General features: G+C 38.6%; 97 protein-coding genes and 1 CRISPR repeat array (2 of these 98 running past the window's edge). Of the genes, 35 read left to right on the forward strand and 62 right to left on the reverse strand.

Annotated elements, in window-relative coordinates:
* The 23 genes from J0A69_RS15465 to J0A69_RS15575 form a co-directional block, all read left to right on the forward strand.
* Window positions 1-347: the 3' end of a site-specific integrase gene (locus J0A69_RS15465; protein ID WP_206587502.1), read on the forward strand. 748 nt of this gene lie to the left of the window's left edge; only the last 347 of its 1,095 coding nucleotides appear in the window; its start codon lies off the left edge, out of view; the stop codon is at window positions 345-347.
* Window positions 344-1,369 (forward strand): DUF6617 family protein, encoded by a 1,026-nt coding sequence (locus J0A69_RS15470; RefSeq protein ID WP_206587503.1) that lies wholly within the window; start codon window positions 344-346, stop codon window positions 1,367-1,369. Before J0A69_RS15465 ends, J0A69_RS15470 begins: the two co-directional genes overlap by 4 nt.
* A 198-nt stretch (window positions 1,370-1,567) precedes the next feature.
* A complete protein-coding gene (locus tag J0A69_RS15475; RefSeq protein WP_206587504.1) occupies window positions 1,568-1,867 on the forward strand; it encodes a helix-turn-helix domain-containing protein in 300 nt (99 codons plus the stop codon).
* The gene (locus J0A69_RS15480; RefSeq protein ID WP_206587505.1) at window positions 1,864-2,160 is read left to right on the forward strand and encodes a helix-turn-helix domain-containing protein; all 297 of its coding nucleotides are present in this window, start codon (window positions 1,864-1,866) and stop codon (window positions 2,158-2,160) included. The genes J0A69_RS15475 and J0A69_RS15480 overlap by 4 nt, the downstream gene beginning before the upstream one ends.
* Window positions 2,147-3,067 carry a BT4734/BF3469 family protein gene (locus J0A69_RS15485; RefSeq protein WP_206587506.1) on the forward strand — a complete coding sequence of 307 codons (921 nt, stop codon included), beginning with the start codon at window positions 2,147-2,149 and terminating at the stop codon, window positions 3,065-3,067. The genes J0A69_RS15480 and J0A69_RS15485 overlap by 14 nt, the downstream gene beginning before the upstream one ends.
* A 94-nt stretch (window positions 3,068-3,161) precedes the next feature.
* On the forward strand, window positions 3,162-4,898 hold the full coding sequence (locus tag J0A69_RS15490) for a DUF3987 domain-containing protein (RefSeq protein WP_206587507.1): 1,737 nt from the start codon (window positions 3,162-3,164) through the stop codon (window positions 4,896-4,898).
* A gap of 161 nt (window positions 4,899-5,059) precedes the next feature.
* Window positions 5,060-5,356 carry a helix-turn-helix domain-containing protein gene (locus tag J0A69_RS15495; protein WP_206587508.1) on the forward strand — a complete coding sequence of 99 codons (297 nt, stop codon included), beginning with the start codon at window positions 5,060-5,062 and terminating at the stop codon, window positions 5,354-5,356.
* Window positions 5,349-7,595 carry an N-6 DNA methylase gene (locus J0A69_RS15500; protein ID WP_206587509.1) on the forward strand — a complete coding sequence of 749 codons (2,247 nt, stop codon included), beginning with the start codon at window positions 5,349-5,351 and terminating at the stop codon, window positions 7,593-7,595. The genes J0A69_RS15495 and J0A69_RS15500 overlap by 8 nt, the downstream gene beginning before the upstream one ends.
* Before the next feature lie 40 nt (window positions 7,596-7,635).
* Window positions 7,636-9,144, forward strand: coding sequence for an RNA-directed DNA polymerase (locus J0A69_RS15505; protein ID WP_206587510.1), 1,509 nt, complete (start codon window positions 7,636-7,638; stop codon window positions 9,142-9,144).
* A gap of 22 nt (window positions 9,145-9,166) precedes the next feature.
* A complete protein-coding gene (locus tag J0A69_RS15510) occupies window positions 9,167-9,874 on the forward strand; it encodes a DUF3800 domain-containing protein (protein ID WP_206587511.1) in 708 nt (235 codons plus the stop codon).
* Window positions 9,871-10,380 (forward strand): hypothetical protein, encoded by a 510-nt coding sequence (locus J0A69_RS15515; protein WP_206587512.1) that lies wholly within the window; start codon window positions 9,871-9,873, stop codon window positions 10,378-10,380. Before J0A69_RS15510 ends, J0A69_RS15515 begins: the two co-directional genes overlap by 4 nt.
* 86 nt (window positions 10,381-10,466) lie before the next feature.
* Window positions 10,467-13,730: a type I restriction endonuclease subunit R gene (locus J0A69_RS15520; RefSeq protein WP_206587513.1), complete on the forward strand. Its 3,264-nt coding sequence runs from the start codon at window positions 10,467-10,469 to the stop codon at window positions 13,728-13,730.
* A 3-nt stretch (window positions 13,731-13,733) separates the two neighbouring features.
* Window positions 13,734-14,711 carry a hypothetical protein gene (locus tag J0A69_RS15525; protein ID WP_206587514.1) on the forward strand — a complete coding sequence of 326 codons (978 nt, stop codon included), beginning with the start codon at window positions 13,734-13,736 and terminating at the stop codon, window positions 14,709-14,711.
* 11 nt (window positions 14,712-14,722) lie between these two features.
* Window positions 14,723-16,783 carry a Piwi domain-containing protein gene (locus tag J0A69_RS15530; protein ID WP_206587515.1) on the forward strand — a complete coding sequence of 687 codons (2,061 nt, stop codon included), beginning with the start codon at window positions 14,723-14,725 and terminating at the stop codon, window positions 16,781-16,783.
* Window positions 16,780-17,190: a Fur family transcriptional regulator gene (locus tag J0A69_RS15535; protein WP_206587516.1), complete on the forward strand. Its 411-nt coding sequence runs from the start codon at window positions 16,780-16,782 to the stop codon at window positions 17,188-17,190. The genes J0A69_RS15530 and J0A69_RS15535 overlap by 4 nt, the downstream gene beginning before the upstream one ends.
* 60 nt (window positions 17,191-17,250) lie before the next feature.
* A complete protein-coding gene (locus tag J0A69_RS15540) occupies window positions 17,251-19,419 on the forward strand; it encodes a TonB-dependent receptor (RefSeq protein WP_206587517.1) in 2,169 nt (722 codons plus the stop codon).
* A 3-nt stretch (window positions 19,420-19,422) separates the two neighbouring features.
* Window positions 19,423-20,022 carry a methyltransferase family protein gene (locus tag J0A69_RS15545; RefSeq protein WP_206587518.1) on the forward strand — a complete coding sequence of 200 codons (600 nt, stop codon included), beginning with the start codon at window positions 19,423-19,425 and terminating at the stop codon, window positions 20,020-20,022.
* The gene (locus tag J0A69_RS15550) at window positions 20,022-20,819 is read left to right on the forward strand and encodes a cation transporter (RefSeq protein ID WP_206587693.1); all 798 of its coding nucleotides are present in this window, start codon (window positions 20,022-20,024) and stop codon (window positions 20,817-20,819) included. The genes J0A69_RS15545 and J0A69_RS15550 overlap by 1 nt, the downstream gene beginning before the upstream one ends.
* A 1,286-nt stretch (window positions 20,820-22,105) precedes the next feature.
* Window positions 22,106-22,903: an rRNA adenine N-6-methyltransferase family protein gene (locus J0A69_RS15555; protein ID WP_206587519.1), complete on the forward strand. Its 798-nt coding sequence runs from the start codon at window positions 22,106-22,108 to the stop codon at window positions 22,901-22,903.
* Between the two features lie 627 nt (window positions 22,904-23,530).
* The gene (locus tag J0A69_RS15560; RefSeq protein WP_236032904.1) at window positions 23,531-23,965 is read left to right on the forward strand and encodes a DUF6943 family protein; all 435 of its coding nucleotides are present in this window, start codon (window positions 23,531-23,533) and stop codon (window positions 23,963-23,965) included.
* A 178-nt stretch (window positions 23,966-24,143) separates the two neighbouring features.
* On the forward strand, window positions 24,144-24,785 hold the full coding sequence (locus tag J0A69_RS15565) for a DUF6266 family protein (RefSeq protein ID WP_206587521.1): 642 nt from the start codon (window positions 24,144-24,146) through the stop codon (window positions 24,783-24,785).
* A 483-nt stretch (window positions 24,786-25,268) separates the two neighbouring features.
* Complete coding sequence (locus tag J0A69_RS15570; RefSeq protein WP_206587522.1) at window positions 25,269-25,625, forward strand: helix-turn-helix domain-containing protein; 357 nt, start codon at window positions 25,269-25,271, stop codon at window positions 25,623-25,625.
* Between the two features lies 1 nt (window position 25,626).
* Complete coding sequence (locus tag J0A69_RS15575) at window positions 25,627-26,757, forward strand: tyrosine-type recombinase/integrase (RefSeq protein WP_206587523.1); 1,131 nt, start codon at window positions 25,627-25,629, stop codon at window positions 26,755-26,757.
* Between the two features lie 3 nt (window positions 26,758-26,760).
* On the opposite strand, the gene J0A69_RS15580 is transcribed toward J0A69_RS15575, so the two are convergent.
* Window positions 26,761-27,099 carry a helix-turn-helix domain-containing protein gene (locus J0A69_RS15580; protein ID WP_206587524.1) on the reverse strand — a complete coding sequence of 113 codons (339 nt, stop codon included), beginning with the start codon at window positions 27,097-27,099 and terminating at the stop codon, window positions 26,761-26,763.
* Window positions 27,100-27,394: 295 nt separating this feature from the next.
* Here J0A69_RS15580 and J0A69_RS15585 point away from each other — a divergent pair, with 295 nt between their 5' ends.
* Window positions 27,395-27,625, forward strand: a complete 231-nt coding sequence (locus J0A69_RS15585; RefSeq protein WP_206587525.1) for a hypothetical protein — start codon at window positions 27,395-27,397, stop codon at window positions 27,623-27,625.
* A 417-nt stretch (window positions 27,626-28,042) separates the two neighbouring features.
* Here J0A69_RS15585 and J0A69_RS22585 read toward each other — a convergent pair whose 3' ends face one another.
* The 15 genes from J0A69_RS22585 to J0A69_RS15655 all read right to left on the reverse strand — a co-directional run bounded on the left by J0A69_RS22585 (window position 28,043) and on the right by J0A69_RS15655 (window position 46,330).
* The gene (locus tag J0A69_RS22585; protein WP_236032905.1) at window positions 28,043-28,267 is read right to left on the reverse strand and encodes a GDCCVxC domain-containing (seleno)protein; all 225 of its coding nucleotides are present in this window, start codon (window positions 28,265-28,267) and stop codon (window positions 28,043-28,045) included.
* Window positions 28,264-28,875: a mercuric transport protein MerTP gene (merTP, locus tag J0A69_RS15590; RefSeq protein WP_206587526.1), complete on the reverse strand. Its 612-nt coding sequence runs from the start codon at window positions 28,873-28,875 to the stop codon at window positions 28,264-28,266. Before merTP ends, J0A69_RS22585 begins: the two co-directional genes overlap by 4 nt.
* Complete coding sequence (locus tag J0A69_RS15595) at window positions 28,872-29,165, reverse strand: ArsR/SmtB family transcription factor (RefSeq protein WP_206587527.1); 294 nt, start codon at window positions 29,163-29,165, stop codon at window positions 28,872-28,874. The genes merTP and J0A69_RS15595 overlap by 4 nt, the downstream gene beginning before the upstream one ends.
* Window positions 29,166-30,482: 1,317 nt before the next feature.
* Window positions 30,483-31,250 (reverse strand): hypothetical protein, encoded by a 768-nt coding sequence (locus J0A69_RS15600; protein WP_206587528.1) that lies wholly within the window; start codon window positions 31,248-31,250, stop codon window positions 30,483-30,485.
* Between the two features lie 573 nt (window positions 31,251-31,823).
* Window positions 31,824-32,213: a hypothetical protein gene (locus tag J0A69_RS15605; RefSeq protein ID WP_236032907.1), complete on the reverse strand. Its 390-nt coding sequence runs from the start codon at window positions 32,211-32,213 to the stop codon at window positions 31,824-31,826.
* A 65-nt stretch (window positions 32,214-32,278) separates the two neighbouring features.
* Window positions 32,279-33,469 carry an efflux RND transporter periplasmic adaptor subunit gene (locus J0A69_RS15610; RefSeq protein ID WP_206587529.1) on the reverse strand — a complete coding sequence of 397 codons (1,191 nt, stop codon included), beginning with the start codon at window positions 33,467-33,469 and terminating at the stop codon, window positions 32,279-32,281.
* Between the two features lie 107 nt (window positions 33,470-33,576).
* Window positions 33,577-37,947: a CusA/CzcA family heavy metal efflux RND transporter gene (locus J0A69_RS15615; RefSeq protein WP_206587531.1), complete on the reverse strand. Its 4,371-nt coding sequence runs from the start codon at window positions 37,945-37,947 to the stop codon at window positions 33,577-33,579.
* 132 nt (window positions 37,948-38,079) lie between these two features.
* A complete protein-coding gene (locus tag J0A69_RS15620) occupies window positions 38,080-38,472 on the reverse strand; it encodes a hypothetical protein (protein WP_206587532.1) in 393 nt (130 codons plus the stop codon).
* A gap of 122 nt (window positions 38,473-38,594) precedes the next feature.
* Window positions 38,595-39,674, reverse strand: a complete 1,080-nt coding sequence (locus J0A69_RS15625) for a PepSY-associated TM helix domain-containing protein (protein ID WP_262897722.1) — start codon at window positions 39,672-39,674, stop codon at window positions 38,595-38,597.
* Between the two features lie 81 nt (window positions 39,675-39,755).
* Window positions 39,756-42,137 (reverse strand): TonB-dependent receptor, encoded by a 2,382-nt coding sequence (locus J0A69_RS15630; RefSeq protein WP_206587534.1) that lies wholly within the window; start codon window positions 42,135-42,137, stop codon window positions 39,756-39,758.
* Window positions 42,138-42,291: 154 nt separating this feature from the next.
* A complete protein-coding gene (locus J0A69_RS15635) occupies window positions 42,292-43,191 on the reverse strand; it encodes a helix-turn-helix domain-containing protein (RefSeq protein WP_206587535.1) in 900 nt (299 codons plus the stop codon).
* 22 nt (window positions 43,192-43,213) lie between these two features.
* A complete protein-coding gene (locus J0A69_RS15640) occupies window positions 43,214-44,407 on the reverse strand; it encodes an MBL fold metallo-hydrolase (RefSeq protein ID WP_206587536.1) in 1,194 nt (397 codons plus the stop codon).
* Between the two features lie 6 nt (window positions 44,408-44,413).
* Window positions 44,414-44,875, reverse strand: a complete 462-nt coding sequence (locus J0A69_RS15645; RefSeq protein ID WP_206587537.1) for a putative quinol monooxygenase — start codon at window positions 44,873-44,875, stop codon at window positions 44,414-44,416.
* A 529-nt stretch (window positions 44,876-45,404) separates the two neighbouring features.
* A complete protein-coding gene (locus J0A69_RS22590; protein WP_236032909.1) occupies window positions 45,405-45,590 on the reverse strand; it encodes a DUF4172 domain-containing protein in 186 nt (61 codons plus the stop codon).
* Between the two features lie 119 nt (window positions 45,591-45,709).
* Complete coding sequence (locus tag J0A69_RS15655; protein ID WP_206587538.1) at window positions 45,710-46,330, reverse strand: hypothetical protein; 621 nt, start codon at window positions 46,328-46,330, stop codon at window positions 45,710-45,712.
* Between the two features lie 297 nt (window positions 46,331-46,627).
* On the opposite strand from J0A69_RS15655, the gene rhuM reads away from it, so the two are divergent.
* Together rhuM and J0A69_RS22600 are read left to right on the forward strand one after the other, a co-directional pair.
* Complete coding sequence (rhuM, locus tag J0A69_RS22595; RefSeq protein WP_236032952.1) at window positions 46,628-46,948, forward strand: RhuM family protein; 321 nt, start codon at window positions 46,628-46,630, stop codon at window positions 46,946-46,948.
* Window positions 46,948-47,154 (forward strand): Fic family protein, encoded by a 207-nt coding sequence (locus tag J0A69_RS22600; protein ID WP_317194877.1) that lies wholly within the window; start codon window positions 46,948-46,950, stop codon window positions 47,152-47,154. Before rhuM ends, J0A69_RS22600 begins: the two co-directional genes overlap by 1 nt.
* Before the next feature lie 99 nt (window positions 47,155-47,253).
* On the opposite strand, the gene J0A69_RS15665 is transcribed toward J0A69_RS22600, so the two are convergent.
* The 7 genes from J0A69_RS15665 to J0A69_RS15695 all read right to left on the reverse strand — a co-directional run bounded on the left by J0A69_RS15665 (window position 47,254) and on the right by J0A69_RS15695 (window position 59,330).
* Window positions 47,254-47,724 (reverse strand): JAB domain-containing protein, encoded by a 471-nt coding sequence (locus J0A69_RS15665; RefSeq protein WP_206587539.1) that lies wholly within the window; start codon window positions 47,722-47,724, stop codon window positions 47,254-47,256.
* Between the two features lie 586 nt (window positions 47,725-48,310).
* Window positions 48,311-48,727, reverse strand: coding sequence for a hypothetical protein (locus J0A69_RS15670; protein ID WP_206587540.1), 417 nt, complete (start codon window positions 48,725-48,727; stop codon window positions 48,311-48,313).
* Between the two features lie 14 nt (window positions 48,728-48,741).
* The gene (locus tag J0A69_RS15675; protein WP_206587541.1) at window positions 48,742-49,458 is read right to left on the reverse strand and encodes a hypothetical protein; all 717 of its coding nucleotides are present in this window, start codon (window positions 49,456-49,458) and stop codon (window positions 48,742-48,744) included.
* An 884-nt stretch (window positions 49,459-50,342) separates the two neighbouring features.
* Window positions 50,343-54,563 carry a DUF6443 domain-containing protein gene (locus tag J0A69_RS15680; RefSeq protein WP_206587542.1) on the reverse strand — a complete coding sequence of 1,407 codons (4,221 nt, stop codon included), beginning with the start codon at window positions 54,561-54,563 and terminating at the stop codon, window positions 50,343-50,345.
* Window positions 54,560-54,922 (reverse strand): hypothetical protein, encoded by a 363-nt coding sequence (locus J0A69_RS15685; RefSeq protein ID WP_206587543.1) that lies wholly within the window; start codon window positions 54,920-54,922, stop codon window positions 54,560-54,562. The genes J0A69_RS15680 and J0A69_RS15685 overlap by 4 nt, the downstream gene beginning before the upstream one ends.
* 110 nt (window positions 54,923-55,032) lie before the next feature.
* A complete protein-coding gene (locus J0A69_RS15690) occupies window positions 55,033-58,185 on the reverse strand; it encodes an RHS repeat domain-containing protein (RefSeq protein ID WP_206587544.1) in 3,153 nt (1,050 codons plus the stop codon).
* 674 nt (window positions 58,186-58,859) lie between these two features.
* Window positions 58,860-59,330 carry a JAB domain-containing protein gene (locus J0A69_RS15695; RefSeq protein ID WP_206587545.1) on the reverse strand — a complete coding sequence of 157 codons (471 nt, stop codon included), beginning with the start codon at window positions 59,328-59,330 and terminating at the stop codon, window positions 58,860-58,862.
* Between the two features lie 24 nt (window positions 59,331-59,354).
* Here J0A69_RS15695 and J0A69_RS15700 point away from each other — a divergent pair, with 24 nt between their 5' ends.
* The 4 genes from J0A69_RS15700 to J0A69_RS15715 all read left to right on the forward strand — a co-directional run bounded on the left by J0A69_RS15700 (window position 59,355) and on the right by J0A69_RS15715 (window position 63,727).
* A complete protein-coding gene (locus tag J0A69_RS15700; protein WP_206587546.1) occupies window positions 59,355-59,513 on the forward strand; it encodes a hypothetical protein in 159 nt (52 codons plus the stop codon).
* A 607-nt stretch (window positions 59,514-60,120) separates the two neighbouring features.
* Window positions 60,121-61,575, forward strand: a complete 1,455-nt coding sequence (locus J0A69_RS15705; RefSeq protein WP_206587547.1) for an MBOAT family O-acyltransferase — start codon at window positions 60,121-60,123, stop codon at window positions 61,573-61,575.
* Window positions 61,541-62,509, forward strand: a complete 969-nt coding sequence (locus J0A69_RS15710; RefSeq protein WP_236032911.1) for a hypothetical protein — start codon at window positions 61,541-61,543, stop codon at window positions 62,507-62,509. The genes J0A69_RS15705 and J0A69_RS15710 overlap by 35 nt, the downstream gene beginning before the upstream one ends.
* A 273-nt stretch (window positions 62,510-62,782) precedes the next feature.
* Window positions 62,783-63,727, forward strand: coding sequence for a TerC family protein (locus J0A69_RS15715; protein WP_206587548.1), 945 nt, complete (start codon window positions 62,783-62,785; stop codon window positions 63,725-63,727).
* 587 nt (window positions 63,728-64,314) lie between these two features.
* Here the strand turns inward: J0A69_RS15715 and J0A69_RS15720 are convergent.
* The 15 genes from J0A69_RS15720 to J0A69_RS15785 all read right to left on the reverse strand — a co-directional run bounded on the left by J0A69_RS15720 (window position 64,315) and on the right by J0A69_RS15785 (window position 77,100).
* Window positions 64,315-65,157 carry a hypothetical protein gene (locus J0A69_RS15720; protein WP_206587549.1) on the reverse strand — a complete coding sequence of 281 codons (843 nt, stop codon included), beginning with the start codon at window positions 65,155-65,157 and terminating at the stop codon, window positions 64,315-64,317.
* Window positions 65,138-65,986: a DUF4138 domain-containing protein gene (locus tag J0A69_RS15725; protein ID WP_206587550.1), complete on the reverse strand. Its 849-nt coding sequence runs from the start codon at window positions 65,984-65,986 to the stop codon at window positions 65,138-65,140. Before J0A69_RS15725 ends, J0A69_RS15720 begins: the two co-directional genes overlap by 20 nt.
* Window positions 65,986-66,750, reverse strand: a complete 765-nt coding sequence (gene traM, locus J0A69_RS22605) for a conjugative transposon protein TraM (protein ID WP_317194878.1) — start codon at window positions 66,748-66,750, stop codon at window positions 65,986-65,988. Before traM ends, J0A69_RS15725 begins: the two co-directional genes overlap by 1 nt.
* A gap of 214 nt (window positions 66,751-66,964) precedes the next feature.
* Window positions 66,965-67,645: a hypothetical protein gene (locus J0A69_RS22610; protein ID WP_236032913.1), complete on the reverse strand. Its 681-nt coding sequence runs from the start codon at window positions 67,643-67,645 to the stop codon at window positions 66,965-66,967.
* On the reverse strand, window positions 67,642-68,271 hold the full coding sequence (traK, locus tag J0A69_RS15735) for a conjugative transposon protein TraK (RefSeq protein ID WP_206587552.1): 630 nt from the start codon (window positions 68,269-68,271) through the stop codon (window positions 67,642-67,644). The genes J0A69_RS22610 and traK overlap by 4 nt, the downstream gene beginning before the upstream one ends.
* A gap of 9 nt (window positions 68,272-68,280) precedes the next feature.
* Window positions 68,281-69,345 carry a conjugative transposon protein TraJ gene (traJ, locus tag J0A69_RS15740; RefSeq protein WP_236032915.1) on the reverse strand — a complete coding sequence of 355 codons (1,065 nt, stop codon included), beginning with the start codon at window positions 69,343-69,345 and terminating at the stop codon, window positions 68,281-68,283.
* The gene (locus tag J0A69_RS15745; RefSeq protein ID WP_206587553.1) at window positions 69,335-70,000 is read right to left on the reverse strand and encodes a TerB family tellurite resistance protein; all 666 of its coding nucleotides are present in this window, start codon (window positions 69,998-70,000) and stop codon (window positions 69,335-69,337) included. The genes traJ and J0A69_RS15745 overlap by 11 nt, the downstream gene beginning before the upstream one ends.
* Window positions 69,997-70,629 (reverse strand): hypothetical protein, encoded by a 633-nt coding sequence (locus tag J0A69_RS15750; RefSeq protein WP_206587554.1) that lies wholly within the window; start codon window positions 70,627-70,629, stop codon window positions 69,997-69,999. Before J0A69_RS15750 ends, J0A69_RS15745 begins: the two co-directional genes overlap by 4 nt.
* Complete coding sequence (locus J0A69_RS15755; protein ID WP_206587555.1) at window positions 70,626-71,261, reverse strand: conjugal transfer protein TraI; 636 nt, start codon at window positions 71,259-71,261, stop codon at window positions 70,626-70,628. Before J0A69_RS15755 ends, J0A69_RS15750 begins: the two co-directional genes overlap by 4 nt.
* A 73-nt stretch (window positions 71,262-71,334) precedes the next feature.
* A complete protein-coding gene (locus J0A69_RS15760) occupies window positions 71,335-73,764 on the reverse strand; it encodes a TraG family conjugative transposon ATPase (RefSeq protein ID WP_236032917.1) in 2,430 nt (809 codons plus the stop codon).
* Window positions 73,765-73,823: 59 nt separating this feature from the next.
* On the reverse strand, window positions 73,824-74,150 hold the full coding sequence (locus tag J0A69_RS15765) for a DUF4133 domain-containing protein (protein WP_206587557.1): 327 nt from the start codon (window positions 74,148-74,150) through the stop codon (window positions 73,824-73,826).
* A 4-nt stretch (window positions 74,151-74,154) separates the two neighbouring features.
* Window positions 74,155-74,472 carry a DUF4134 domain-containing protein gene (locus J0A69_RS15770; protein ID WP_206587696.1) on the reverse strand — a complete coding sequence of 106 codons (318 nt, stop codon included), beginning with the start codon at window positions 74,470-74,472 and terminating at the stop codon, window positions 74,155-74,157.
* 60 nt (window positions 74,473-74,532) lie between these two features.
* Entirely contained in the window at window positions 74,533-74,826 is a 294-nt protein-coding gene (locus J0A69_RS15775; RefSeq protein ID WP_206587558.1) for a hypothetical protein, read from the reverse strand.
* A gap of 140 nt (window positions 74,827-74,966) precedes the next feature.
* Entirely contained in the window at window positions 74,967-76,208 is a 1,242-nt protein-coding gene (locus tag J0A69_RS15780) for a WG repeat-containing protein (protein ID WP_206587559.1), read from the reverse strand.
* A gap of 43 nt (window positions 76,209-76,251) precedes the next feature.
* On the reverse strand, window positions 76,252-77,100 hold the full coding sequence (locus tag J0A69_RS15785) for an RteC domain-containing protein (RefSeq protein ID WP_206587560.1): 849 nt from the start codon (window positions 77,098-77,100) through the stop codon (window positions 76,252-76,254).
* A 401-nt stretch (window positions 77,101-77,501) separates the two neighbouring features.
* Between J0A69_RS15785 and J0A69_RS15790 the strand changes: the two genes are divergently transcribed.
* Complete coding sequence (locus J0A69_RS15790) at window positions 77,502-80,048, forward strand: lantibiotic dehydratase (protein WP_206587561.1); 2,547 nt, start codon at window positions 77,502-77,504, stop codon at window positions 80,046-80,048.
* Between the two features lie 27 nt (window positions 80,049-80,075).
* On the opposite strand, the gene J0A69_RS15795 is transcribed toward J0A69_RS15790, so the two are convergent.
* Complete coding sequence (locus J0A69_RS15795; protein WP_206587562.1) at window positions 80,076-80,798, reverse strand: LytR/AlgR family response regulator transcription factor; 723 nt, start codon at window positions 80,796-80,798, stop codon at window positions 80,076-80,078.
* On the reverse strand, window positions 80,788-81,876 hold the full coding sequence (locus tag J0A69_RS15800) for a histidine kinase (protein ID WP_206587563.1): 1,089 nt from the start codon (window positions 81,874-81,876) through the stop codon (window positions 80,788-80,790). Before J0A69_RS15800 ends, J0A69_RS15795 begins: the two co-directional genes overlap by 11 nt.
* Before the next feature lie 21 nt (window positions 81,877-81,897).
* Here J0A69_RS15800 and J0A69_RS15805 point away from each other — a divergent pair, with 21 nt between their 5' ends.
* Window positions 81,898-82,041 (forward strand): hypothetical protein, encoded by a 144-nt coding sequence (locus J0A69_RS15805; RefSeq protein WP_206587564.1) that lies wholly within the window; start codon window positions 81,898-81,900, stop codon window positions 82,039-82,041.
* A 152-nt stretch (window positions 82,042-82,193) separates the two neighbouring features.
* Here the strand turns inward: J0A69_RS15805 and J0A69_RS15810 are convergent, their stop codons facing one another.
* Window positions 82,194-82,406 (reverse strand): hypothetical protein, encoded by a 213-nt coding sequence (locus J0A69_RS15810; RefSeq protein ID WP_206587705.1) that lies wholly within the window; start codon window positions 82,404-82,406, stop codon window positions 82,194-82,196.
* 327 nt (window positions 82,407-82,733) lie between these two features.
* Between J0A69_RS15810 and J0A69_RS15815 the strand changes: the two genes are divergently transcribed.
* Both J0A69_RS15815 and J0A69_RS15820 read left to right on the forward strand, forming a co-directional pair.
* Entirely contained in the window at window positions 82,734-83,165 is a 432-nt protein-coding gene (locus J0A69_RS15815; protein ID WP_206587565.1) for a MauE/DoxX family redox-associated membrane protein, read from the forward strand.
* Window positions 83,166-83,584: 419 nt separating this feature from the next.
* Window positions 83,585-83,872, forward strand: a complete 288-nt coding sequence (locus J0A69_RS15820; RefSeq protein ID WP_206587566.1) for a DUF6520 family protein — start codon at window positions 83,585-83,587, stop codon at window positions 83,870-83,872.
* Between the two features lie 78 nt (window positions 83,873-83,950).
* Here the strand turns inward: J0A69_RS15820 and J0A69_RS15825 are convergent, their stop codons facing one another.
* The 3 genes from J0A69_RS15825 to J0A69_RS15835 form a co-directional block, all read right to left on the reverse strand.
* Window positions 83,951-85,315, reverse strand: coding sequence for a RagB/SusD family nutrient uptake outer membrane protein (locus J0A69_RS15825; protein WP_206587567.1), 1,365 nt, complete (start codon window positions 85,313-85,315; stop codon window positions 83,951-83,953).
* Between the two features lie 96 nt (window positions 85,316-85,411).
* Window positions 85,412-88,615, reverse strand: coding sequence for a SusC/RagA family TonB-linked outer membrane protein (locus tag J0A69_RS15830; RefSeq protein WP_206587568.1), 3,204 nt, complete (start codon window positions 88,613-88,615; stop codon window positions 85,412-85,414).
* A gap of 25 nt (window positions 88,616-88,640) precedes the next feature.
* Window positions 88,641-90,452, reverse strand: coding sequence for a TlpA family protein disulfide reductase (locus J0A69_RS15835; RefSeq protein WP_206587569.1), 1,812 nt, complete (start codon window positions 90,450-90,452; stop codon window positions 88,641-88,643).
* A 647-nt stretch (window positions 90,453-91,099) separates the two neighbouring features.
* Between J0A69_RS15835 and J0A69_RS15840 the strand changes: the two genes are divergently transcribed.
* Window positions 91,100-91,498 (forward strand): helix-turn-helix domain-containing protein, encoded by a 399-nt coding sequence (locus J0A69_RS15840; RefSeq protein ID WP_206587570.1) that lies wholly within the window; start codon window positions 91,100-91,102, stop codon window positions 91,496-91,498.
* Window positions 91,499-91,653: 155 nt separating this feature from the next.
* Window positions 91,654-94,126: a CRISPR direct-repeat array (repeat unit 46 nt; unit sequence GTTGTGAATTGCTTTCAAATCAGTACTTTACTAGTAGGATCACAGC).
* A 109-nt stretch (window positions 94,127-94,235) separates the two neighbouring features.
* On the opposite strand, the gene cas2 is transcribed toward J0A69_RS15840, so the two are convergent.
* The 18 genes from cas2 to J0A69_RS15930 form a co-directional block, all read right to left on the reverse strand.
* Window positions 94,236-94,583, reverse strand: a complete 348-nt coding sequence (cas2, locus tag J0A69_RS15845; RefSeq protein ID WP_206587571.1) for a CRISPR-associated endonuclease Cas2 — start codon at window positions 94,581-94,583, stop codon at window positions 94,236-94,238.
* Window positions 94,576-95,469 carry a type II CRISPR-associated endonuclease Cas1 gene (gene cas1, locus J0A69_RS15850; protein WP_206587572.1) on the reverse strand — a complete coding sequence of 298 codons (894 nt, stop codon included), beginning with the start codon at window positions 95,467-95,469 and terminating at the stop codon, window positions 94,576-94,578. The genes cas2 and cas1 overlap by 8 nt, the downstream gene beginning before the upstream one ends.
* 2 nt (window positions 95,470-95,471) lie before the next feature.
* A complete protein-coding gene (gene cas9, locus J0A69_RS15855) occupies window positions 95,472-99,266 on the reverse strand; it encodes a type II CRISPR RNA-guided endonuclease Cas9 (protein ID WP_206587573.1) in 3,795 nt (1,264 codons plus the stop codon).
* A gap of 316 nt (window positions 99,267-99,582) precedes the next feature.
* Window positions 99,583-99,726, reverse strand: coding sequence for a hypothetical protein (locus J0A69_RS15860; protein ID WP_206587574.1), 144 nt, complete (start codon window positions 99,724-99,726; stop codon window positions 99,583-99,585).
* A 509-nt stretch (window positions 99,727-100,235) separates the two neighbouring features.
* Entirely contained in the window at window positions 100,236-102,038 is a 1,803-nt protein-coding gene (locus J0A69_RS15865) for an ATP-dependent nuclease (protein WP_206587575.1), read from the reverse strand.
* A gap of 230 nt (window positions 102,039-102,268) precedes the next feature.
* Window positions 102,269-102,781, reverse strand: coding sequence for a hypothetical protein (locus J0A69_RS15870; RefSeq protein WP_206587576.1), 513 nt, complete (start codon window positions 102,779-102,781; stop codon window positions 102,269-102,271).
* A 134-nt stretch (window positions 102,782-102,915) separates the two neighbouring features.
* On the reverse strand, window positions 102,916-104,010 hold the full coding sequence (locus J0A69_RS15875) for a putative phage abortive infection protein (RefSeq protein ID WP_206587577.1): 1,095 nt from the start codon (window positions 104,008-104,010) through the stop codon (window positions 102,916-102,918).
* A 165-nt stretch (window positions 104,011-104,175) separates the two neighbouring features.
* Window positions 104,176-104,634 (reverse strand): hypothetical protein, encoded by a 459-nt coding sequence (locus tag J0A69_RS15880; protein WP_206587578.1) that lies wholly within the window; start codon window positions 104,632-104,634, stop codon window positions 104,176-104,178.
* A gap of 496 nt (window positions 104,635-105,130) precedes the next feature.
* Window positions 105,131-105,277 (reverse strand): hypothetical protein, encoded by a 147-nt coding sequence (locus J0A69_RS15885; protein ID WP_206587579.1) that lies wholly within the window; start codon window positions 105,275-105,277, stop codon window positions 105,131-105,133.
* Between the two features lie 249 nt (window positions 105,278-105,526).
* Window positions 105,527-106,150 (reverse strand): RloB family protein, encoded by a 624-nt coding sequence (locus J0A69_RS15890; protein WP_206587580.1) that lies wholly within the window; start codon window positions 106,148-106,150, stop codon window positions 105,527-105,529.
* Window positions 106,140-107,438: an AAA family ATPase gene (locus J0A69_RS15895; protein ID WP_206587581.1), complete on the reverse strand. Its 1,299-nt coding sequence runs from the start codon at window positions 107,436-107,438 to the stop codon at window positions 106,140-106,142. The genes J0A69_RS15890 and J0A69_RS15895 overlap by 11 nt, the downstream gene beginning before the upstream one ends.
* Window positions 107,439-107,623: 185 nt before the next feature.
* Window positions 107,624-110,794 (reverse strand): type I restriction endonuclease subunit R, encoded by a 3,171-nt coding sequence (locus J0A69_RS15900; RefSeq protein WP_206587582.1) that lies wholly within the window; start codon window positions 110,792-110,794, stop codon window positions 107,624-107,626.
* A gap of 3 nt (window positions 110,795-110,797) precedes the next feature.
* Entirely contained in the window at window positions 110,798-111,364 is a 567-nt protein-coding gene (locus J0A69_RS15905; protein ID WP_206587583.1) for a toll/interleukin-1 receptor domain-containing protein, read from the reverse strand.
* Between the two features lie 3 nt (window positions 111,365-111,367).
* Window positions 111,368-112,054 carry a TIR domain-containing protein gene (locus J0A69_RS15910; RefSeq protein WP_206587584.1) on the reverse strand — a complete coding sequence of 229 codons (687 nt, stop codon included), beginning with the start codon at window positions 112,052-112,054 and terminating at the stop codon, window positions 111,368-111,370.
* Between the two features lie 4 nt (window positions 112,055-112,058).
* Window positions 112,059-112,718, reverse strand: a complete 660-nt coding sequence (locus J0A69_RS15915; protein ID WP_206587585.1) for an SLOG domain-containing protein — start codon at window positions 112,716-112,718, stop codon at window positions 112,059-112,061.
* Window positions 112,715-113,896: a toll/interleukin-1 receptor domain-containing protein gene (locus tag J0A69_RS15920; protein ID WP_206587586.1), complete on the reverse strand. Its 1,182-nt coding sequence runs from the start codon at window positions 113,894-113,896 to the stop codon at window positions 112,715-112,717. Before J0A69_RS15920 ends, J0A69_RS15915 begins: the two co-directional genes overlap by 4 nt.
* 30 nt (window positions 113,897-113,926) lie before the next feature.
* A complete protein-coding gene (locus J0A69_RS15925; RefSeq protein ID WP_206587587.1) occupies window positions 113,927-115,306 on the reverse strand; it encodes a restriction endonuclease subunit S in 1,380 nt (459 codons plus the stop codon).
* Window positions 115,299-115,343 carry the end of a class I SAM-dependent DNA methyltransferase gene (locus tag J0A69_RS15930; protein WP_206587588.1) on the reverse strand. It continues 1,575 nt past the right edge of the window, so only the last 45 of its 1,620 coding nucleotides appear in the window; its start codon lies beyond the right edge, outside the window — the gene reads right to left on this strand; it ends in the stop codon at window positions 115,299-115,301. Before J0A69_RS15930 ends, J0A69_RS15925 begins: the two co-directional genes overlap by 8 nt.

Here is a 115,343-nt window from a genome sequence, read left to right on the forward strand (position 1 = left end):
GACAGAAGAAAACCAAAGGAGCGGAAACCCTACCCATTTCAGAACAAGCCTTCGGCTTGCTCGGAGAACGTGAGGAAAGAGAAGAAAGAGTTTTCAAAGGTTTGAAGTATTCGGCATGGCACAACCTGAAATTGCAACAATGGATGATGAAAGCCGGAATCTCCAAAACAATCACTTTCCATTGCGCCCGTCATACCTACGCAACATTGCAGCTTACAATGGGAACAGACATTTACACGGTTTCAAAGCTCTTAGGCCATAGGGAGCTGAAAACAACCCAAGTCTATGCGAAAATCATTGACGACAAGAAGAAGGAAGCAGCCAACAAAATCAAACTGGACTTATGAGCGCATCTTTAGAAACATACAACCGGATTCTGTTTCTCGACCTCCGCCCATGGTTGTTGTCGGGTTTTTCAGAACTGAAGTTTAAGCAAGATTTACAAGACCTTAAAAAGGCATTCTATCAGGTGCAACCGCTGTATGAAGTATCATTCCCCAAAGCACTAACCAACAAACGGAAATACTTCCTATCGCTTATAGATGCTGAAGCCCTTGAGTACCTCAATTACATCCACAAGCAGGTGAGTGAAAGCATCAATACCAACGCCAAGAAATACCATGTTCACATGGCATTGACCCGGACATTAAATGAAAAGCTACGTGAAACGGCACAGGCAATTCAGGAGCAGGAATATTCACCAAATCAATACGACCCAACGTTTGGAGTACTACCAACCGATACCTCCATTGCAGATGGTGCGTACATTCTTTTCTATTTGAAACATCAGCTTGTAAGATTGTATCTGGAAATCCAGGACTCATACCCGGAACTGTTAAAGGAAGAACCGCTTACGGAAGACGATATTTATCTGACTTACTTTAATCACACTGCACCAAATCCATCACATGTTTCAGAAGCAGTGCCAATACAAATAGCTAGTCCTTCAAACCCGAAAGCAATAGCGCAAGCAGCTAAGACTTTTAAGGCACTTACCAATGACTTTAGAGATACGAGTAAAGGCATTCTTTCTTATGACGCAATCATAAAAAATCCTACTCGATTCGCAAGCTTCGAAGAGTCACTTTTTCAAAACGGGTACATTGATGAGAACTACAAGTTTGTTGACAAGCATGGCATGAAAAACGAAATGGCTGCCATTTACCACCAGTTGATCAATAAAGGCTATTTCCATCAGCGCACCTTCCAACCAACCAAGCAAATAAAAGATGTTGATATTCGGAAGTTCCTTGACCACCGCTACCAAGCAAATCTTGACAAGCAGTTCAGAACCTACCGACAAAACCCGGATCAATTAGCCGAATACATCGATTCTCAGTACTGGTTGACCAAATTACCCCTCGGTTAAATTGCGGTAATTTTCCGTCAATTTACCATTCCAAATTTCCACTATTTTTCAAAAGCGTCTGTATTTCAGCCTGTTGCACGGGCTGAAATTTCCATTTTCAATACTTCCAGACACCTCTTCTGACATTTGCTATGTCCTTGACAATCAAGGATGACTTTAGCGCTAGAGTCCATTTCTAAATTCTTAAATGATAAGAACATGGACGAAATATTAAAACGTCTCGAAAATCTCCAACGCCTAATCGAGAGCCAGGGGATTTACAGTAAGGAAGTATTAAACTTCAATGAAGCATGCCAGTATTTAGAGCTGTCTCAATCACACCTCTATAAACTGACAAGTGCGGGTAATGTACCGCACTACAAGCCGAACGGTAAAAAGCTCTATTTCAAAAGAACAGAGTTAGAAAACTGGTTGCTGCGCAACCGCTCTTTGTCTGCTGAAGAAGTAGAACAACAAGCAGCGGATTACTTAATCAAAAAAGGGAGAGTAAAGCTATGACAGAGATTATTGAACTAATCCTGTCACTCTCACAGGAGATGAAGACCATAAAAGCATACCTGCAGAACTACCATAAATCACGCTTAGAGAGTTTTAAAGAAGAGTGGATTGATGGGCAGGATGTGATGCAAACGCTGCATATCAGCAAGAGAACGCTCCAATCCCTGCGGGATAATGGAGTGTTGCCTTACAGCCGAATCAATGGCAAATTCTACTACAAGGTATCTGACATTGAAATGATGCTGGATTCCAACTACCAACCTTCAAAATCTGCAGGTCATGGAAGTAAGTAGAGAAGCCATTTTACACAAAACGCACTACGGCCTGAATATTTATGCCTACGTGTTGCGACAGTACTATCCTGGTGAAACAGTCCTTTCCTTTTCGGGAAGGGACTGCAAACCTGCCAAGAACCCTTTCAATGCAGACAAGTCTTCATTGATAGTAAAAGTGGTTGACGGTTGTGCTACGCACACCGATACAGATCAAGCCATTGCGCAAGGCAATGTCTTTGATTTTGCCTCATTGCATTTCGGCTTATCTGGTCAGGATCTCAATGAAAAACTGAACGAAGTACTACACCTGAGAATTGGTCAGAAGAATGGATTTTACGAACAGATAGAGCAACAAGCGCAAGTGGTTGTTCAAGAACTGCCAAAGCCAAAAGTTCCCGTGTTCAGCTACTTCAAGAAGCCAGTAACCAATATCAACCCAACAAAAGAGATTGATTTGGTGGACGCTTATGTAATGATAAAAGGAGATGAATTTGAAAGCTGCACAAATGCACTCCGCAATATTCAGGATGTGAAAGAAGCAAGGAAGTATAAAGCCTTCCAATTCGATTATGTGACTTTCTCAGGCACGTTCTCCAAACGGAATGACAAGAACCTTAGGAAGCATTCAGGGCTATTGACCATCGACTTTGACCATGTGCGTGACATCACAAGTTTGAAGTCTGAATTACTCAAAGATCTATACTTTGAAACGGAGCTACTATTCGTATCTCCTTCGGGTGATGGACTCAAATGGGTAATTCCTATTGACCTGACTAAAGCAGGTCATCAAGACTATTTCAAAGCGGTAGCGAACTACATCCAGCAAACTTATCAGTTGGAAGTAGATCAATCGGGTAAAGACATTTCCAGAGCATGTTTCCTGCCACACGATCCGCAGATTTTCATTAATCCTAAATACCTATAAGTAATGGAAAGACAAACCCAAATCATACCACTAATGCAACGCATAGCGAATACATGATTTGGGTTCTTGAATACCATTGAAAACATACAGAGCCATGAAAAAAACATTTAATCCGCAGGATTGGATAGAAAATCCAAGCCAGCAACAAATAAATACAGAGCCAAAAGAAAATACACCTCAACCAAATCTTTCAGATGTTGAGCAGATCATTCAGCAAATTGAAGCCAACCAGATTGATATAGCCACCGCTTACAGCGATTGGCGAAATATCGGGTTTGCCTTTGCTGACGAATTTGGCGAATCAGGGCGTGACTATTTCCATAGAATCAGCAGATTCTATGCAGACTATTCAGCCAATGATTGTGATAGGCAGTTTGACAACTGCCTAAAGGCAAAAGGTCAGGGAATTTCCCTAAAGACCTTCTTTTACCATGCCAAGCAAGCAGGAATACCAATCAGTAAGGAAAAGGTAAAAAAAGAAGAACCTCCACAAACACTTCCAAACCTTCCTGATACTATATTTCCTGAGCTTCCTGAACTTCTGCAACAAGTTACAGAAGTAGCCACTTCAAAAGAAGAAAGAGATTTATTGCTTTTAGGCTCCTTGGTGGCAATCAGTGCATGTTTGCCAAAATTCTTTGGAAAGTATGACGGTAGAAAAGTTTTCGCTAATCTATTTCTGTTTGTCACAGCCCAGGCATCCGCAGGTAAAGGCCGCATGGTACTTTGTAGGCAATTGGTGCAACCAATACATAAAGAACTGCGGGAACAAGCCAAAATGCTCAAGCAGCAATATGAATTGGAATTGGCAGAATACAACGCCAAAAAGGGTAAAGAAGAAGGTGTTGAAAAACCCGGTAAACCACCCGAAAAAATGCTCTTCATTCCTGCCAACAATAGCTCTACTGGTGCTTATCAACTGTTGAATGATAGTGATGGAAAAGGACTGATCTTTGAAACAGAAGGTGATACACTATCACAAGCATTCAAGAGTGATTACGGCAATTATAGTGAAGGCTTCCGCAAAGCTTTCCACCATGAAACCATCTCCTACTATCGAAGAACCGACCGTGAAATGGTGGATATAGAAAGCCCCTGCCTTTCGGCAGTGCTTTCAGGAACACCAAAACAGATTTCTGCTTTGATTCCAAATGCTGAAAACGGCTTATTCAGCCGTTTCATCTTCTATTTTATGAATGTAAGGACCAACTGGAAAGATGTGTTCGCAGATGCTACCGAAAACGGCTTAGATGACCACTTTGATGCCTTGGGCGCTCGCTTTTATGAACTATTCAAGATACTTAAATCCGGTAGTGAAATAGAATTTTGTTTGACAGCAGAACAGAAAAACCAATTCAATCAGTTTTTCGCACAAGTCCAAGATCAATACATTGCTTTGCAAGGGTTGGACTACATGGCTACTGTTCGTAGAATGGGTTTAGTTGCCTTTCGCATCAGTATGATTTTTACGGCTTTGCGAATTTTAGAAACTGGTGATACCAGCTCCCAGATGGTCTGTGAAGAGCGAGACTTTCAAGCTGCAATCAGTATGGTTAAAGTACTGGTGAAGCATTCGAGCAAAGTATTCAATGAGTTGCCGGAAGATGAAAAGCCCCCGTCTCGTAAAAACCGAAAGCAGAAGTTTTTGGAAGCTTTACCGAAAAACTTCAACCGTCAGAAATACTTGGAAGTTGCCAAGGCATTGAATGTTGCCGACAAAACTGCGGAAGGTTACATCACTGAGTTCGCCAAAAAAGGATTGATCCATCGAGAAATGCAAGACCACTACATTAACCTTTCAGTAGATGACAACCCTACACCAACCAACTAGCCAAATAAGGAAACTCAGGATTTTAAGGATGTTAAGGACTTAGCTTCCTGAGTATCCCCTGTTTCCTTAATTTCCTGATTTCAAAATCTCTCAGGTAATTTCTTTTACTACACCTTTCTTTTCTTATATTTGACAAATATTGACAAGTCAAATGAACGGCAATGAATTATCTAGGTAATAGGGTTCGTGAGCTTCGGGAAACAAAAGGCATTCTGATGCGACAGGTAGCCGCCTTCATCGAAGTGGATACTGCTTTAATTAGCAAACTGGAACGTGGAGAGAGAAAGGCGCAACGAGATCAAATCACCAAGATTGCTGAGTTCCTTGAAGCGGACGAAAAGGAACTTACCCTCCTTTGGCTTGCAGATAGAATCACAGATGATATTAAGGACGAGCCACAGGCTCTTGAAGCCTTGAAGTTTGTAGAAAAACAATTTAAAAAGAACCTAAATGGCTAAAAAAGAAAAAGACATCCAAGAAGAATCAATCGAAAAGAAACTCTGGAAGTCAGCAGATAAGCTCCGTAAGAATATGGATGCTGCCGAATACAAGCATGTGGTGTTGGGCTTAATCTTCCTCAAATACATTTCAGATGCCTTTGAAGAATTGTACCAGAAGTTAAAGACAGGTGAAGGAGAATATGAAGGTGCTGATGCGGAAGACAAAAACGAGTATGTAGCTGAAAAGGTCTTTTATGTTCCACCACAAGCCCGTTGGTCTTTCCTGATGGGTAGAGCGAAACAACCTACTATTGGTAAAGATGTAGATGATGCGATGGAATCTTTGGAAAAAGACAATATTTCATTAAAAGGAGTTTTACCGAAGGTTTATGCAAAAACTAATTTGGACAAACAAAGTCTTGGGTCTCTTATTGATTTAATAGGTACGATAGCACTTGGTGACAAGGTTTCACGCAGTAAGGATGTTTTAGGGCAGATTTACGAATATTTCTTAGGCCGATTTGCACTTGCGGAAGGGAAAAAGGGTGGTCAGTTTTACACCCCTCGAAATGTTGTTGAATTATTGGTAGAACTTATTGAGCCTTACGAAGGCAGAGTCTTTGATCCTTGCTGTGGTTCTGGCGGGATGTTTGTCCAAAGTGATCGTTTTGTTCAATATCATCAAGACCACTACAATGCTGAAAAAAATAAACTTCAATTAAATCCATCAGATAGGATTTCTATTTACGGTCAAGAAAGCAATGAGACCACATGGCGTTTATGCAAAATGAATTTAGCAATTCGTGGAATTGATAGTTCGAACGTAAGATGGAATAATGAAGGGTCTTTCTTGAATGACGCACACAAAGATTTAAAAGCTGATTTTATAATTGCCAATCCACCCTTTAATGATAGTGATTGGAGTGGCGAGTTGCTTAGAAATGATGGACGATGGATTTTTGGCGTGCCACCAGCATCCAATGCGAACTTTGCTTGGTTTCAACATTTTCTGTACCACCTATCACCGAATGGTGTTGCTGGAATTGTAATGCATGGTGGAGCTGCTTCCAATAAAGGCCAGCAAGAATCTTCAATAAGAAAAAAAATTGTTGAAGCTAATCTAGTTGATTGCATTATAGCACTTCCTACACAGCTGTTTTACAATACAACTTTACCTGTTCACATATGGATTTTAAGACGAAATAAATCTTTGAACAAAAATTATGGTTTGAGACCTAACGAGATTTTAATGATAGATGCCTACAATTTGGGCACAATGATAGAAAGTACACAAAGAGAGTTATCTGATGAAGACTTGGCGTTAATTATCAATACTTATCATGATTGGCGTAATTCATCAGAAAACTATTCTGACACACCGGGCTTCTGTAAATCTGTGTCACAAGCTGATATTACGGCAAAATCTTTCATTCTAGCCCCAAATAGATATATAGATAGAATCAAACGTCACAGAGAAATACCTTTCAAATCTGATGTTCAAGATCATTTAGCAACGTTAACAAGTTATGTCAATAAATTAGGTTCATTCTTAAATTCTTTGGACACTCAATCAGATGGCCTTAAGGAAAATTACTTCAATGCTTTTGATGATAGCAAATATGATAAGTCAAAATGGGTTCCAACGGAGCTGAATGAAATTGTAGATACAGTGATTTCGGGCAATTGGGGAAATGCAGAGCCTAAAAAGAATAATATTGCAGTTAAAGTAATCAGGGGTACCGATCTACCTAATATTCCATTATTTAACTTACACAAAACACCAACAAGATATATATCTAGTGATAAAGCGGAAGAAATCTCCCTTATTCCAGGTGATATTGTTGTGGAGATGTCCGGGGGAAGTAAAGATCAGCCTACTGGAAGGATTGGATTTATAACTCCTGAACTTTTAGATTTTTTTGGCATGCCATTGATATGCAGTAATTTCTGTAAAGTAATTCGTTTAAACCCTAGTGCAGTTAATCCTTATTGGTTCTTTTATTATTGGATGCTTTCTTATGATGATGGCTTAACAACTCGTTACGAAAACCAGCCAAGTGGGATAAAAAACTTCCAATTAGATGAATATCTAGATAGCGAAATTATTCTGCTTCCTCCTGATGATGTTCAACAAGCCATATCTAATGAATTAAGTATTCTATTCGACCTGAAAAATAAGATGAATTATACGTCAAGCCTTCTCAAAAATTTAATGCACAAAGGATTTGAAAACATCTATTATGAATTCGATAAATAAAGCATTTTGAGCTAAAGTTTGATCAATACAAATATTAATTATGAGAAGACTAATTCAACTATCAGCAGAAGAAGCAAGAGCCTTTCTATTGAAACAAGAAAGCTATGTCAACTTTGACTTGCCTTTGTACTTCACATTCCAAGATGTACTAAACAATATCCATGCTGATCTGAATGGAAGCCTTCTCTCAGATTTTAGAGCCTCCTCACCAAGAGATTTTGACGACATAAATTATAAGCTACTAACTAACAAGGATGGTAAATATGCCTGGAGACCGTTTCAACTGATCCACCCAGCCATTTATGTGTCATTGGTGCATCGAATTACTGAACCTGATAATTGGACCCTTATCCAAGAACGATTTACAGTATTCAGTGCCAATGATAAAATAGAATGCCATAGTATTCCTGTCGTCTCAGAATCAGAAGACAAAACGGACAAAGATGCTCAAATCTATACTTGGTGGCAGTTGATTGAACAACGCTCAATTTCGTTGGCACTGGATTATCAGTACATGCTTCAAACGGATATTTCAGACTGCTATGGTTCGATTTACACTCACTCAGTCCCTTGGGCATTGCACACCAAAGAAGTAGCCAAAAGACGTGAGAATAGAAATAGGAATGCGTTGATTGGTGTAGCTATTGATAACCACCTTCAGGACATGAGTTTCGGGCAAACAAATGGCATTCCTCAAGGTAGCAGCTTAATGGATTTTATTGCCGAAATGGTTCTGGGTTATGTTGATTCATTGCTCACAGACAAAATCAATGAAATAGGCATCACCAATTATCGCATCCTGCGCTATCGTGATGACTACCGCATTTTTTCCAACAATCCATTTGAAGCTGACCAGATCACCAAAGCCCTTTCGGAGATACTTTCTGAAATGGGGCTGAAACTGAATGCTGATAAAACAGAAGCATCAGATAACGTAATTAAAAGCTCAATTAAACCAGACAAAAGGTATTGGATAGCAAATAAGCGTATCACAGAAAACAAACAGAAATGGCTCATTCAAATGCACTTGCTTTCAGAGCAGTTTCCTAATTCCGGAACACTGGACACGCAAATGAGAGAGTTCCTTAAAGTGATACAAAATAGTGAGCGTGAAGACCCAAACATTCATACATTAATCAGTTTGGTGGTGGAAATCGCCTATCGAAACCCAAGGGTTTCTCCAACTGCGATTGCTATACTCACTTTTCTTCTCAATCAAATTGAAAATGAAAATGAAAGAAAAGGTACGATAGGCCGAATAAAAAGCAAGTTTGAACAGATACCGAACTCTGGCCTATTGAAGGTATGGTTACAAAGGCTCTATCTCAAAATTGATGATTCAATTGTGTATGAAGAAGCACTTTGCAATAAGGTACTTACTCCTACTACTTCGATTTGGAATACCGATTGGCTAAACGCCAATCTTAAAGCAGTGATTGATAACACGCCAATTGTTGATTATGCAAGTGTGGAAGCCTTACAAGCGGTAGTTACAGAAGATGAAGTGGAAAATATTGTTGAAGCCAAGGCGTATGATTATCAAGAGTAAAATGAGATTAAAATAAAAAAGCATGTTGCGTTTAGAATACAATATATATTGTGATGAAAGCTGCCATTTACCCAATGACAATAGTAAGGTAATGGTGCTCGGTGCGACTTGGTGTCCTACCGCCAAAAGGCGAGAAATATTCACCCGCATCAGAGAAATCAAAGTCAAGCATGGTTTTAAACCCGATTTTGAAATCAAGTGGAATAAAGTATCTCCGGCTGGAGTTGCTTTTTACATGGAGATTATCAATTACTTTTTTGATGATGACGACATTCATTTCAGAGCCTTGGTAGTACCTAATAAACAAGACCTTAATCATGAAGCCTTTAACCAAGATCATGATACCTTCTATTATAAAATGTATTTCGATTTATTGAAGGTCATCCTAAGTCCCGATTGTGCATACAACATTTACATTGACATTAAGGACACGAAGAGTCAGGAAAAAGTAGAGCACCTTCAAAATGTACTGCGCAACAATCATTATGATTATCATAAGCAGATTGTTCAAAAGATTCAACAGGTACATAGCCATGAAGTAGAGTTACTCCAAATAACAGACATGCTTACAGGAGCCATATCATATTTACACAGGGGTTTGTCTTCAAATGCTGGTAAAATGGCACTGATTGATAGGATCAAAAAGCGATCTGGGTATTCACTTACTCAATCTACCCTCTACAAGGAGAACAAATTCAATTTATTCATCTGGAAACCAAGAGCAGTATGAGTGGAGCAGTGAACGAATTGGAACTTCCTGAAATAATCACTCTGAATGAATATGGTGGAGACTTTACTTCCTATTTGGAAGCAGTTTACGCAATTTTCAAAAGGGATTTTATTGATAGCTCCCCGAGATATGAAGGAAAAAGGTTGGCACTAAAAAAACATCCATATATAGAAGGAAAAGAGTACACTTTTTATCACTTCACACATGATGGGGATATTGAGACCGATAGATTGCCAAATTTGAGAAGATTAGAGCGAATGCCTTTTCCTAGGCCCTTGATCGATAATTCAACACATCCATATCTAAAGGTATGGCGCAACAAAAGGGGCAACAAAGAAAGGATATTGATTTACCATGAAGCAGAAGCCTATTTGGTAGTACTGGAAGATCGGGGTGATTACATTCTGCCGTGGACAGCCTATCTGGTAGAATATAGTAATAGACAGAAAAAGCTAATTGATGAATATGAAGCCTATATAAAAGCCAAAACCGCTCAGGGTAACTGAACGGTCTCTTTTCTCCTTTGACACATGGTCATTGAGATAGTGCAAATGTATGCAATTAGAACGAATGAAACAATAGAAAAGTTTAAATGAGCAAGATAACCGAATCAGAAATTGAGCTTTATGCCCTCGAAGAACTGGAAAATCAAGGTTTCCAATATCTTCATGGCCCTGCCATTGCCCATGATGGTGAAAATCCTTTACGGCAAGATTATGGGCAGGTCATATTAAGCACGAAGCTCCAGGAGATTCTTCCTGTAATAAATCCGCAGTTACCAAATGAAGCCATATTTCAGGCAATAAAAGAAGTGGAACGGATTCAATCACCTGATTTGCTCAAAAACAACGAAGACTTTCATCGTTTTCTCACGGACGGCATCCCTGTTTCATACCGTTTAAACGGAGTTGAAAAAAACGACTATTGTTGGTTGATTGATTTTGAAAGACCAGAAAGCAACTCTTTCCTTGCTGTGAATCAATTTACCATTCTCGAAAACAACAATAACAAAAGACCTGATATACTGCTATTCATCAACGGCATTCCCTTGGTAGTAGTTGAACTCAAGAATGCAGCAGACGAAAACGCAACCGTAAGAAAGGCGTTTGACCAGATCCAAACCTATAAAGCGACCATCCCTACATTGTTTAACTACAATGCCTTTTGTATCGTATCAGATGGTCACGAATGCAAAGCGGGAACTATCTCGGCTGGATTCAGCCGTTACATGGCTTGGAAAACAGCGGATGGCAATAAAGAAGCATCTAAGTTCAAACCGCAACTTGAAACCATGATTAAAGGGATGCTAACCCCATCCACCTTACTTGATTTGGTTCGCAACTTTATTGTCTTTGAAAAATCAAGAAAGGAAGACGCTAAAACTGGGATCATTCAAATTGAAACAGTTAAAAAGTTAGCAGCATATCACCAATACTTTGCAGTAAACAAGGCATTGATTAGCGCAAGTATTGCTTCTCGCCCCGATGGAGATAGGAAGGGTGGTGTAGTCTGGCATACACAGGGTTCTGGTAAATCTCTGTCAATGGTGTTTTTCTCGGGCAAATTGGTTCAGGCACTAAATAATCCAACAATTCTGGTCATTACAGATCGGAACGATTTAGATGACCAACTCTTTGACACTTTTGCTTCATCCAAACAGTTACTCAGGCAAGAACCAGTTCAAGCAAAAGATCGTGACCACTTAAAGGAGTTACTAAAAGTAGCCTCTGGGGGTATTGTCTTTACGACAATTCAAAAGTTTTTACCGGATGAAATAATTGACGATGATGGAAATAAGACTGGAAGAAAGAAAGAAATTTTTGACCTGCTTTCAAATCGTACCAATATCATTGTTATTGCTGATGAAGCCCATAGAACGCAATACGGATTTGAAGCAAAAATTATAGAAGAACGTGATAAAGAATCCAAAGAAGTAATAGGCCAACGCATAGCCTACGGCTTTGCTAAATACATGCGTGACGCACTTCCTAAAGCTACTTATGTAGGCTTTACAGGAACACCTGTAGAAGGTGAAGACAAGAACACACCTGCGGTCTTTGGTCATTATATAGATGTATATGACATTTCTGATGCGGTGGAAGATGGTGCTACAGTACGAATCTATTATGAAAGCCGTTTAGCAAAAATCAAATTGGATGATGAAGGCAAGCGAATCATTGAAGAGTTTGACAAAGAATTAGAACAGGAAGAACTCACAGAGAAGCAAAAGTCCAAGGCTAAATGGACTAAACTGGAAGCCATAGTGGGGCATCCTGACAGACTGAAAAACCTTGCTCAGGACATAGTAACTCATTTTGAAAACCGTCAATCTGTATTTGAAGGTAAAGGGATGATAGTGGCCATGAGTCGCAGGATTGCAGCTGCTTTATATGCGGAAATCATTAAAGTTCGTCCCACTTGGCATGATGATGATTTATCAAAAGGAATAATCAAGGTAGTCATGACAGCCTCCAGTTCTGATGGTCCAGAAATGGAAAAGCATCATACCTCAAAGAAAGAAAGACTTGCATTAGCCAACAGAATGAAAGACCCTAATGACCCATTGCAATTGGTCATTGTTCGGGATATGTGGCTCACTGGCTTTGATGCCCCAAGTATGCATACGCTTTATGTAGATAAACCTATGCGTGGACATAACCTAATGCAAGCGATAGCAAGAGTTAACAGGGTATTTAAAGACAAACCTGGTGGCCTAGTAGTAGATTATTTAGGAATTGCTACAGACCTCAAGAAGGCTCTTTCCTTTTATTCAGATTCAGGTGGCAAAGGAGATCCAACGGAAACGCAAGAGAGAGCTGTAGAAATGCTCATGGAGAAATTGGAAGTAGTTCAGCAAATGTTCAATGAACAGAGTAAGTCACAATCTGACATTCTGGTTGAAGAACCACTTGCCTATTATCAAAATGCCTTTAGATTTAACTACAGAAGATTTTTTACAGCATCGCCTAGCGAAAAATTGTCAATAATTCTTCAGGCCGAAGAACACATTTTAGGGCTTGACAAAGGGAAAGAACGATTCATTAGAGAAGTAACACTTTTGAGTAAGGTTTTCGCTCTTTCTGTTCCAAATGAAGATGCATTGGCGGTAAAAGATGATGTTGCATTCTTTCAAGCTGTAAAAGCAAGATTGGTAAAGTTTGATACTCCTTCCGGTGGTGGTAGGTCAGATGCCGATATGGAATCTGCAATTAAACAGGTGGTTGATGAAGCCCTAAGTTCAGATAAGGTAATAGATATATTTGATGCAGCAGGTCTGCAAAAACCTGAAATTTCCATATTAAGCGAAGATTTCCTAATGGAAATTAAAGGAATGAAGCATCAAAACCTTGCCCTTGAACTCCTTAAAAAACTGCTTAATGATGAGATAAAAGTCCGCACAAAGCACAATCTAGTCAAAAGCAAGGCACTTCTGGAAATGCTAGAATCAGCAATCAAGAAATATCAAAATGGTTTGTTGACCACTGCCGAAATTATCCAAGAACTAATCGACTTGGCCAAAGAGATAAAGGCAGCAGACAAACGTGGTGAACAAATGGGCATGAATGAAGATGAGCTAGCTTTTTATGATGCTTTAGAAGTAAATGACAGTGCTGTTCAAGTATTAGGTGATGATGCTTTGCGAATGATCGCTAGAGAGATTACTGATAAAGTTCGCTCGAATGCTTCAATAGATTGGACTATTAAAGAAAGTGTAAGAGCAAAACTAATGGTGTTGGTTCGTAGAACATTGAACAAGTACGGTTACCCACCAGACAAACAACCTAAAGCAATAGAAACAGTTCTGAAACAAGCTGAATTATTGGCAGATCATTTCACAAAAGACAAAAGTAAATAAGTAATGGAAAGACTTTTACAAGCTGGACAATCATACGGATACTACGAATACAATACCGAAAAGGAGTTTGAGCAAATTATTGTACAACAAGCACCGCACATTTTTGGTGATTCCAGTATTTATATTGACATCAAAAAGCGCATTGGTGATAGTATAATAACAATTCCGGATGGATACCTAATTGACTTTTCATTCGTAGCAGAGCCAAGGCTTTACATCATAGAAAATGAACTTTCCAGCCACGATCCCTACAAGCACATCGGTTCACAGCTACTCAAATTTGCAATCTCATATAAAGCGAGTGGGCGAAAGATAAAGTCATTCCTTTTGGAACATCTGATTGCCAATGAACAGGCATTGAAACAAGCAGAACAAGGCTTAAAGAAAGCAGGGTATCGAAATATAGATGACTTTTTGGAGAGTATCATATTTGAGAAGCCAGTAGCTGCTATTGTGGTGATCGATCAAACTACCCCAGAATTGGAAAATGTTTTAAGTCAGCTCACAATGGATACAGATATAATTGAGTTTCAGACTTTCAAAAACAACGAAGATTCGATCTACAAATTTACCCCTTTCAATGCAGAAATAAGGGCAATATCCGAATCAAAAAGCACCACCTTAAAACCAGAAGAACTTAACACAGTGGTAGTAGCTGCAAGAGAAGAAGGTTTTGAGAAAGAATTTTTGAATAATAACCGTTGGTATGCCATTCGTATCAATGCTTCAATGCTGGATAAGATTAAATATATAGCAGCCTATCAAGTTGCTCCAGTATCAGCCATAACCCATTATGCAGAAGTTGCCTCAATTGAAAAATGGGAAGACACTAATAAATATGTGCTGTACTTCAAAGATTCGCCAAAAACTATATCCCCCATTACATTGGATAAAGATAAAAAAGGGCTTGCACCACAAGCACCTAGATATACTTCGATTGAAAAAATATTGAAAGCAAAAAAACTCTCCCATGTTTTTTAAAATAATAGCCTATGACTGATCAAAATCTATTTTTCAATATACTGACCTTTGAATGGCCAGAAGAGCCAGTCACACTGTATTTCTCAGATACAGATAATGGGATGTGCCAAGAACTTTACTTTACGCTGTTCCCGAATGAAGTTGAGAAACTGTTTCCAAATATTGTGCGCAACAGCACCAATAAGCTTTATACAACCTTTGGTTATGCAGCAGATGGTTTTAAGCCGTTGGAAATAAATTTGAAAACAGATAACCCTGATTTTGCGAAACGTTACTTTAATAACCAGATAAACTATTATTTCAGAAAGGTAGCAGACAAAATTGTCCGTACTGGATTCGTCAATGAAAATCAAATTTGGCTTAAATCCAGTTCAGGAAGCAAAAGTCTTTATGATGTCTATGAAAAGTTTTCATTGAAAGTTCAAATTGCCCTTGTGAGCAATTATCCAGAGATTGTGTTGTCTTATGATGGGCAGTCTAAAATTTGCAAGCAAAGTGCGGCAGCATTAATTACCACTATTAGCCCCAAGCATTTCAACAGGGTTCTGCACAACAAAAGCTTTTATAAATGGGAAAAGTGCCAGGAAAATGAGTTCATCGATCCTGAAAATTGCTTTCCAGTAATTAACAAAGAGCTTGAAGCTGCTTTAGGTATTCCGATAGAAGCGCCAACAAGAGAAAATCGTTATCCTATATACCTTCGCTACATTCAAGGGTTCTACTCAAAATACCTTAAAAAGGAACAGTTTGGAAGGTTCATTAAGCTGAATGATGAAGGGTTTTTGGCTGTAAATCCGTCCAGAATAGACACTACATCCGAAGAAAGTAACCAGTTATTATTTGGTAATAGTCAGCCGGACACTACACCAAAGTATGCACTAAAAAATCTAAAGCCATTCAAGAAAAGTCCATACCCAAATATTCATCTATTTTTCATTGTCCATTCAGACGACATAAACCACACCTTCACCATAAAAGATCATTTCGAAAACGGCTTAGCTTCATTTGAAGGCATGAGAAGTTTTGTTGGTCTCCATTTCCATACAGAAGAAGGATTCAGTATAGTTTTCAAGGATAAGAACAACCCAATTCCTGAGATTGAAAAAGAGCTGATTAAAAGAAGCTTTGATCCTGAAATTCGATACATAGCCATATACATCACTCCGTACGGCAAGTTTGAGAAGGATAAACCAAAGAGAGAAATTTACTACCAACTGAAGGAACTACTTCTTAAAAGAAGAATAACCTCTCAAGCAATAGACCCTAAAAAAATGGTAGAACAGGGTCTTAATTGGAAATACAGCCTACCAAATATTGCAGTTGCTATGTTGGCAAAGCTAGATGGTATTCCGTGGCGATTAAACACTCCTATCAAAAATGAACTAGTAGTTGGTGTTGGTGCTTTTAGGCATGTGGATATAGGAGTTCAATATATTGGAAGTGCTTTCAGTTTTACCAATAATGGGCGTTTTAACCGATTTGAATATTTCCTAAGAGATGAAATTGACATCCTTGCTGGTTCCATCGGTGATGCAGTGAAAAATTATGCTACAGTCAACGCCTCACCTGATAGGCTCATTATTCATTTCTACAAAACAATGAGTGAGAATGAAATGGAGCCTATTATCCAACAGCTATCAGACCTTGGACTCGATATTCCGGTATTTATCATTACCATCAACAAAACAGAATCGCAAGACATTGTAGCCTTTGACAGCAGCTGGAACGGACTAATGCCCGACAGTGGCACATTCATAGGCATAGGAAGAGACAAATATTTACTATTCAACAATACAAGATACAATAGTGGTCCAGTAGCAAAAGCAGATGGATTTCCTTTTCCAATCAAACTCAAAATCCAATGTTCCAATCCAGAACTTACTAAAGACACCAAAACGGTCAATGAATTGATTGATCAGGTGTATCAGTTCAGCAGGATGTACTGGAAATCAGTGAGGCAACAGAATTTACCAGTCACAATTAAATACCCTGAAATGGTGGCGCAAATAGCTCCCCATTTCATTGGTAATGACATACCTCCTTATGGGAAGGACAATCTTTGGTTTTTATGAGCACCTTACAAGAAGAAAAACTAGAAAACAAAAATATCAAACCTACCGCTATGCGGCTATTGGTATTACAATGCTTAATGGAGCAAAATCGTGCTTTAAGTTTGAATGAAATTGAAGTACTTTTCGAGAATGCTGATAAGTCAACCATATTCAGAACGCTCAAAACATTTCAAGAAAACTATTTGGTACACAGAATCAATGACGGTAGCGGAGCAATCAAGTATGCCCTTTGTGATGATGATTGTATTTGCAGTTTAAAAGATAACCACATCCATTTCCTATGTACTAAATGTGAAAAAACATATTGCCTAAAGGATACCCCTATTGCAACTCCAACTTTACCGAATGGCTTTAAAGCAAACTTTGCCAATTATCTGATTGAAGGCATTTGTTCTACTTGTACCTAAACTTTGCAATGGCATTGCACTCCTTAATAGCTTGCTTTGTGTTTGAATTAAAACTTGAACATGAAGCACGCATTCCTATCACTTTTCATTCTACTTAGCGTTTCGGCTGTTGGGCAAAACAGTATTTACTTTCAGGTTAATGATGAAGAAGGTGAAAACCTCATTGGAGCAACTATTGTTATTGACGGAACGACAAATGGTGGGATAACAGATGCGGAAGGTAAGTACCACCTTCAAAATATTCCCAACGGCTCAATCAACTTTGTAATAAGTTATGTTGGATATGAGCCTCAATCCAAGACACTAATTTTTCCCGAATCAAACGGTAAAACAATGGTTATTATCATGGAATCGGCTAAAGAACTTGAAGAAGTAATTGTTTCTGCCACCCGTTCTTCAAGAACAATTGAGGCCATTCCAACTCGTATAGAAGCCATTACCTTAGAAGAGCTTGGTGAGAAAGCAGCAATGAACTCAAGAAACATAAGCATGGTACTAAGGGAGTCCCCCGGTATTATGATGCAACAAACCTCTTTGAGTTCAGGAAACATGAGCATACGCATTCAAGGACTAGACGGCAGATATACTCAAATGCTGCGCGATGGTGCACCGATATATGGCGGCTTTGCAGGCGGGCTATCAATCTTACAGATCCCGCCACTTGACTTAAAGCAATTTGAAATCATTAAAGGAGGAAATTCAACACTCTACGGGGGTGGAGCCATTGCAGGTATTGTAAACTTAGTTACCAAAACCCCAGAAGAAGAACCTGAACTTACCATAATGATTGACCAAACAAGTGCATTGGGAACTACAGGAAATATCTTCTATGCCCAGAAGTATGGCAAACTAGGTTTAACCATGTATGGGTCGGGAAACAATCAAAAAGCATACGATCCTGATGATGATGGTTTCTCAAACATGCCTCAATCACAGTCTATCACTTTAAATCCACGATTGTTTTACTACCCCAACCAGAATACAGAAGTTTCGCTTGGTATAGGTGCAACCCTTGATGAAAGAACAGGTGGAGATATGAAAGTGATTGATGGCAATCCTGAGATAGAAAATGTCTTTACGGAAGTAAATAAATCCGAAAGGTATAATTCTCAGTTCCTTTTCAAGAACCAAAAGGAAAACCGTGAGATAATTTTAAAAAACAATATAAGCCTGTTCAACCGTGAATTAACTATTCCCGAATATTTATTTGATGGACAGCAGCTATCCAGCTTTTCAGAAGCATTTCTAAAACTCGACAAATCAGATGAAAATGAATGGCACTTAGGAGTGAATCATTATTACGAATCTTTCACAGACAACAATCCCGATAGCCTTGGCGCTCAGGATTACACATTCAATACGTTTGGTGCTTTTGTCCAGAACACAAGGAATTTAGGTGAAAGATTTGTTTTTGAAGGTGGCTTACGCACTGATTACAACATTGAACATGGCCCCTTTGTATTGCCAAGACTTGCACTACTTTACAAGCACAGTAATAAGTTTTCTTCAAGGATAAGCGGTGCAATGGGTTATAAACTTCCAACGCTATTTACAGAAGATGCGGAGCGTATTTATTATAGAGATATAGCACCGATTAGCACAAGTTCACTCAATCCCGAAACCTCCATTGGTGGGAATATTGACTTCAACTATAAAACTATTGTACTAGACAAATTCACTTTTGCCATTAACCAACTCTTCTTTTTCACGCAGCTCAACCAAGCATTAGTCCTAAGAGAAGATGTACCAAGCAGCACATACTTTTATGAAAATGCCGATGGCCCAATTCAAAGTTCAGGCTTTGAAACTTCGATTAGAACCACATACGAAGACTTTAAATTATTTATGTATTACACCTATACCAACACAGAACTGAAATACGACAATATAAATAAGCAGCAGCCCTTAACCCCTGAGAGTATGGCAGGTTTCATTCTGATGTATGAATTAGAAGACAATTGGTCAGTTGGCTACGAACTCTACTACACAGGTCGGCAATTTGATAACAGCTTTGATCAAAAATCGGACTATTGGACAATGGGTTTTATGGTGATGAAACACTTTGAACACATTACCTTATTTGCCAACTTCGAGAATTTCACCAATACAATGCAAACCAATTTTGAGCCACTTGTAAATGCTCCAATCTCAAATCCAACCTTCAATGATATATGGGCACCAACTCCAGGCTTTGTATTTAATGGTGGCGTGAAAATTAACATTTTCTAAACCATGGACTTTTACCAAATCATAACTCCTATTATAACCGTTGCATATTTGCTCATAGTGTTTGTGCTTCGCTCAATCATAGTATGGCGGCAATCGGGTGTTAATCCTTTTGTTTTCAGTTCAACCGAGAAAGCACATGACTACCTCGGTTTCATTTACAAAATGGCTGTTCTTTTTATGGCTGTAACTATTGTCTGCTACTCTTATCTACCAGCTGTTTATTATTTTTTGAATCCTATCACTATTTTATCATGGAACTCAATACAAATGGTCGGTGTAGCCCTATTGCTAATCTCATTTCTTTGGACATTAATCGCCCAAGTTCAAATGTCAGATTCTTGGCGTATTGGCATTGATTATGACGAAAAGACCAAGCTAGTGGATAAAGGGGTATTTACTATCTCAAGGAACCCAGTATTCCTAGGCGTAGTGGTATTTTACATTGGAATTTTTCTCATACTTCCAAATACACTAAGCTTTACATTGGCAGTAGTAATGTTAATAATCGTACAAGTTCAAGTAAGGTTAGAAGAAGAGTATTTACTTGAAACACATGGTAAAGCATACCAAATATATAAAAATAGTGTGAGACGATGGATTTGATGCGAAAAACAATATTCCATATTTCTAAAATGGACTGCCCTTCGGAAGAGCAAATGATTCGCATGAAGCTATCCGATTATGATTCCATAAAGCAGCTTGATTTTGAAATTCCAGACAGAAAACTAACAGTAATACACCATGGCAATTCAACTGAAATATTGAATCTGCTAGAAGATCTCAAATTGGATACAAAGTTAGTTTCCGAATCAAAAACGACACAGTCAATAAACTACTCAACAGACTCCAAAAAAGAACGAAAACTATTATGGGCAGTACTTCTGATTAATTTCTCATTTTTTGTAATTGAGATGCTATTTGGTTGGATTTCAAAGTCAATGGGGTTAGTGGCTGATTCATTAGATATGTTGGCTGATTCCATTGTGTATGCACTCAGTTTAATGGCAGTCGGGCAATCTGCTATTCGCAAAAAGAACGTTGCGAAATGGAGTGGATATTTTCAATTACTTCTAGCCATAATAGGATTAATTGAAGTAATAAGACGTTTTATAGGTTCAGAAGAAATGCCTGTATTTCAAACCATGATTCTAATCTCATTTCTTGCCTTAATAGCCAATGGTTTATCATTATACCTCATTCAAAAATCCAAAAGCAAAGAAGCCCACATGCAGGCTTCAGCGATTTTTACTTCCAATGATATTATTATAAATTTTGGTGTGATAATAGCCGGTACACTTGTCTATTTTACGGGCAGTCAAATTCCTGACCTTGCAATTGGTTCAATAGTCTTTTTGATAGTCATTCGGGGTGCATTTCGAATACTCAAATTAGCAAGGTAACCCCTCCCACGGCCTTGTGCCTACGGTAGGTGCATTTCATTCGTGCCTCATTCCATTTACCAACCGTCTGCACCACACAGCAAGAGTAGCACGTTATTCCATTGCGCTGCGCTACATTCCATACCGTGCCACACTTGCTTTTCCCAACGCACCCCCCAACGCAGGTAAAGCGGTGTTCGTCAGTCGTTCCGTTTTGTTCCGCAAAAACATATCTGCAAGGGTTATAAAATGAACTCCCTTCGGTCGCCCTTGCATATACCGTTCACTTACCAGCTCGTTTGCGCTCCAGTAGGTGCTCACTCACTGCCGTTCACTTGTTTTGCTTCACACACTCTCTCCTTCCTCACTCGCAGCTATTTCATCCCCCCAAACCCCTTCTAAGGTGTTCGCTACACTCACAATATTTTTAATTGGGGGTCTGCCGCTGCTTATTGTTTTTGCTCGCCTGCGGGTCGCTGCGGGCTGATCGGGCTGTCATGTTTTTTGCTTTCCCCAATGTGCTTTCAGTCGCTTCGTTTCAGTCATTCGTTCCTCATTCCTTCAACTCAGCCACTTTCAGCACCGCTCACAAGAATAGCTCTTTCACTTCACTACACGAGCCAACGCACCGTCATTCCGCAATCTGCCTGCAATCCTCCTCCAATGGGTTTGTACTCCAATCAAAAAATACAAACCCTACCAAAGCTATTGCAGGCAGTTATTGCTCCATTGCTTTCCAACAATCATTTCGTTCCGTTCAGTCGCTACCCTTGCCTTTGCCGACCCTGATGCAAAAAAACACGCCAGCCCTGCCGTAAACGGTAGGCGTCTGCCGCCCTCATTCTTCGGGCTTTTGCAGCCACCACCCTTGCTCCGCTCGCAGGCGGCTCGCACACACAGCTACAGGTTTCCATTCCGTTTCTCTCCATTCCAACCTTCCGCTTGGCCAACGCTAGCTCAAGGCTGTTTTACCTGCGTTTCCGCACAAGATTCAATACCCATTTATAAAACCACCCTCATTACTTTTTATCATCTGCTATTTGTACCTAATCTACAGAGTTATTAAATTTGCAATTATGTTCAAAGCAAATAGAATGTACTACAGTAGACCATGGACTGCTATCTAAGTGATAGGCAGTTGATAATCTATTTATAAATTCACTTTTCCTCCATTCAGAAACTGATCTCATTGAGGTTCTACTCGCTTTAGTGATTAGTCCTAAATGTCATTTTTGAAAGTTTGGAGAATACTGCCTTGTCACTTCCTCGTGATCCGGTTCAAAGTATTCATCCAAATTTCATTTCAAATGACAAAAAGAAAAACGCCCATTCGTTTTACTGGGCAACACTTCACTATTGATAAAAATTTAATTTCTGATACTATCAAATTTGCAAATCTTCAGGATTCAGATATTGTGCTAGACATTGGTGCAGGTAAAGGCTTTCTCACTGTTCACCTTTTGAAGCATACTAACAATTTAATTGCAATTGAAAAAGACTCAGACTTAGCCTTATATCTGAAACAAAAATTCAGACAATGCCCGGACTTGACTATTTTTAATATTGATTTCCTTAAATTCAAACTTCCAAGCACCCCATTCAAAGTAGTCTCTAATATTCCATACAGCATAACCTCTGAGATTCTTAAGGTCTTAATGTTTGATAATGTTGAGAATTTTAATGGAGGTTCTATTGTAATGCAACTCGCACCAGCCAAAAAATTGGTATCTGATTCATTTTACAATGCCTATGTAGTGTTTTACAGAACATTCTTTAGCTTGAAACTAAAATATGAAATCAACCCAAGTAGTTTTATGCCCCCCCCAACAGTACAATCAGCCTTATTGTGCATTGAACCATATACCGACAATATCATTAATTTTGACAAGGCAAAGTATCTGAGATTCATTCAGTTTTTTTTGAAGTCACCTGATTCAACTTTTAGGAAAGAGCTAAAAGCTATTTTCAGAAAGTCACAAATTAAGTCAATTTGCATACGGCATTCTCTTGATCTTGAAATACCTCTGAATAAAGTGAATCCTTCAATTTGGAAAATTTGCTACAACGAGATGATTAAAATGGTACCAGAAAAATTTCATCCATAATATTCTTTTAGTAAAAGATGAAAGAAAATAACTCAAACATAAAGCAAAGTTACAGGCGTGCGGATGCGAGAGCTGCAAGGGTTCGCTACGCCTGTTTGGAAAAAAAATCTCCACCCTACGGGTAGTATTTTTTTTCCACAGCCCTTGCTGCAATCGCACCGTCCTGTAGTGTGAGGGCATTATGTTCAAGTTATTATTCAGAGTCCGTTTCGGCAGCCGGTGGTTGTTGGCGGGCGTTCGCACCTCAGGTCATCCGTTCCATGCAGGCATTCAGCGTTGTGGCATCACAGATTATACGCTGCGTGTCTTTTGGTTCGAGTTGTGCCTTTCAGAGCTTCCTTTTTAGGGGGCTCTTTTTTTTACTCGTCAAGGGAAAATTTTAAAAAGAGAAAAGCAAAGATAGGCGGGTTCGCACATGCCCACCGCACTTTCGGACAGTCAAGGTAAAGCCCTACGGGTTTTGAAAAAAATCTCCACCCTTCGGGTAGTATTTTTTCCAAAAACCTTGACAGCCGAGCCTCACCCGCCTAAAAGTCAGCTTTCTCTTTTCTTTTTTTCCCTTTTTTCTTTTCTCTTTTGAAAAAATATATGCGAAGCGCAGCGAGCAAAACTTTAATGGCTCACTGTATGAAATCGTTTCGTATCAAAACACACCGACTGGAAAGCAGCTACCAACAGCCGCACTTCTTTATCCTGAATAAAGGATTGAACAGCGGGAAACCGCTCAACAACGCTTGCCCAAATTGCTTTGTTTGCCTCACAGAATGTGACGAGCACAGAGAATTTCTCTACTGGCTTTGCTTCGGATTATGGAAATCAAAATCATTTCACTATCTCCTGAAAGGCTCTGTAATTCCATTTGTGACTATTGATGAAAGCCGAAAGCTGATCCGAGAAAGCTCTACCAAAGCAAGCTGCAAATCCCAGGCATTTGAAAAGGCAATTCAAGCCCTTCAACTACTCGATACCAACGAGCAAAAAATCAAAGTCACACTAAAGATGATTGATACTGCCAGACAAGCCATATTTTATGACTTGATGAAAGAAGCAGATGCAGGGTAACTTCCTGCCCTGCCAAAAAAACAGGGCGACAAAAGCAAAATAAAGCACACCACCGCAACAGCACCCAAGAGAGAACTACCGCCTAATTCTTGAAGTAATTTAGTTGGCGAAGGGCAAATCCATGGTAAGTCCGTGTCAAGTCCAAGCAAATGTTTAACCCCTAAAAAATCGTAAAGAGATGGGAAAAATTAGTCAAGGTATTCTCGGTGGTGTCTCAGGACAGGTCGGGAATGTAATCGGTGGAACTTGGAAGGGCATCGATTACCTGCGCATCAAACCTTCCAGTGTAGCGAACCCAAGAACAGAAGGTCAGGTTGACCAGCGTTCGAAATTCTCAACTGTCTTGCAGTTCTTGCAACCAATGACAGATTTCCTGAGAGTCGGTTTCAAGTTATATGCAAACCGTATGACCCAATTCAATGCGGCTATGTCTTACAACCTGAACAATGCAGTTACCGGAGCTTATCCAACCTTCATGATTGACTATGCAAGTGCATTGGTTTCTCGTGGAAACTTGACAGGTGTAGCCAACGGTGCAGCCACTTCTCCAACTGCTGGAAACGTAGAAGCAACCTGGACAGACAACTCCGATAGTGGAAGTGCAAGAGCGACAGACAAAGCTCTGATTGTTCTTTTGAACACTACCCGAGGGGAAGCAGTGTTCACCACTGCGGGACCAGCAAGGTCTGCCGGATCAGCGACCATTCCAGTGCCTTCTGAGTACTCAGGAGAAGACGTTGAAGTCTTCTTAGGTTTTGTATCAGAAGACGGAACTAAAGTCGCCAACAGCGTTTATTTAGGCTCTGTAACAGTTGCGTAAAGCGATTGGTGTTTTCCTTAAAAACCGCTTCCTTTGTGGAGCGGTTTTTTTATGCCCGCACACTTCATTTTTCCTTTCTTTAGCCCTTAATTAGCCTAATATCAACACTTCTTGTTGCTAATCTGTTGCTAATGAGATGTAACTACCTGATATACAGGTATTGAAAAGATATTGTATCGGCAAGTAGGCAATTAAAATAAGCCAAAACAACTACAAATAAGTACAATTAAAACCCTCTAAACACCTCGTTTAGAGGGTTTTATGTTTTTGGGTATTTAGGGTTGTTTCCATATGTTTGGGCTGTATTTGTACCTTTTTTGTACCTCAAAAGACGAGGTACAAAAATTTTCAAAGCATGGGGAGATTATGAAACATCAGGACACAAACTGAAACAAGCTGAAACAGACTGAAACAAGTAGAAACCTGGAGAAACATTGACCCTTCCCTAGCCTAAACCTCTTTTAAACGCCATAGAAATCAATCATGAGTTCCAATATCAGAATTCAACGCGTGTGTGAAAATTGCTCCAAAACCTTTGTTGCTAGAACAACAGTGACCCGCTTTTGCGGAGATGATTGCGCCAAAAAAGCCTACAAAAAACGGAAGCGAACCACCCAGGTAATCCAAAGCCATCAGGAAACCGCTCAAAAGCTAAATCAGGACTGGCACCGTGCCCAACAGAAAGAATACCTCACTGTACAGGAAACTTGTGTACTAATCGGAATCAGTAGGTCTACTTTATGGAGAATTACCCGGCTGTGTCGAATTGAGCCCAAAATGATCGGTTCCCGATTGATCTATTCCAAAAAAGAAATTGAACGATTTATGAACGAATATTGAAATGAGCCAGATACACGTTACCCTTCGAAGCAAACCTTTACGCAATAACAAATTAAGCCTTTACCTTGATTTTTATCCACCTGTTTATGACCCGGTCAGAAAGATCAAAACTAGAAGAGAATTCCTTCAGCTTCATATATATGAATCTCCTACCACTTCCCATGAATTTGAAATCAACCAAATTACTCTGTTGAAGGCAGATAAAATCCGGTTGGAAAGGGAGTTGCAGTTTTTGAGGAACGAGTTTGGAATATTGGACAAATCGACCCAGAAAATGGATTTCCTGGAATATTTCAGGTCAAGAATCCATGAACATTCCGATTCAGATAGTAATGTAGGCAACTGGAAGTCCGCACTTGAGCATTTAAAGATTTACAGTTTTGGCAAATGTCAGTTTAAAGATGTCACAGAAGAATTCTGTAAAGGTTTTCAGGAATTCTTGAAAACCGCCAGATCAATTCGGAATGATAAAAAACTGTCTGTCAATACCCAGTTAAGCTATTATGCAAAACTCAAAGCCTGTCTCAAAGATGCCGTCAGAGATAAACTTCTGGCCGAAGATCCATCTTTCAGAATAAAGGGAATCAAATCTTCAGATAGCTCCAGGGAGTACCTTCTGTTATCCGAACTCAAGGCAGCCTTCAATACCCCCTTTCCAGAAAATGAGCATTTGAAAAAAGCGGCTCTTTTTTCCGCTCTTACGGGTTTGAGGTGGTCAGACATTGAAAAATTGATCTGGGCAGAAATAGCGGAGGACCCCGAAACAAATTCAATTACAATCCGGTACAGACAAAAGAAAACCAAAGGCTTTGAGTATCTGCCGATTTCTCGTGAAAGCAGAAATCTTCTGGGTGAAAGAAGGGATCCTCTGGATAAAGTCTTCCCGCGCCTAAGGTATTCCGACAAGGTCTCCTCGGATTTAAAGCTTTGGCTTCAACGGGCAGGAATCTATAAACACATCACATTTCATTGCTTCAGACATACTTATGCTACGCTTCAACTTTCTCTGGGAACAGATATCTACACAGTTTCGAAAACCTTGGGCCACAAGTTCCTGAAGACTACAGAAATCTATGCCAAGGTCGTGGATTCCAAAAAAGTAGATGCTGCCAATAGAATTTCACTCTTATGAAAATCAAACTCGATATGCTTTCCTTTTTCGCACAGGAAAATGAAGCAATGAATGCTCAATTTCCAAAGCAGTGGATTTTCGTGAGTCCCTTAACCATTCAATTAGATCATTCTTAAAAAAATACAGGTATTTACCCCGCTTAAAATGGGGAATCAGACCTTTTGAAGTCATGTAATAAATGGAGTTCTTCTTCAGGTTCAAAAAATCTGCTGCTTGACCTACGGTCAAAGGGTCTTCCTTATCTGGTACAGAGGCTTTGGATTCCAATGCATTGGTAACCCGGTCAAACTTCTTTTCCAGGTTATCGAGTCTGTTCATAATTGATTCAAAAGGGTTGTCCATTAGATTTTGATTAAGGTTCACTAGGTAAGCTATCAAACAGAACTATAAAAAACACACCAGTTAATCTGAGTTCAGGTACTATTCCTAAGAAAGTAATGCGCTAATCCATTCTTATTAACACATTAAAAATCAATTATATAAAAGGCCTTTAATAGAAAAACCAAAAAAAGTATAACCCCAAATGATCTAAAAGCACCAAATGAACAATCAAATCGAAATTTATTAAAGTCCAAACGGCCAGACCCAAATTGAAGTTAAATTTGAGCAGGAAACTGTCTGGCTAAATCAAAAGCAAATGGCTGAACTTTTTGAAATAGATTCAGATACCATTAGTCTTCACCTAAAAAATATTTACAAAGATGAAGAATTGGATGAAAGTTCAACTACCGAGAATTCCTTAGTAGTTCAGCAGAAAGGGGGCATTTTTTATGTTTCTGGATTTTGGGTGATCTTTTTTCTTTTTGATGTGAAATTAGAAGACGAACCTATTTATGGTAGGATCAAAAATAGAAAATGTTCCTATTAAATTTCTGATGAATTGAAGGTTTTTACTTGATTTGGAATTGAATTCTTTTGAATATTCTTGAATCTTAAATCTATCTCGTATTTTTCGTACGGTACGAGGGGTACGAGCCGTACGAGGTGTACGAATTTGAAGTTTTCTCTTTTTTGTAACTGATTACTCATTTGAATCTCGGAAGCTACCTTTAGTTTCATATTTTTCAAAATTGCCTATTAACAGTCATGGTAAATGGCATGAGAGATGAATCAAACATTTCCTACCTTTTGATTTAGGAAAAAAGACTTTAAAAATGATATTGCTTTTCAAATATCCCGTACCATTTTTTCTACTGTGGGTATTGCCTTTTAATAAAACTTTAGTGAGTTTGAATTAGGTTATACATATGTTGTTTAGCTTTTTCAAACCCGGTTAACTATGTTTCTATTTTTTTGAACAACATGAGTTTCCATTATCCTGTTGAATTGGAGGACAAGGAATTGAACCATAGCTGCAATACACACAACAGTCACCTGATTTAGGTTTTAAAACCGAATGGCATTTTTCACATTCATAAAAATACTGACAGGCATCGGTAGGCATAGTTTCTACCTTATGATACCCACATATTGGACAAGTGATTGTTGATTCAATTATTACGTCACTCATTTGGTTTTATTTACTGATTCTACTTTATATCCTGTTTTATCTACAGCAGCCTTAACCGCCTCAATGTTTGTCTTTGATTCATCAAATGTCACTACTGCATTTGCATTATCGTAAGAAACTTCTAACCTAGAAATACCGGGGAGTTGCCCGATTTCATGCTTTACATGTTCCTCACAACCAGTACAGGTCATTCCAGCAATATTGATTTCATATGTCGACTCAATATTAGTGTTAGCGGTAATTGAAAGCTGGGTTTCGGGAAAAAAAGCATCAGCATAATACGGAAAGGCAAGCATGACCGCTGCAAACACTGTTACTAAAGCTAAAAACTTCTTAGAATGCCATAAAGATAGCTTTGTATCATCCTCACAGGCACAAGCGATTTCTTCAGCTGATTTTGGCTTTAAATTCTGAAACCAAGCAAATCCCAAAACAAGAATAGTAAAACCTATTAACCAAGGACGAAAAGGCTCTAACCAAGAAAATGTAGCAGCTATACCAGAAGAACCGGCAAGTAAAGCAAGAACAGGAGTAATGCAACAAAGAGAAGCACCAACAGCTGTTAATAAACTTGTCAATGCCAGTGAGTTTGATTTTCTAACTATCATGAGAATAGCAAATTTTCAGAATGTAAAAACTTAAAAATTGGACTTAAGACTGGATTCTTTGACTCAAAAATCGAATAGAAAATCGTTTGACCAACTTTATTGGTTTCAACCAAACCAGCATCTTTTAATTTCCTTAAATGCTGTGAAATGGCCGGAACTGCCATGGCCAAAATGTCACTCAAGTCGCAGGGACACATTTTGGATTCCTTTTTCAATAGATAAAGAATTCTTAAACGCACTTTATTCCCAGCAAGGCTGAGTACTTGTGCTAATCGGCATAACGATTCCATTACCTTTTCAATATCTTGCTTACAATGTTTAATATGTTCAAACTTTAATACAAATTTTGGTCACATCAAGATGTATTTAAGTAATGACTATAACAGTTCCTAAGTAATGGAAAATAAATTAAAGTGTGAGCAAATAATGATATAAACACTAAAAAACAATCAACCATCCTTCCATTTTCACCAATATGGATGGGATAGAATTGACCGGCCATTTGTAAGCTTAAGGGATCCTTGGGAAAATTTGACAGTGTAAAGACGCAACCAAATGGGCGCAACCCCATTTCCTTGGTATTTCTTAGTCCTGCTTAAATTTCCAGATACTTCATCAATCTTATTTTATAATTCCCATTTCTATCCACAGGAAAAAAATGGATGGAATGAAATAAGTCTCATCATAATGAGCAAAGTATTCATTATTTGAGGGATAAGACGGTAAACTTTGATCTAGGTAAATCTGATTCCTTTTTTATGCAGCTCAAAAACCTCTATGACTTAATCGTAAGAAGAATTGCACGTAAAATATGCACCTGAGAAAGCCATAATACCTAATGGAAAGAAGAAGGAAAATCCCAGGACTTTATCCAAATCATAATTAAAAAATCTTTTAGGCGAATCCTATTTCAGCTTAAATCCACTTGAAACCTTCTTTCCATAGTTAACCCACCAAATGTTCAATCCAGACATTAATTTAAATCAAGAATCTTGAATTAAACTGGTTTTATAGATTTATTGCAAATATGCCCTCAGCAAATAGCCTAAAATGATTTAAGCTACTTTATACAAATCAATTTTTCTTCTCAGCCTCACCCTAATTTTTTTCGTTTTGTAGTACCATGAAACATGAAGTATCTTAAGTCTCTGGCTGATAATGTCCAAAAGAAAAATGAATCTAATACGAAGTTAGATTGAGCTGCTTTATTCCTAAAGCTGCTGATTATCAATAGCCTTTAGAGCTTACTATCGAATCAAAACTTTGGACAATAAATAGTTTTCGGAAATGAACCCAAGTAAACCAAAAAATCTATAACAATATTCTTTTGATACCAGTAAAGAATTGAGCCGTTCTGCCGTCATTATTTGGGTTACGTTTTCCTTCTGAAAAAAACTCAAAATAATCTAAAGTAAATTTTGAAATCTCCAAAAAAACCAGAGCAATTTCATCTAATTTACTTGTCTTAATTCTACCAATAAACGACAATTGAAGTTTTAACTTTTATAAAGGGAGCCAATTCCCCAGAAGTTTTTGATTGATTGAAACAAAAAAATGAAACAGGCCGGAAAATCCGGCCTGTTTACAAAAGAATAAATTTTATAAACTTAATTTCTATTTTTCATAATTACTGATCCATCCAAATTATTCATAATTTTAGAATAAATAAGAGTGTTTCCATCAATTCCACCAGGACCGATTTCGATTGTTCCATCTAAATTTCCATCAATAGCCAAGGAGAGGTCTACCTCAGAAAAAAGTTTTTCCAAATCAAAATCCAATACTATTTCACTTTTGTTTTCAACTTCTATACCATTGTCAGAATCGGAGGTTGACTGAATTGTTTTTTCAGTATCTGACCAGATAATTGTCATGGCACCGTTGACTTCGCCCTGAAGCCAAAAGGATTTATTGTATCTTTCATCTGAATTTGAAATGCTAGTATTTTTTTTCAGTTTAAATTCGGCCTGAGAATAAATTCCTTCCGGGGTTTCACCCTCTGCCATTAAAACAAATTTCTCATCCCCATTTTCAATGAGTTCAATAGATTTGGATTGAGAACCAGAAGTATATAAACTAGAATTTAGGTTGGTTTTTAAATTGATATTTCCCAAACTGATTCCAGTTTTCAAATCAGCTTTGGTCGCATAATAGAATTGTAGGTCCGTAGTGGATACTGTAAATTCTGAAGTTGAAAAACCATTTGAGGCCATCCTTGAATTTGTTCCCTTTGTTGATTCCTGACTAGAAGTGGCATAGACTTCCATTTTGGAATTACCGACGCCCGGCATTGAATCTTCCTTTTCGGAACAAGAGCTCAATAAAGAGCCAGTTGAGAATATTAGTAGGGCAATTAGTACTTTTTTATTTAACATAAATTTTAGATTTTGGTTGAAATGCCAATTCCAAAGGAAATGCCATTAAATCGCAGCTTTTCCTCTGGATTAAATTAAAAGACTCCCTAGAAGGCAAAATCCCATCTCATACTCGAATGAAACAAAGCATAGATTCCTTTTTGCAATTAGGAGCAATTCAACTTAAAAGTCCTCTAATTCTGTTTTTCAGGACTTCTACTTCATTTTTTTTTGAAAACAATCCTTGTAGCAACTTTATACATTTTAGAGGACCAAAAATCTTCTTAATTTCAAATCTCACTGAAGGATAACTTTGAAACCTTATTTTTCACTAAAAATATCTTCTTAATTAACCGTGTAACCAGACTTCACTTTGTTGAATTTTGAAACAAACTGAAATTAGCATCTAACTTTATTCTACTTTGGAAATAACAATCAATTTTTCTAAAAATTTACTTTAAGAATTAGGATCTCATTTGAAAGCTAAGATAAAATCCTCTTCCTTCAGATGGCAATGTCCCAGAGCTAGGATTGACTGTAGCACGACGGGTAAAATAGGCGGTGTTTTCCAATTTGTTTATTGATCCTTCCAGCTTAATTCTTTAAGGCGGTTTTTGGTGCAAGAGTTGCAAGTGATTCAATTGACTTATGCGCTTTTCCCATAGCAAAATGTTCCAATGAATGCCCAAGACGAAATAGAAACAGCAACAATGCATCTTCTGCCCATTCTCCCAGGATCGCAGCACCTATGGCTGCGACCAACATGAGAAAATCAATTTCAAAACCTCCCTTTAAGATGGTTTCTATCGCCTCTTTGGCGATATAGAAGCCCCCAAAAAAATAGGCCACTCTATAGATGGAAATACTTACCCATTGAGGCACATCTTCTAAAAAACTCAGGCCAAACCCAATTCCCAAAAGAGCTCCACAGCAAATGGAGAAAATCAATTCACTATTCTTTCCGAATATCCCTGAGTGTTCCACATTTTCCTTTTCAATAGGTTTTCTATTTTCATAAGTTTCACCTTTGAAGTTTTATCACAAAATGATTAATGATCTCCGCCTTCATCTTCACTATTCTTAGCCTTAGAAAGTAAGGCAAATGCTCCCTTTGTCACCAGTTTAATATCATGATAGACAAGACTGGAATCCAAAAGGGTTACCTGAGTAAATCCATCTTCCTTATTACCAATTTCAACTTCTATCATTTCATAGTCGTAGGCGGGCTCTCCATTCTCGTCCCGTTGCCCCAAGTAAGAAAAAATGAAATGCTTCTCCCCAAATCTTACCACCGCATCATCTGGTGCTACCAAGACTTCTTCACTTGCAGTTTCTATTTTTGCTGTCACATACATTCCAGGAAGCAAATCGGTGTTTTTACTATCAAAATGCCCATGAACAGTCACCGACCTATCTTTTCGAACTCCCTTACCCACCAAAAACACATGGGCTTCTCTCCATTCATCATTCGTATTGGCAAGATTGAATTTGATGCGCTGATCTTTCTTGATTTTTGGGATATCATTTTCATAGACAGAAAGCTCCACATGGAGATCATCTGAATTCGTTAAATCCATGATTACATCCTGCGGGTTCACATATTTGCCAATATTGGTATATACATCCAGTACCGCTCCAGTCACAGGAGAGTAAATATTCACGACAGATTTGATTTCCCCGGACTCCACTTTTTCCGGATCAAAGCCAATCATGGTCAACTTGGCTTTGGAGGTTCTGATTCTAGCTTCATTGGCCAGAAAATTACTTTTGGATTCTTCAAATGTCTTTCCTGATGCCACTTGCTCACCGTACAGTTTCTCCTGGCGTTCATATTCAGACTTCAGATAAGTACTGTTTGCCAGGCTTTCCAAATAATCCTGTTGAAACTGAATGAATTCAGGATTTTCTATTGTCACGAGTAGTTGGCCTTTTTTCACTTCATCCCCAGGAAGGAGTGTAGTATTTTTCACAAATCCCCCATAAGGCATTGTGATGGAAATATTATTTTGAGGCGGAACGTCAATCACCCCGTTGACCATCAGTTCGCTTCCAATTTCCCTAAATTCCAGCCTACCTAGCTCGATCCCGGTGACATCAAATTGTGCCTGACTCAGTTCTACCCTGGATTCATTTTCCTCATGATCCCCTATAATTTCAATGGTGTCAACCTTAGATCCACAGGAAGTGGCTATTCCAAAAACAAGTAATGTGAATAGACTATTTATAATATATTTTTTCATCTGTTTATAGTTTGATTTGCTATGGTTATATGAATCTCGCATTACTTAATTATCCTAGAATCTGACTTATTAATGCTTGATTTCATATTATTTCCGTTTGATCGGTTTTAGTTGATACCCGATAAGAATTCGATTTGAATAAGTGTTTGATTGGATTTGTCCAGTAAATCCAGATAGTTGAAATAAACGCTCAAGCTTCTATTGAGTCCTTGTGTGTATTCCACATAACCAATTTCACCGCTTTGGAAACCTCTCTGGGATTGTTTTAGGATAAGCTCTGCTTGAGGAAGAGCACTTTCTTTATAAAAATCCAAACTGGTCTGGAATTTTTGGTACTCGAGAAGTAAAGAGTTGAATCGGTTTTCAAGCTCATTGGTGAATGCTGTTTCGTGTTCCTCTGCTTCAGCAATCCGAATTGATTTCGATTTAATAATCGCTGATTGTGACTTCAAATTGAAAATAGGAATGGCCAAACCCAACTGAAATCCATCAAAACGGTCTTTTGAGCTGTAAACTACAGGATCTCCAGACATCGTTTGACCTGGCCCATTGAAGGACTGATTAAAATAACCGAGTTTGATGTCCGGCATTAACCGAGATTTTTCAACTGACTTTTCCTTTTCTGCAATAGCAATTTGCTGTTGAACCCAGGCTAATGCAGGGTTGTCGGCGATACTATTCTGGTCCAAAGAAAGCTGAGGTGAAATTTCCTTCAATTTTCCCATTTCAGGCTCAATCGTAACTTCTGCATTGAGAAGCATTGTCAACCGTTTGGTATTGATCTCCACATCGGCATTGTTCTGTGCTATCATAGCCTGGATCTCAGCCACCTGAGTCTCTGCGGTTGCCTTTTCCAAAAGATTGGTTTCACCAGACTCAAACCTTAATGAAGCTGCAGATGCAAATCGGTCATAGATACTGTCTTGCCTGGCAAGTAATTTCCCTTTTTCCCTTGCAGACCACAATGCATACCAAGTGGATTTCACGGATCTGATCAATTCATTTTTACTCATCTCCACTGCCAACTCACCAGAAACTATTTTAGATTGAGCCAAACTATTTTGTCGGCTATAGGTGGTCGGAAACTCAAAAGTCTGGGAAACCGAAAACCGGCTGTCATTGGTGAAAGCACTGTTTGTCTGGCCATATTCCATGTCCACAGTTGTTTTACCCATATTCCAGCTTGCCCCTTTTAATGCCTGCTGCTGTTCCAATCTAAGTCCTTCAGCTTTGACATTTGGATTGTTTTCCAAAGCCAGTGCTATTGCCTGATCCAGGGATGTAACATGCATTGGAGTTTGTGCATAGGAAGATAAATTTCCCAAAGCCAAGAATCCAATCACCAATAAACCAACAGAGCCTTTGGGTCTTCTCAAACCTCTTTCGAAATAATAGTAAAATATAGGTAAGACGACCAAAGTCAGGATGGTTGCCGTAATCAGTCCCCCGATCACCACGGTAGCCAGAGGTTTTTGAACTTCCGCTCCACTTGAAGATGAAAGAGCCATTGGCAAAAAGCCCAAAGATGCCACGGAAGCAGTCATAATTACTGGTCTTAACCGGGTTCTAGTTCCCGAATAGATCCTTTCAAATATGTCGGTGACCCCTTCCTTTTTCAGGTGGTTAAATTCAGCAATCAGAACTATACCATTAAGTACTGCTACGCCAAACAGAGCAATAAACCCAATTCCTGCAGATATACTAAAAGGCATTCCCCGTAAGGTCAAAGCGAAAATCCCTCCGATGGCGGAAAGAGGGATAGCCGTAAAGATCAAAATACTCTGTTTGATAGAACCGAATGTGAAGAACAGCAAGATAAAAATCAATAATAAAGCCAGTGGAACTGCGATTCCCAGTCGGGCTTTTGCCTCAACCAAATTTTCGAATTGGCCTCCGAATGTTACATAATAACCCGTTTCAAATGTTACAGTATTTTCAATTTTTGACTCTATTTCATTAACTATGCTTTCTACATCCCTATTTCTCACATTGAATGCAACTACAATTCTCCGCTGGGTATCATCCCGCTGAATTTGGTAGGGTCCTTCTTTTACTGAAACTTCAGCTACTTGGTATAGCGGGATCTGCTCTCCGTTAGCCCGGGCGATAAAAAGATTCTGAACATCCTCAATATCATTTCTTTTTGTCTGGTCGAGTCTTATTATCAGATCAAACCGCTTTTCCCCCTCATATACCTTCCCCGCTGAAGAGCCTGCAAAGGCTGCTTGAATAGACCGGTTCACTTCTTTTATATTAAGTCCATATTTTGCCAGTTGATCCCTTTTGAAGTCAATGACTATTTGTGGCACTCCCGTCACTTCCTCTATATAAATATCTTCCGCTCCTTCTACTCCTCGTGCTATCTGTCCTATCTGGCTGGCATATTCAGATAGTTTCTCTAAATCTTCTCCATAAATTTTGACAGCCACATCCTGCCTCACCCCTGTCATTAATTCATTAAATCTCATTTGTATTGGCTGTTGGAACCCAAAACTCACTCCGGGAATTGCTGATAATGCATTTGACATTTTATTTGCCAAATCTTCTCGGTTGTTAGCTGAAGTCCAATTATTCTTATTTTTAAGTACAATCATTAAATCAGCCCCTTCAATTGGCATTGGATCGGTTGGAATTTCACCTGCACCAATTTTAGATACAACTTCCACTACCTCTGGAAACTGGTCCAATAGGATCTTCTCTGCCTGGGTAGTAGCATTCATGGTATTCTGAAGGGAAGACCCTGTGACCACACGCGTTTCCACAGCAAAATCCCCCTCTTCCAGAGTAGGAATAAATTCTCCACCCATACGGGAAAAAACCCAACCTGAAACAATCAATAAAATCAAGGCTATACTAATTACTATTCCCCTATGATGCATAGCCCATCGAATGGAAGGGTCGTAGGAGCGATTGAAAAATCCCATGATTTTATCAGAAATATTTGACTTGTCACTGATCTTCTTGCTTAGAAAAAGTGTAGAGATCATGGGCACGTAAGTAAGCGAGAGTATAAAAGCACCAAGAATAGCAAAAGCCACGGTCTGTGCCATTGGTCTGAACATTTTTCCCTCGGTTCCAACCAATGCTAAAATTGGTAGATATACGATAAGAATTATTATCTCACCAAAAGCAGCTGAATTTCGAATTTTACTTGCAGAAAGAAACACCTCTTCATCCATCTCATCCTGTGTCAGCTTTCTTTTCCTTTTTACCAAACCTAGATGATGCATGGTTGCCTCAACTATAATGACGGCTCCATCTACAATCAACCCAAAATCAATAGCCCCTAAACTCATCAGGTTTCCAGACACCCCAAATAAATTCATTAATGAGAAAGCAAATAGCAGGGCAAGTGGAATTACCGAAGCCACTATCAGCCCTGCTCTCAAATTGCCGAGCAAAAGCAGCAAAACAAAAATGACAATCAAGGCGCCCTCAATCAGATTTTTACTAACTGTGCCAATAGCATTGTCCACAAGTTTGGATCGATCCAAAAAGGGCTCCAATGTCACTCCTTCTGGTAGGGTTTTCTTGATTTCTTTAATTTTTGATTTGACATTATCAATAACTTCTGCCGAATTTTCCCCTTTCAGCATCATTACAATCGCACTGACTACTTCACCTTCACCATTCCTGGTGGTAGCCCCATAGCGCACTGCATTTCCAAGCTGTACTTTTGCGACATCTTTAATAAGAACTGGAATCCCATTTTCATTGACCCGTACAGGGATATTATTGATATCCTCAAAAGAACCTACCAAGCCTTCACTTCGAATAAATAAAGCAGTTAGATCCTTCTCAATATAGGCTCCACCGGTATTTTCATTATTATCTTGAAGCGCATTGAAAATATCAGCAATTGAAACATTCAAAGATTTGAGCCGATCAGGCGCTATGGCGATTTCATATTGTTTGAGATAACCTCCAAAGCTACTCACTTCAGCTACCCCTGGCGTACCAAGTAGCTGCCTTCTAACTATCCAATCCTGTATAGTTCTAAGTTCACGAGCATCATATTTGTCTTCATAGCCAGGTTCAACACCTACTACATATTGATAAATTTCCCCTAACCCAGTGGTAATCGGAGCCATCCCCGGAGCTCCTATCCCCGGAGGTATTTGTTCTTTGACTTCGGACATGCGTTCATTTACCTGTTGTCTGGCCCAATAGACATCCACATTCTCCTTAAACACAATGGTAACAACTGACAACCCGAAACGCGAAAAGCTTCTGATCTCTTCGATGTCAGGAATAGTGGCCATCGTGATTTCGATGGGAAATGTGATTAAACGCTCTACTTCTTCAGCTGCCAACGAAGGGGAAGTAGTAATTACTTGTACTTGATTATTGGTTATATCAGGAACTGCATCAATGGGAAGTTGGGTAAGTGAATACCCTCCCACAATGACTAATCCTATGGTAAGTAGCCCGATTATCAGTTTATTCTTAACTGAGAACCGGATAATATTATCCAACATAAGGAATTAATTTTTATGTAATAAAATGGAATAGAGCAGTATTGCTCAAAGAAAAAAGCACTCAAAGCAATGCTAAACAGAAATATCGAGTATCCTGATTAGGGTAAATTGCTAAGAAAAGAACCGATGGATTTAGATTCGAGGAGGCTGGAAAAGTTCATCTAAAACTGGTGAAGTGAAATGGAAATTATAATAGCTTTCAAGCTCTCCTAAAAATGAAAATGATTGAGGTAAGATAAAATCATTTATTGTGGAAAAATAAATTGGTGCATGAGAACAAGTATGACTACCATGAAAAGGTAATTTCTCATGACCCTTTTCGTTGTGATGATTTTCTCCAGAACCGTGGTCTATATAATCTTCTATAAAAAATTCAATAATCGTATCACCATCTAGAGCTTTGTGCTCCTCAAAATGAGAAATTAAAAAGGGAACTTTTTCAATCTGACAGCATAAATCTAAATTCATCGACAACATCCCCAAAAGGAGTAGCACAATAAATGAATTATTTCCAAGCCGTTTCATATTTACAAAGCTATAAAATAAAGTTGTGCAAGGCTATTGCAGGAAAGACTTACTATTACTTACAAAATCAATTTGAGGTTAGATTTACAATAATTGGAGAAAATTAAATTCTAAACTTTTTATTAGTGAAATATCCATTCTCTATTTTTTGACTTATGAATTTTCCAACCAGAAACCAGCAAAACTAAAGGGATAAATCCTGATATAAACACTAAAAAACGACCAACTATCCCTCCGATTTCACCAATATGAATGGGATAGAATTGACCGGCCATTTGTAAGCTTAAGGGATCATTAGGAAAATCTGATAGTGTAAGGACGCTTCCATTTTGATGCAACTCCATTTCCTTGGTTTTTCTTAGTCCTGTTTGAATTTCCCGACGCTCTATCAATCTTATTTTATATTTCCCATTTCCATCTACAGGAAAATATATGGCTCGAATGAAGTAAGTTTCATCATAATGAGCTAAGTATTCACCAATTGAATGATAAGACGTTAGGCTATGATCTACGTAATTTTGATTCACTTTTTTAGGCAAATCAAAAACCTGCATGACTTCTTTGTAAGAAGAATTGAAGGTAAAATATGCACCTGAGAAAGCCATAAAACCTAATGGAAGGATGAAGAAAATTCCCAGGACTTTATGCAAATCATAATTAAAAAGTCTTTTTGGCGAATTACATTTCAGCTTAAATCCATTTGACACCTTCTTTCCATAGATATCCCACCAAATTTTCAATCCAGACATTAAAAGGAGGAACACAAAAATCAAGGCGCTGGTACCGATGATATATTTACCATAATCGGCTATTCCCAAGGTCCTGTGGTAAATCAACAATTTTTCGAAAAATTTAATTGAATTCGATTTTTCACCGAGATATGTACCCGAATAAGGATGAAAATACTCCGTTTTTCCATCTTTATAATCGATTGAAATAGTTTGCTGCTCTCTATAAGGCAAATGGATTTGACTGATTTCCCCTCCCCTTTCTTCAATCAGGGACTTCACCGTATTCAACAGCCAACTCTTATCAAATTCCTCCTTTTGCTGGATTTCCAATAAATCAGAATTTAAAAATGCGGAAATTTCGGGCTGCCATACATACATGGAACCTGTTAAACCCGAGAATGATGCAATCAATCCGCAAGTTATTCCTAACCAGTGATGGAGTTTTCTATTGAATTTCTGGAAGCGTGTCAATCTGATTTCTTAATAACAAAACCCAAAGCTTAATAGGCTCTGGGTTGAATTAAAACATAGTTGTTGTTAATCAATTTCTGTTTAGAAATTGTATTGCAGGCTTAACTTCGCATTGATTCCTTCCCCTGTTCCAGAAAAAGTCTTTAAAGGAGCTGCCCATTGTGATCTGGCTGGCAAATAAAACTCATTCAACAAATTATTGATAGCCAAAGAAAGGCCTAGATTTTCTAGCATTTGATAGCCAGCAGACCAATTTACAAGAGTATATCCTTCTACTGGAAACTGGGTATGTCTATAGGTATAATTTCCTGCTCCATCCAGATATGGATCAAATCGATCTCTATCTCCCAAAGAGGTCATACGAAGTGAGGTACTGATTTTATCACTATGGTTGTAAGTAATATAGGCTGTCAATTTGGGAGCGTTAATGACATCACCGCCAAGGTAGGTTAAGGTGCTTCCACTGTCAGTACTTTTGTTGACCCCTTCAACATAAGAATAGCTCATTCCCAAAAGTAGTTTACTGGCAAATGCTCTATAGTCCAATGCAACTTCAGCCCCATAGATATTCTGTGGCTGTTTTGAGGGAACAAAGGAATTAATGGATTCGTCAAATATCACACCGGTACCCAAATTTGATGTACTATAATATCCCACTGCCTCCAGTTTGAAATTATTGAACATGGATGTAAACCCAAATTCAAAATTCTCAGTCACGGCCGGCTCGAGCTGAATATCGTTGATATTGGATGCGGTAGCAGATCTCAAAACAGAACCTAAATCAGAGATAGAGAAACCCTGGGAATAACTAACATATGGAATAAATTCCTGATGCTTAATAAATCTAAGCCCTGCGTTAATTGATAGGTTATTAAACCCAATGACTCCTCCTTCAACTGCTACTGAAGGAGTAAAATTACCGTCGCTAAGGGCAGAATATGGAAGGGTATTATAATCATCAATATTCAATCGCATATCATCATACCTCATCCCAACTTTAAGCACCCAATTTTGGTCAAATTTGACGGTAGATTGCAAATACGGAGCCCAACTGAACATATCAATATTGGGAACCCATAATCTACCATCGAGAAGTCCTTGGTTCGTTTTGTCATTCAATAAATCCAGACCATAAATCAAAGTAATGTTTGTGGAGCCTTTGGTTGGGATATTGGAGGTGAAATTTGGTCTGATACCGAATTTTTCTGCATTGATCACAGATTGCCCTCCATTCTCGAATTTGTCTGAATAAAAGAACACATTTTTGGTGTTCTGATAATATAGATCGGTGGCAAAATCGGTGGAACCTCTAAAAATCGAGTAATAGTTATACGTTAACTGTCCATTGATCAATTTTGAGCCAGTTGGTTCCTCTCCTTCAATGGATCCCTCGACTCCGTATCCTGGAGTTAAGGTATAATCACCATTCTCCTGTACCTCAAAACTCGCTGGAACAGGTATAAAAGGAGTGTCCTGACGTGAATTATAAATATTCCCTCCCAAAGTAATTGACTGTTTATTTGATAGCTGATAGTCAATTTTCGCTAATCCGGTTACGATTTTGGTATTATCCAATCCATAAGTTGGAAGGATCACATCACCATTTGCATCGTATTTATTTCCAGTTTGTTCAAAACTACCACTTACTAAATAGCTGAATTTATCCAATTTTCCTTTTAGGGATTGGTAAACCCCATATCCCAATGCATCCTTGGTTCTAGCTAAATTGGACGTGCCCCACAGACTTGTGGTGCCTTCGATTTTTCCCGAAGCATTCGGACTTTTGGTAATGTAGTTGATAAACCCTCCGTTTCCTCCGTTACCAAAAATTGAAGTAGCTCCTTTGATCACTTCTACTCTGCTTATATCCAAAGGACTGACAGATTTGATTCCGAGTTGCCCATTTCTCAAAGGTGAAGATTGAGGAATCCCATCGACCATTACCAAGAGGGAACGGCCTCTCAATGTTTGTCCCCAATTGGAAAAAGTACCTGTGGAAACACCCAAACCTGGAACTGCAAATTCCAGAATTTCACTGATATTACTTGTAGATTGACTCAGGTCTTCCAACTGTTTTTCATTCACAACAGTAACGGAAGCGGGGATTTCCGAAAGAAATTCTGAATGCCTGCTCGCAGACACGACTATTTCATTTAGGTTGGCTTGATCTTCCTTAAGAACCTGAAACCATTCTAACTTTCCTTCACCATCAACTGTAATTTCCACTACTTCTGTCAAATAACCGATCATACTGAAAGAAACCTTGTACGGTCCTTTGTCCAATCCGGCAATTTCAAATTTACCAGTATGATCCGAGACTGCTCCTTTTTGCAAAGATTGGACATAAACACTAACTCCAATAAGTGGCTGGTCCTTTTGATCGGTGACTTTTCCAGTTAAGGAAGATTGTGAGAATGCGCTAATTGAGAATAATATCGCAACTATTGTTAAACAATATTTCATTTTTATTTAGATTAATTACAAATACTACGCAAATCTAGCCTTGAGAAGGAAATTAACAAACATTAATTTAGATTAAGTTTAAACAAAGCGCATAAATAACTATGAATCAATATTTTGAAATTTCCATAGAAATTAAAAGTTGGTAAATTTTAAATCAATTGAGATTTTGATATTCCTGCGGAGTTTTACCGGTATATCTTTTAAACAACCTTGAAAAATGTTGCGGGTGTTTGAATCCGATTTGATAGGCCACGTCACTTACTGAATTCGAGTTATCCAGAAGCAAATCTTTTGAAATCTCAATGATTCGATCTTGAATGAATTCACGTGCGGACTTACCTGTTTGCTTTTTGATTAAATCCCCAAAATAATTGGATGACAGATGTAATTCATTGGCGAAAAATCCGACAGTAGGCAACCCGTCTTTTTCAACCGAATCAGAGTGATAATAATCAAAAAGACTTTTTTCGAATTTTTCAAGAATCCCAATTGAAACATGTTCCCTGGTTATGAATTGTCTTTCATAAAACCTGCTGGAATAATTCAACAGCAATTCAACATTATTAGCAACAAGTTTCTTACTATGAGTGTCAATGTTTTGGGACAACTCATTCAGAATATTTCGAAAGCAGGTAAAAATAACTTCACTTTCCATCTCCGAAAGATGAAGTGCTTCATTTACCTGATAGGAAAAGAAGCCATATCCAGAAATCTGTTTGTTAAGTGAAGTACCTAATAGAAAATCAGGGTGAAAAGCCAAAGCCCACCCGTTGGGTTGATACAATCCATCCTCCTCAATCCCCATTATCTGACCTGGGGAAATAAACATCATGGTTCCATCCTGATAATCGTAATGCTGCCTTCCATATTTGACTTCACTACACTTTTTGTCCTTGTAAAAAATAATGTATAATTCAGAGAGCCATTGAGTTGGTTTAAGCAAAGAAGATTTGGATTGATCCAATACCGTAATTAGAGGATGCAATGTTTTTTGACCTCTTTCCTCATTGAATTGGCTTACCGTTCTTAACCTGACATTTTCTTGCTTTTCCATGGCTTCACCTTCTTTTTTTAAATTAATGAATTCTTTTGAGTACAAATGGTTCACCTGGAGCCAACACCACAATTCGATTGGGATTCACAATAGCCTTTTTTAGTTTTTCCGGATCACCATTAAAAGGTGAAAAGTCAGGAGCATCAATCGTCCCCCAATGATGTAAAATAAGAGGAGTTTCAGGATAAGCATTAGCCAATTTCACAGCTCCCTCAAATGTAAAATGCCATTCACTATCAGAAAAATCAAAAAGAATAGCGTCGGGAGTATCCATAGCTAAATGCTCCTCAAGTAATCTTGAATCTCCTGGCATCCATATAGTCCCATCCTTGGTCTTTATCCAAAAACCTGCTGAATCCTCTTTCTTGAAAATTCTATCAGAAGCCCCTTCCACATAATTCTGCCAATCATGATCTGCAGGAGTCAATTTTACTTCAACGTCATTGATTTGAAACTCTTCGCCAATCTGGTGCCCCTCTGAGCCAAACCCTAAATTATTCATTAAAGAATCAACGTATACTGTTGAATGGAAAATCTTGGTTTTAGGATTTAATACATTCAAAGTAGGAATGCTGAAATGGTCATTGTCCGAATGGGTAATTAATACAGCATCCAAGGACGGCACATTTTGTGGAGATATCGGAATATCAATCATAATTGGCATATCAAATCCCTGCATCAATGGATCAATCATAAAGGTTGTTCCTCGACTATTGATTAAGAACCCAGCATTACCAAGCCACCTAATCACCGTCAGGTCAGTGGCTTTAAAAGCTTCCTTTCCAAAAGGAATCGAAGCAGCAGGACGGGCCTGAATATTTTTTTTGCCTACCAAACCAAGTTGGAGTTTCGAAGCCAGGGAAAAAGGAACTACCTCATTACTCTGTATGTCTAAAATCATCCCTTCAGCAATTTCCATGAACCTAAGGTAATGTGAAGAAGTTTGATGGGACGCATGGGCATCTTTGGAAGTAAAAGTCTCTATAACCGTAATTTTTGTTGAATCGATCTGATCCTGCACAACATAAATTTCCAAAACTCCCGGTTCTTTTTCGATAGCAGTATTGATATCCTCAAGTAATTCCTGTTTGAATTTCGATAAGTCACCAGCATCAACCTTTAGGTTAATAATCCTCATAAAAACTGGAATCTCTTGGGAAAGCCCTGTTGAAACGACTCCCAAATTCAATAGTAAAACGATCACAAACTTACTCATCTATTATTATTTCAATTTTTGAAAAATAAGAGACATCGCCGATGGATCTATCACATTCATATCGACAAGCTTCAGCTCTTTCACCATATGTAAAGTGCTTTTTTTGTAATACTGAAAATGCTCGGAAGCAATATGAGATTGATAGGCTTCTTGATTTTGGTAGAATTCCAGAATCCTGATTTGAGTTGGGTTTTCTTTTTGGACTAATGGAAATATTGAAATTACTCCAGGCTCATTATTTACCGATGCATTGGATTCTTCTTTTAAGATCGAGATATATTCGTCAAGGAATTCAGGGAAAATTTCAATCTCTGAAATCCGTATCAAATGTTTTTCAGCTGGATGAGGGCTATTAAAGGTGGAGTCTATATTCGACTTCTCCTCAGGTATTTGGTCTACGTTATCTTGTGAGTAAACCGCAACGTGCTGGACCATAAGCATAAATATCAGAAGTGAGAAAACTTTCATGGTTTATAAATCAATATAATCTTTCACAAATCTCTGATAATCAAACCTAATTCAACCAACCCAAATTACAGGATTTCAAACCCGAAAGACTGATTTTTCGGTAAAAAAAAATTGAGGGAAATTAGGATCTCCCTCTAGTCTAGATTTTATCAAAAAGAAATCAGCTTTTATTTCTTTAACTTTTCCGCAACCGAATCATAGTATTCTTGAGAAAGAACCTCGGTCCAAGTAGTGGAAGTATTTCCTCCATATAAAGCTAGATATGTAACATCACTATCTGCATTGGATCTTTACGAACTCTGTAACCTCCAATGGTTTCCAAATCAATCCTTCTATTCATCAGAATTTGATGCCAGAAGAATATACGCTATCGAACAATGGGCTCACTGTAACTTTTGTAGAGATCCACCATCATACGGGAAGCCCATGTTCCCCTAGGGCCAGGCCTTCTTCCATCAGTCTGCAATCCGAGCTGGCCACGTATGGATGACTTGACGGAATCCCTGTCGAATATTTCCCCTTCGATTTTTTAGGTATCCAAAGCTTCATTACTCAACAAAGTGACCCGCAATTCATCCATATCATCAGAAGACATACCACTAAACGAACCTAAAATCAATCCTGTATTTCGATGAAATTCACGTTCCAAATGTGTGAATGCGGCTACGTCAAATGTAAAGTTTGGCCAATCCGGCCTCTCCCAAATCCATTTCATGAGCTATTGAAATTATTTCTATAGCTCAATAATACGAGGAGTATGAGTTATTGAATTGCTTTCTATCTCTCACAATTAAATTAAGAAAGAAGTACATGGAAATCTTATTGGAACACCTACTAATTTGTTATTGGAAAAACAGGTCCTGAAAAGTAAAACAAATAGTCGATTTCAGTTTCGACATATTCTTCTGTAAAAAAGTCATACACCTGTTGGCGAGTCTCCATCCGGATGGATTTATCCTCAGGAAAATAGTCCAAGCTTAATACTTCGAATTGACTAAGGAAACTTTTTGGGTTTGTTGAATAAGCTCCTTCGCCCCCGTAAAACATTAATTCCAAATCGCCATTTTCTTTCTGATTCACAATCCTACGCGAAAAACCACATCCCTTAATAATTTCCCACTCCTCTGTTTTTGGGTTGAACCAATCCCAAAACATGAATGTATCAAAATCCATAATTGGAGTTTGTTTATTCAGACGCCATTCTATTGAAAATTCTCCTGGTCCACACATTAAAAAACTAGCAGCATGCTCGGTAATTTGCTCACCTGTATCGCTGAAATCTACTGGAATAGAAGAAACCATTGATTCTACAGTATATATGCCATACGGATCCATGAGGGGTTTTTCTAGTTCCATACTACATCCAATCAAGGAGAATAAACCAAAAAGAAATGTAATTTTTCTCATAGATAAATTTAAAAAATTAATTTCACTTTTATCATTATCGGAAATCATGCAAGTAAGGATCATTTTAAGGTAAAATTGAACTTAAAAACGGATTAAATCAGAACCAGATTTAATGAGCATTCCGAATTGATTGTAGGGTAAAATTTTATAATTGAAAACCATATCGAAATATATCAGGGAATTGATTGCAAAACTCAAATTGAAGAAAAGTTTGAAAAAGAAACAGTATGGTTTTCTTAGGAGCAATTTGTAGAACTTTTTCAAAGAGACCAATCGGTTATATCTTGGCAGCTTAAGAAAATATTTAAAGAAGGTGAGTTGGATGAAAAAAGCAAAATGCAAAAAATGCATATTGCTTCTTCAGACAAACCTGTAGCATTTTTTAATCTAGCGATAATCCTATCAGTGGGTTACAGAGTCAAATCTCATAAGGGTACACAATTCCGCCAATGGGCAACCGGATTAACAAAAAGGCAGGTAATATTTCCCGAATTGAAGTACTATCAAGAAGTGATTCAGGCTATGATATCTTATTTTGAATCCGGGGTATTTGGAAAGAAAACGATGGAAGTTTTGAAAGCGAAGTTTCACAGATCAGCAAAGGCTAGGGTGAGAAGGACTTCTATCCTACCTTTGAGGAAAAAGCGGCCACACTCCTATATTTAATTGTAAAGAATCATGCATTTGTTGATGGAAACAAACGAATTGCTGCTGCCTGTTTTCTACTCTTTTTACAATCCAATGAATTGCTGAATGACAAGAAAGGAATTTCAATAATCAGCAATGATGGGTTTGCAAGCTTGAGATTATTCATCGCTTCCAGTAAACCTGAAAGCCTGTCCCTGCGAATGTCGGGAAAATGGAAACGGTAAAGAAATTGGTGATTAGTGTTTTAAATAGAAATAATTAGAATCAATCAGTAAACTATGAACCCATGGTTTAAAAAGAAAAAAATTTATCTAATGGGGAGCTCAAAGCTCCCCATCGTCTGCGAAAGAGAAATATCCTTCGGAAGTAACGATTACATGATCCAGTACAGGAAGATCGAGTGCCTTGCCAACTTCCACTAATCTTCTGGTCAATCTTTTATCCTGTTCTGAAGGCATCAGATTACCGGAAGGATGGTTATGGCTGACAATGATCGATTGGGCACAGGCTTTTAGTGCAGTGGCAAAAACCAGTTTACAATCTACTACGGTACCGGTAGTTCCTCCCTTTGAAAGGGTACAGACTCCCAATACCCTATTGGCACGGTTCAGAAGCATCACTTTGAAGTGCTCGACAAAGTCCAAGCTTCCTTTATCCCAGGATTCAACCAAGACTTCATACACCTGTCTGGAACAGGCCACCTTGGGTTTTTGACTTGCTTTAACCGTGTTACTGTAGCTCAACTGTATTTCAGCTACGATACCTAAATCAATTTTTCTTTCGGAAGTCTCCATAATCTTTTTCGTTTTTGTGGAACAATGAATTATGAAGCATCCCCAGATCTAGGGCGACAAAGACCTGAAGGAAAAGGAATAAAAAGTGAAGCGAAGCAAACGGCTTTATGCCGGAAGCTTCAGGTTGCTCAGAGCCCTCGATCTAATTTTCTGAGGAATTCAAAGGACCAGAAAAGGAATAACCCAGAATTAGAATTTTCTTGTAATAAATTTGAACTGGGTAGAACAAGATTGAACACTTGTTTATAGTGTTTTATTGAAGGAAAACCAAACAAGAAAAGTAAAGGTTTATTTTGAATTAATTTCAATAGTTTCGAGGAATTTAAAATTCATTCATATTTGCCCTTAGGGGCCAATTAAACATCTATGGTGTTTAAAATTTTTGATGGGATTTTTATATCCTTAAAATGAAAAAAACTGCGGAAACCGCAGTATTTTAAACAACCCAACTTCTTTAATTATGTTTCATTCATCACTTGAAGTTGCCCCAACTGGATTAACTATATTTTAAGATAATTTAGATCCATTCAAAATGTTAATCATGAATTGTTGTTGATTTGTGTACCCATTAATAATCTTTATCAGATCAAAAAATATTCTCGTACTTCTCCAATACACACTCCTTTCTGTCAAAACAAATTTTTAATAGTTTACCTGTACTCACCTTTACATACAATTGTAGTATTGGAATAGAATCATGAAACATATAATCTCCAAAAAACTTTCTATTTGTTAGTAATATTATATTTTCTTTAGAATCAAATGTCCATTGACCTTGCTCAACTATTGGATTTTCAATTTCACTTCCATAGCAATCATTTAGTATAGAGTAATTTCCATTTTTGTTCAATACCAAAAGGTCAGGACATTCAATCTCCTCTTTTTTTATTTCCTCTGTCCCTATATACAACCAATGGCCTATTAAATCTTTTTTAATATTTTGGGAGCAAGTTCTATTATTAAATAGAAATATCAATAAAATCAAATTAAAACTTATCTTCATAGTTAAATTATAAATTATCGTCCAAAGAAATATGGAGTTGGATCAACCCAATTCCCTTTTACCATTATCTGTAGATGAATGTGTGGAGTTATACCTTTAGAGTAACCTAATGTACCTAAATTAGCAGCTGTACCAATTATTGTTTGCCCATCTGTAACATTATATTTTTTCCATGGATTCTCACCGGAAGGAATATTAACATATAATATTCGTACCTTATCAATACCTACGGTCGAGTTAGAAGGTGTGATATCGATCATAGGCGTTCCAGAGGTAGCCCCAGTATAATTCACAGCACTACCTGTAACCGGGGACACCAAATTTTGCCCCACTGTAGTTAATATATCAATACCCATATGCTTCCTGCCACCTCCATCTCGAGAGGCTCCAAAGTGTCCACTCCCATAAGCATCCTGCCCTCTTAATGCTCCACCGCTTGGATTTATTAAATCACTTCCATGGTTTTGAGCTCTTTCCTCTAGCATTAAATTTGGTAGAGATCTTTCTGGAAGGGTCATACTTGAAGCTATATTTTCATTTATCCTCAGACCTGCCTTTTGCCGTATTTCATTATTTACTCTATTTCTTAAATCTTGTTGTTGTTTTGCTCGTTCGGCATTTCTTCTCTGGATTTCTTTCCCTCCGCCATTTGGGGAAATTGGCATGTTTACGTCTTCAGGGGCTAAATACCCATCAACATTAATTCCGCCCATCACTGAATACGCCTCCATCCCATCCAGATCTATAAATATTAAAGGATTATTCAGTGCATAATTATAAGGGCTCTGTCTTCTAGCCTTTTCTGTAAGTGGATCCGATACAAACCACCTACCAATCGCAGGATTCCGGATACGCTTCGCTATCGGGACAGGCTATAAATCCTGGCTCCAAAATCATATAAATTAACGCCTGGCCGTTTGATTCCCGTACTCCATGCTGGCTCTATGCTAAAATGATCAAAAGGGATCATTTCTTAACGCTCAGTCTTTATTATTAAGACATGGATTCACTTTGATACCATCATATTTGTAACCCAGCCTTGAAAGTTTCACTCCTTAAGGATCAAAATGTGTCTCCCTGATGATCTATTGAACTATGCTTGTTACGACAAATTGATCTAATCATACATTTTCACTAGTTTTTTGACAACAAAGCCTAAATATACTCATCTTTATTTATGTCTATTTTTAAATTTAATAAATATTAAAATATATAATATACCCAAATAATCCACAGAACTATTAAAGGTCCAAATATAGAAAGTAAGGTATATTTTAATATATAACTCCCATTAAAAGCACTATTTTTAATACTAATTTTTAAATTATCTATATTATAATATAAATATATTAAATTAACCATTAATGCTGGTAAAAAATACAATATAATCAACATTAAAATATAATTAACGAAATCTGAAAAATAAGTAAAATTGATTTCATAGAAAAAAATATCGAAGAATTTTTGAATTAACATCATAATTACAAAAAAATTACATGCCAACAAAAAGCTCATAATAATCAAAGATGTTCTTATGACCTTATTCTCATTATTTTCTTTTAAGCTGACTCTTTTTATGCAATCTGCCCAAATATTATAAAACATAGTTATTCAATTAAAAATCTTCATCCCAATTAAACTCATTATTTCCATAATAAGGTATTCCATTTTGATCTATATAATTTGGAGCATACTTCAAATCATTCATAGATTTGTAGAAAGAATATTGAATATCTAAGGATTGATAACCAAGTCCAGCCCACCCTGCTATTCTACCTACAACCCCTGTACCGAAACCCAATCTTTGAAGTATTGTTGAAGAAATTCCGGTAAAACCTAGTGTAAAACCAGTAATATTTTCAACACTTATATTTCTAACTCCTCCATCCCTATACTCGTTATAAGCATCATAGCCAGTTAATGTTGTAGCAGCAAGCGAAAGTCTTAAACCAAATCCTTTTAAATTATTTGAACTTGATTTCATCCCATCTAAAGAATTGTTAAATGCGCTATCCGTTGCTTTAACAATTGAAGATATTACCTCATAATTAGATTCAATTTTGGATGCAGTTACTGTAACTTCAGGCAAGGTACTTCCTTCATATAGCTTGCTTTTATCTGAATCTTGACAAATGCATCTAATCAGATCCTCATCTGGATTAGGCTTATCAAACTTTTTATATTCATCATCAAATAAACTCATACTCTCACCAGATGGTACAATGCCACCTAGGATAGAATAAGGTTCCGTTCCATCTGGATCTATAAATCTGATAGGGTTGTCAAAAGCGTAATTATAGGGAGAATGTCGAGTCATTTTTTCAGCCATCGGATCCAAAACAAACCACCTACCAATCGCAGGGTCATACATTCTGGCTCCAAAATCATATAAATTTACACCTAAGTGGCCGTTTGCCTCCTTACCATTATAAAGGTATGGATTCACTTTGATACCACCATATTGATAGCCCAGCCCTGAAAGTTCCACTCCCCAAGGGTCATAATGAGTTTCCTGGACAATCAGAGGCCCTGTACTTAGTATTCTAAACTGGTCAAACCATACATTATCATTAGTTTCATTGACCAAATAAGCCTCTATATAACCGTCTTTCTTGACAGCTATTTTCTGGACCAGTTCCTCATGTTTGTTTCTTGACTTCTTACTTAGTAAAACTTTTCCCTGTTCATATAAATTGCTATCTGCGTCATACAAAGCATAGCCCATATACGCCTCTGGAACAGGTTTTTGTTTGAGATTGGTAACTACTAAGGCAATGATATTAGCAATCGCAACTTCATTGGGACCAGAGGACAAGTTCTGTCCATATTCAGTCAATTGCTGGATCAATTTCTTGTCCATTCCAGTCTTGACGAAGGTAGCGGGACTCAGTCTGAACCGTCTTGGGTCTACATATTTACCAAATACACCCAATTCTATACTATCTCCTAGCTGTACCTCTTGGCTTCTGGATGGCCCCAAAATCCTACCTCTATCAGCATTTAGCCAAGCTGTAGCATACCCCCCCGGAGTTTTGTTATGCTCAGCCGAACCTTGCCTTGATTCCTTGATGTTTTTGAATAATTTCTCCTCATCTTCGGCATTCTCTGGTTCCATAGTTGCTATTCTGGCTCCAGATAGTGGAGCCCTAACTACCTGTCTCACATTCCCCAGGTGATCTTTGATAAAGAATTCATACTGAAAAGCTGAACTTTCATAGGATGCGCGGCCTTCTTCGTGTATCAAATAAGAAATAGCACTGTTTTCAAATACGAATTCCCCTAGGTAATCGATCGTTTTTATGGTTGCCCCATCTGTATTGACCTGACGAACCTTTACACCTTCAGCGTTATACCAGTAGTCAATCTTTTTATTGGTACCGGAAAAAGTAATGGTTTTAGGAAGGTTGAGATGATTATAAGAAACAGATGTAATGTCCTTATCCGAATTTGCTGTCAGATTTCCATTATTATCATAAGAATAACTAGTAGTACCAAGGTTTTTGAAATCTTTTGAAATATAAGTGTTGGTAGGTTGATTATCATTGACATTGCTAAGTTTGTTGCTATGCGTCGCATAAGTATATGCCAGATTATCCACAAGTGCCCAGATACTCGCAGTTTGTTGGTTGACTCTCTGCAAAGTTGTAATGTTACCATTAGCATCATAGTTAATATAACCTAGATTATATCGTCCGTTTTGAGAAGTGATAGTTGGCACGGTATAATTCGCTGTCTTAATTCTATTGGCAGCATCATATGTATAATCATATATTCTTTTGGTATCATCTTGCCCTCTCCATTCAGCCCTTGATATATTTCCATTGTATTGTGGAGAAGTACCTCCAGATTCATAAAATAACTCCTGAGCAAATACTTTATCTGAGCCATTGCTAGTTTGAGGATTGTTAATTCGCTTTAGCCATCCTCTGATATTATAGGTATAACTCATAGCTGCATTACCAGCTATAGGAAATGTTTTATTAGTCAGCATACCTAATTGATCATATTGGAAATTAACCAAAGTAACCGCTGGATCTGAATTGATTTTATGGGTAATGGAGGTCAATAAGCCTGCATTGTTATATGTGTAATTTCTGGTAATAGTCTGGCTACCCGGTGAAGTTAATAGTGTAATTGTCTCAATTGGCTTGTTTTCAAAGTCATATCGAGAAGATGCCCTTATAGTCCCACTTAAATGATGATCTTCATAAGTTTGAATCAATCTTCCCAAATCATCATAATATATGGCTGTTTCATACAAAGTGTTGTTTTCAAGATTACGAACCAGTTTCCCAGTAAGTAATCCATGGGTTTTGGTCGTTTGATCGTGGTATGACGCATTTGGTTTAGAATAAGTCAGCGTACCCTTTCTGAAATTGTAATTATCAAAATAATTCACAGTCAACACTTGTCCTTCACCTCCATCTACAGTTCTAGGAAAACCCCCTGCATTGGTAGTTCCCGTTTTACCAGAGGTAGCATTGATTACAGCATTATTGCCTCCCAATGTATTGATTGTAGCTTGTAGTGAAGCAAGGGTTGCAGAATTCGTAACCAGCCCGGTCATTACTTCCCTTCCCAAAGCATCGTATTTGGAATAAAGCCATTTTCCCTGAGCCATTAAATTGGCATCCCGATAAGCTACCAAACGATCCTGGAGATCATAAACCATTTCCTCTATCCCTTTGTCTGGAAGCTTTTTACTAATTTGTCTTCCTCGCTCATCGTAAGCATAGAGGTAATACAAACCATCACGTATTGTGGTAGCGGTTGAACTTTGACCATTTGTAATTATTTCATAAACAGCTTTAGGAGGCATTACCACGCGTAAACGTCCAAAGGAATCATATATATAATAGGTGCATAGCCAGCCTGTATGGGTAATAGATGGGCTCCCTGATTCCTGAACTTTCTTTAAAATCAATCTTCCCAGTTTGTCTTTGTATTCAATTACCCGACGCAGGTCTTCATCAAAAACCTCTGTTTTTGTCAAAGTTCCTGTTGCATAATTGGCTGAGGTAACCGGTAAACCGGATCCATCCAGAGTCCAGATTCGCACCTCTTCGGTTGCCGAATTGGTCATCTCATTGATTTGGATATCCTTTCCTGTCCAGGCGGTTCCTGGAACACCCTGTTTGATCACGCGGTTTAAAGGAGAGGACTCAAAGGTTTTATCTGCATAGCCTTTGGAATCACTGTATGCAGATGTATAGTAGGTAGAGTTTAAAGAAGCTGCATTGGTCCGGAATTTTCCTTTGGTCCCAGAGTCGTTATTTGGGAATGGCAAATAATCCCGATATTGTCTACCTAGGGCATCAAAAGCTAGGCTTCCGATTACATCAGATCCATCAGTCGAAGCAGAAAGTTGGACTGTCTGAACTGATCTACCCAACCCATCGTGATAATTGGTGGATTTATAGGAAATCTTTTGTAAAGAACCTCTCAGTGAAAAGCCATTTGTCAGTGTATCTCTTGAATTGTACTCCCTAACCCAATTCAGGTTTTCCGGATATAAATATACCCATACAGGCACCTTTGTCGTGAGACAGCCAGTTGAAGTATGATAATATGCCAAATAAAACAAGCGAGAAGAAGTAATTATAGGTGTACTTAATATCTGGCTGCTGGACATAAGAGAAACACCGTCGGTATCAAACCATCTGTATGTAAAACCAGAAGGCGCCACCTTTGCAGTCAAGTTTACAGAGTTGCTCGAAGTTAGGGTCTCCGATGCCGCAGAAGGGATAACAGTAGTGCAGGCAGATGAGGAAACTATCTGTGCCTGTACTGTCTGAAAGTAAATTAGGACAATTAGTAGTGTAAAAAATGGCTTCATGATCCTAAAAGTTTTAAGAATAATACATTAAAATCTTCTTGATCTTTATTCAGTGGCCTCCATAGTTGTCCTTGCTCTTTAAAGGTAATCTCATATAAAATATCTCTATTCTCAAAATTTAGCGTTAATGTCATGGCATTTTCATCAAAGAACCATGTACCCACCTGTTGATTTATAATTCCACTCTCGTACCAAACCTTCAAATAGCTTTTATCTTCTCTGAGGTGGCAAATCCAGGATTCTGTTTTTTTCCAAAACTGCTTCTCCTCCTTAATCCCAGCTTCATCTGGTTGAAAACTTTTTCCGATAGGCCCTTCTAGTTTTTGGTTGGGAAGGTCATATTTCCAAATACCAAACATTTTTTGGTCTCCTTTAAATAGACTATCACTTTGAGTGATTACCTGGGCAAAACTTGGTATGGTAAATCCCAGTAGAATTAGTAGTATAAAGTATTTCATTGCAGTTCGGATTAATATTTGACGAAGGTGTATTCGTAATGCTTTAAAACATGTCCAAGATCATTGGACACCGTTTCCAACCTTCCGTATGGATCATATTTGTAGAATATCCCCTGGTTTCTTGGGTCTAATTGAGATCCTATTCCTACTAAAGGACGGTGAGTATAAGTAGTCATTTGACTCATGGTAGGATGAACCCTTAACTCATCTACAATTGTCCCAGACCCACTGATAGTTATACTTCCTGTTCCACTTACTTCAACCAGTCGCCATGTATTGTCAATTGTTCCTGTATATGCGGTGCCATTGATTGTCAGAGTACCTGCTGTTCCTGAATTCCTCCTCATCCAAAAACTAAGCTTATAAGTTCCAGTTACCGATTTGCTGATCTGACCGTTATTTAGAAGATATACTTTATTGCCCGATTTAGCCTCACCCGGCATAACCGGAGATTCTACCCCTGCATAAGTCCATCCTCCTTTTTCTGATGTCTCAAATGAGGTGTAGGCAATATTTCCAAAAGTGGTATTACTGGCTTCAGCAACAACATATTCTCCCTCATACCCATAAAGAATAGCATGAGTGCTTCCATCTGAAAGGTTGTATTGTATAAGATTTCCTCTTGAGTCATATCCAGTCATGGACATCCTAAGTTTATATCTTGAGTCCCTCGTCAGAGAATTGGTACCAGAAGTGGCAACTACGGAATAGGCTGAGGTTAGAATTGGAGAAGCAGTTTCCAAAAAGTATGCTTGTGAAGGCAGGTACCAGTTTGTACCTGAAACAAGACTATAGTTAGTAACCTGACCGGCCACAATAACATTGGATTTAGAAACCTCACGTACTTGAGTATACTGCTCAACAGGTGTCAGAATATTTTTCAACAGCAACTGGCGAAGCGCTTCAGGATAACCTGTATAAGTTGTATTTACATTTACAATATCATAGTTATATCTGGTTACATTCCTTATTGATTGGGGATTGGGCAAGGTGCTGTTTTCCTCATAACTGGTTTTGAGATATGTCGGGTGAAAATCGCGAGTAGTTAGGTTTTCAACAGAGTCAGATCCATAATAAAGCGTCTGTTTGGAAGAAGTTTCGAGATAGACCCCAGCATTCTGAGTAAGTGTAGCAATCATATATCTATGTCCATCGTATGGATACCCCCCTCCTGTACCCGGGCAATAGTAAAAAAAGCCTCCAATTTCCTCTCCAATAATGACCTGAGCCCCAGCCTGCTCGATATTTAAGGTCTGCCCTTTAAACTTCGTGTAGGTTTTAGTAGTCACCTCCTTCAAGGCATTGAGGTTGTCATATTTTAGGACTTTGGTCAACTTTCCCCTCTCCCAACTTTTCCTGTTTCTCCAGGTTTTATTTGAATATTGGACAGTAAATACACCGTCAGGAATCAAGGTATTGTTATCAAATTCATAGATTGTTTTCCCGTTTGCAGTTGTACCATTAGCATATTCAGATATCCTGGTATAAACCACAGGACTGTCATCATAGCCGGGACCAACAACAGAATTAGAAACCCAGGATCTAACCCTAAACTGTCTTTGACTTTGTCCACCACTGGTTAAGTCTCTTTTATATTGGGTAGTTAAATAATGGAAGTTTCGAACATCAAAGTTTTTATGTCCAAACCCGTCGTCATTGTTTCCATACCTGTATAAGGTACTGTAGCTGTTTTGCCCATCATTCTTGATAATTTTCTTGATTCTAAGACCAGCACCATATTTCGTGACTCCACCATCTGAATATTTATGTGGCTCAAACTCAAACTCTGTATATCCGCCAGTGGGAAATGTAATTCTCTTAAGTACTCCCTGTTTATAAAAGGTAGTATCTGTATCCCTATTAGCCCCTCCAATTGGGATGGTAGTCAAACCTGTTCCACTGTTTGCCTGGTATTGTACAGTCTCGAATGGAATTAAATTTGAATTGTTGAATTTCCCATTGAAAAACCCAAAGTGATCTCTTTGATTAGAACCCTGGACAGCATCCCAAGAAAAAGTTGTAGTCTGATAGGTGAAATTATATTTATTAATTAAGGTATTAGAAGCATCCCGAACTTCCAGTCCATCCAACTTTAGGCGTACATCAGAATTATTGGATGCCAATTTGAAATTCCCTGAATTGAGCAAGACGAATGTTTTTTCCAAAGAATATTGTCCATTGAGTTTTGAATAAATTTCAATCTTACTTAATCGCTCCACATTAGGGCTTCCTGGCAAATCGGTTCGTGCAGCTCCCAAAACAAATCGCACCATACCAGTTTTGAAAAAAATCGTGTCCAAAGCCAGTTGGGAAATTGAGCTTGAAGTTGAAACAAATGTAGTGACTGGGCTGTAGGAACTGCATGGAAGTAAAGTAGCATCACCTGTATTGCATTCATCCATCAAGGTTATGTTGGTTTCAATCTCTGATGTATTGATGGTCCCCAAATCTTGGTAATTAAACGTCACATAATCATCAGAATTCTGGGTTTTTATCTCTTGAAGATACCAAGTCGAAATAGCTGATGTATAAATAGAACCCGATGAGCTACTTAATAACTCCTGATTTCCACTTTGACCGTTCCAATCAGCCCCAAAACGGTACATCAACCCCTCGGTATCCGTGATGTCAAAGTAATTTGGATTCCTTACAAGTTTGATTGCACTTTCTGGAAATAGCAATGGAGCTTGCCCACCCTGTCTTAAAACAAACCTTCCACTTGCCCCTGGATAATTATAGGAAAAAAGATCCGGCTCTCTGTCATTGGTTCCTGTGGCAGTAAGTTCCTTGTAGTTAAAATTTGCGCAAAAATTAAACGGATCTACATTGTAATCATTGGTAATGGACAAAAAATTCAATTCATCTGGCTTACCGTTAACTGTTCTGGTTACCTGTCCTCCTGCTTGAATGGACCATCCTAAGCCTACCCAAGAAGCTTTGTCTGTGTATCTTATACCTCCTGCATGATAGGTTAATACAATTGGAACCTTTATTGATCCTGCATCTATTTCAAAAATAGGAATGCTGATGTCTGGAATTCCTGTATAAAGATTCACATTAAAATCACCATACTTCTGAATTCCTGCAGCGTTGGGTGAATTTTGGGCTGACTTAGGTGTATTCTTTTGAACCTGCGCTGCGACATCTGAAGGCAGCTGGGCCAAGCAAGTTTGGAAATGAAAAAAATTCAATAAAAACACTAAAATCAGACTACGAAATAGAAGTAAAGATTTTCTCATTTGGGCTACAAAATTTCCACAAATGAGAATTTTTTAAATATTCCGAACAATACCCAATACTGGGTATTTCATTATTCATTTTTATTGATTATCAAAATATTATTTTGTTATAAAGTGTTTACAAAGAATATATGAAATACAAAATTTTATCTACTTTCTCAATTTCATATTAAGAATTTGACCTATTTGATAGTAAAAAATTAAAAAAATCAGTTTAGGATTTAACTATCTCAAACTGGAAAGAAACCGCTAAAAAAAGCCTCAAATTGACCAGATTTTGAACTATTAAATGTATACACAACCAAATAAAATATGGAAATGGTTTTTTGATGAAATCAAAAAAAATTATGTTTCAACAAAAAAATTTTAAAATAAATTTCAAATCCAATTCCCTCAAAAAATATTTCAACAAAATTTGAGGTTTTTTGAATCTTTTAGGGAGTGATTAACTGAAAATCCATTTCATTTTTAGGCATCATAAATCCAGTTTTTTGAATTGATTCTCAAAAAAAATTAATTAAAAAATCAGCATTCTGATTGATTGCAACCAATTATAATTCAAGTGATTATTAATTTCTGAAATTATAAAAAAAGAGTCCCTATAGGACTCCTTCATCAGCAAAGGAAAAGTATCCTTCTGAGGTAACGATCACATGATCCAATACCGGAATATCCAGTAGTTTACCGGCATCTTTAACTCGATTGGTTAATCTTTTATCCTGTTCTGAAGGCATCAGATTACCGGAAGGATGGTTATGGCTTAAAATCATTGAAGAAGCATTTGCCTTGATGGCAGTAGCAAGGATCAACTTGATATCCACCACGGTACCGGCAGTTCCACCCGTTGAGATGGTCACCATTCCCAAAACCCTATTGGCACGGTTCAATAGCATCACTTTGAAGTGCTCGACAAAGTCCAAGCTTCCTTTATCCCAGGATTCTACCAATACTTCATATACCTGTCTGGAACAGGTCACCTTGGGTCTTTGACTTGTTTTAACCCTGTTACTGTAGCTCAACTGTATTTCAGCTACGATACCTAAATCAATTTTTCTTTCGGTAGTCTCCATAATCTTTTTCGTTTTTGTGGAACAATGAATTATGAAGCATCTCCAGATCTGGGGCGACAAAGACCTGAAGGAAAAGGAATAAAAAGTGAGGCGAAGCAAACGGCTTTATGCCGGAAGCTTCAGGTTGCCCAGAGCCCCTTGATCTATTTTTCTGAGGAATTCAAAGGACCAGAACAGGAATAAATTTTATGACGATCAACCGATTATAAACAGTATTCAGTTTTAACAAACCAGAATTAATGGATGACACTAATTCAAAAAATCAATTTAAATCAAACTCGGGTAGGTAACCTGATTTCGAGTCGCCTTTATCAATGGAGGACTGGTTAAAGGCTTTTCTTTATTATTTTGTAAAATTTTAAGGATTTGCCTTAATAGCTAATCCTGACTTAATCTTAATTTCAATAAAATGGGCTTCATTCATTAGAAATTAAAGGAAAATCAAAGTTAAAATAGCAAGGTATATTGGATTTGAAATTCAAAAAACCCAAACCTTCTGAAGGGTAATCCCAAGAAATATACACGAGCCAATTATTCTACAATTCATTGGAGGTTCTCTACAGATAATTGAAAATCAAACACTTTATCAGGAACCTCATAGCCTAAGAGAAAACATCTTCTACTTATTGAATAACATTAAATCCAGGACATCTTACAGCCCCTTTGTTTTTTAATGAGTTCTTTGGTCAGATTATTGTCTAAAAATTATAGGCTCTTTTATTTATGTTTGCAACCATGATATATTAGATCGCCCAGATTTAGAACAACATTAACCTTATCCCCCCCCCCCTTGCTGTTCAATTCCTTAGATTTTGCAATATTCTTACCAGCGGTATTTATTCTATACTGGTTTATTTTCAATAAAAACCTCAAAGCACAGAATTTACTGGTTTTAGTTGCAAGCTATGTTTTTTATGGTTGGTGGGATTGGAGATTTCTTGGACTCATTGCATTCAGTACCGCCATTGATTTTCTAGTTGGTATTCAACTGGATAAATCTGAAAAGCCAGGTAACCGAAAAATCCTGTTAGGAATCAGTCTATTAGTGAATATTGGCCTGCTTGGTTTTTTTAAATATTACAATTTTTTTCTGGACAACTTTATTTCCGCATTTACCATCTTGGGGATGCCTATCAAAGCCAATTCCCTGCATTTGATATTACCGGTGGGTATCAGTTTTTATACTTTTCAGACCATGAGTTATTCTATCGATATCTATCGGAAGAAACTCAAAGCCACCAAAGATTGGGTTGCTTTTTCAGCATTTGTAAGCTTTTTCCCTCAACTGGTTGCAGGACCGATAGAAAGAGCCTCTAACTTGTTGCCCCAATTCTTTAAAAGGAGAAAATTCAACTATTCCTTGGCTAAAGATGGCTTGAGACAAATCCTGTGGGGGCTTTTCAAAAAAATAGTCATTGCGGATAACTGTGCTGAATTTGCAAATACCATCTTCTCCAATTCTGAAAATTACCAAGGAAGCATTTTATTCCTTGGAGCTGTATTCTTTGCATTCCAGATCTATGGTGACTTTTCAGGTTATTCTGATATTGCCATAGGTACCTCCAGGCTCTTTGGTTTTGGACTGATGAAAAACTTTGCCTTTCCATATTTTTCCAGGGATATCGCGGAATTTTGGAGAAGGTGGCACATCTCCCTGTCCACATGGTTCCGTGATTATGTTTACATTCCGTTAGGTGGTAGTCAGTGCAGTAAAAGCAGGCAGATCAGAAATGTACTGGTCATTTTTCTTCTAAGCGGTTTCTGGCATGGGGCCAACTGGACCTTTATTGTTTGGGGAGCATTAAATGCCCTCTACTTTATTCCTTTGTTGCTTAGGGATAAAAACCGAAGGAATCTGGAAACTGTGGCATCTCAAAAATCATTGCCGTCATTCAGAGAATTCATTGCGATGGCAGGAACGTTCTTGCTCATTTTATTCTCCTGGATATTTTTTAGGGCAGAAAATATGGGACATGCCATCCAGTATTTGACCAATTTATTTACCCCACAATTATTTGCAGTTCCTGATTTCTCAGGATTTCCTGGGATGGGCACACTTTTGGTACTTCTATTCGTCTTTATTCTAGTGGAATGGAAAGGTAGGTTCGGGGATTATGGCATTTCTCAGATTCAATTCCACCCCAATAAAATCTACAGATGGTCCATGTATTTGTTGATCATTTTTATCATTGACATTTTCGGTAATACCAATGAACAAATTGAATTCATTTACTTCCAGTTTTGATATGAATACCATCCTCAAATTCCTCCGGCAGATTTCTTTATTTACGCTCATTTTGACCCTCTTCAATGTGGGCCTATTTTTCCTGATCAGTGGATTCTATATCAAAGATTATGATGAAGTGGATCTGGATTATTCCCAATATATCCTTGCAGATTCCCATGGAATTCCTTTGGGAGACCATACTGAAGATCATCAAGTCCACAATTTCTCTAATCACAGCGATTCTTATCTGGATATGGAGCGGAAACTTAAATTCCTGATCAGAAATGCTGAAGTGAAACGAATATACCTTAGTGTGGATGACCACACCCTTTCCCCTACCCGAGAAAAACAAAATAACCTGGATCGTTCTGCTTACTATGCTGATGAAAATGATTTTTCCAGCTTCGAATCATTCCTTCGAAATAAATACCTGAATTACTATTGTGTCTTTTTAAATGACCGGTACAGCCTGATCATTAAAAATTTTATGGAAGAAGAGTTGTTTGATTTTTCCAAATGGGGCGGCAGTAGATCCAAAAGTGCATGGGAAAAATTATCCGACAAAGAAAAACTACAAATCAGCCAAGAAAGAATCAATCATTATTTTGATTACCAAGATCCCTCTCAGAATATGGCTCATGCTCTGGAAAGAATTATTTTACTCTGCAAGGAAAAGCATATAGAGTTGATCGGAATTAAATTTCCGTTGACAAGAACCTATGTGGATTTAATGAATGAGGAAAGCTATAAGGCAGACAGCATCTTCAGAAGTCACCAATTACCAATTGTGGACTTTGACAGCTTGTTCCTGGAACAGGATTCCTTATTCAGGGACATGGATCATTTGGATAATGGTGGCGGGGTCAAATTCGTCGAAATTTTATTTGACAGTCTTGACAATCAAGGAATGGTCCAACAAATTCAATCTAGTACCAAAACAACTTTCGAATAACCGAATGCACCGAAACAAACTCTAAGCATACTTTCATGTTCAGTATTATGAGTTTGGATTCCTTAAAACCAGACAAAACCCAATTATTTAGCTAATCCTTTTTTTTCCATACCCCTTGTCAAACTAGTTCGAAAGTGAAGTTAATTTCCAATCTATTTCCAAAGAATCCAGGTGGTTAATTAATATTTCTTTAAAAGAAACTTATCAATAAAAATTCCATCCGCCTGATTGTTTATATATTTTCCGAATTAAACCAAAACTAACTACCATTCAATGGTCTGGATTTTATTCATTGCATGTATTCTGGTCTTTCTTGCGCTTGATTTAGGCGTATTCAACAGAGAAGCCCATGTCATCAAAACAAAAGAAGCTGCAATTTGGACAGGCATATGGGTTTTGGTAGCTACCCTGTTTTCCGGAGTGATCTGGTGGGTTTTCTCAAATGATTTGATTGCCAATCCAACAGGTCTGACTCCAGAAAACGCCACCCTAAAATATATTACCGGATATCTGATTGAGCTTTCCTTAAGTATTGACAATGTCTTTGTAATCGCAGTTATTTTCCGGGCATTTAACATTCCTGACATTCACCAACACAGGGTCCTGTTCTGGGGAATATTAGGTGCCATATTTTTCAGAGCAGTGATGATATTATTCGGAGTAGCCCTGATCAACCAATTTGAATGGGTCATTTATCTCTTCGGAGCCTTCCTGATTTTTACCGCCTATAAAATGTACCGATCAGATGAGGAAGAATTTAACCCCAAAGAATCATTTGTATTCCGCAAAATCAGAAAAATCCTCCCTTTTACTGCATTTATGGACGGGGATAAATTCCTGATAAAAAGGAGAAACATCATTATTGCCACCCCTCTTTTCATGGCATTGATTATCATAGAACTCACCGATATTTTGTTTGCACTAGACAGCATTCCTGCTATTTTGGCCATTACCTCCAGCCCATTTATCGTATTCAGTTCAAATATATTGGCCATACTGGGACTGAGATCCATGTACTTTATGATATCCAGAATGCTTAACAAGTTCCGTTTCATCAATTATAGCCTGATGATTATTCTGACTTTTGTAGGACTCAAAATGATTTTCACCCACTTTGTTGAAATCCCTGAATGGATCTCACTTTCCGTGATTTTCTTTTCCTTACTTGGAGGCATCCTGGCCTCAATGTACATCAAAGAGAAAACTGAAATCCAGTAAGGATCAATCCATATCCGAATTATTGAAAATTAACATTAGCCTTTCCTTGATTTCATGAAGTGAATGGCATCTATCAAAATGGTTTAAAAGAGCTAAAAAAATAACCCAAAGCATTTGCTTTGGGCTAATTAATAAATTGTTAAGCTATTAACTATATAAATCTTTTACGATTTATAATTCTAAAATTAAACTAAATTCTTTTGAGTAACAAACAAAGCTTCCATAATCCCAAAATAAGATAATCATTTGACCATTAAGTCATTCCCGATTCACTTTAATCCTAAACTTAGCTCTTATAAATAAGAAACTTACCAGCGGACCATCCTTCAAAAAAACCTGTTTCCTTCCCCATACAAAAAACCAGCGTATCCAAGCTACCGATAAGTTTTCCTTTCATAGGCAATAGGTATGCTCCAATCCCTTCCTGATTTTCAATAGACCTCACCGAGTAGGAAAAGAAAAAATGACTGACTAAATCAGTCTTAATGCAGATTTTTAGATGGTCCGGAATTCCAGCATAAAAAAACCCGGCCAAAAGCCGGGTCTTTTTCCAAAAACATATAATCTAATAGGTCCTGCAAAGATGGTCAAATTTTAGGTGATTTCCTTGTCTTGGGAACCTGCGGACTTTTTGGGAGCTTATTCCCCTGGGATTCCGTCATCACTTTTTTTTTATCGTCCTTGGTAGTTGATTCCTTTGATATCCCTTCCCCTTTGGAAATGTTTTTTCCTGAATCCAGCTCCTCTTTCTTCTCCTTGCTTGGTAGCAAAAGGTCCTTGGTTTTTACCGAACTCATGCTAGCATCATAAACATTGATGGATTTGAATTTAGGATTCGCCTCTACAAACATGATTTCTTCCAGACCATTTCTTTCCATACTCACCGGATATTGATTTCCCTTTTGCAAGGATTTCAGCATCCATCCTTTTTTGGTTTCATCCTCCAGTTCTTTGATAGGAAGCTCTTTCAATTTTGCCTCTAGATCAAATCCATACTTTTCATGGAACTGTTGGACAGGAAAATTATTCCTTTCATCTTTTTTGCTAAGGTCCAATTGGATCCAGGCATTGTACTGCTCCTTGTCCGCATCTAAAAAGGTCTTAAATACAGGCCTTCCTTCCAAGAGGTTAAAAGATTCCTTGGCTGTGATTCCCTGGTTTTGGTAGAAGCTGTGGCTTTTGCCTTCCAATTCCGGGTTATTGTTCTGAACGGTTACATCGACTTTGTTATAGAAATACCTGTCATTGATTTCAGATTTCTTGAAATGAAGCTGAAAATCAACCTTCTTCCCATCTATTTCCATTTGATGCGCCAAGGTAAAAGCAGGGTTTTTGGCCTTGATCTGCTTTTCCAATTCCTTGTTAAGTTTATCCTCAAAACCTGTGTATTTGAGTCTTTCTGTTAGATAATCAAAATTCTCCTGATCCATAAGTAGTAGTAGTTAGTAAGTTAGAAATCGGTAAATCAGCTGCTTTTAACAGTCGTTTACCCGGTATTTTGAGTTGAAGCTGCCTGTCCCCTTTCCGTTCCGAAACAGTGAACTTCAATATTTTATTTTCTGCAATCGTAAAAACCGGAAAGGCCAAAAGGAGCGATTGATTTGCTTCTAAAATGAAGGGCTTTTGGCTATTTGCTGAATTAAAATCCGGAACAATCGCTACAGCTCTGCTGCTGGATCTTTTACCGGATTTCTTATCAGCTATCAGCACTTCCACCTGATCTAATTCAAAAGGAATCAAGGACTTGTTTTCCAATCTTAAATCAAAAAACAGCTGATCCTCATAAAAGTAGATTCCCTTTAAAGCCATGCTCATCTGATACCCCTCTACCTGCTTTATTTTGGTTCCTTCCGTTTCAGAAAGTGATTGATAGATCTTCTGGTAATCCTTGCTGGATAATCCGGAAGCGAAGAGCGCCTTGTCCGTTTCTTTGGAGTTTTTACTCCGAAAATCGTGAGTCAGGGTTAAGGGATTTTCAGAAAAAGAAACTGTAAAATCATGGAGTTGACCATCAGCAGTCAAAACATGTAGATTAGTAGCCTCCATCTCACGTTTGCCTGCCTTTAGCTTGAGCATGTTTAATCCTGCCTCATCCACCTGGCTCAAAAGATGTACTGACCCTCTGTCAACAGATTTTACAGGTGCGTCAAACACCAGAAATGTTGTCTTGTTCCAAGCTACCTCCAGTGGCTGTTGCCCAAAACACAACAAGCCATACAAGCAGAAAGCCCATCCTAGGAATAGTTTTTTTACACTCATTACTTGATGGTTTTTTCAGCCGTGTTGATCAAAAAAATCGGATGGCCTGCCTTCACAGAAATCTGCTTTGCATTGGATTTTGACTTCAGCAAGCCTTTGGTTGCCTGCAAGCCTGTGTTGGCCAGTTGTCCCTGCCAATCCATTCCGACACCCATCATTCCCAATCCCTGCAGCTCATTGAAGCCATTTCCGCTAAGTTCCGAACCCACAGATTTACTGTTTACAGGAATACCTGGAACTGCATCAGCCCCATATACCACCATTGCTAAAGGGAAAAGCTCTTCTTCCCAGATAATCCCGGAAATTTTCACGCTTAGCCTATCTCCTGATAATGCTGTCTTCCCAAAAAGTGGGGTTCCGGCTGGAATTTCCTTATCCTGAATCCAGATGGATTCCTCCAACTTGATTTCCAGTGTTTCACCGGGAAACAAGGCTTGGGTGCGAGGAATAATTGCTGCGATGGTGCTTTTGGCATTTCTCTCAGCAGTAAGATTCCCGTTGTCAGACAAGCCATAAAATCCATTTTGACTTTCATTCAACGTCTCCTCCTCTAAAGAAGCAATCATAGATTCCCCAACTAAGACTGATGGTTCCTTGAGAGCCGGAAAACTGCGTTCATCTACCAAAATCGGGGATTCTTCCTTTCTGATTATTCTCTCTGGATCCTGCAAAAGCAAGAGCTTATCCATGATTTCAGAGAGCTGTTCCAATTGCATGTCAGGTTTCGAAGTCCCTGATTCCAATTCCCGCATCAATTCTTCCATCTGAATCAGATCTGCCTCAACTGTACTTCCCAGCTCCGGTCTAGAGCTGGGCTCCTCGGTTAATTCTTTGTCCTGTTTCAAAGAAACCCTTGATTCGGCATCAGAAATCAATTGATCCAAGTCAGCCAGTTTTTTATGGATTTGCTTTTCCTGATCGTCTGATTCAAATGGGTCAATAGACCTATCTCTCTGGAACTTTGCGGGAATCCCCAATTCAATATCCCCATCCCATAAAAGCCGATCTGATTCTTCCCCTATCAAGGGTTTCGGAACCGCTAAAGGCTCTGCCTTTTCTTTCCCTTTCTTTTCCTGAAAAGCATAGGCCGCAGCCTTTGTCTCTTGTTCCAGCGGAATGATGGGAGCAGGAAGCGTATTGTTCAATTGGACCAAGGATTGGCTTTGTTTCGCCTGAACGGGAAAAAACATCCAATTGAGTCCCATTAAAACGGGAATGACCAACAGGGGTAACAAGAGGAAGAAAATCCCCTTCCTTTTCATATGCGTCTGGTTTTCTGAATTTTTCATTTGCTTTGTTTTGAAGTGAAATTGATTGAATTAAAGTGTCTGGAGCCATAATCAAATCGGTTTTTGGCCCCATTACTGGGATTGTCATAGTATTGAAGCTGACCCAATTGCCCGGGATGGAATTACTTCCCAGCAAGGGTTGGATTGCTTTCCAAGCCAAAGCAGAAAGCAAAAGACCATAGAGAAGAAGCCGTTGGCTCCGGCTTAGCTTTGAATCCAAGCCAGAAGCCTTTTCGCAGCATCGTTTTTCTATTTTCTGATAGCCTGAGGCCAGTATCATAAAAAGGACTTCCACCAAATTGGCTTTGGGAGCAGATTTTTCTGAAGGCCTGCCCGACCCTATCCATGATGGTATCACAAATCTTTTCATCGGCTGCTGTGGTTCAGGTCCCTATTTTCCAGGATTTCCCAATTCTCCACCAAGAATCCATGGGGATTATGATGGGAGCGCTGTACCTCACGTAGCTTTCCCTGTGTGATCAGAGACCTGGTGATTTTACTGGAAGAGCGGATGATTTCCTGCCTTCCATAAAACAGAAATGGGAAACCCTCTTTTTCCAAATCCACCCGGATGCTGTCTACTACCAAGCGCTGGCTGATATTTGCAGCCAGTACCTGCTTGTAGTACCCTGATTCCCGAAGGTTATCTACATGAAATTTGATGCTACCATCTCCTAGATAAAAAGCCTCCTCCAATTGTTCCTGAATCAGTTTTTCATCCGGTGAATAAGTAAAAAGCAGGTCATGTAGCTGCTTGATATGAGCCCGGGATTCCACAGAAGCCATTTCTCCACGGATGGTCGAAGAAGCTTTCAAGAGCTGGTTTTCGTTTAAGAGGTAGATTTCCTTTCTGCCTTTCTCCAAGCTTATCATGGAATAGTATAGGGTACCAAAGACAGCTATAAGACAGGCGCATACGATTCCTAAACTCCACCATTTGACCAGCTGAAATGCAGTGTCCAATTGTGTCAGTTGTTTGATCATTGTTCTTTTCATGCCATGGAATTATTTGAGGTACTTGGTTGCCATTCCAACTCCTCCGCTCATGAGATTACTGGATTTGTGGAGCAGCGAATCTTTGCCACCGGCATATATGATGTAATTGGCAACGGAAGGCACGGTCATATAACCGATGATGGCAATGACCATGTAAATCAGGTATGCCGTGTCAGTGGAGGAAAAGAAAGTCTTCCCGGAATTTTCAATTTGGGCCAGATCCACTTTCAGCATTTCCTCTTGGATCTTGCCTATAATAAACCCGAAGATATTGGCAACGGGAAGCCACAGAAACACATTGATGTAGCGGGCAATCCATTGGGTCAGTGTATGTTGAAAGCCATTGAATATCGATAGGGCAAAACTGATTGGCCCCATGATGGAAAGAATGACCAAGTAGAATATGCGGATGGTATTGATGGCCAAGGCAGCTGCCTGATACAATACCTGAAGCACTTCACTGATCCAGGTTTTGATATTCAACTGCATGTGAAAGGAGGCTTTCTCCAAAGCAAACTGGATTCCGTTTCCGATACTTTCCATCCAGCCCTCCTCCCCGGCATCCGGGTTTCCATACTCATACCAAAGGTCCTTGTCCCCCTGCCCATCCTCTCCCACATACATTTCATAGAAGTCCCCGTTTTCAAGCGCTTTTTGTTTGGCTTCTAATAGGCGTTCAATCCCCAAATTGGATTTCTCCTGCATCCTTTCAGTGGCCAGTAGAACCGGATTCATCAATCCCCCTATAAATCCTGTTACCCAGTTGAAATTCAAAATCAGAATGGTCAGTACAAAGGGTCTGAAGAGCGGATAAAAATCCACTGATTCAGCTTCTGCGATATGTTTCCATACCCTATTCCCGATAAAAAATACGGTGCCCATGGCTGCAATACCCTTTGCCGCAACCTGCAATTCATAGGTACCCGTCCCCAAAGACTCTCCCACATTTTTCATGGTTACATGAAAACCTGAAATACTCTGTGCTGAAAGCCCCAAAGGCAATAAGAGTCCCCAAGTCATTAGGATCCCAGAAAAGATCCAAAACCTCCCAGATTCCTCCTTCTTAATTCCCATGATTTGAAAGGATCAATTGAAGCGAAGCGGCTTCATTTTTGAACTGATTTCTGATTCTTACCAGCTGTTGTACCTCAGCTGTAATCTTTTGCCCATCCAGTAAGATCCGTTTCATATCCTGATGGATCCTATCCACAGCGCTCAGCCTTTCCGCATCATCCATTTGCAATTGGTTATCAGAAAGCAGCAGCATAAGCTCCTCCAGATTCCTCAAACCCATTCCATTGAGGCGGGTAAATACATCCTTGAGATAAACCAGATCAGCAAAATCATTCCCTGAATGGCTCCGAATGCTTTGTCTGGTGTAGGAAACCAGATCGAGCTGCATCTGTATAATTTCTGCTATCCTGTAATATTTCTTAACCTCCGGGCTGACCCGGTACAAGCGATCCAGAAAAACCTCATGTAAGCGAAAATTTCCTTCTGTGACAGATTTCACCTGCTGGTACCCCTGTTGGATGATCTGGTATTTATCCTTCATCTGGACGAGCAAGTCTTTTAATTGCTCCAACTTTTGAACATTGAGCAAGAGTTGTTGGATTTCCTGATCCTGTGCCTTCAAGGAGCCTATGGCCCCAAAGAAAAAGAGATGAATGAGCAATACTGCTCCAATGAATCCCCTCCTTTTTCTGATTGATAATACATTAATCTTCATCTTTCCATTCTATTGAGTTCACTGATCTGTATCATATAGCTTTGTCCTATTACTCCTACTCTTTGCAAATCCATCCGAACCTGTAAGAGCTCCTCTTTCAATTCAAGAATCAAAGCTGCCCGTTTTGCATCCTCCATTTCAAGTCCTCCTTCCAGAAGTTGCATTAGGTATTCCTGATGGAATTCAAGTCTTTTATTCATTCCAGAATGGATGCTGTTCATCCATTGCCAAAGTCTGGGATGATCCCATTCACTCTTTGCCTTCCAATAGTTTTGACTACTGGTCAATGCTTGCTGAAGGGTTTGAGGGGCTATATTCAGGCGTTTGATTTCTTGCCAAGCTGCCATTGATAGATTTCCCGGTTGAGTCTTTCGCTCAAAAAACAAGCTATGAGAATCCAATTCCTGCCCCTTTAAACTTCCTATCTGATCCAGCCCCCCACCCAAGATCTTTCCTGATTCTTTGAGGGAAGCTTTATAGGATTCAAGCAGTAAAACCTGTTTGAGCAGGTAATCCAATTGAGTCTTCTTGGGTCTGAACCACTCATCCCAAGTCTGGGCTTTTACAGCAGAGAGTGATAGGCCCCAGGAAATCAATACCAAGCAGAAGAAAAACCGAGAGCCTTTCATTGCAGGATCAACCTGTTTGTCTTCAGCCCTGCCTGTTCCCGGGTTCTTTGTTTTGCCAGCCCTTCCAATTGCAAAGCCATCCGTTTCAGGTTCCTGAAATCCTTTTCCATTCGTATATCCAAGCGATGGATTTGATCCAATCGGGAGGCATCTGACTGTTGTGTTCCCATGGATTTAAGAACCCTTGTCAATTCATCAAGATTTAGAATGCTTTGATTTAGAATATCCCCCAGACCTGTATGAATCAGGGCCAGTTCCTTTGCCGAAAACTGATTGGATTCCCGTAGGTATTTATAGGTACTGCTGTAGAGTTGAATCAACTCCTTTTGGGTTTCCCCAATTTCCCGTACCCGTTGGTATTGGGCCACCAGCCGCTTCACTTTCCATAGGCTCTGGTAATATTCTCCGTACAATTCCTTCTGTTTTTCTGACCAGTTTGCGATTTCCTCCAAGCGGGTTTTTGAGAGTAAGTTCTCCAGCTTTTGCTGAGCCTGCTGCAAGGCAATGGTCTCATTTTGTAATCGCTGCACCTGTAAATCCACCGCCACAATCACCCGTTTGACAGCCTGTCGAATCACCTCAGCAATCGGGATCGCAGCTTCTGCATTAACAACCTGAAAGCAGCTTAGCATACAGAACAGAAGTATTCTTTTGGAAACAATCTTTCTTAAAGTAAAACTGTTAAACAAAATGTATAAGTAGCTATTATTCATTGTTTTGAATTTTATATGATAGTTCAGTTATTGCCCTTTTCCTATCTCCACCAAAGGCTGCACATAGCTTTTCCAACTCCATCTTTTCCTTCTCTTCTGTGGTATAAGTGAGGTATTCCTCCAGGCTTACCTCCGTTCTGAAAACCTGGCTTTTGCTCCCTAGCCCAATAAATACTTCCTTGTATTTTCCAGCCGGATCATTGTTCCGGTTAAGCGAAAGCACCAAGGATTTCTCCTTTTCAGTCAGGGCAAGTAATTGCTGAATCTGGGCGAATTTGTTCTGGTATTTTCGTTGGTCCAGCAGGATCTTACAATCAGAATTATTCAGGATTGCCTCTTTGACAATCGGGGAATGGATGATGTCTTCCACTTCCTGGGTGACCACAATGGCTTCCCCATAGAACTTCCGCACTGTCTTAAAAAGGTATTTGATATACTCAGCCATCCCCTCCTTGGCAATTGCCTTCCAGGCCTCTTCAATCAGGATCATTTTCCTTATTCCCTTCAGGGTTCTCAGTTTGGCAATAAAAATCTCCATGATAATAAGGGTGACCACGGGAAAAAGAATGGGATGATCCTTGATCTTATCCAACTCAAATACCAGAAAGGGCTGTTGGAGCAAGTCCAGGTTTTCTTGGGCATTCAAGAGGTAATCGAATTCCCCTCCCTTGTAAAAAGGCCTCAGCACATAGAGAAAATTCAGCAGGTCAAAATCCTTCACCTGTACCTTTTCCTCCTCGATTATCCTCAAAAACCCCGTTCCCAGAAACTCATAGAAAGAATCAAAACCCGGCACCAAGCTTTTATCCAAGGAAAGGTGCTCATAGTAGTACTTCAGGGCATTGGAAATGGCCACATACTCCGATCTTTTAAAAGATTCATCCTCTTTCTTCCAAAGGGCCAGCAACAAAGTCTTGATGCTTTCCTTCTTTTCAGTCCCAAGTCCTTCAGGTCCCAGGAAAAAGGGATTGAAACAAATCGGTGAAGTTTCAGAATAGGTAAAATAATAGCCGCCTACCAAGTCACACAGGCCCTGATAAGAATGTCCCACATCCACCAAAACCACATGAGCTCCCTGCTCAAAATAAGAACGCACCATATGATTGGTAAAAAAGCTCTTTCCCGAACCCGATGGACCCAGTATGAATTTGTTTCGATTGGTTATCCACCCTTTTTGGATGGGTTCATCCGAAAGATCAACCCAAACAGGTTGGCCATACCTCCTATCGCCCAATTTGATTCCTTTGGCAGAGGCTCCACTCCTTGGTGAGCTTTCCAGATTATACAGACAGAGCGCTGCCTCCAGGAACATGGTGCAGGTTTCATTGGAAGGCAAGGCAGTGGCATTTCCGGGAATCCCTGCCCAATAGATCTGCGGTGCCCCCAAGGATTCTACTTTAGGTAGCAGTCCCATTTGACTAAGGGAAGAAGAAGCCTGTTGGATAGAAGCTGTGAGTTTCTCCTTTGATTCTTCCCAACAGAGAATATGTGCATGAAAACGGACCGGAGTTTTCCCATCACGGATCCCTGATTCCAGAAATTCCTGAATGGACAAAGCTGCCAGTTCATTGGATCTGCTGTATTTAGAGAGTGCCGTCATCCGAAGCTTTTTACTTTCCAAGCTCCCGTACAAGTCCTCTTTTCCAAGCACCTGCATCACTTGTTGATAGCAATGGTTTGCAGAAAACAGTTGGCCTACCGGTGAGGCAAAACCCAAATAGAATTTGCTTAGATCTGTGGAATAAGGTTCATAAACCCCACTCACCTCTAATTCTGCTGGAAGTTGATCCAAAGAAGAAAGGGATAACATCCCCATGTAATTGTTCCCGATTTTCCAATCAGGCTTGAATTCCTGATCACAAAGCTCAAAGCCAGGACTTCCCGGCATCAGGTACTTTTCAATCAAACCCTTTCTCCCTTCCAGCCCCAAGAGTTCCACCTCTGTCATTCTGGAAAAACCAAAATTCCCAGTTCCCAACAAATGCTCCACCTGCCCCAGAATCCCTGTAAACAGTTCCAATCGAGCTTCACTGACAACAGGAGAATCCAACCAATGCTTTCGGAACAGATTGGAATAGGCACTGGACCTTAGTCCCTTTCCAGTAGCTGGAAAAGTGATAAAAAGGTAAGATTGATGATTCAATACAGGTCTACCTTCAAAAAAGCCATCGCTCTTTCTGGATAGAAATGAGGATTCCGTGTCCCATTCAATCGACAGCTCCTCCTGTTCAAACCAATCCTGTTTCCAGATCAAGGTACCTTCCGGAAGTAATTTCCAGGCCTTTTCAAACAAGGCATGCAGGGTCAATCCTTCTTCTCTGGAAAGAGAAAACAGTTCAGGCAATTCCAAGACATAGCAGGCAGTAAGATCCCCTTGTCTGGAAAGCAAGAGTCCATCCAAGTACTTATAGATGGGGAACATATCATTCAATTCCATTCAGTACAGCAGAAACAGTGAAAAGAAAAGCATCAGCAAATGCATTAAACCTGAGCTTTTTTCTGAGATAAGGATTTGACAAAACCCCGGTTACGAATCCTGATAGCAGTAGGCAAACGCTGGTTTACCTGCTTTTTCATCAGGCCATCTTTTCCCATTTTCTTGTTCATTCCTGCTATCCATTTATTTAAATAAAGAACAGAAGCAACACAGACTATCATAGTGATAATCAATGGGAAACCTAGAGCATACAAAACAGAAAAGGCAAGCAGACTCCCTCCCAGTACCAAACCCATAAAGAGCAGGTACTGGGCTTTAAGTCCTTTGAATTCCATTTCCTGATCCACTCCTTTGTAGATCCTGAAACCCATTCTATTAAGGATTAGGTATATTAAAGAAACTGGACAACACAGCTGCCACAACAACCAAAAAGACACAGGAACCAAACCATGCTGCTGCCACCTTTCCGGTATCCGGCTCCCCTGAATTCCACTTATTAAAAACCTTGACAGCCCCAATCAAACCTACTACCGCACCTATGGCATACATTAATTGGACGCCAGATGCAAAAAATCCTGATACCAAATTGGTAGCTTCTGTAATTCCTTGACCACCTTGTGCAAATAATTTTTGAGTCAAATTACTACCAAATAGAAAGAGAGTAAGAGCTAATGACTTCTTTAAATTTTTCATTCGTGTCATCTTCATTGTTGGTTTAGTTTAGAATAATAGTTTCAGTGGCAATTCTGCCTATCACTTTTTCATCCCATTGGATATGAACTCTTTAAAAGGACTTCTTTGAAGAAGCTCCTTTTCAAACTCATCCAGTTCATTGTATTTATTTTCAAGAAGTTTTTTTTGGATAGATAAGGAAAAAGCCAATTCATCCCAGGTAATAGATTTTGAGGATGCCTCATTTCTATTTCGGGCAAAGAATTCTTGAATAGGAAGTCTAAAAAACCTAAAAACCACCCATGTATAATAAGCTATAAGTACCAAGCCAGACAAAAACCAAAAATTCGAATCCAAGAGTTCTTTGATATCCATAACCTATTGTTTGATAATTATTTAGGATTCAAAACTTTTAAAAAACTCTAACAATTATTCACAAGGGGAACCACACTGGGGATAAAAAAGCAAAAAACCCCCAATAAAATTGGGGGCAGATTACATCCAAACTGGATTGTTTAAAACTCACTCCTCTTCACTTTAATCAACCACTCACCTTTAGAGTTAATCAAACCATTTTGATCAGTGTAGTTTTTACTTGGATTAAATCGTTCTATAGAAAGCATTTTACCGTCTTTCAGATTATGGATAATAGCATCCTGATGTTCTGATATTAATTCGCCATCAAGGGTAAATACTCTTGAAATATTCCCGTAAACAAAAACCCCCAACCCTTCATCTATCAGATCTACTAATGTTCTGTAAGGATTATAATCCAGGTACTTCTCCCCTAAATAGCCAGATTTTTGAGGTGAATTTTGCCCTCCGGGACTTTGCTCCTCAACTCCCTGATCATTTAATAGTACCCATTTACTATTCAAACCATATCGCATGGCAAATGAATATCCCTTGTAAAATAAAGAGGCCTCATCATAAATAGTTGGGATCAATAATTCACCCTGCTTATTTATAAAGCCAATCTTCAGATTGACAGTTTTGACCTGAGCCAAACCATCTGAAAAACGACCAGGTTTTATACTGTATTTGAAAGGGATTTGTGCATTGCCATTACTATCAATATATCCCCAAAATCCATCTTCGTTCTTAACAGCAGCCAATCCTTCAAAAAAAGGTTCTGCCTCTGAATAAATCATTGGAATTATAGGATTTAGGTTTAAGTCAAAATACCCCCATCGCTTGGTTTTAGGGTTCTCCAATGCAATCAATCCTTCTGAATAAACCGTATGGATTCCTCCAAAAGCTCCGTAATAATCCTTTTCTATTCTATATTTAGCATAATCCAGCCCCATTGAAATACCAATGGAATCCAAACTATGAGAAGCTAAAAGCTTTCCTGAATCCGAAATCCAATAAATCCTATATGCATGCGTTTTACCCGTTTGCTCAAACCCTGCTAGGATTACACCATTTATCCATGATTCAACATAGTCAAATTCATATGGCAATTTGGGTTCCTCTTTGCCTATCTCCCATAATTGAAATTTTCCTTTTTTATTCTCGATAAAAAACAGTCCTTTCTGGTATTTTAAATTTTCGGGATATCCAGAAAAAATTTCGGCTTTCTCTCCTGAATCTGAGTTATAAGCAACTGTTTTACCTTGACTTCTGTAAATAAGATTTGTTCCGTCCCAAATCTGCCCAGTAGGTAAATATTGATTAAACTCCCCCTCCAATACCACTTGTGCATCCAGGGAAATAGACATAGTTATCCCCCAAACTAAAAACATTAGTTTTTTCATGATTTTTAAATTTTAAATGGATAGATAAATTGAACTCAGGCCATTACACTAATCCTTCAGACTCCTCCATGTAGGCCTCAATTTTTTCTTTGACAAGGTCCAGAAACACCGTTCTGTTCTTTTTTCGGATCCTGATCTCCTGAAAAGTGCGATAGTAATCCTTCATCTCCTTTCCGAACAAAATCTCCATGGTCTGGGCAATCTCTTTGATATCTGCCCTACCATGATTAAATACTCCACTTGCCTTTAACCCATAGACCAGTTCGACCAATTGGACTTTAGGTGCTGTCCAAGTAAGCTTGAACTTCTTTGTTAACTTTTCGGAAACAACTTCCCCATCTACTTCCTGAATCTTCTGTTGGATAAATTCAGAAAGTTTGATAGTGGCCATGATCCTGGAAAAAATCATGGTATGTACCGTATAATACCGCTGGTCAACCGTATGGAGAAAACTAGTCGGTTTGATCAACGGAGACTCCACATTTCTTAAAAAATAGATGCGGTCAAAATGACTTTTCTGCATCAGATGGTAGTTGAATAAGGCCCTGTTTCTGTTCTGGAATCCCTGGATCTGTTCCAGCTCTTTCCTGTAATGAGATTTCATTCCCTTCTTGCTCCCAAGAGGCACTCCTGATTCAACATTAAAGAGTTCCTCAAAGAAGATTGAATCCTTTAAAAGCTTGGTCATATAAAACTTAAAAAACAGAATCTCCTCTTCCTCATCTTTGAATTGGTACTCCTCCAGATATTCCTTGATCAATCCCAGGGTTTTGTTCACCCGGTAAAAGGACGATTCTATTTTCACCAGCCGATTTTCCCCTTCCAGAGAAATCAGTTCTAAATCTTCTTGCAGATCTTCATAAATCTCATTGGCATAATTAAGGATTCCCATACGTAGTCATTTTTAAGTCCAAAAACACATTTCATGCAACTGCAAAACCAGTACACACTAGTTGTTGAATCAAAGTCAATAACTGAAAATCCACAGAGTTGAAAGGATTAAAAGAAAGCTATTGGCGCTACTCAAAACCTTTAGAACTAAAGAAAAACCAATCAAAGACCTTTATTTAACACCCTGCTAATCTGAATATTAGATAATAGTAATCAAAGTCTTTCTGGAAAATATGGATTCTTAGGATTCATAGGAAAATGCAGAAAATAGAGACAATCTGGAATAGTTATACTCCAATGAATTTTCTTCCGCCCTTCACCTTCATAGCTGTGAAAAATAAAGCCGTTCCTCCTGATACTTTGGTAAAAAATTTCTGCAGAATTATTCTGGTGGAAAAAAAAATGGACTTTATTTATCGAATTCCCCTGATTGATTTTGACCCCTCCAATCCTTCGGAAATTATCAGAAACTGGGTACAAATCACCGATACAATCCACTATTCCTCACCGGAACTATTTCAACAGATCCATGGAAAAGACTATGATGCTCTCTCGGAAGAAATCAAACTATCCATTTATAAATACCTGTTGCGCGGAAGGTACCGGGCAACCCCCTTCGGTAAATGGGCTGCTGTAGGCACAGGTCGATGGGATAACACAAAAAAAACCATTCTGGACCTCGATACTAAACAGATCCTGCCTATTGAAAAAAAACCAACAAATCAGGAGAACTATACCCTGGCTCCCGGACTGGAACCCTGCCCTCCCATGATCCGGTACCTTCAATTTGACCAAAAAGAGCAAAAATGGATCTATAGCCTGATCGCAGAAAATAAGATTCTGAACACCCTGATCAGACATTTCGAAGAGAAACAATTACTGGATTTCAGGGAGTTTTCTACCTGGTTTTCCGGAATCGATAGAGAATCAAAGCTGGAAATATGGAACAGGGTCCTTGCAACTGGAATAATCCTGAAAGCCACCAGAGAAAAACAACATTCCAATCCCCAAAACATCAACCTGAAAGCCCTGGAAACAGTCTTCTTGGATCCCTCGATCAGGGAAAAACTGGATATGTTTACTAAGCAATCAGGAAAACTATTCACCCAACAGAAAAAGCCGATTCTTGAAAAATTCAAGAATTTGTTCCAGGCCAAGTTTGATGATCGTTTTGTCTCCCTCCATCAATTGATGTGCGAAGCTGTCCTTTTACAGGAATCCCTGGCGGCAGTAGATAGGAACGGCTACGTTTCCTCCAGCAAATTACCCAATCTATTTCCAGGAATTAACCAAATAGATTTAAGCCAGGAAGCCGCCAAGGAACAACTCCCCGACCAAATCCATGATATCCAATACCTCTTCCGAGTAGACGCGGCAGGGAGAATCCTGATGGATAATATTGTCTGCAACCGCCCATTTGTCTATTCTGGAAGGTTTTCAGAAGATCAACAGCTATTTCAATTCATCAAGGATATGAATCCTGAGCTTAAAAATCCCATCTCTTTCCGCTATTGCGATATCCAGTTGATGGAATCCGATACCATCCAATTCCTCTGCCGACATCAAAATTGCTATAGCCATCAATTAGGCCCGATTCAAGATCAAGAGACTGGAACCATTTCCCTAAAAGAGGTATATCTGGGTATCCATGAGGACCGCATTCTGTTGTATTGGAAGAAAAAAAACATAGTTCTCCTACCTGTTTTCCAACACCCTTTGAACGGCCAGCAGATCTCCCTAAACCTTTTCCGGTTGCTTTGGGAAATCAGCAATCAGGACTCATTTAAATTCCTCCCCTATACCACTGGCCAAACCTCCCGATATTACCCTGAATACCGTTGGGGAAACATTATCCTCCAGCCACGAAAATGGATCTATAAAGCTGAGGAATTTTCATCCATACAGGATTTAAAGAATTCCTTGCAGGAAGACGCTATTCCCGATCCTGTCCAAGTTGGCACAATGGATCAGGAGTTAGTCCTTTATTGGAAAAACCCATTGGATTTGAAAATCCTTTGGAAAGAACTGAACAAACGGGAAAAGCTTCATTTGTTGGAGGCAGTAGGTTATGATGATCCCCTGTTTTATTCCGGAAATGGCAAGCCTGTATTTCCCCAGATTGTCTACCAGAGCAAGGTACACCCACCGAAAGTAACCATTCCGGGCTTGGTCAACTACCTGGATGAGCAGGACCCTTCCTGTCTTTACTTCAGAATTGGCACAAGTCCCCAAGGTCTTATCACCCTGTTAAAAAAGACGTTGCCTTCGCTGATCCATGAACTCAAACGAGAACTCCCGACCCTGAATTGGTATTTTCTGATATATGGAATGCCTAAACTGGAAGTAAGGATCCGCTTCCTGAGACTCAAAGCGAAACAAAAAGCCATGATCAGAAATGTAGCCTACGGACATTTTCAAAAAGATCCGCAGCTATCTCTCCGGGAGGCCACCTATTATCCTGAATTTGAAAAATATGGTATTACCGACCAGAACAAATCAAACCAACTGTTTCAATGGGAATCCGAATTGGTACTACAGGGAAATAAGGAAAACAGTTTGCCTTTGATCTGCTGGGAGGAAGAGGCAAAGGTGGATTTATTCAGTGAAATCTGGTCAGAAGTATTTTTCAAAAGCAGTCTCCGAGATGTCTATCTAGAAGAATTCAAAATGATTCTGAAAACCCTATCCACCCAGGACATCCGGAAAATCAGAAAAAGCTTTGATCCAACCCTTTCCTCAAAAGCATGGAAAGGCTCCACACAGACTTATCTTCAGTGTATTCAAAAACATAGGAATTACCAAAATACCACCAGGCAAAAGTCCTTTCTCCTTAACCATTTCCATATGATGGCCAATCGCTTCTTTTTAATGAATGCCATGGATTATGAGGAAATCTGCCGGTATGTGACCTACCGAAAACTAGGCAGGAAGATCCATATGGGTTCATGAACCCAATGCCAATCACTGAATGACAGGTTAAAAAAGACTCGGCCCAAAAAAATGATCTACTTTCCTGCGATAGACCTTACCGATAGGAATACTCTTTCCTGTGATCAGGATGATTTCAGAGTATTGGATACGTTTGACCTTGTTGATATTAATGGCAAATGATTTATGGATCTGCAATATATTCCGTGGCCCGAATTTTTTGACTGCGTTCCGAAGACTGGAAACCTCAACCTTCTTGGATTTCCCAGAATAGATATTGGTATAATTTCCTGTTTGTTCCAGGTAATCAATCTCATCAATATGGATAACTTCCCCGGTGACACCCCCTGAGGAATTGATTATTCTAAAAGAATCCATCAAAGAAGGTCTGGAAATCCCGTTCTTTTCAAGTCGTTCCTTTGCCCTTTTCAAACCAACAGCTACCTCTTTGTAAAAGGCAGGTTTTAATACGAAATAAACCGAGTCTATCTGGTACCCTGATACGGCAAACTTATCATAGGCAGAACATAAAATGATGGGTATTTCCGAATTCTTCAGGCGTTCGGCCAGCTCGAGACCTCCCAAATGCGGCATCATCACATCCAAAATCAGAATATCCGCTTCACCTTCCTCCATTTTTTCCAGCCCTTCCAAGGAATCCTTCGTGGCAAAGGCCAATTCGTATTCGGAAAACTGGGACAGAATTTCCTTTAGGGAATCCAAAGCGGCCTGTTCATCATCAATTAAACCTACTTTCAATTTAGTATCCATAATCTATCATTAACATCAATGAAAATTCCCGATCCGTCAAAGTATAAAAGAGCTGGTAGTCCTCCTCAAAATAATAATCAAGGACCTTTTTCACTGTTTTGATCCCAAATCCCGACTCCTCTGCCGAATAATTTTTACGGTTGAGATTATGGATCGTCAGGGTAAACAGGATGCGTCCATCCTCTCTACTTTCATCAAGCCTAAAGCCAATCTGACAAGGCACTTGTTTGTTTTGGTAGTCTCCATGTTTGTATACATCGATATACAGGGTAAGCAAGAGCATTTTTGGCAAAGGCAGTTCAGAAGCCAGCTTCTCATTAACCTGAAATCTGTTGCTAACATTCAAACTGTCTCCAAAACGCTGTTCCTGACAAAAAGCAAAGGCCTGAATAGCAGCTAACTCCTCCATCAGACTGTTTTCTGATTCCAGGTCTTTGTAACTGTATTTAAGCACCAGTGAAAACTGCTCTATATCCTGAGATAGATCCCCGGAACAATCTTTGGCCTTTACACTGATCCCATTTAACATGTTCAAAACAAAATGTGGCCCCAATTGCATGGAATTATGCTGTAGTTCCAACTCATCTAACTGGTGTTTTTTCTGCTTGCTGTCTTTTAACAGGATATAGTAAGCCAATAAGCCCCATAGAAAGAATGTCAGGCCCTGGAACTGGAATAATCTCAGAAACTCCAGCCAGATCATGGAAAAGGAGATACTTGATCCCCTTCCTGAAAAAATGATCAAAAATTTCAGACCCGTAATAAACAACACCATTCCCACTAGGTATAAAATCCCCTTCCGCCAATTTCTCTGCAAAAGCATATAGGGTAAAAGGAAATAATAAAGAAGCCATGAAAAAGCAAAACCGAAAAAGAGGTTGGCCAATGCATAGGGCAGATCCATCGGAACATCCAAGATCATGACTGAGAAAAAATCCAATAAGGCATAACCACCCCAGACCACCACCAAAACCAAATCAGGATATTTAAATATCCTATCCAGCATGCTGTTAAACGAATACATACTGCTGTTTGTAATGGATTTTTGAATCCGGTCATATAAGCGGATACTTTTCATATAAATCAACTAAAAACGAACATGATACAGAAACAAGATCTCCTACAGGCAAACTTCAAGACTGAACAGGTACAACAGCGGTATTTTCTGGAGAAAAACTCCTCCAGACAAAATAAAACCGCAAGTATTTTCAGGGAGTGTCATACAACCATTACCACTGGTTGAGACACCATTTGTTGATGCAGAAGGCATCAATTTGACAGGGCTCCTTTCCCTGTACCGTACGACTTAGTAAAAAAAACAAAGACCGGATCGTCATTCCGGTGGGAGGAAAATTCCCAATTTCAAACGGACTTCATCGGAATGAAGTCCGTTTTTCATTTATTCGTTTCCTCCAGAATAGAAGTCTCGACTTCCTTGACGGGGATACCGTGGAACTCAGCATACTCCTGGACTGTCACCAGTTGATGCTTTGATTTCCCGTAATACTCCTTCACTTGCTTAATGACACTATAAGCATACGACCTGCTCCTTCCGGTAAATACCATGATATCCTGAGCATAAATGATGTGCCTTTTTTTAACATTCATTCTATGTTCAGTTTAACAGCTCATGCCGCTGATGGGCATCTCCTTTTTACTAAGTGTTTAAGATTGACAACTAGCCTTTTGATCAATCTTGACCTAATTTAATAATTAACCTTGATTATCAACACATTAGAAGTACTTTTTATTTAGTTTATTTGATAAAAATCAAAGACTTAAACGTTCCCCATATTTTCAAAAAAGGCCTTAAACCTCTTTCTTCCTAACCTGACTTCCTTTCCTCCTATAAATTCAACTGTTCCTCCTTTTTATTTGGATTTAGGTTTCAACCTTTATGAAATTGGTAGGGTAATAAAAAAAGTGAAGTTGAAGATGCGGGCTATTACAACAATCATCACAGGACTACTATTATTTGTATTTACCTACACAGGGCTGGATAAACTCTTCCGGTTCGAGGCTAGTCGGAAGGCTTTTCATAACCAGACTTTTCCGGAAGAATTGGCCGAGGTACTGAGCTATGCAGTTCCCATCACAGAGTTGCTGATTGCCCTGCTCCTACTCTTTTCAGTAACCCGATGGTGGGGATACCTCTCAAGTCTCTTACTCCTCACCGTCTTTACAACTTATGTGGGCTTGATCTGGGTGGGAGCTTTTCCAAGGGTTCCCTGCAACTGTGCAGGGATATTGGAGAGCCTAGATTGGGAAGCACATTTCTGGCTCAACTGCTTTCTAATCGGACTCAGCATCTTAGGACTGAAAACCAAAAAAAAAGCGGAACCAAAAGGTTCCGCTTTAGAGCGCTAAGCAACCAATCAGGCAATCAGAACAAATCCATTACTTTAATTTAACTAATTTCTATTTAAAAAATAACAATCAATTATAAAAAATATAGTTTACTAAAACCTTAATAAACAAAATAAATAAAAAACGGGGCAGGCAAAAGGCAACCCACCCCAAAAAATTGTCTTCAAATACTTCTTAAAATCAAGAAAATAGCAGTGTCCATCTTCAATGACCGGGAGTGAAGATGCCGGTCAACACTCGGCGCTGCAGGAGAAAGAACCTACTCCCAAACCGGGGCAACCCGGAAGGTTCAGCCTCTGAATCAGAGTCCTTGGACGGATTCTTCCTGAAAGATAAAGCCCTCGGAAGGGACTCAAGATCAGGGGAAACAAATTAATTCGATGTTTAACCGGGAGTCAACTCCCACAACCAACAGAATTATGAAATCAATTAAAAACCTGCTCCCTGCGCTGGCTTTAGTGCTTGGAGCAAGCATGGCAATGGCCATGAATTTCGCCAACAATCCTACCGAGCGATATGCTGAAGATCCAGCTCCGGGGACTGAAGTCTGGTACGATCTGACCGACATTACCCCTGGGCCATCCACCTACCAGTGTGATGAAGAGGTCGATCAGACCTGCTCCCATATGGATCCCAATTCTTCTAGCAATGAAGTTGAAGAAGGAGAATTCATCAAGAATGGATCCCTCCCTTTGGCCACATTGTAAGTTGATTGGCTTATTTCAGGGGTTCCCGATTATGGGAACCCCTTTTTTTTATTCCGGCAAGGATCATTCAACGATTGCTCACCGAACATTCTGCTCCATAGGATTCAGATTGATTTCCGCAGGAGGAATCAGAAAAGTGTATCTGGTATCCCCTGGAGGTAAGGTAGGTTTCTCTTCGTTATATTTCCTTTCCAAGGTCATGGCAAATTCCTCCTCCTGATTCAACCGCTTCAGATCCAGCCATCGGATCCCCCGAAATGCCAGTTCTTTCCTTCTCTCCTCTAATATCCTTTCCAGCAGGATCTTTCCTGTCAAATCCTCCTCCCAAATGAAATTGCTATCCATTCTACTTTCCAATAAGTATCGTAAGGCATCATTAGCCAAAGCTTCCTTCCCGGTTCGCACTGCTGATTCAGCCAAATTCAACCAAACCTCATCCACTGCCATACCACCGAAGTGATAAAAATCCCCAGTAAAGTTCCCTCTGAAATTATACAGTCCCTCTTCTTTAGCCGGAAGTAAAAAATACTCCCTTCGAAGATCCGCACTGTCATAAAGTTCCACCAGATCAGGATTCACAAAACAATCCCCGTTTCCTGTAAACCGACTGCTTAAGTGCTTCTGATAAAAGATCACCTCCGGATTAAACACCTCAAAGGAATAGGGAAGCTCTGAATCCAATGTTTTGAAATCCATCAATTCATCCCCTATTGCAAGGGCTTTTTCACTGTATTCATATGCCAGATCATATTCCTGCATGACCAGATAGATCCTTCCCAGCATAGCCAAGGCTGCCCATTGGGAAGGTCTTGTAGGTATTTCAGATTGAATAGGCAAGAACTCCGTACCAACTTGCAGGTCAGAGATAATCTGGGCAAAAGATTCCTTCATGGTGGGTCTACCTACTTTCACATTGATATCAGAGGTCAATCGTATGGGAATCCCCAGTTGATCTTCCCTGTCCGGATCATAAGGCTCACTGAAATGCATCAGCACCTCAAAATGACCCATGGCTCGGAAAAAACGGGCAGAAGCTTCCAACTCGGCCATGCGGGATTTTTCCTGTTCGCTCACGGGTTCATAGTCTCTGAGGCCATCCAAAACCACATTGGCATACAATACCTTTTCGTAAGCACCAGCGAAACCCGCATCCCATGCATCAGGCATATAGGTTTCCTCTTCCCATAAGTAATAGGCCTGCTGACTGAAACTTAGTCTGGAAAGCAGGTTCTCCCCGAAATACACATCATCGGAACTAATCAGACCCAAGTTCAGGTAATTGTTCATGGTGCTGCCTTCAGCATCCAAGAGCTGTTGAAAATCATCCAATGTGCTCAGGATGACCAGATTTTTATTGGGTTTGCTGTCCAGGAATTCTGAACAGGACTGTAGCAATAGCAGGACCATTACCCCCAACAGTGTTATATGTTTCTTTTGTATCATTTTACAAGTGTGTTTAGGATTAATAACTAGTGGTGAGAAAGGAGATTGAGTTCTTTTACCCCCCCATTTCTAAACTATCCCCTTTCCCGTTCAGGATCAGAATCTGGCCCGGAACCCCATTGAGAAAGAAAACAGACTGGGTTGGACCAGAAAATCAGGATCCTTGACTTCCTTGTTTGCTTTCCAGAGAATTCCCAGGTTATTCATATACACATAGGTCTCCAAATGACCTGTCCTATTTCCTTTTCCAAAGGCCTTATCCCAGGACTTGGAGACTCTCAGATCCTGGAATCGAATATGATCTCCTTTGGAGACAGTCGCTGCACTGCTCAGGTAAAACTGGGAGCGATAGGCATCCACCATTCCGGGATCCGAAGGAATATTGGTGGATTGTTCATCACCCGGTTTTATCCATCTGTTCTCATAATCCGAGTGGGTTAGTTCCCCCCTGTTCAGGTCGTCGTAATTCACTGAAGGCCTTCTGAAGTAATAGCCCAGTCTATAGGAGATGTTGGCCGAAAGATTCCAGCCTTTATAGCTAAAGGTATTTCTTATTGCTCCGAAACGGGTGGGTCTACCGCTGCCATGGTATTGGATTGTTTCTTGGGTAGCCTCAGAATAGATCGATCCATAATCTCTGCTCGGTTCCCCGTCCACTAATCCCAGAGGAGCTCCATCCGCTGGGTCCAGCCCTGCAAAAGGAAAACTGTAAATGGAATACAAGGGCTTACCCACCGAAGGGGTAGGCAGCGCTGGACTGTAATTGATTAATTGGGTGGCAGATGGGTCATTTTGAACCTCGGTCACCTTTTCCTGAAGCAAACTCAAAAAGAAATTGGTATTCCATAGAAACTCCCCTTTCAGGTTCCTGGAATTGATCACCAAATCCCATCCTTTGGTGCGCGTGGATGCATAATTCAAGGTCGCATCCGAAAAGCCCGAGGAAATAAACAGCGGAATTGGAGCCAACAAATCCAAGCCCTGCTTTTGGTAGTAGTCGATCGAACCACCGATTCTTCCCTCCCACAGTTCAAAGTCCAATCCTGTATTCAGGATCTTGATCCGTTCCCATTTCAGTTCCGGATTGGGTGGGGTTCTTAGACTCAGGTAAGGCAATCGGGTCAGTAGATTCTGGGCTCCAGCATAGCTGGTAGCGGTAGTCACTGCGGTGACATTGGAATTGGTATTCCCATTATAGCCATAACTCAAACGAAGCTTTAAAAAACTGATCAAATCAGACTTTAAAAACGCTTCCTCTGAGGCAATCCAACCCAGTCCAGCAGACCAAAGAGGAACAGATTTCTGATTGGTATTGACCCCGAACAGATTGGAGGCATCCCTGCGGAGACTTCCGTTGAACAGGTATCTATCCTTGTAGGAATAGCCCAGATTACCAAAAGCAGACACAAAACGGTTGATCCCTCCCCCGAATTCCTCGGTGAATGGAATGTTCTGAAGTCGCTGGGTTCCAAGATTGACAAAACGAGTCAGGTAATCCACCGGAAGGGAAGTACCGTTATCCTCATCATATCCATAGGAAGTGATCCCATAATTCTCAGTCTGAAAATCCTTTAACTCCCCTCCTATAAATGCATCTACCCTATGATCGGCCCAAGTCCTGTTAAAATTCAATCGGGTTCTGAAGCTATGGCTAAAGCCATTTGAATTCCGTTGATCCAGGATACTTCCCATGGGAACAGGAAAGCTCAGGTCACCGTCTTCTCCTACTTGAGTCAGGGAATTGATCAGATTTCGGGCATTGTAAGAAGAAAGAGGATCCAGGGATCTGACTGCCCCTTGGGAATTCCAATACTGGTAATTTGCAGTCCAGCTCAGGCTTTCCGCAAAGTCATAATTCAGTCCCAGATTCAACCTAAGTTCATTTCGGGTGGATCGGGTATGGCTGAGCCCGATCTCATTCAAAGGGACATAGCTCCAGGGCAAGGCAACCAGATCAGCTACCGAATTTTTGAAACGAACGGAGAAATCCCGGTACACCTCCAATGGGTTCCCTGATTCATCGGCCAGTCCTTCGTAAGGAAAGAGACCTGCCACATTCGGGGTTCCCTCATAGGTATCTGCTTTGATCCCATATATCCCCGTCTGCACCTGTAACTTCTCCTTTAAAAACTTCCATTCCTGATTCAGTGAAAAGGTAATCCGGGAAAGATCCGATGCTATTCCGGTATTCAGGTTCTTGTCCCAACCCAGACTCAATTGATAGGTGTTTCTCTTCGCTCCTCCAGACAATTGTAGTGCATATTGCTGTTGTATGGCAGTCCGTTGGAGGTACTTTTCCCGGTCCAGTCTCAGATCGGTCCTTCTATATCGGCTGATTCCTGCATCCAGTTCCTGCTGGCTGATATCCCCCTGATCAAAGGCATAGAGCAGTTCTGCCAAAGGTGCCACAACAGGGTTTCTCCTATTTCCGATCAGGGAATTGAAATAGCCCTCCTCATACAGCTCCATCTGCTTATCCACCAGCGATGAAATCGCCATGGTGGGATAGTATAAAGGATCAGGTTTCGGCTGAAAGCTCAGGTTTCCGGTCAAACTCACTTGCATGGGCTGCTCGTAGGATCCACGCTTGGTGGTAATCACGATCACTCCGTTTCCTGCCCTTGCTCCCCAGATAGAGGCTGCAGCTGCATCCTTCAGTACGGTGATGCTCTCTACATCATTTGGGTTGATTCCGGAAAGCGGACCATCATAGGCCAGATTATCCACCACAATCAGCGGTTGGCTGTTGGAAAGCAAGGTGGCTGTACCACGAATGGAAATGCTCTCTCCAGGTGCTGTACCCGAAAGATCCCGGTTAAAAATCAAGCCTGGGGTCACATCTTCCAACCGTTCTATCAGATTGGTGGATACTCTCCGTTCCACCAGCTCCTGATTGATCCCCGAGAAAGAACCGGTGGTCCTGGACAAGGGAAGTTCACTAAAGCCTGTGGAAACCACAATCACCTCCTGAAGACTCAGATCCTCGGGGGTCAGCATCAGCTCCAGCCGTTTCTGTTCGGCAGGGACTTTCAGCTGCAGGGAACTGTAGCCGATATAACTGATTATCAATTCCACTTCCCCTTTGGGAATCTGCAAGGAAAATCTCCCCTCTTCATCTGTCACGGTTCCATAAACCGTCCCTTTGACCAGCAGATTCACTCCCGGCAAAGGAGAGGAATCCTGTTGGTCCAAAACTATCCCTTCCAGAATTCTGGAGGCATTTTGTGCCTGTGCCATCCCTACCATCAAGAGAAAGCAGAACAGCAACACACTAGATTTCTTCAATTTTAGTAAGCTCATGTCTTTCATAGTTGAATGAGTCGGATCAGTCCAACTCGGATTGGAAACGTTTCTTAAATTCTTGGATCAGGCTTTCCTGATCCTCTCCCAGAGTCCGGATATCAAATGACAGGATACGGGCATCCCTGTCCAGAAACATGACTTTGGGATAGCCATGGATTTCATAGACTTCCTTCCACCTTCGCTTGGATTCCCCTCTCAGATTGACATTCAAAAGGGAAGAATCCGAGTAGGTATCAATCCTGCTTTTCCATAACTCGGGATCCTCATCCACCGAAACTGCGATTAGACGAACGCCCTTATCTTTCACTTCCTGATACAAGGGAAAGAGGTACTCTTTGAAATAAGAAGCACTGTGTGGACAGGAAGAAAAATAGAAATACAGCAAGGTGGGCTTCCCTTGGAGATCCATTTCGGTCAATTCCTTGCCGGATAAGGTTACCAGATTCACCGGTTCCACCCTTCCACCTGGGACATGGGAGCGTTTCAGGCTTTCGATCCGTTCCCGATAAGGAGAAGAAGAAACCTCGGCCAGATACTTTTCCAGCACATAAGGCTGGTTGGGTAACTGCGACAAATAATTGGACAGGTATGCTGTTTTCAGCTTTTCAGCCATTTCTCCGGAATACAAAGCATCCACCACCTGCAAGAGGGATTTACCTTCAAAGAGGGCCATTAGCATGCATTTTTCCAAGGCATAGTTAAGGTACTCCTTAGAGACCAATCGGGTCAATTCCCCAATTTCAGCTTCAGGAAAATCCAGGAAGGAATCCAGAATGAAGTCCCGATAGGATGCCCGTTCCGACTCGCTAAACCTCCTATCAAACTCGGGATAATGGAACTTCCGGAAAGTGGTCAAGACCGAAAAACGGACGGAAGCATGGATCTCTGCCTTTAGTAGCTCATACTCCATTTCATCCAGTTTGCTGCGATAGTTTTCCAACACGTCCAGCATTCCCAACAAGTGTGGATTATCCGGTTTCAGACCCAAAAGCAGGTAATCCAGACTTTCCTTACCTGGGGACATGACCAGTAATTTACTGCCGAACTCCCCCTTAAAATGTTCCCACTTCTCCAGATTCCCGGGAGTACTGAGTATCCTGCTATCCGCTTTTGCAACCAGTTGTCTAGGACCATCAAAGGCCAATCTTTTCCCCTCTCTGGCAATGGCATACTGGGCTTCATAAAAAGCAGCATTCTCCCCACCGAACAAAACATCCAGCTCCCGTAGATCCAGTTCCACTTTTAGACGATCACCCGGCAAGACCAAAAAATCCGAAAGAATGGTCCTGCCTCCCAATAAGATGGAAAAGTAACCCGGCCGATCTTCCATTTCCAGCCCAGACGTAAACTTTCTAACTAATGGATTCATCACCCCATCAAAGGTTTCCCCAGCAAGAAGAACAGGCTCCAACCTTTCCACCATAAAAGAGGACTCCCCATCCAGGTAATAAGGCCGAAACTCAATCAACAAAGGGCTCAACGAATCCGGATTGATAATCTCCCCATAGATCATAGCCTCCCCAGTGGCAGGAGAGCCAAGACTCCCCTGCCTTAGAGAAATAGAATCATCAACAAAACTAAATCCCATTTTATTATAGTCAACAGTCTTCAGTCCACAGTCTACAGTGAATGGTCCCCCATTAATATCCTGAGCTGTAACCGAGTAGAAAGTATCGGAGCGGGCATCCCCGCCCCGATGGGAACCTGTCAAAGCAGGCAATCCGGGACAATCAACCAAATCAACCCCCGGTGGTGAACAAGCAACTTGTGCTTTAATACTGCTTCCAAAAAGGCATAGCAATGCCAGGAAGCATGTGAATAGAATTTTTTTCATGCTTTTGTCTTTTAGATGCTGGTCCCGAAAAGGCAAGACAGATAACCGATGCCCGATAAAAGGACATACTATTCCCATCTCGCCATTTTTAGGCTAGCAGCACATGATTAAGAAATAGGTATTGGGATAAGCGAAAACCTCTGCAGCGGATGGCTTACCCATCGTCGACAGTCCACAGTCGAAGGTCTATAGCCAACAGTTTACTGTTCACTAAAAATATTCATTGCAAAATGTCCACTGGAAAGTCAACCCTGATTCGTTGGATAGTCCCGATTCAGAAATACTCTCGGGAGCAATCAGGGAGAAAAAATGAATTCAACCTCAAACAGGCTTTTTAGGCTTTAGAGCATACAGTCTGTCATAAATTGATAAACAATTCAAATAAAAGCCTGCGTTATTAGAAGGTTTCAAATGGGCAAATGAGCCACCTGCCTTCTTTTGATAGAGAGAAGAAGATAGAAAAAAGGCAAAAATTGTCTCAGATTGTCTCATTTGAAATGATTCTTACACAATTTTAACTAGAGAATTCTCTAAAAAAGAATAAATTAGGTTGTTTAAAGTAGATGAATAGTAGTTTAAAACTACTATTTTCAAAAAAAAGCATCCAAAAGGCTTAAAAGCCTTATTTTCGTATAAATAATTACAACATGAGAGAAGGAGAAGAATCAGAATTCACCGTTTTGGAGAACAAAACGATAGGAAGAAATTTTTATATGTTCAGAAAACTCAGAGATAGAAAAGCTCTTGAAGTAGCTGAATTCCTGGGAATCAAAGAAGCGACCTACACCAAATACGAACGGGGTGAAAGCAAGATTACAGTTGACTTAATTCAAAAAGTCGCTGAATATCTTAATGTAGATCCTTTACACTTAATTTCAGCCCAACCTGGACATGTGATTGAACATTTAACGAATTCCCCTGTCTCTATTAATTCCAGTAATAATCACACTATCATTAATGATAAACAAACTGAAGTGATGATGAAAATGATGGAGACTATGATGCAGATGAATGAGGCGATAAGAAAGATATTGGAGAAGGAGTGATTTGGGGTTTAGTCTTTAAACACTGATTTCTTTCACATACTTTTCATGACAAAAGAGAGTTAGACAAAGTTTTTCTCGAAGTTGTGAATTGCTTTCAAATCAGTACTTTACTAGAGAATCACAGTGCTCCTGGTGTTTCTACTCCCTCTTGCTCAGTTGTGAATTGCTTTCAAAACAGTACTTTACAAGTAGAATCACAGCTGCAGCGGGTCCTTCTTTGTGTATGATGTAGTTGTGAATTGCTTTCAAAACAGTACTTTACTAGAGAATCACAGCGGTATTTATTCCAGTCGATCAGAAGCTTCTGTTGTGAATTGCTTTCAGATCAGTACTTTACTAGTAGTGGCACAGCATAAATGTTGAACCTATTTGCCATGCCCCGTTGTGAATTGCTTTCAAAACAGTATTTTATTAGTAGAATCACAGCTCCCTCGACGAAGACGATCTCCTCCTGGGCGTTGTGAATTGATTTCAAAACAGTACTTTACTAGTAAAATCACAGCAGAAGTGTATTTCCCTTTGAATCGGTCATTGTTGTGAATTGCTTTCAAAACAGAACTTTATTTGTAGAATCACAGCCTTGTATTGTTCCTTTCGAGGAATTACCGGGTTGTGAATTGCTTTCAAAACAGTACTTTACTAATAGAATCACAGCGAACAGGTCATTCAGCAACAGACGATCATCGTTGTGAATTGCTTTCAAATCAGTACTTTACTAGTAGAATCACAGCTGAAACAACACGTTCCTGCACGTTTACACCGTTGTGAATTGCTTTCAAATCAGTACTTTACTAGTAGGATCACAGCTAAAAACCTCGGAAGGATCAATAAAAACTTGTTGTGAATTGCTTTCAAATCAGTACTTTACTAGTAGGATCACAGCCACCTTCTACATGTATTGCACAGGTCAGGAGTTGTGAATTGCTTTCAAATCAGTACTTTACTAGTAGGATCACAGCCCTCATGGCAAAAGTCAATCGATTAGGCTTGTTGTGAATTGCTTTCAAATCAGTACTTTACTAGTAGGATCACAGCTAGTTAATTTTGTAAACTAAATTAAATCCGTTGTGAATTGCTTTCAAATCAGTACTTTACTAGTAGGATCACAGCTTTGGAAACCAAGAACTAATCATGTCAGCAGTTGTGAATTGCTTTCAAATCAGTACTTTACTAGTAGGATCACAGCCATTTGGGGGTATTCAGTGCAGCCCAGCCAGTTGTGAATTGCTTTCAAATCAGTACTTTACTAGTAGGATCACAGCCAGAATGAATGAAAGTTGGATTGCGTATTGGTTGTGAATTGCTTTCAAATCAGTACTTTACTAGTAGGATCACAGCAAGAGCGCGCGACTATTGATACCTCAGAGGGTTGTGAATTGCTTTCAAATCAGTACTTTACTAGTAGGATCACAGCTTTAACCATGTTTTTAATCCCTGAAGATTAGTTGTGAATTGCTTTCAAATCAGTACTTTACTAGTAGGATCACAGCATACACCTACCAAGAACTGACCGTCCTGGGTTGTGAATTGCTTTCAAATCAGTACTTTACTAGTAGGATCACAGCAAAACCTATAAAAACCCACCAACGTTTTGAGTTGTGAATTGCTTTCAAATCAGTACTTTACTAGTAGGATCACAGCTAATGTACCTGCACCCACTTTGAATGTGTGGTTGTGAATTGCTTTCAAATCAGTACTTTACTAGTAGGATCACAGCATTGTGGAAAAATTTTCGATTTAAATGATGGTTGTGAATTGCTTTCAAATCAGTACTTTACTAGTAGGATCACAGCTCTCAATCTTAGCTTCAGAGAAAGTCTTTTGTTGTGAATTGCTTTCAAATCAGTACTTTACTAGTAGGATCACAGCTTAGAAGAATTTCCAGGTTATGGATATTCTGTTGTGAATTGCTTTCAAATCAGTACTTTACTAGTAGGATCACAGCGAGACATGTGAACTTCACTAACTTCCATAAGTTGTGAATTGCTTTCAAATCAGTACTTTACTAGTAGGATCACAGCGTTGTCATTACACATGAATTTAAATATGAGGTTGTGAATTGCTTTCAAATCAGTACTTTACTAGTAGGATCACAGCTGACTTTTTTACTTCATCAAATGAAGATGAGTTGTGAATTGCTTTCAAATCAGTACTTTACTAGTAGGATCACAGCAGAGAACTAAATCAGGCCTTGGAGGAATGGGTTGTGAATTGCTTTCAAATCAGTACTTTACTAGTAGGATCACAGCAAGGGTACCGGCGTCACACATGTGGCAGCAGTTGTGAATTGCTTTCAAATCAGTACTTTACTAGTAGGATCACAGCCTTCTTTTTCGATTACGATTACATGTAGTGTTGTGAATTGCTTTCAAATCAGTACTTTACTAGTAGGATCACAGCTTTGACTTCAGGAGTTTCTAAAGCTCCGTTGTTGTGAATTGCTTTCAAATCAGTACTTTACTAGTAGGATCACAGCTTTCAGGGGGTCTTTATTATGTTTATCGGAGTTGTGAATTGCTTTCAAATCAGTACTTTACTAGTAGGATCACAGCTTATCAACTACCAAAAGACAACATCGCTTAGTTGTGAATTGCTTTCAAATCAGTACTTTACTAGTAGGATCACAGCATACCTCACTCTAAGTGGCTGGTATGCTGCTGTTTATGCCATAATTTTAAATAAAAAAAACAATTCCTTGAACTGACTGAAATTCAGCAATTGTTAGGGTTTCCTAATCTTAGAAAAGTTCTAATTGCTGGCTTGGTTTCTCCTGCTCCACCACTTTTTTTCCATAAAAAATTTCCATCATTCCAAATTGCTTATCCGTAATAGACATTATCCCCACTTTACCTTTTGGAGGCAAATTTAGTTTCGTCCGTCTGATATGTACATCGGCATTTTCCCGACTGGCGCAAAATCTAGTGTATATGGAAAACTGGAACATAGCGAAACCATCGTCCAGCAATTTCTTCCGAAAGGAACTTGCGATCTTTCGGTCCTTTTTGGTCTCGGTGGGCAGATCAAAAAAAACTAGTACCCACAAAGTCCTGTATTGGTTAAGTCTAGCGAAAAATTTCTCATCCATAGTCAGGGTAAACAATTTTCCTTCTGATACCGGCAAAGCACTCAAAAAGGGAAGAACTAGTTCTACTGGCCGCTACCATCAATGGGCTTTTCTGTCCGTCTATCATTACGTCCAATGCTGGAATAGCCAGCAGCTCCTTTTTTAAGTCAGTTGTCAATTCATCTATTTGGTCATTATTTTCTACGATATACGTCACCACCAAGTCAACATAAGGGCGGTAGGGCTCCATGATGTCATCTGCTAGACAATAGGCATTGTATTTATTCCGGTGCCAAATCCCTACTCCAGGTAGCATCCCGGATGAAACCAATGCCCTTGCAATCACTGCACGGAGTATTGCATAGCCATAATTCAGAAGGTTATTGGGTGGAATTCCATTTTGCCCCCTGTTGAAATCCGGAATATCAAACAATAACTGCCAATAGATAGCAGCAGCTTGGGCTTCATAATTACCAGAGTCTCCTGAACTAACATTTTTATATAGATACTCCATCCTTTTGGAGTATTTGCCTTTCTCTTTCAACAAGGCATACTGATTTTTGATCTTAGCACTTACGGTTTGCTGCCAAAGGTTCTTTATGAGTGGTTGAGACGCTTCCAATTGGTACCGTACCCGCTCTGTTTGTTCGGTATGACCATGCATAGGTAGAAGTAATCCTTCAGGAAGATGCTGTCCATTACAGAAAACTACTGCCACCTTTCTATCCGTGAGCTTGCACAATAGACCATTGGTAATGGTAATCTGCTGGCTTTCCAAAATGAGCATACCAATATCCTCTATGGGAACGATCCTATCTGGCTTGTCATCGGGAAAGCTGATAACGATTTGTTCGTTTTTGGTACTCAGGTATGCTGGATTACCAAAAAAAAGAGTGCGCTTGATCACTATTATTCCCCAATTTTAGTAATCTCTCCTAAGTGATTTAATCGGACTTTAATTGGATTAACTCCAACAAAAGCTCCAACACTTTTAAATCTATAATACCTTTTAGCATCCTTTGCAGTTGAAATACTTTTCAACTCGGAATTTTTTGTTTCTAAATGATGCCTAAACCAAAAATCATTGGTTGAAATGCTCCAAACCAAATACAAATGTTTGCTTAATAAAGGTTTATCCTTGTTTTTAAATGCTTCTTCAGCTTCTTCATTTGTTAAGCCTAGAATAAACATTTCATTTTGCTGCATACTATACTTCAAAACAAGATTATCGGTAGGTAAATTTTTTAAAAATGACTCTGAAAGATCTTTTTCAAATAATTGATTCCAAACATCAGATGGATTTTTGATAACAGGTGGAATCAAGTATTTCTTTCTTTCTACTGCATGCCAAAAAGTACAACTGTGCTGAATAAGTCTTCCCTCTTTATCTTTGTAAATTGCAATGTGATGATTGTTTCCTGTTACTACAAACCCAATTTCCTTACCTTTTTCATCCTTTTTGATAAGTTGGATATTATCAGCATCTGGACGAGCAAATAAACGTACTGTGTTAATTGGAATTTGCTTTTCTTCATTAAACCAAAGTGTTTCTTTAAACGCTTCCTTTTCTTTATTATTAAATTGATTTAATCTTTCTTTTACTAATAATTTTACTTTTTCATCTACAATATCATCGGCCTGATTTGCTTTAAGGCTTTGAAGTTTATACTTCAAAACTGTTGCATCGTTATAACAAGATGCTTTTTCAAGAATCTCCTTTTTTTCTTCGTTTAGATAAATTGGATTTTTCTTTAATGTTGATAAAGCTGTTTTAGAATTGTTTTCATTTTCTAAAAGTCTTGTCTTGACAAGATTTTTAATTTTAGAATTTATAATCTTATCAGGATTTTCAAATAAGTACTTTAAGGGCTTATCTTTTTCCGTTACTTTTATTTTTCCATATACAGATTGTTCATGTAATGCACCTCTTGGAACAATCACACCTTTTTCTTTATTCTTTCCAGTTGCTTTAAACTTGGTTATAGTAGCAACTTTTTTTCCAGCTTTGAATGAAATTAAAATCTTATCAGCTTCCTTCATTACTTGCCCTGTGGTAAACGGCTTTTGTGCCCTTAAATATTTTTCTAAGAGCGAAGTCTTTTCATTAAATTCCACTTTTGCTTCTTCAACTTCTTTATTCATCAAATCTTTGGTTTCACTAGAATTCCAAGTATTTAAGCGTTGAATAAAGCCTTGTTTTGTACAAGCAACTACCAAAGCATCAATTGCATGATGTCGATGATCATCTCTTTTTGTCCAATTTTCGATTTCTTCTTTTTGATGCTTTCTTTTTCCGTGTTCGCTTGTCCATTCTTTGATGACGGTTTGCCCTAATTCTTTATATTTAGGTATTTGCAAATTCATTAATACATCATCCCAACCCCAAAGATTACGGAGTCTTGCAGTGACTCCACCTTCCGTTGTAGTCACGTTATTACATACTTTTTGCAAAATTTCTCTTGCCTTTCGAGAAATATATTGCGTATCTCTCAATTGCCTGTCGATGAAGTTTTCCCATAGTTTTTTATCGGTTTCTGTCTCTTTTCCTGATTTTTTCCTCTCCAGATATTCTACATGCGAAACTTTCAAACGTTGCATTTTACTGTACGAAATAATCCCTCTTTTGAACCAGTCATCAACTCGTTCAGAATATATTTTTACCTGTTCTTCACCTTTAGATTTGATATAATCGTAAGCAGTTTGATTGGTTTTAGTGGCATTACATTTTCTGTGAACCAAAACTTTGTTGGTTTGAGAATCATCAAACAATAAAGCTTTTGGGACAATGTGGTCGACATCGTAAGCCTCACCACTTAAAGCTTCCGTCAAATTAAATGTTTCTCCACAATAGATACATTGATTATTGACTTGAGCTTCTTTTAAGTTTTTGCTGAGTGACGGAAAAATGAATTTATATTTTTGGATATATCTCTTAGTTTCAGGCAAACCAATTTCCCTTAACCGTTTTCCAATTTCCTCATTGAGTTTTTTATTTCTGGAATTTTGTAAATCGGCATCATTTCGTTCGTCTTTACTTTGCTTCAGTTCTCGTGCAAGTTCTACTCTAATTTCAGTGGGATTTCCATATTGTTCTAAAATTGCATTAACCACATTAACCATTTGGTTTAGAATTTTCTCAACAATAGGTTGTCTTAAACTATTTTTTGGAAGAAGCTCCAACTTATCTACAACAACTTGCTGATCTCTTTCATCTTTCGTTAAAGAATTAGAATGATTATAACCTGCCAAGCTACAGGATTGAGAATAGTCATAACCTTCCATCAAAAAGGGAAGAATCTTTCGCATTGCTTTATTTGATTTATTACCAAAGCCTTGTTTGTTAAAATCAATTCGAGACAACTTTTCAGCAGTTTCATCATCAAAATCAAACCTTTTGATTAATGCATTTTTGCATTCATCCAAATCCTTTATGGAATAAATGGTATGCCATAATTGATAAAGTGGTTCTCTCTCTAATGCAGCTTCTAATTCTAAACCTGCTCTTTCCTCCAAAATTTCTCCTGTTTTTTTATCAACTATAATTGATGTATTATTAGTTGGAACAATAGATACATCAAATCTTAAAAGTTCATTTTCGCCAAGGATATTATAAATAGAAGAATAAGTTTCATTTCCTTTGATTCCTTTTAGGATTTGCTTATTTACATAAACATCACTTTTACTTAATTCTAAAATTTCAAGAAGTTTGGTGAAACTCAAACTATCATTTTTAAATAAATAATCTACTAAAGTCTCTTTCTCTTTTAAATCAGGGATTTTTTCACCCCATTTATATTTGCTTCCGTCAGGATTTTTTACTTTTAATGAGATATTGTTTACCACTTCCCAGATTCGGCAAAGTTGAAATAATGGAGATGTTTTAGGAGCCACTTTTGGCCCAACAAATACTATTTTTTCCTTATTTTTTACATTATCAAAAACAGCCTTTTCAAACCCTTCAAAATCACATACACTTACTGACCCTTTTTGTGATTTAAGTTTTCTTTGAAAATAAATTATTTCATTTCTAAGTTGATGAATAACATCTTCAGTAAGGAAATCATGTTTTCCTCTTTGGGCGTTAATAATAGTATCAAACTCCTCAATATAAGCTTCTCTTGGATAGACTTCTTCTTTGATTCTGAAATATGAACTGTTATCATTAGCAACTTTAAGTTCTTTATGAAAAAATTGACCGATGGTTTGATTTATATCTTTTAACTGAGCGTATCTTCCTATAACTGCCTGTACATAATCAGTATCTTTTTTGTCCGCGTTCTCTTCACTTCTTGCCGATTTGTATCCACGTTTCTGATTAAGCATATACAAAATACGCCCTAGTTGTTCAGCAGAAATATTTTCATTGGGATTAGCAGAATCACTCCTCAATTTCCATAAATCCAACATGGGGAGATTTAACAATTCTTCCGAAGGAAAAATATTGTACTTCTTTAGGATCTTTTTTAAATCACTTTTTCTTAGTTGCTTTCGGTCATATCCTTTTCTTTGAGTCCGACTAGCTGTTCTTCTTTGATTCTTTGTGATAGATAAGCCCCTTTGAAATTCTTCTTTATCACCAGATGATAAAGGAATAATTCGTGAGCCCATCGCGGTAATTCGAATAGGAACTTTGTTCTCATCCACTTCTATAAATGCCCAACCAATTGAGTTTGTCCCTAAATCCAATCCTAAAATCTTTTTCATAGTATTTTGAAAGTCTATCGTTTCTATTTACTTTAGATTACTGTTTTGAAAGCAATTCACAATAAGGATTATTCCGTTGTGAAAACATGTAGTGCCTCGGCTATCTCCGGGGCTTTCTTTTTTCAGGCACTTTACCTTATCCCTCTTCATTCGCCGGTATTTCTAAGAACTTTTCAAGCTGAATTTTATAGCATGAAATTTCTAGGTGAGCCGATCCAATAGCCAATTCCACTTGAAAACCAAACTTGACGATTTTCAAGATACTTGCTTCACTTCAAAAAAAAATACCCAGTACTGGGTATTTTGGCTTTCCTTTTCACTTCCCTGGTTTATGCTTATGCGGTTTTAAGGATGGGGTATTTCCTGGTGTTTCCTTATTATCCCGTTGACGTCGGTCTGGTTGGCCGGTAGTTTTGGCAATTCTTTTTGGACCTGGCTTAATTCCGTTTGATGTTTTCATTGTGCATGTGGTTAGATTAAACATGTAGTGAATTTAACAAAGGAAATCTGCACATTCTGCTATCTATCAGCATCTTGGACAAATATTGTCTTAATAATTTAATTAAAGAGCATAGTAGTTAAATTTTCTTTAATTCTTCTAACTCAGTAACCCAAAAACATCGGTGAGAATTGGGGTGATCCATTAATATTATCAGGATATTTGTTCAGTTCGTTAAAATTTTATAATATTTTACCTAAAGCTGCAGGAAACAGGAACCATTCATAAAACAAATCAATAATTGGCTGTCCCGACGAAGACCAGAAAAAATAAGGCATGTATTTTATGATCCCAAGGAATTACTCATGCTACAGAATCAAAGAACAGGCTATTGGACAAGCCACTTTTAAATCAGCTTTTTGGCTATTTTTATTTCTTAATAACGGTCAAACAATTAAGTCAAAAACTACATAAAAAAACTAGAAAATCACCTTTAGGAAATTCTTGGAATTTAATTTTGGAGGAAGTTTTTATTCTAAAATATATCTTCCGTAAATTTCTTTCAATTTATTTCTCCAATTTTCAGGAATACTTTCCCATTCGTTTGTCCAAGTTTGAGTTTGTTCATACGCTTTAAAAGGCTTTTCAGAATTGGCTTGATATCCAATTTCATCTTCAACACTCTCATTCATTAGCACTATTCTTCCATTACCATTAAGAGCATTTTGGATTGGTTCATTAAATTTCGCCGCATGTGGGGTCTGTGAGTCCCTATCGTGAACTACTATCGGCTTTATACCCATAGCAGTGAGATACTTAACAAGTCCAATTATTGCAGCTTTTCCACGGGCTTTTATCACTTCAAAATTTGAGATTATAGATAAATAATTATTTTTTGGTAATCGGCTTATCGATTCTCTAAGTAAAATATCTTCAGTATCTCCTTCGACAATAATTACATTATTTGCAAAAAATGCTCTTGCTATGTAATCGTCAATTTTAAGTAACATTTTAACATAGTTTTTATCATCTCCTTGTAGTTTATTAAAAGTGTCTGTAACTGAAAATGACAAATTATCAACAGTGTTTCCGTTTTCTGTAAGTCTGTTTAATACTTGTCTTGGTTTTCTTGATATATCAATTATAAAAGGTGAATGTGTAGAGGCAATTATTTGGGATGTTGAATTACTAAGTTCATAAATAGCATCTCTCATTTGATTTGCTGCACTAGGGTGCAGATATATTTCTGGTTCTTCAAAGCAAATTATTAATGACCTAGCGTGTTCATCTTCTTTTTGAGAAAGCCATTTTTGTCTAAATCTGAGCATTCCAAAAACAGCAGCACGAACCATTCCTGTCCCTTGATTTTCAACATTCGTTTTAATGTTAGAGGACATTTCTATATCAAATGTTGGCTTTAGAACTTTTGATGGGTCACTAAGATTTGTTGTTGCATGCAGTTCAGAGTTTGGAAATATACTAGCAAGGATTGTGTTTAAGTCAACCATCATTTTTCCAAACTCAGAATCAGAATCTTTCGGGTCTAGCTCTTTTGAAAGTTCATCTAAATATTTTTGAGCTTCTTTAAAGTTTGCTGAAGATTCCCGAACCATTTCAAACAGTTCATTTAAAGTTTTGCCAAGAACTCCGTTATTATTTCCTTGTATTTCTGATAGATTGGAATCAACAGGAATCAACAAATAACGAGGTAACATTTTTAAGACATTGCCTGGTATCCCACCTGGGTTTTGAAACCAAACGTCATCTTCGGTTAAGTCAAATATTTCATCTAGTTGTTCAAGACTTTCTAATGCCCCTTTACTTTTTCCAATGTTTTTATCAAGTTCTGGGAAAATAGGTTCTATTATGTTTCTATCCAGTCCAGCTTCGATAAAGTCATTTGGCGACTTACAATCCTTGAATTCATCCTTTATAGTTCTATTTTTAGATTTAAACTCAATTACAACATCTTTCCCAAGCTCATATGTTTTCCGGTATGTTACTGAAAGTCCTGATTCAGTTTCAGTATCGTAATTAAAAATTCGTCCTTTAAATCCACGCCAATCACGAGCTTCTATTTGTAAGTTTCTAAACTCTCCTTCAAGTTGCACAATTGTAGTGTCAGGCTTTGTTTCCTTAGTCTCATCGTCAATGACTGAATGATAATCACCACTAGGAAGAATTTTTTTCGCAGAGAGTAAAGTCTCGATTGCTTTGAGAATCGTACTTTTTCCACAGTTATTTTTCCCAATTAGAAATGTTGCATCTCCAAATGAAAGTTCGATTTCCTTTAGTCTTCTGAACCCCTGAATCTTTAATCTGTGTAGTCTCATTTTGTTATTTTAAATTACTCCTTATCATTTGCAGGTATTTCTGAGAACTTTTCACACTGAATTTTATTAAAAGAAATTTCCAAGTGAGTCGTTCCATTAGCCAATTCCACTTCAAAACAATACTTGACGATTTTCAAGATACTTGCTTCAATTCAAAAAAAACTCCCTGTGTAGGGTGTTTTTTAAGCTATAGCCCCTTAATTCTACCTGTAATTACTATTTCTAAACATCTACTTCTTAGGAAGAAAAGGTTTTTCTTCCATTTTTCTTGGAACTGCCCATAGTGATTCGGTGACAAACGAACCATGGCCTATGGTAGAGACACCGAAATTGAAATGAAGATTCTTGTCCATCAGCGTTGGATGAATAAGGCTTTTGTAATACCGGTAAAGTATTTCCCCACTTTTGAGTTCTCGCCCATTCTGACCAAAATGTTCCCGCATCTCAAAACGGGTTCGGACGTTTTCTCCTTTAGAATTTTTGACCAAAAAAATATCATCAGGGCCATTTAAACTGCCCTGTTGGACCGAGGTGAGAACAATAGATTTGTTACTGAGGTTTTTTATCTCAAGTTCAAGATACATGGATGGTCCATCTTTGGTTGTCTCCTTAGCCACATAATTGATTTTTACCCAAATCGGCGTATTCGACAGGTTGTATTGAGCTAAGCTATTTTGCCCAATACCCAAACTTAGAAGCAAGGTCGCTCCAATGATTCCAATAACCTGAATTGATCTGTTCATTTCATAGGTGTGTATTTTGATTTTTTATAGTCAAATGGAGTCTTCGAATGGCTGAAAATTATCTCTTGGTGTGTAAGTTTGCTCTAGTCTTTATTTGTTTTTTTCTTTACCTGAAATCGTAATAAAGTCTTCTTTTAATTTATGTTTTGTTGAAGAATTCTAGAATTGTTTTTGAAAGTTATACCTGAGAATTTAATTCCATCGATGGTTTGTTCAGCATATAGTACTCTATGATCTATGTTCAAAAGATCATTTTCTGATAAGTTTTCAAGAAAATCATATTTCATTATTAATCTTTTCATTTTAGGAAAACAAATTCCATTGTAAAACAAAAGCAATAATTCAGTCGAAGACATTTGAGCTTGAATCAGATTAATAAACTTCCTATATCTCTTTTTAATATGTTCTCCTTCAGTTGATTTTCCATCAATTTTAATCTTCGCCCCTTCATAATCTCCTTTGAACGTACTCAATGCTTCACTAACCACTTCCATTTCCTCTTTCTGGTCTATAAAATCGAGTATATGGTAAAGATGTCTAAAGTAATGTCCCAGCTGGTTATGGTAGTTGTTGAATACTATGTAATATGCCATTCTGGCTCTTTTTTCTTCGGAATCAACATATTCAATTCGGTCAACTTCTTCGGACTCCATAAGTTTCTGAATATTTTGAACCACATAAGAATTAGACCTATTTTTTTGTGAAATGATTTTGGTTATTTTTTTATAAACGGACTTTAAATCATTTTCGAGTGCTTCAAAAAAATCCAATTCCAAAGAATCATAATTAGGTTCTTCAAGATTGCTAAAACTTTGGAGTAAACCATGACGAATATCCTGTTGAACTTTCAAAAGGTTAAAGAATGTGTTTTCAAATTGTTGAGTTACGAAAACATTCTTTGTTTCCTTTAATTCTTGAATTTGAAGGCTAAGTTCCTTGCTCTGTAATCTCAATGCCAGAAAAAATAAAAGTACTCCAGCAAGACTCCAAATTGTACCAACAATACCTCCTATAAAATCTCCAGTTGCTCCAGTTGAACTAATGTCAATCGTGGTTCCATTTGAGACTATTTCATATTGGTTCTGAAGTTGTTTGAAGAAGTAGAAGGCAATTGCTAAACCTAACAAAACACTTACAATTGATAAAAACAACAAAAGTATTCCCCAGACTCCATACTTGTGGAGAAATTTTGTCCATCTTTTTGAAAATGATACTTCCAAAGGTTTCATTAATGTTTATTACAGTTTAAGTATTGCCGAAGGTGAAGAGAAGGAAGAACAAAAGTTAAATCAATGAAAGAATGTTAACTTTGCCCAAATGACCATTCGAATCTGTTCAGCACCGCTTTTGGCAATTGCATTTTAGTGGCAGTTTATTATTACTGCCAATTTGATTTAGAAATAATTTTCAGGCCATAAAAACTCTGGTAAATGCTCTTTTATAAGATCTACCTCACGATTATATCTTCTTTTTTGTAGTTCACGGACAAAATGAGGCCAAGGTGGAATGTTACTTCTATAAACATTGGTTAGTGAAGTTGACATCCCTCCTCCAATCGCAGATGATAAACCTCCTCCAATTGCTGTCGATAACCCACCGTAAAGAGCTGTTGATAGTCCACCATACAAAGCAGTCGATAACCCACCATAAAGTGCAGTCGATAGTCCTCCATATAAAGCTGTTGACATTCCTCCATAAAGTGCAGTCGATAGTCCTCCGTATAGAGCAGTTGATGCTCCACCATTAAGCGCTGTAGACATTCCCCCATTTAAAGCGGTTGAAAGTCCACCACCAAGACTCGTGCTTAAATTTCTAGGCCAGGTTCTTAAATTTTCAATAATTGGTCTGCTCATATTTTTCTATTCGATACATTTTTAAAATTCCCGTTATAACTGACTCAACCCCAATCCACTTAGTCTATGGAGTTTATATCTGCAATATCCCCAATGTTATTGCTTTCAGCTAAATCTCCATTCGGGGGTAGGAAATCCTTACTCAGGACTGGCTTGAATTTGTAATTCAGCTCCCCCCAGCCTTCATAGCATTCTCTACTCACCAACATTTGTCGCTGACTGGCCCAATCCTATCCCAATTCAAATAATTGGTTCTTTTCGGATTATACCTCCTGAAAAAGAAGGAACCTGATCCTGCTCCAATTGAGAAATCAAGGAAAAGAAGTGAATTGGTTTTCCCGATTTGCATGCCATAGAATCTTCAATTCTTGGAAAAGCCCTCGGAATCTTCGATTTCAATAACTAAAAGACATCTGAAAGAAAAGGAGTTTTGAATAAAAAAAAATACCCAGTACTGGGTATTTTCTCTTTTAAAATGGGTGATTAGTATAGATTTTTACTTACAACCATTCTTTGCGCAGGTAATTCTTTCGTAAGAATTAACCCAATGATCAGATTTTACTGTGGTGTCTACACCACATCCGGTTTTACCTCCTTTTTGTCCTTGATGAACTTCTCCTGTCGGAATGTGCTTTACAGCCATAATTATTTTGATTTAAGTTGGTAAATAGTAAAGAGCTTGTTGAATCAATACTCTAGGACTCTCTTTGCTCTACCAAAGCTAAAGAATTAATAATTGTATAGGCTATTACTAAAAAATAATACAGACAGTATATGTCATAGAATCAGTTACTTAATCAATCCATTAAATATTTTACTTAAGAAAACCATCTGGCACCATTCCAACACCCTTTTGAATGTCTTTAAATTGACAATTATACTTTTTTTTAAATTAACTCAACCCCAAAATCTCAAAAAGCTTATACATACCAGAATTTCCTCTATCAGGATTCTCTAGATCAAAACCACCAAACCTTTTAGAATAGGTTATTGCAGTAGGAAGCCTTTCTATTAACTTCAAATAAATATCATCTCCTTCTTTGGTGAAATATTTCTGTGATTTAGCGTAATCTGACAAATGATTTCTCAAGCGACTTTCTGCTCTTGCACAATCATCGAAAGGAGCCTGCGTGAACTCAAAGTGAAGCAAGAGCCAAAATTCTATGCATGGTTGATTGATAATAACCGAGACATTCGTAATTGAACTCAACTTATCCTTATACTTCAAAAATTCATCAAGAGGTCTAAGCTGACCTTTTTTTACCTCTCTTGTCTCCTTTAAAATCACATCCATATCTACGATCCATACCACAGTGTCAAAGTCATCGGAAAGACTAAGAACCTTATTGAATTGATCATGCAAAGACTTTCTTTGTGGGATTTCAGGTTTGATTTGAAACTTGGCATTGGGTTCATTTCTATTGAGCATAGTCAGATACCAGGCTTCAGTTTCTCCATCTACCACTACAGCGACCTTAGGTTTTCTCTTGAGAGGAATATTTCTTCTATTTCTCATCAGTCAGATCAATATAGAAGTCCCCGGTATTTGGCACCCCTCCTAGCTTCCCTATTTTATATGCATTATATACACTGCTGGTATTTCTGATCACAGAAGAGTCAAAATCAGCCAGTGAATAGAGCTCAGTAGCGCTACCTTCATTTTTATCGGTAAACCAGATTGCGTCGTTTCTATAAATATCCCTGTTGTCCAAAATCTCCCGGTTGTGAGTTGTAGCAATCAATTGGGACCTCTTGGAATTCATCAGAAATGAAAGGATAAAATGATTGTATAGATCTGGGTGCAAAGAAGTTTCCAGTTCGTCAATCGAGAAAATGACTGACCCCTTGATCATCAAAGCCAAAAGGCCTGCAAATCCAAAATACCGCTGAGTTCCCTGGGATTCAGATAAAAACGGTAAGAAATATTTAGAGCCATCTACTGTATGCTCAAATTCCAATTTTGAAAAAGATAATTTACCTCTTCTACTCCATTCTTTGAAATCATCAGGATTTTTATAAACTCTATTTTGCAATAGCTCCATAAATTTCGGACGTTCAAGCTGATCTATTTTAATATCTGAAATATTAAAATCAGCTTTCCGTAAGATTCTTGAGATATCATTCTTATCTAATTCATCAGAATCAATTTTGTCTAGAATATAATAATCTAACTGCGTATTTGTTGATACCATTTGATTGAGATGGTTCTCAAACCAGTCAGCCACATTCCTCAATTCATCAACCTGAATATTTGTCTTCAGATATCCACCGAGCACCGTATTATTCCACAGGGTATTTGATTCCAGTGTCTTTTTATAGACTTTATCTACAGAGATCTTACTTCCAAATTTGATTTCTGTAAACTGATTTTCAACATCTGTAGTCCGCCTAAAAATATTGGCCTTGTTCGGATTGAAAAAATTCAGCTCTTCGGTTAAAACTGCGTTTTTATCGAATTCTACTGAATAGGCATACTTTATCTCATCGTGGATAAATTCAATGGAAAGTATTGAAGGCTTACTAGGAGTAACCTTATCGAATAGAAAAGGGGAAAATTTAAGTTGGGCTGTTTTCTTTTCTTCGGGTTCCAAGACTAGATCTCTTAGAAAATCAAGAGCCCGAAGGATGGTAGTCTTTCCTGAGGCATTGGCACCATAGATAAGACCAAGCTTTAGAACCCTAATGCCACTTTGGGTATTAATCACGTACTGATCTTCCAAATGAGTGGAACTATCCGCTTCAAAAGACAGGATTTGTTTTTCCTTAACAGGTCCAAAATTTTGGACACTAAAGTTGAGTATCATCTAGGTGTTATTAAGACTAGCATTATTAATTTACTCGTCAAAGAGATTACAAAAATACAACGAAAAATACTGACTTTGGTTATTTTTTATCCATAATATGTAATCTGTTTACATATTTATCTTGAAAAATATTAAAAACCACCAGCTGGTAGGATCAAATTATCCTAAGTTAATCCTGAATAATCTCACTTCTGATACCTCTTAAAATTCTCCGCCTGCTCAAAAATCTCCTTATAGACTTCGTCTCTATCCACTGGCGGATAATCATTCTCTGCAAGTAGAATAATCAAATCCACTTTCAATTCCGCCTTGATATCATCCCGCTTACTCCAGTCTGTGTATTTGGCCTTATCGTCCACCACATCTTTGACCTCTTGTGCCAAGTGAATTAACTTGTCTTCGGGATAGACAAAATCATACTTTTTGGCCAAGGCTTTTAGAATGTCATAGAAAGCCTTCTCTTCGAAATCAATTCCCATCTCAGCAAAGGATTCTTTCTCCTTTTGCATCGCATAGTATAGGTCTATAATCTCATTCGTGAAATCTTCCAACACTTCACTTTGCAAGACATCGGATTCCTTCCGCTCATTGTATTTGTCCACCAGCGTTTGCATCTGCTTGGAGAAATCTATTCCCTTGATCTTATTGACTTTTTTGAATTCGTCAATTGCCTTGGCTAGCAACTTTTGTAACAACTTGATTTTTGTATGCGGAAGCTTGATCTTATCGATCTTAGCCAAGTAATCAGCCTCAAAAATATCCACTTCGCTTTGCCCGTCTTCCCCAAGTTTAAAAATCTCCTCTACCCCTTCGCTCTGAATCGCTTCCTGTATCATTTCCCGAACTTTCGCATTCATCTGATCGGTATCGGGGCTTTCTCCCTTGGTCAACTTGAACACAATCGACCGTACCGCAATGAAAAAATGAATCTTGTCTTTGACTTCATTGGTAAAGGCCGCAGATCCTGAGCAAATATCATAAGCAGCTTTCATCCGCTTTACCAGATTCATAAAGCGTCGCTCCAATTGCTGGGTCAACTGCACAAATTCAGCAGCTTGATTCAAGGTATGTAATTGCTGTAGTGGTGTGCCGTCAAAATAGGCACTGTAATCAAACTTGTGGAAGATGGCTTCCAGCAGATCCAACTGGTCTTTGACCACAATAATGGACTGCTCGATGTCTTCAAAGTTTTGGCTATCCACCGTAGAATACTGCTTCAAGGCCAAATTCATCTGCTTCTTAATCCCAATGTAATCCACCACTAAGCCTTTTGACTTTCCTTCAAACTTCCTATTCACTCTCGAAATCGTCTGAATCAAACTATGCTGCTGTACCGGTTTGTCTATGTACATGGTATCCAAAAAAGGCACATCAAATCCTGTGAGCCACATATCCACCACTATCGCAATCTTAAAATTACTCTTGACATTCTTAAACTGCCGATCCAGTTCCTTTCGGTAATCCTGATTGCCTAAAAGCTCATAAAGACCCTTTTTATCATCCTTACTTCTAGTCATCACCATATTGACTCTGGCCATAGGAAGAATCTCCTTCTTGTCTTTTTCACTGAGCTCAACTCCTTCTGCAGCATGAAGGATTTCTCCCCAAGCTGGACGCAAAGCCAGGATTTCCTGATAAAGTTGATAGGCAATTTCCCTACTGCTACAAACAAACATTGCCTTGCCAAGCAGTGTACTGCCTTCTTCTATTCTGTTTTCATAATGCCTGACAAAGTCCTCTGCAATGGCTTCGATTCTTCCGGGATCTCCCAAAATCGTCCCCATCTGTGCCATTTGCCGCTTGCTCTCGTCGATCTGGTATTCATTCCCTCCATCATCAGCTACCATTTGATAGTATTTCTCAATCTCCTGAAGCTTTCTGTTTTCCAGCAAAACTTTCGCCGCTCTGCCTTCATAAACGATCCTAACAGTAATGTCATCCATCACTGATTCGGTCATGGTATAGGTATCCACAATCTCCCCAAACACTTCCATGGTCGCATCAATCGGCGTTCCCGTGAAACCCACATAGGTGGCATTCGGCAGGGAATCATGGAGGTGCTTCGCAAAGCCAAAACTCTTCTTCACACCCTGCTCGGTAATCCGAACCTTCTGATCCAGATTGGTTTGGCTGCGGTGTGCCTCATCGGAAATACAAATCACATTGCTTCGATCCGTGAGCAATTCGGTGTCCTCATTAAACTTATGAATCGTGGTCAAGAACACTCCCCCAGAATTTCTACCCTTCAGCTCATTTCGCAGATCTTCCCGACTGGTCACAGACTTGATTACATTGTCTCCGACAAAGGCCTTGGCATTGGTGAACTGACCGCTCAACTGATCATCCAGATCGGTACGGTCGGTGATCAACACAATGGTAGGACTGGCAAAGTCCACGCTCTTCATCAGCAAGCGGGTCAAAAAAAGCATGGTAAAGCTCTTACCACAACCTGTCGCTCCAAAGTAAGTTCCTCCCTTTCCATCGCCCTGAGGATGCTGATGGAGTTTGATATTTTCAAACAGCTTAGTCGCTGCATAGTACTGCGGATAACGGCAGACGATCTTCTCATCTCTCTTGGAGCTATCCGGCAGGTAAATAAAATTATGGATGATATCCGTAAGTCGGCGCTTATCCAGCATCCCACGGATCAGCGTGTACATGGCGTCGATTCCATGCACCTTGGTGGACTTGCCTGTGGCCGGATCGATTTCCTGATCTAAGCCTTCGATTTTCCGCCAGGCATAGAAGAACTCATAGGGAGCAAAAAAACTTCCTGCCTTGGTATTCACTCCATCGGAGATCACGCAAAAGGCATTGTACTTAAATAGATCCGGAATATCCCGCTTGTAGCGATTAGTCAGCTGATCGTAAGCAGAGAACAAAGAGGCGGTTTCCCGGATAGAGGATTTAAACTCAAAGACTACCAACGGCAAACCATTAATGTAGAGAATCCCATCGGGAATGCGCTTTTCAAAACCCTGAATCTCTAACTGATTCACGAACTTAAAGTGGTTCTTTTCCGGCTGCTCATATTCGATCAAAGAGATAAAAATATCCTTCTGGTTTCGGTCTTCCCGCTTCAGCAGAAAGCCATCCCGCACCCAGTTCATAATCGTCTTATTCGTCTCATAGAGATCCGAAGCTGGCAACTTCTCCAATTCCCGAATAATGGAAAAGATCTCAACCGGAGTGATTTTCTCAGCAGCATATCGTTCCAGCAAATAGCCATGCAAATCCTCCCTAATCAGAACTTCTTCCTTGCCCCTACTAATCTCCTCACCCGGCACATAAGGATAGCCCTGTTCTCCTAAAAGAGTGATAAAGGCTTGTTCTAGTTGGGATTCGGTGAATTTCATATTCTACCTTTTAAGCCATTCAACTATAGAAACAACTTTATCATTCGGAAAAACCACATAAACACCAGCATTTCTATAAGCCCCCTTAAATAGTTGATAATAGTCTAAGCTGTATAAATAAGGGTAAATTTCTAAGTATTCACTTCCAGAAAAGTCTTCGTAGTCCTTAACAATAGGCATAATTGCAATGTTTTCAATATACTTTGCAGCATCTCCTAGGCCTAATTCCCAATTACACCATTTAGAAGAAATAGCTCCTACCGTTGCCAACAGAATAAACTTATGATTTTCCGTAATTTTTTCTTTAATTCTTCTAGCAGTAGTACCAGATGTGGTTTTTGGCATACCTTCATCCAACCAATCTACGTAGATTTCTACTCCAAAAGATTTCAATAACGATATAGCTCCTTCTAAATATTCTCTTTCATCGTGCTTATGTGAAAGAAATATTTTCGTTTTAGAAACTGTACTTTCTCCTTTAAAACTATTTAAGCTTTCGTTTAAGGTCATATAATAAGATTTTAATGACCTTCTTTGATTTCTTAGTTCTGATTCGGTAATAAAGCTCATGAATTATTTAATAGTTTTTTCAATCTTAAAATCATCCTTCTTATCTCGTAACTCTATTGCTTTGTCAATATATTTAGTGGGATTTGTTTTAAAATCAGACCATTTTACAGATTGAATGTAGGAGCTATCGCCAGAGTAAACCCAACTACCATTACAAATCCTTCTATTTGGTTCCTTTACATTAAACATATTATCACGTATAATTTGAAATAAAATAGGTGTGTTTAAAGTAATGCAATTACAGTCTCTATCATATGTTATATAATATTCGTAACTTCCATTTTCATCTGGAAGTATAACGGCAATAACACCATTAGTACTACTAGACTTGCCTAATCTGGTCTGATTCTTTAAAGAATATGAAACTTCCCAAGGTATCCATTGGTCTTTTTCAGAGATAAATGATTCCCTCATTCCTTTAGAAATCAATACAATAGTAACACTACTATCAAAAATCTTGTCTCCTAATTTTGAACTGATTGAAGAGTCTGCCAATTCCTCCATACTTTCATCATCATTTTCACCTTTATAGATATGGTCATCATCGGTTAAATGCTGTGAAATTTCATCAACATAATGCCTTGCCGTTGTTGCAATTTTTATTCTACCAAAAATGGAATCTTGATAAATACCTAAATCCTGTACTAAAGAGTCCGAATATTTATATGAAACGAATACTTTCCTAGCCATATTATTAAATTTTATCAATTAGAAGTTTCTGAAACATAGACACATACCCATAATCTTTTAATAATCGATCATTTAAGAATTCCTTGGGGAGAAAATTTTCATAAACAATTTTTGAAGCAGCTCCAGTACTTGCTACAGGTAATAGTAATGCATTAGGATGAAACTCACGGAACATATTAAATTCAACTTCAATACCATCCATACCTCCGATAAAAATTGCAGCGGAATAATCATATTCATTAAACATTCTCATTCTCATATGTTGAATACTGGAATGTATGTCACCAGTATTCTCTGTGAATTTCACATTTTCAAACTTATTTATATCATCAATGAATTTGTCTTTAAAAAAAAGTGATTGATATAAAACCACATGCTCTTGAATATTACTTTTGAGTTTTAATTCAAGTTGAAATTTTTCTTCTTCAGTCAACTTATCCCATTTATCTATTCTTTCTAAATTTGCTTTTAATTTTTGTTCAATAACATAATTAATGAGTGGAGTTATTGATGGATGTCCTCCCCAAATGATTCTAAAATTAGGAATCATTAAAGTAGATAATGCTATAACGGCATCTCTTATAGCTATTACATCTCCAGTTTCGTAATATTTCGGATGCCTCTCTGGCAGTGGAATACTAGCCGATAAAAATACATTTTTCATTTATCATATTGTTTAGTAACAAACCATCTGTTGAAATTAATCTTTTTGATTGTTTTGATTTCAAGATAATCATTCAACCAGTCCAAATGGTCAAGCCAATAATCTCTGATAGACAAATCATCATAAATTAATCTAATAGACTTGACTTCTTTTTTCCCAATTTTGTTAAGGAGTTTCTCTGAACTATGACAATTAATTGATTGAGGAATTCCAACAGTAGGAATGTATACTATTGTTTTACCCGAAGATAGTTCTTGAGAAATATACCTTTGATATTGAAGCTGTACACTGATGGAATTATTTGAAGCTGCCTGGGTAAAATCTGTAATTATAGAATCTTGTCTTGAAGCTAAGTTTCGGGCTCTTGTTCCTTCAATCATATTTACAATTTTTGGAAGAATATCTTCCTTTAATCTATTGTTCAAATCACTTGAGTAAAATGGCTTTTCAAAATCGTTTGTCTTTAATTGAATAGATTCAGCCAAATAGGCAAAATCTTCAAAATCACAACCTGGCCAGATTAAATGAACAATTCCAATTCGTTTAATATGAGCTTTTTCCAACTCTTTATTACACCATTCACTTTTTAAAAACCCATCAGTATTTAACATTAATATCACATCGCAATCGGTCATCCTATGCCATAATTCTTCTTGGAAATCCTCACCTTTATCCACTGAATGAGTATCTAAAAAGACATCAAAGTTATTTTGTTCAAGTAATTCATAAAGCTGAATAGCAACATTGCTTGATTCACTTCTCTTATAAGAGATGAAAACCTTCCTACTTTTCCTAAGTAATTCAAAACCCTCTAAAATCAGATTAACAATTTTATTTAGGTTATTATCCCATTCTAGAATATTATATTTTTTTAAAATTTCAGGAATGTCAGCCAAGAGTTTTTTTGCTGAAATTGGCAATATTATGTTTCCATCATTTATCTGATGCATAATAATATCTAATGTATCAGAATCAGGAATAAAGTCTCCTCCGAAGTACACTACATATGCCGGCTCTCCACCAGAATATTCATGAATATTGTCTTCTGTGATAAATCTTATAAAATCAATATTCAATTTTAATTCATCAAATTTGTTTTGAAGCTCAATTTTAAGTTTATTAAAAAAATCAACATTATCTCCAAGTTGGATTAATTGATATTTACAGTTTCCTATCATATGTTAAGTTATTAAAAGTTACAATTTTGATCAATTATAATTTTCATTCACCCTCAACCTTCCACTAATCAGCTCCGGCAATAACCTGTCTCGAAGTTGGGTTAGAGTTTCAACTTCTCTTTTATTGGTTGTTATTTTTGATATTGAATCAATTGAGAGCTTATCAAAAACCTTAATTATCTCCTTATTATTTGGAATTATAACTTTCATTCCCTTTAGAATCTGAGTAGTAAGACTACCTCTAATGCTATGGGAGTCACTAATTCCACGCATTTCTTCATATCTATCCTTTAGATTAAAAAATAACCACTGCTTTATACCTTCAATTCCTCGCACAATCACTACAGATTGATTAACGTAGGTATTAATGCAATTGTAAGATGTTTGTCCTCGTGTATTACCTTGCCCTGCGGAAGCAATAAGGATGTCACCCTTTATTGCTAATTTCGTGGAGGAATTATCAATTCCTTTTTGCGTAATAAATTTTTCGGTACTAATTATAAATGAATCTCTTGTTTCACCGGAGGAAAACCAATTAAACTCTCCATTCCAATATTCGGGATTTTGCGTACTTGGTGTTCCTCCACTAAAAACTTTATCAGAAATATCACCTAAACTCTTCACCTCCCACCCCTCAGGAATCCATTTCCCCAGCGTCTCATTAAAGACAAAAGAAGAAGGAAACTTAGCAGCTAGATCGGGATTCTTAGACAGTAGTTTCTTGGAATGAGGAACGAGCTGGCGCTTCTCTGCCATCGCCTGTAATTCATCGGGGATTTCGTTTCCTGCTGCTAAGGCATTATCTAGCACGGGATCGAAGTCTACAAACCAGCTTTTAAACAAGGCTTGCGCCATGGCTTCCAGCGTTTGGTTCATCTGACGGTTTAGCTCGATCTTATCATCCAATTTGCCTAAAATATGGGCAATGGCTTTTTGTTCGGAGAGAGGGGGAAGATTGATTTTGAAAGATTCTATCTGACTTGGACTTAAATTAGGTTGGCCGCTTCCGCTTCCAGCCATAAATAAAGCTTCCTGATATCTCGGTTGAGTAAGAGTATAATAAAGAAAATTAAGATTTAGATTTTCTTCATTTACATCAAACCTTCCTACTCGTTGATTTAAAAGCCCAAAAGAATCATCATCACAAATTAGCCTTCCAACTCTACCTACACTGCCCGCACCTGTCATAGCAATTAAGACATCACCATTATATAATTTGAATTTTTCAAGCTTATTTAAGGGTAGGTTTTCTGGGTAGCATTGAGAACCTTCTAATGTGGCAATCCTATTTTGGATGTTTTTAATTTTAACAACAGGAATGCCTTCGTCTACAAAGTCGTTGCTTTTAAAAGCATAACCACCTTGAAGTTTACAGAAAACTCCTAGCTCAATTTCATCCCAATCACTCATACCCCAATACCTTTAAATTCTCACGAATAGCTTGATC

Source organism: Algoriphagus pacificus (genome assembly GCF_017254845.1).
Taxonomy (GTDB): Bacteria; Bacteroidota; Bacteroidia; order Cytophagales; family Cyclobacteriaceae; genus Algoriphagus; species Algoriphagus pacificus.

Excerpts from the sequence above, each read along its gene's own strand:
- J0A69_RS22585 (WP_236032905.1), bottom strand. The coding sequence starts at position 28,267 with ATGAGTGACGTAATAATTGAATCAACAATCACTTGTCCAATATGTGGG.
- J0A69_RS15785 (WP_206587560.1), bottom strand. The coding sequence starts at position 77,100 with ATGGGAATCCTTAATTATGCCAATGAGATTTATGAAGATCTGCAAGAA.
- J0A69_RS15800 (WP_206587563.1), bottom strand. The coding sequence starts at position 81,876 with ATGAAAAGTATCCGCTTATATGACCGGATTCAAAAATCCATTACAAAC.
- J0A69_RS15685 (WP_206587543.1), bottom strand. The coding sequence starts at position 54,922 with ATGTTTGGTATTTGGAAATATGACCTTCCCAACCAAAAACTAGAAGGG.
- J0A69_RS15530 (WP_206587515.1), top strand. The coding sequence starts at position 14,723 with ATGACTGATCAAAATCTATTTTTCAATATACTGACCTTTGAATGGCCA.
- J0A69_RS15840 (WP_206587570.1), top strand. The coding sequence starts at position 91,100 with ATGAGAGAAGGAGAAGAATCAGAATTCACCGTTTTGGAGAACAAAACG.
- J0A69_RS15670 (WP_206587540.1), bottom strand. The coding sequence starts at position 48,727 with ATGAAGATAAGTTTTAATTTGATTTTATTGATATTTCTATTTAATAAT.
- J0A69_RS15575 (WP_206587523.1), top strand. The coding sequence starts at position 25,627 with ATGAGCCAGATACACGTTACCCTTCGAAGCAAACCTTTACGCAATAAC.
- J0A69_RS15550 (WP_206587693.1), top strand. The coding sequence starts at position 20,022 with ATGCGAAAAACAATATTCCATATTTCTAAAATGGACTGCCCTTCGGAA.
- J0A69_RS15895 (WP_206587581.1), bottom strand. The coding sequence starts at position 107,438 with ATGATACTCAACTTTAGTGTCCAAAATTTTGGACCTGTTAAGGAAAAA.
- J0A69_RS15885 (WP_206587579.1), bottom strand. The coding sequence starts at position 105,277 with ATGGCTGTAAAGCACATTCCGACAGGAGAAGTTCATCAAGGACAAAAA.
- J0A69_RS15920 (WP_206587586.1), bottom strand. The coding sequence starts at position 113,896 with ATGATAGGAAACTGTAAATATCAATTAATCCAACTTGGAGATAATGTT.
- J0A69_RS15600 (WP_206587528.1), bottom strand. The coding sequence starts at position 31,250 with ATGTTAAATAAAAAAGTACTAATTGCCCTACTAATATTCTCAACTGGC.
- J0A69_RS15695 (WP_206587545.1), bottom strand. The coding sequence starts at position 59,330 with ATGGAGACTACCGAAAGAAAAATTGATTTAGGTATCGTAGCTGAAATA.
- J0A69_RS22610 (WP_236032913.1), bottom strand. The coding sequence starts at position 67,645 with ATGAAAAGATTTGTGATACCATCATGGATAGGGTCGGGCAGGCCTTCA.
- J0A69_RS15635 (WP_206587535.1), bottom strand. The coding sequence starts at position 43,191 with ATGGAAAAGCAAGAAAATGTCAGGTTAAGAACGGTAAGCCAATTCAAT.
- J0A69_RS15875 (WP_206587577.1), bottom strand. The coding sequence starts at position 104,010 with ATGAAACCTTTGGAAGTATCATTTTCAAAAAGATGGACAAAATTTCTC.
- J0A69_RS15485 (WP_206587506.1), top strand. The coding sequence starts at position 2,147 with ATGGAAGTAAGTAGAGAAGCCATTTTACACAAAACGCACTACGGCCTG.
- J0A69_RS15910 (WP_206587584.1), bottom strand. The coding sequence starts at position 112,054 with ATGGCTAGGAAAGTATTCGTTTCATATAAATATTCGGACTCTTTAGTA.
- J0A69_RS15535 (WP_206587516.1), top strand. The coding sequence starts at position 16,780 with ATGAGCACCTTACAAGAAGAAAAACTAGAAAACAAAAATATCAAACCT.
- J0A69_RS15830 (WP_206587568.1), bottom strand. The coding sequence starts at position 88,615 with ATGAGCTTACTAAAATTGAAGAAATCTAGTGTGTTGCTGTTCTGCTTT.
- traJ (WP_236032915.1), bottom strand. The coding sequence starts at position 69,345 with ATGGGAATTAAGAAGGAGGAATCTGGGAGGTTTTGGATCTTTTCTGGG.
- J0A69_RS15760 (WP_236032917.1), bottom strand. The coding sequence starts at position 73,764 with ATGTTCCCCATCTATAAGTACTTGGATGGACTCTTGCTTTCCAGACAA.
- J0A69_RS15610 (WP_206587529.1), bottom strand. The coding sequence starts at position 33,469 with ATGAAAAAATATATTATAAATAGTCTATTCACATTACTTGTTTTTGGA.
- J0A69_RS15835 (WP_206587569.1), bottom strand. The coding sequence starts at position 90,452 with ATGAAAAAAATTCTATTCACATGCTTCCTGGCATTGCTATGCCTTTTT.
- J0A69_RS15860 (WP_206587574.1), bottom strand. The coding sequence starts at position 99,726 with ATGAAAACATCAAACGGAATTAAGCCAGGTCCAAAAAGAATTGCCAAA.
- J0A69_RS15630 (WP_206587534.1), bottom strand. The coding sequence starts at position 42,137 with ATGAAATATTGTTTAACAATAGTTGCGATATTATTCTCAATTAGCGCA.
- rhuM (WP_236032952.1), top strand. The coding sequence starts at position 46,628 with ATGCATATTGCTTCTTCAGACAAACCTGTAGCATTTTTTAATCTAGCG.
- J0A69_RS15815 (WP_206587565.1), top strand. The coding sequence starts at position 82,734 with ATGCGGGCTATTACAACAATCATCACAGGACTACTATTATTTGTATTT.
- J0A69_RS15900 (WP_206587582.1), bottom strand. The coding sequence starts at position 110,794 with ATGAAATTCACCGAATCCCAACTAGAACAAGCCTTTATCACTCTTTTA.
- J0A69_RS15700 (WP_206587546.1), top strand. The coding sequence starts at position 59,355 with ATGAATTATGAAGCATCTCCAGATCTGGGGCGACAAAGACCTGAAGGA.
- merTP (WP_206587526.1), bottom strand. The coding sequence starts at position 28,875 with ATGATAGTTAGAAAATCAAACTCACTGGCATTGACAAGTTTATTAACA.
- J0A69_RS15495 (WP_206587508.1), top strand. The coding sequence starts at position 5,060 with ATGAATTATCTAGGTAATAGGGTTCGTGAGCTTCGGGAAACAAAAGGC.
- J0A69_RS15645 (WP_206587537.1), bottom strand. The coding sequence starts at position 44,875 with ATGAAAGTTTTCTCACTTCTGATATTTATGCTTATGGTCCAGCACGTT.
- J0A69_RS15905 (WP_206587583.1), bottom strand. The coding sequence starts at position 111,364 with ATGAGCTTTATTACCGAATCAGAACTAAGAAATCAAAGAAGGTCATTA.
- traM (WP_317194878.1), bottom strand. The coding sequence starts at position 66,750 with ATGGAAGAATTGATGCGGGAATTGGAATCAGGGACTTCGAAACCTGAC.
- J0A69_RS15540 (WP_206587517.1), top strand. The coding sequence starts at position 17,251 with ATGAAGCACGCATTCCTATCACTTTTCATTCTACTTAGCGTTTCGGCT.
- J0A69_RS15680 (WP_206587542.1), bottom strand. The coding sequence starts at position 54,563 with ATGAAGCCATTTTTTACACTACTAATTGTCCTAATTTACTTTCAGACA.
- J0A69_RS15755 (WP_206587555.1), bottom strand. The coding sequence starts at position 71,261 with ATGCTAAGCTGCTTTCAGGTTGTTAATGCAGAAGCTGCGATCCCGATT.
- J0A69_RS15475 (WP_206587504.1), top strand. The coding sequence starts at position 1,568 with ATGGACGAAATATTAAAACGTCTCGAAAATCTCCAACGCCTAATCGAG.
- J0A69_RS15770 (WP_206587696.1), bottom strand. The coding sequence starts at position 74,472 with ATGAAAAATTTAAAGAAGTCATTAGCTCTTACTCTCTTTCTATTTGGT.
- J0A69_RS15790 (WP_206587561.1), top strand. The coding sequence starts at position 77,502 with ATGGACTTTATTTATCGAATTCCCCTGATTGATTTTGACCCCTCCAAT.
- J0A69_RS15870 (WP_206587576.1), bottom strand. The coding sequence starts at position 102,781 with ATGAACAGATCAATTCAGGTTATTGGAATCATTGGAGCGACCTTGCTT.
- J0A69_RS15775 (WP_206587558.1), bottom strand. The coding sequence starts at position 74,826 with ATGGATATCAAAGAACTCTTGGATTCGAATTTTTGGTTTTTGTCTGGC.
- J0A69_RS15805 (WP_206587564.1), top strand. The coding sequence starts at position 81,898 with ATGATACAGAAACAAGATCTCCTACAGGCAAACTTCAAGACTGAACAG.
- J0A69_RS15580 (WP_206587524.1), bottom strand. The coding sequence starts at position 27,099 with ATGGACAACCCTTTTGAATCAATTATGAACAGACTCGATAACCTGGAA.
- J0A69_RS15505 (WP_206587510.1), top strand. The coding sequence starts at position 7,636 with ATGAGAAGACTAATTCAACTATCAGCAGAAGAAGCAAGAGCCTTTCTA.
- J0A69_RS15585 (WP_206587525.1), top strand. The coding sequence starts at position 27,395 with ATGGCTGAACTTTTTGAAATAGATTCAGATACCATTAGTCTTCACCTA.
- J0A69_RS15915 (WP_206587585.1), bottom strand. The coding sequence starts at position 112,718 with ATGAAAAATGTATTTTTATCGGCTAGTATTCCACTGCCAGAGAGGCAT.
- cas9 (WP_206587573.1), bottom strand. The coding sequence starts at position 99,266 with ATGAAAAAGATTTTAGGATTGGATTTAGGGACAAACTCAATTGGTTGG.
- J0A69_RS15925 (WP_206587587.1), bottom strand. The coding sequence starts at position 115,306 with ATGAGTGATTGGGATGAAATTGAGCTAGGAGTTTTCTGTAAACTTCAA.
- J0A69_RS15725 (WP_206587550.1), bottom strand. The coding sequence starts at position 65,986 with ATGAGTGTAAAAAAACTATTCCTAGGATGGGCTTTCTGCTTGTATGGC.
- J0A69_RS15810 (WP_206587705.1), bottom strand. The coding sequence starts at position 82,406 with ATGAATGTTAAAAAAAGGCACATCATTTATGCTCAGGATATCATGGTA.
- J0A69_RS15665 (WP_206587539.1), bottom strand. The coding sequence starts at position 47,724 with ATGGAGACTTCCGAAAGAAAAATTGATTTAGGTATCGTAGCTGAAATA.
- J0A69_RS15470 (WP_206587503.1), top strand. The coding sequence starts at position 344 with ATGAGCGCATCTTTAGAAACATACAACCGGATTCTGTTTCTCGACCTC.
- J0A69_RS15510 (WP_206587511.1), top strand. The coding sequence starts at position 9,167 with ATGTTGCGTTTAGAATACAATATATATTGTGATGAAAGCTGCCATTTA.
- J0A69_RS15565 (WP_206587521.1), top strand. The coding sequence starts at position 24,144 with ATGGGAAAAATTAGTCAAGGTATTCTCGGTGGTGTCTCAGGACAGGTC.
- J0A69_RS15765 (WP_206587557.1), bottom strand. The coding sequence starts at position 74,150 with ATGGGTTTCAGGATCTACAAAGGAGTGGATCAGGAAATGGAATTCAAA.
- J0A69_RS15745 (WP_206587553.1), bottom strand. The coding sequence starts at position 70,000 with ATGAAGATTAATGTATTATCAATCAGAAAAAGGAGGGGATTCATTGGA.
- cas2 (WP_206587571.1), bottom strand. The coding sequence starts at position 94,583 with ATGGATGAGAAATTTTTCGCTAGACTTAACCAATACAGGACTTTGTGG.
- J0A69_RS15615 (WP_206587531.1), bottom strand. The coding sequence starts at position 37,947 with ATGTTGGATAATATTATCCGGTTCTCAGTTAAGAATAAACTGATAATC.
- J0A69_RS15525 (WP_206587514.1), top strand. The coding sequence starts at position 13,734 with ATGGAAAGACTTTTACAAGCTGGACAATCATACGGATACTACGAATAC.
- J0A69_RS15880 (WP_206587578.1), bottom strand. The coding sequence starts at position 104,634 with ATGAGCAGACCAATTATTGAAAATTTAAGAACCTGGCCTAGAAATTTA.
- J0A69_RS15595 (WP_206587527.1), bottom strand. The coding sequence starts at position 29,165 with ATGGAATCGTTATGCCGATTAGCACAAGTACTCAGCCTTGCTGGGAAT.
- J0A69_RS15560 (WP_236032904.1), top strand. The coding sequence starts at position 23,531 with ATGAAATCGTTTCGTATCAAAACACACCGACTGGAAAGCAGCTACCAA.
- J0A69_RS15500 (WP_206587509.1), top strand. The coding sequence starts at position 5,349 with ATGGCTAAAAAAGAAAAAGACATCCAAGAAGAATCAATCGAAAAGAAA.
- J0A69_RS15890 (WP_206587580.1), bottom strand. The coding sequence starts at position 106,150 with ATGAGAAATAGAAGAAATATTCCTCTCAAGAGAAAACCTAAGGTCGCT.
- J0A69_RS15710 (WP_236032911.1), top strand. The coding sequence starts at position 61,541 with ATGAACAAATTGAATTCATTTACTTCCAGTTTTGATATGAATACCATC.
- J0A69_RS15545 (WP_206587518.1), top strand. The coding sequence starts at position 19,423 with ATGGACTTTTACCAAATCATAACTCCTATTATAACCGTTGCATATTTG.
- J0A69_RS15490 (WP_206587507.1), top strand. The coding sequence starts at position 3,162 with ATGAAAAAAACATTTAATCCGCAGGATTGGATAGAAAATCCAAGCCAG.
- J0A69_RS15640 (WP_206587536.1), bottom strand. The coding sequence starts at position 44,407 with ATGAGTAAGTTTGTGATCGTTTTACTATTGAATTTGGGAGTCGTTTCA.
- J0A69_RS15865 (WP_206587575.1), bottom strand. The coding sequence starts at position 102,038 with ATGAGACTACACAGATTAAAGATTCAGGGGTTCAGAAGACTAAAGGAA.
- J0A69_RS15480 (WP_206587505.1), top strand. The coding sequence starts at position 1,864 with ATGACAGAGATTATTGAACTAATCCTGTCACTCTCACAGGAGATGAAG.
- J0A69_RS15820 (WP_206587566.1), top strand. The coding sequence starts at position 83,585 with ATGAAATCAATTAAAAACCTGCTCCCTGCGCTGGCTTTAGTGCTTGGA.
- J0A69_RS15675 (WP_206587541.1), bottom strand. The coding sequence starts at position 49,458 with ATGGAGGCGTATTCAGTGATGGGCGGAATTAATGTTGATGGGTATTTA.
- traK (WP_206587552.1), bottom strand. The coding sequence starts at position 68,271 with ATGAAAAGAACAATGATCAAACAACTGACACAATTGGACACTGCATTT.
- J0A69_RS15780 (WP_206587559.1), bottom strand. The coding sequence starts at position 76,208 with ATGAAAAAACTAATGTTTTTAGTTTGGGGGATAACTATGTCTATTTCC.
- J0A69_RS15515 (WP_206587512.1), top strand. The coding sequence starts at position 9,871 with ATGAGTGGAGCAGTGAACGAATTGGAACTTCCTGAAATAATCACTCTG.
- J0A69_RS15825 (WP_206587567.1), bottom strand. The coding sequence starts at position 85,315 with ATGATACAAAAGAAACATATAACACTGTTGGGGGTAATGGTCCTGCTA.
- J0A69_RS15520 (WP_206587513.1), top strand. The coding sequence starts at position 10,467 with ATGAGCAAGATAACCGAATCAGAAATTGAGCTTTATGCCCTCGAAGAA.
- J0A69_RS15555 (WP_206587519.1), top strand. The coding sequence starts at position 22,106 with ATGACAAAAAGAAAAACGCCCATTCGTTTTACTGGGCAACACTTCACT.
- J0A69_RS15620 (WP_206587532.1), bottom strand. The coding sequence starts at position 38,472 with ATGAAACGGCTTGGAAATAATTCATTTATTGTGCTACTCCTTTTGGGG.
- J0A69_RS15655 (WP_206587538.1), bottom strand. The coding sequence starts at position 46,330 with ATGATTTCCGATAATGATAAAAGTGAAATTAATTTTTTAAATTTATCT.
- J0A69_RS15715 (WP_206587548.1), top strand. The coding sequence starts at position 62,783 with ATGGTCTGGATTTTATTCATTGCATGTATTCTGGTCTTTCTTGCGCTT.
- J0A69_RS15750 (WP_206587554.1), bottom strand. The coding sequence starts at position 70,629 with ATGAAAGGCTCTCGGTTTTTCTTCTGCTTGGTATTGATTTCCTGGGGC.
- J0A69_RS22590 (WP_236032909.1), bottom strand. The coding sequence starts at position 45,590 with ATGAAATGGATTTGGGAGAGGCCGGATTGGCCAAACTTTACATTTGAC.
- J0A69_RS15795 (WP_206587562.1), bottom strand. The coding sequence starts at position 80,798 with ATGGATACTAAATTGAAAGTAGGTTTAATTGATGATGAACAGGCCGCT.
- J0A69_RS15720 (WP_206587549.1), bottom strand. The coding sequence starts at position 65,157 with ATGGATCAGGAGAATTTTGATTATCTAACAGAAAGACTCAAATACACA.
- J0A69_RS15570 (WP_206587522.1), top strand. The coding sequence starts at position 25,269 with ATGAGTTCCAATATCAGAATTCAACGCGTGTGTGAAAATTGCTCCAAA.